Origin of the sequence: Candidatus Methylobacter favarea (assembly GCF_902806695.1) — a bacterium.
Classification (GTDB): domain Bacteria; phylum Pseudomonadota; class Gammaproteobacteria; order Methylococcales; family Methylomonadaceae; genus Methylobacter_B; species Methylobacter_B favarea.
Genome location: NZ_CADCXN010000001.1, coordinates 1 through 115343 on the forward strand (window position 1 = coordinate 1; position 115343 = coordinate 115343).

Below are 115343 nucleotides of genomic sequence, written 5' to 3' on the forward strand. Positions count from 1 at the left end.
GGGAAGATGGTGAATATCAAACGCTGGCTGGTTCACACTTTTATGCCACCCTGGCGCTGGCGTATGGCTTTTTCGGCAAACCTGCTCACGGAGATTGAAAACGCCATAAAACAGTCTGAACGCAAGCATCGTGGAGAGCTTCGTTTTGCCGTTGAAAATGCACTGGCGTCCAGCCGGGTCTGGCACGGCATGTCAGCTCAACAGCGTGCGCTGGAAGTCTTTTCCAATCTGCAGATATGGGACACCGAAGAAAATAGCGGCGTGTTGATTTATCTGCTGTTGGCCGATCGGGAAGTCCATATCATTGCTGACCGCGGCATTGCCCGAAAGGTGGCGCAGACTGAGTGGAATCAGATAGCACAGATTATGCAGGACGCATTTCGGGCACAGAATTTCCGGCTTGGGTCGCTGGAAGGCATAGCCCGCATCACGGACTTGCTGGCTGCTCATTTTCCGCCGCAAGCCGATAACCCTAATGAACTTTCCGACCAGCCCGTTATTGTAAAACAATGAGAAAGGCGGATAACCGTAATGGATTGGTGGAACTGTCGAAATAATAAATGCTACGAGAGGCTTTGCACGTCAAGCTCTATAGGCATTTTATTTTCGCCTGCACATCACTCCTTTAGCTCTTTTTCAGCTCATCCAGAGTACCCGTTATGTTAAAAATCATATTGCTGTTTTTGAGCATATTATTATCGCTCAACAGTTTACAGCGGAAGTTGATTTTAAAAGGCGTTCCGGCTTTATCAAACAGCATTTTCCAGAGAAATTTCCCCATTTTTGTCGTTTTTAGATCCAGATGCATCGAAACGGATGATGAGCCTTTGGCAGGAATAGCTATAATCTTTTCCAGCCTGCCTTCCATAATAATATCATTATCCACCGTGAAGGAATACCTTCCGTCTTTCATTTTCAAAGGGAAAAGGTTGGGATTGCTGACTTGAGCTACAAGGTCGATTTTTGATTCGTCAAAGCCGAGCGCATTGACATCGACATCTTCCGTTTCCATTTTAGGGAGCCTGAAAACCGGCAGCCTTTTGCTAAATGCCATAGTAAATTCTTTTTCCCCTACTACCGGGAAATCTACCTTGATGGCGGCTTTAAAAGTATGATCGGCCGTTTTTGTCTTATGTTTTTCAAAATGCTTCAATAACCTGGCCATCGGTTCTTTCAGTATCTCGATGGGAACTTCTATGACCGTAGTATCTGAAGAATGTATAAGAATAGGCTTGGTGTAGGAACTTTCAGCGACTTTTATGGAATCAATAAAAATGCTATAGTCCAAACGCTTGGTTTTGATGTTTATCGGCAGAGAATTGCTCAGAATAATTTTACTGGTCATTTTTATTCTTTCTGATTCGATATTTACATTATTTATCGCCGCTACTTTTAAGGCAGGCAATAAATGTATTCCCTCGCCCTCGGCGTTTCTTAAGTTCCATCCCACATAGCCCAACAGTAAAAGCCCTGTAACTACCAGTAATCCCAGCCAATATTTTTTTTTCATAAAGGTTTTTCAAAGAGTTCGGGGGCATCAATAAAAGCCTGGTTTAAGCAAATACAGCCGCATACGTCCAAACTGTTACCGCAAGCTACGGCAAAAAGTTCCACGTTTTTTTGCTATTTAGGGGTATAGGCGCCATAACTTTTCAATGATTGCCAAGGAATTTTCCCCAACAATTATGCTCGAATTTGAAAGCAAGACCTGGCGTGCAAAATGCCGGAAAACTGTTAAATTACATTGCCCTGATTGAATGATGTAAGGATTTTATATGAGCCATACCGCCAAAAGCCCAAAACCAGCCGGCCCAATTTTAGGCCCAATATCAGACATGGCGCCGTCGAGCTGCCGCACCGTCGGCGTAACTACTGAAATACATTTCACTCTAGGGGAGTGTTCATTGGGCGCTATTCTTGTCGCAATGAATACACGCGGCGTATGCGCCATTACTCTGGGTGATGACCCGGAAATTCTGGTGCGAGCGCTGCAGGCCAGATTTCCGCATGCCGAATTGATGGGCGGCGACAGTGAATGCGAACAACTCATGGACAAAGTGGCAGCCTTTATTGAAGCGCCAATCCTAGGGCTTGACTTGCCGCTCGATGTGCAAGGAACGGCTTTTCAACAACGGGTGTGGCAGGCCCTGCGCGAAATTCCGGCCGGCACTAAAGCCAGCTATACCGACATTGCCCGGCGCATCGGTGCGCCGAAGTCTGTCCGGGCAGTAGCCGGAGCCTGCGCAGCCAATATGTTGGCGATAGCCATTCCATGCCATCGCATAATAAGGAATGACGGCGGCTTATCAGGCTATCGCTGGGGCGTTGAGCGCAAGCGCGCCCTTCTCGAACGTGAAGCTAAGCTATGACCGTAAGGGCGAAAATCAAAACTGACATTGTTTCCGTACCCCCTATCCCGGAACGGGTTAATGCCCTTGAGTGGCAACGTGTTTCACAAGACCTTGACTCGCAAGGCAACGCGCTGCTTGAAAATCTTATTTCTTCGGCCGAATGCCGGACATTGGCAGAGCTATACACGAAAGAGGCTATTTTTCGTCGCCGTATAATTATGGAGCAGCATGGCTACGGTCAGGGCGAGTACAAGTATTTCAGCTATCCGCTTCCCGATATGATCGACGGCCTTCGGATGGCCATCTACCCGCATCTTGCGCCGCTTGCCAACCGCTGGAATGAAGCTATGGGCATTGATGTTCGCTATCCGGCACAGCATGCGGATTTTATCGCACGCTGCCATGAAGCCGGACAGATCAGGCCGACGCCGCTGCTGCTTCAATACCAGACCGGCGATTATAATTGTCTGCATCAAGACCTCTACGGCGAGCATGTGTTCCCGCTACAGGTGGCAATTTTACTGTCCGAGCCTGGAACAGATTTCACCGGCGGTGAATTCGTGCTAACCGAACAGCGTCCGCGCAGGCAGGCGCGGCCGGAAGTCGTACCGCTTCGCCAGGGCGATGCCGTTATTTTCGCTGTTCATCGTCGCCCAATGCAGAGTATTCGCGGTATTTATAAAGTCAATCTTCGCCACGGCGTCAGCCGCGTTCGCTCGGGGCATCGCTATACGCTCGGCATTATTTTCCATGACGCGCTATAAGAGCGATTCAATGACCATGAGTCTATTCGATCTTCCCGGCGTAGCCGAATCATGGCAGGAGCCGCTGGCGCCAGGTGCGGTGATTCTGCGCGGCTTTGCTAATCAGGATGAAGCGGAGCTCTGGGCCGAATTGGAGGCCGTGACCGCTAGTGCTCCGTTTCGCCACATGATCACGCTGGGCGGCTTTCGGATGTCGGTGGCCATGAGCAATTGCGGCGGCCTGGGCTGGGTCTCGGACAGCACAGGCTATCGTTACGACGCCATCGATCCTTTGACGGGGCGTCCATGGCCGCAGATGCCGGAGTCATTTTCAAGGCTTGCGGAAAAGGCGGCAGCGCAGGCAGGCTTTACCGGCTTCGTGCCGGATGCCTGCCTTATCAATCGCTATGAGCCGGGAGCCAGGCTTTCGCTGCATCAGGATAAAAACGAGCGGGATTTTGACCAGCCGATTGTTTCAGTTTCACTGGGCATTCCTGCCGTGTTTTTATTCGGCGGCTTGAGCCGGGCCGATAAACCCGGCCGCGTGCCGATTATGCATGGCGATGTGGTCGTCTGGGGCGGCCCGACCAGATTTCGCTATCACGGCATCATGCCTCTTAAAGACGACTGTCATCCTCTGCTTGGCAGACAAAGGATTAATCTTACTTTTCGTAAAGCCGGCTAAGCTGCGAAAAGCTTTATGTTTTTAGCAGCTTGCGTAATACTTCCACAGCGGCAGGCGCTGAAGAGGCAGGATTTTGCCCGGTAATCAGATTCCCGTCCGTGATGACATAAGGCTGCCAATTATCCGCCTTGCTATAATTGCCGCCCTTCCTGATCAACTCGTCCTCGACCAGAAACGGCACTATATCAGCCAACTGGACTGCTGCCTCTTCCGAATTGCTAAAGCCGGTTACCGGTTTGCCTTTAACCAGGGGAGAGCCGTCGGGTGCCCTGGCATGGCGCAATACGCCGGGCGCATGGCAAACAGCCGCTACCGGCTTGCCGGCCGCGTACATGGCTTCTATCAGCTTGATGGAATGGATATCTTCGGCCAGATCCCATAGCGGTCCATGTCCTCCGGGATAAAACACCGCGTCATAGTCTTCTGCTACTACTGTAGAAAGTTCGATTGTGTCGGCGAGCGCAGCCTGAGCTTCCCTGTCCTCTTTGAAGCGGCGCGCAGCTTCGGTTTGTGAATCAGGCTCATCGCTTTTCGGATCAATAGGCGGCTGCCCGCCTTTTGGCGAAGCCAGGGTAATCCCGGCACCTTTATCCTTAAATACATAATACGGCGCGGCAAATTCTTCAAGCCAGAAACCAGTTTTTTTACCGGTATCGCCGAGCTGATCATGCGATGTCAGTACCATTAATATTTTCATGAAAACCTCCCGAAAGCGTTGCTTATGTTGCTTAGAGCAGTAAAGAGGCCCAATAGACCGTGTCAAGAGCAAAAAAATCCTGAAAGCCGATTCAGCGCTGAAATTGCGGCAACAGTAGCCAAACAATTTCAATGATTGGCTGAACAAAGAGTTTCCTTGCCGACTTGGCGGGATTAAGTGATAATTCTGCCTTGCTGCCTGACTTCCATACCGATTAAAAATTATTCTTGTGCATCCTCGCAAGGAGGGGAAATGACGAAAATTCTTGTTCTATATTACAGCATGTATGGTCATACCGAAATCATGGCCAAGGCCGTTGCCGAGGGAGCAGGCAGTGTGGAAGGAATCGATGTCGCAATCAAACGGGTGCCGGATATCATGCCCAAAGACATCGCTCAAAAAGCCGGCGCAAAACTGGATCAGGAAGCAGCTCTCGCCACGGTGAATGAACTACCGGGCTATGATGCCATTATCTTCGGCACGCCTACACGGTTTGGAAACATGTGCGCTCAAATGCGCAATTTTCTGGATCAAACCGGCCAGCTGTGGCTCAGCGGCGGACTGATCGGCAAAGTGGCCAGCGTCTTCACATCCACCGCCACGCAGCATGGCGGCCAGGAAACCACTATTACGTCATTTCATACCACCTTGCTGCATCACGGGATGATTATTGTCGGAGTACCCTACTCCTGTGCGGAAATCATGAATATGAGTGAAATTACCGGCGGCTCGCCTTATGGCGCCAGTACACTGGCAGGAGGAGACGGCAGCCGCCAGCCTTCTGAGAACGAACTTAAAATTGCGCGTTTTCAAGGCCGGCATGTCGCCCATATAGCCAGGAAACAGGCCGCCTCGTGCAATAGCGAGAGCAAATGATTGCTTTAAGTTTGGCCTTTTACTACCTACTCTTTCCCTTTTTTCGGCTGAACCACTTTTTCCGGGTTTTCTGATAAACCTATTATCTTTATTGAGCCTGGCAAGATGGCATTGCAATTCTCGATATTAACGTTAGCTGCTGGTTCGTCTGCGGTTTCTGCTGTTGTTTATTTCAAAATATTTGCAAAGCTTCCGTGAGTAAAGACAGGGGTAATTTTTTGGCTATTGTTGCGATAGTGGATAGTTTCCTTACCGTTGCAATCATTCCATACATGCCATAGTTTTCGCGGTGAATGGAAAAATAGCGTATGAAAAAGCCCGATTTTGTGTAGCAGGAGGCTTTTTTATTCCCGGCAATAAAATCACTGTAGTTCTTAATTTACGCTAAAGTAATAAGGCAATGTCGATACCTCTGTCAATTACAAGCAGCTATGAATATCTACAATCAGGAGTCAAATTATGCTCATAGGACTACCCAAAGAAATCAAGGATAACGAGAACCGCGCCGGCATGACGCCAGGCGCAGTCCAGGCCCTGATAAAGCGCGGGCATCAGGTTTTGGTGCAAAGCGGGGCGGGTGAAGGCAGTTCGCTTTCCGATGAAGAATACCGGTCTGCCGGCGCAAAAATTGTCCCTTATGAGGAAGATGCGTGGGCGGCGCAGATGGTAGTTAAGGTCAAAGAGCCGGTGGCCTCGGAATACCAATTCCTGCGGCAAGAGCTGATTCTGTTTACTTATTTGCATCTGGCATCGAACAAGCCGCTTACCGATGCTCTGCTGGCAAGTGGAACCACAGGGATTGCTTATGAAACCGTACAAACTCGAACCGGTCAATTACCTTTATTAACACCCATGAGTGAGGTCGCCGGGCGGATGGCGACTCAGGTTGGCGCAACCTACCTGCAAAAAACGCATGGCGGCCGCGGTGTGTTAATAGGCGGCGTGCCGGGCGTCGCTCCGGCAAATGTAGCCATTCTGGGCGGCGGCATTGTCGGCACCAATGCCGCGCGCGTGGCCGTTGGTCTGGGCGCCCACGTCACGGTGCTGGATGTTAGCCACGCCCGCCTGAAATACCTCGATGACATTTACCGAGGACAATTACAGACGCGTATCAGTGATGAATATAATATCGAAGATGTGATCTATGAAGCCGATCTCGTGATTGGAGCAGTCTTAATTCCAGGCGGGCGCGCGCCCTGGCTGATTACGCGGAACATGTTGCCGAATATGTACAAAGGCTCGGTAATTGTGGATGTGGCCGTCGATCAGGGAGGCTGCGTAGAGACTACGCGAGCGACTACTCACAGTAATCCGACCTATGAAATAGACGGCGTAGTGCATTATTGCGTCGCCAATATGCCGGGCGCTGTGCCGCGCACCAGCACCTTTGCGCTGAATAATCAAACGGCTGTTTATACGCTGCGTCTGGCCAATGAAGGCTTAGACGCCGTGCGTAAGGATCCGGCGCTGCAATACGGGCTCAATACCTATCATGGTTTGGTGACTTATCCTGCGGTAGCTGAGGCGTTTGGTCTAGAATATACTGATCCCATGCAGGCATTGAGGAGCTAGCCGATTGGGTCATATCCTAGGATCATTAACGTAATACAGGCACAATTCTCCGACCTTCCGGCAAAGGGATTATCCGTGCAGGCTATACCCACGGCTCGCGCAGCCGATCCTATTTGTTTGGCTAATGCCGAATAAGTTATTGTTTCGCCAAAGGGAATTTTACAAAGTTCGGGCCAAACGGGATTTCTGTAACTACCCCCTGCTCTAACAAATTAATAGTGATGGTTTTATCTTTATGCAGCCAGTACTGATTTAACTGCTGTAACAGGTGATGTTCTTGCGCGCCAATAACCTCACTATGCTGCACAAAGTCCTGATCTATTTCCCAGGCTGCTGTAGTTATTACTCCTGCCGGGTACCTGAAACAAGTTTACCTGCCAGAGTTGGAATTTTTAAAACTTCCTCAGCGCCTGTGCAGTTTTGTATCCAGCGAATTATAAATGACATTTATAACATTCCGGGCTACTTTATTTAATTGGCAAACAGGCGATTAAGCTATAGCGAACCCCGTTGTCCAGGTAAATAATACCCTAATTTAACCTGAGTTCGGGATAAAAAAGAGCAGCTTTTTGCTATAAATGGAACAGAAGTTTTCGACGCTGATTTTCCCGATAAAAATCTTCTACCGATGAAATTAAGGTACTTATATGGCGATGTGGAGGGTTTTTGCGAAACCTTTGCCGGAATAGCAAAACATCAACCAGGCTAAGGCAAGAAGAAACGCAACCGCACTTGGATAAGTTATGAAGAGATTGCCTTGGCTATATCAGCCGTTCACTTTTCGAATCTTAAGCGGTTTTAGCAGAAGCCTTTACAGCGCCCGTAAAATCCAGGTTTCCCCAGCGGTTGAGCTATGATCAATTTATCGAGCAACTGTTCAAACTGTTAGTGCCGCTTTGCTACCAAGCCGGATTGGCGATGAACAGCTCGAAATATTTGTTACAATGATAGTGAAAAAATAGTTATAGTAAAAAACTCTTGAGATTATGAAAGCGCTTGCTGATTATCTATTTCGTCGCCTTAGCCTTCCTCAACCTGAACCCGTGGCTGCGCCCGGATTCTTGGCCAGCATTTGGATTTGTTGCCTGGGGTCTGGTAGCTCACGCTATCGCTCATGGAGCATTATCTATTTTGCTTCTGTCGGCTTTTACGAAACAAAGAAAGCAACTATTAGTAACGCTTATTGGCGTGCTGGTTTGCAGCCTGACCGGGCTTATCTTCGAATATAGCCAGAACTGGTTTATTTCAACCCGGCATTTCTCATTTCATGACGCTGTTGCGAATGTTTTTGGGTCAATGCTGGGGATAGCCACGTTTTAGGGCATCAAATTTTGCCTGTCCGTTAGCGCTGAGCGCGCAAAATTAGTACAATCTGTGGAATAATGGCAATAAAAAATAGCATAAAAATATAAAGCAGGGGCTTGCTTACAGTGCAAAAGCTAAACACGAGTTGAACTAAAGACGGCAGGTTAATTTTTTGTTACGGCACCAAAAATTTATTGCAACTCACTCCGGGAATAACCCGACTATAAGGCTAAATATATGATACTTGTTACCGGCGGCGCAGGCTTTATTGGCGCGAATTTCGTTCTGGACTGGCTGGCTAATAGTGATGAGCCCGTCCTTAATCTGGACCTTCTATCCTATGCCGGTAATCTGGAAAACCTGGCTTCGCTGCAAGGCGACAAGCGCCATATTTTTTTGCAGGGTGATATCGGGGATTTCGATCTGGTTAGCCGTCTGCTGGCCAAGCATCAGCCAAGAGCTGTAATCAATTTCGCAGCTGAATCCCATGTAGACCGCTCGATTTATGGTCCCGAAGAGTTTATTCAGACGAATATCGTAGGCACGTTCCGAATGTTAGAGTCAGTGCGGGCTTATTGGAATAATTTGGAAAGCAACGCCAAACCGGAGTTTCGGTTGCTCCATGTTTCAACTGACGAAGTATACGGCTCGCTGGGCAAAGGCGATACGGCTTTTAGCGAAACTCACCGGTATGAACCCAATAGCCCCTATTCCGCCTCCAAGGCCGCCTCGGATCACCTGGTCAGAGCCTATCATCATACTTACGGCTTGCCCGTATTGACGACGAACTGTTCAAATAACTATGGGCCTTTCCATTTTCCGGAAAAACTGATTCCTCTCATTATCGTGAATGCGCTGGCAGATAAACCTCTGCCTGTCTATGGGGACGGCCTGCAAATTCGCGATTGGCTGTATGTAAAGGATCATTGCAGCGCCATCCGATGCGTACTGGCGAAGGGTCGCCCGGGTGAAACCTATAACATCGGCGGATGGAACGAGAAGGCGAATATTGAAATCGTACATATTGTTTGCTCGCTGCTGGATGAACTCCGGCCACGAGCCGATGGCAAACCCTACAAAGACCAGATCAGCTATGTTACTGACCGTCCCGGCCATGACCGGCGCTATGCCATTGATGCTGGAAAGATAGAGCAGGAGCTGGGCTGGAAGCCGGCAGAGACGTTTGAAACCGGTATTCGCAAAACGGTAACGTGGTATCTGGATAATCAGCCCTGGGTAGCGAATGTTTTAAGCGGGGCGTACCGGGACTGGGTGGCGCGTAATTACGAATCCCGAGTATGAAAATTTTAATTTTGGGCGGCAACGGTCAGGTGGGTTGGGAGCTTCAGCGCAGCTTGGCGGCACTGGGTGAAGTAGCGGCTGTTGATCGGCGCCAAGCTGATCTGGCCGATGCTGAATCGCTGCGTCATGCCCTTCGCAATTTTACACCCGAGGTAATTGTAAACGCCGCAGCTTATACTGCCGTGGATAAAGCGGAATCAGAGCCTGATCTCGCTTATCGTATCAATGCCATTGCGCCTTCTGTCATGGCTGATGAAGCTAAATCTACAGGGGCATGGCTGGTGCATTACTCCACTGATTATGTATTTGATGGACGCCAGGAAATTTCCTACACAGAAGCCGATGCAACGGGACCGTTAAGTGTATATGGCCGCACCAAACTGGAAGGCGAGCGTCTTATTCAGGCAAGTGGTTGCAAGGCGCTTATTTTTCGCACCAGCTGGGTGTATGCCGCACGCGGCAATAATTTTGCCAAAACCATGCTGCGTCTTGCTAAAGAGCGTGGGCAGTTGCAGATTGTCTCCGATCAATGGGGCGCGCCAACCAGCGCCGAGCTCATTGCCGATATTACCGCACAGGCTTTACATCAAGCCATGCAAAAACCCGAACTGGCCGGGCTTTATCATTTGACTGCCGACGGTGCGACCACTTGGCATGGTTATGCCTGTCATGTGCTTGCCCAAGCCCAGGCGCTGGGGCAACTGCTTAAAGTCAGACCTTCTGAAGTGAGGGCAATTGCAACGGCAGATTACCCGTTGCCAGCGGCTCGACCGAAGAGTTCTCGGCTGGATACGACGAAATTGCAGAATGCCTTTGATCTTTATTTGCCGGCTTGGCAGGTTCATATAAATCGAATGCTGAAAGAAACTCTGGGAGACTATTAACAATGACAAAACGAAAGGGCATTATCCTTGCCGGCGGCTCCGGCACCCGGCTTTACCCGGCCACGCAGGCGATGTCCAAGCAAATGCTGCCGATTTTTGACAAACCGATGATCTATTATCCCCTTTCTACCCTGCTGTTGGCGGGCATCCGTGAGGTTCTGGTCATTTCCACTCCCGAAGACACGCCCCGCTTCGAGCAATTGCTGGGAGAAGGCAGCCAATGGGGCATCAACCTCTCTTTCGCCGTACAACCTTCACCTGATGGTCTGGCACAGGCCTTTCTGATTGGCGAAGCCTTCATCGGCGATACTCCCTCGGCGCTGGTTTTAGGAGACAATATTTTTTACGGTCATGATCTCGCCAGCTTGCTTAAAAATGCCGATAACCGGAGTACAGGCGCCACCGTATTTGCCTATGCCGTCCATGATCCTGAACGATACGGCGTCGTGGAGTTTAATAATATGGGAAGAGCCATCAGTCTTGAAGAAAAACCTGAACAACCAAAATCCCGGTATGCGGTGACGGGGCTTTATTTTTATGACGAGCAAGTAGTCGAACTGGCCAAATCCATTTGTCCTTCCGCACGCGGCGAACTCGAAATCACCGACTTAAACCGACGCTACCTGGAGCAGGGGAGTCTGGATGTAGAAACTATGGGACGAGGCTATGCCTGGCTTGATACCGGCACGCACGAGTCGATGCTGGAAGCGAGTCAATTCATCCAGACTATCGAGCGGCGTCAGGGATTGAAGGTGGCAGCACCGGAAGAAATCAGCTGGCGTCATGGCTGGATCAATGATGCACAGCTTGAAACACTGGCCAAACCATTAGTAAAGTCGGGCTACGGTCAATACCTGCTCAGCTTGCTTCATGAAAAGGTGTATTAAGCAGAAACTATCCCGGTGAATCGGCTCGGCTTTCAAGAGAGGAAAAAACTTTCCGACACGGCATTGACCTTCCTATCTCAAGTAGCACAAGCCGTACCTTTGAGATGCGCCAGAATAAGCGGATAAAGTTCGCGGCCGCTGTAGCGTTTCAAGCAAGGCTGAATTTCTTTGGTTGATTTGCCTTCGAAGGTCCGGCGGGCGGCATCGGTTGTACGGATGTAGTGGCGCGTTTTATCGCTGGTTCGCTGAATTCAGGAGTCTAAATTTTCGTTTTCCTTGGCTCATGATCTCACTCCTTCTTTTAAATAGGGTTAAGGGTGAGGCCGGTTTAGTGTAGGCACATCACTTTCGACAGGCTCAAGGCGAACGGTTTCAAAAGGCCGAATCAAAAGCCGAAAAACAGGCCTGCAAAACTATTTACCAATACATTACAAGCGCAACTTTGAAAGTTGTAGCATTAAGCTATTGTTATAGCCGACAAAATTCATCTGTTTAAGTATAATAAATTTTTTCTGCCTGAATTTAATTTCCGGCTTGCCACCTGGAATACTGTATGCCTCAACTAGTCGTTTGCGCCCTATACAAATTTGTTACCCTGGAAAACTATCAATCCCTCCGGCAACCGCTGCATGCTTTCATGGAAAGCAATCAGCTTCGCGGAACCTTGCTGCTGGCTAAAGAAGGTATAAACGGTACCGTAGCCGGATCCCGTCAAGCCGTAAATAATCTGCTGGACTGGTTGCGCAGCGACCCGCGCCTTGCCGATATTGATCATAAAGAATCCCTGACTGACAGCCAGCCTTTTAAGCGCGCCAAAGTTAAACTGAAAAAAGAAATTGTCACTCTGGGCGTTGAAGGGATAGACCCTAAACGAGTGGTAGGCACGTACGTCAATCCGCGCGATTGGAACGAACTGATTTCTGATCCCGATGTCATTCTGGTGGATACCCGCAATGACTATGAAGTTAAAGTCGGCACATTTAAAAACGCCATTAATCCTGGCACCGAAAGCTTCAGGGAATTCCCCCGTTATGCAAAGAATAACCTCGACCCCAAAAGACACCAAAAGATTGCCATGTTCTGCACGGGCGGGATTCGTTGCGAAAAATCAACCGCCTACTTAAAAGAACAAGGATTTGAAGAAGTCTATCATCTCAAAGGCGGCATATTAAAATATCTGGAAGAAGTGCCTGAACAGGAAACGCTATGGGAAGGTGAATGCTTTGTTTTTGATGACCGGGTAACGGTTAATCTGCAACTTGAAAAAGGCCATTATGATCAATGCCATGCCTGCCGCATGCCAATCACAGCAGCAGACAAGGCCAGTGATAGATATCAACAAGGATGTGCATGTCCGCATTGTTACGACAAGATTACGCTCGAGCAGAAGGCGCGCTTTATGCAGCGGCAAAAACAAATGGAGTTGGCCGGAAGGCAAGGCATTGCCCATATGGGTTCTGATGCAGCCAAAGCGCTGGCTGCCAGTCGTGAAGCCAAGTTTAAACGCCAGCAAGAAGCCCTGGAAGAACAGAAGCTGAAAACATCCTGAATTTCAAACGGCCAGCCAGGCAAAAAATCAGCAGTTTTAGTGAGGAGTAAATAATGAAAGCAAGAATAGGACAAAAAGCTCCTCCATTGTCAGTAGCTGCCTGGGTTCAGGGTGAACCGGTCACTTTAGATGAGTTATCAGGCCAGGTCATTTTGGTGGAAGTATTCCAGGTGAACTGTCCGGGTTGTTTTCTGTACTCTTTACCGCAAGCTGTAAATCTGTACCGGAAATATTCAAATCATGGTTTAGTGGTAGTGGGAATAGCCACTGCATTTGAAGATTTTGATAAAAACAATCTGGAAAATTTAACCAGGCTGGCTGAAAAAGGTGAAGTTACAGGCGAAACCTTACGGGCATTAAGTCAGCACGGCAAATTAACAATAGCGGGGCGCTTGCCCTATCCTATCCCTTTCCCTTTGGCTATGGATCGTTTGAGCAAACGCCAAGGCGGCATAACTGATAACGAAGTTGCGGCCTTTATCAGGGAGCGTATTCCAGATTTTGAGCAAAAACCTCCACTTTATCAACAACAAATCCGTCTGCAAGTGCAGCATTATTTTGAAGCGCTAAGCTATCACGCAGAAACCTTTGAGACTTTCGAGTTAAAAGGCACCCCCTCACATATCCTCATCGATAAACAGGGACGACTACGCGCTTGCGCATTTGGTGCTTACCCTGAACTGGAAGAGAATATAAAAGAGTTATTGGAGGAATAAGTAACGCGGACGGAAGTTATAAAGCGCTTATTTTGCCAGTAAAGACAGATAACTCGTCTGAAGATTTCCTTATGATAGATTCCAATAAATTTAAGCAACAAGGAAACATGTCTTTGAGATGAACCTCCTGATCGGGACGAGGCCTGCCGCGTCCCAAGTAAAGCAACGACGCTTGGCTGGTTGCAGTCGGTTCATACCGAAGTCCGGAATCGGCAAGCCGATTTGATTTAAAGTTCATGGTAGTTTTATCAGCTATGGAAAGAATTATGCAGCTGATCGAGTAAAAAATGGCTTAGCCCGGAAGAACTAAGCCATTCATTAATGAAAATTACTTTTCATTTTTCTTGGATTTGCCGCCCTGTGAATGCTCGCCGCCTTTGCGGCCTGCTTCACTTAGACTTTCGTGGCCTCGAGTCTTCGCAGCTTGCTCGTGATCAGCAGCTTTTCCGCCTTTGCGGCCTGCTTCGCTCAAGCTTTCATGGCCGCGCTTTTGTGCAGCTTTTTTTCCGCCTTCAGTTGTACCTGTCATAATATTTCCCCTTTATTTTAAAATAAACGGTTAAGTTATGATTACAGCAAAGTTTATGAATCAATAGCGTAACAAGCAAAAAAGTCCGATTAAATTAAAAGTGGTACAAGTACCTGCAGCTTATTAAATTTAACAGCTCCTGAAAAATTAAATTATCGAACTTTTGTTAAATAAATAATGCTCGTTAACTAAAAATCCATAGCTATATACCTTACCTTTCTGGAAGATTAAGTCAATAAGTAATATCCCGTATATTTATATTTTCATTGGCTTTTTTAAAAAGATTTAGTGAATATTCGGTCAGTAAATCCTTATTTTCCGTGAATGCATTAATGCCGCGCTTCAATACCGTTCAGCTTTGTCTATTGAAAAGTAGAAACACTGATAAGGTAGATTACTCTAAAAGTTGGCCATTTTTTTCAAGCATTTGTCTAAATTTATTCCTTTACCGAGAACGCCTTTAAATAAATCGCCGGTCTTTTGCACTCTGGCCGGTACAGTATGAATAGTAAACTGGGCCGGGATTAATCCAAGCTTTACTTCTTCCCATTTTAGCGGAGTTGACACTGTGGCTCCGGGATAAGGCCTCAGGCTGTATGCAGCGGCTATAGTTTGGCCCTTGCGGTTTTGCAAGTGATCCATGTAGATTTTATGGCCGCGTTTGCTGATACTCCTTTCCGTGCTGGTTGTTTCAGGTAACTGTTCATGAGTCAGGACACAAATCAATTCGGCAAAGTCTTTCAATTGATCATAGGTGTATTTTTTTCTGGTAGGAATATAGACATGCAAACCGGTAGCGCCTGAGGTTTTACAAAAATTGGCAGCCCCTGCCTTTTCCAGAATTTCATGAACCACATTCGCCGCGTCAATGACCTCTTCAAAGGTATTTTTATCGGAGGGATCAATATCAATTATCAAGTAATCAGGACGCTCCAGAGCCTGAATGGTTGAGTGCCAGGGATTGATTTCTATGCAGCCCAGGTTGTTAAGATAAGTCAAGGTCGCCTTGTTGTTGCAGACAATATAATCAATTTCCTTATCGGAAGATTCTGAATGAAGAGCGATGGTCTGCACAAAGGCAGGCACATCCTCCGGCATCCTTATGAAAAAAGCCTTTATCGGTTATGCCGCCCGGATTTCTTTTTAAAGACTGGGGACGATTTTTTAAATACGGCAACATGTAGTCCGCCATGCTTAAATAGTAATTGACCACATCGCCTTTAGTAATTTTTTCTTCAGGCCAGAATGATTTGCCCCAGTGCGTTACAGGAACTTTCAGGCGTCCAAAAGAAATCACGGCGTCCTTTTTTTCTTCTGTACTTTCTATTTCAGCCTGTCTTTTGGTAACAGTTTTTGAGCTGTTCAGAGTAGTATCCTCGACGGATTTATCGTCCCGTATTCTTATAAAAATGGGTGACGCAACTTGCCGTCCCTGGTTTTCTCGGTAAATTTGACTTCACACACGATAGCAGGTTTTACCCAGGTTACCGGCGTATTGGTTTTTACTCTTTCATCAAAGGGAGATTGAAAAGTGATCAACGGCTGTAGCTGCTCATAGATTTTTTTTAATAGCGAAGCATTAAATCCCGAGCCGGTATGTCCGATATATTCAAGGGTATCTCCCTGCTTTAAACCCAGCACCAGGGCGCCAAAATATTTCCTTTCCCCCGCAGGCTCGGTAAACCCGCCTATTATGGCGTCCATGGTTTTATGATATTTTATTTTTAACCAGTTGGCAGTGCGTCGGCCGGGTAAATACCTGCTGTCGGCCTTTTTTGCCATAATGCCTTCCCTATTTTTCTCCCCGGCAAGCGCAAACATTGCCTTGCCCTGTTCTTCAATAGGGTCAGAGTATTTAATAATGTCACTCTCCTTTAAAAGCGTCCGTAATTTTTCTTTTCTTTCAAGGAGGGGAAGCTGCATGACGGATTGGCCATTTATTTTTAAGCCATCAAATACATAGTAATAAATCGGATGCGCTCTGTCTTCGCCATAATGCTGCAATAACTGAAAATTGGGATTGCCCGCTTCATCCATGACCACAATTTCTCCATCAATTACCGCATCAATAGCCATTTGCGCCAAGGCGTCTATTACTTCAGGATAAGCGGCATTGAATAAATTCCCGTTTCGGGAATACAGCTTTACATCAGCTTTATTTAATTCAGCGATTGCCCGGTATCCATCCCATTTAGTTTCAAATATCCAGTCCTTGTCATCAAAAGGCTCTTCAGTTTCTTTGGCCAGCATGGCCGGTATATAGTTCTGGAGTTTTCTGGCGGGGGCTGGCGCAGGTTTTTTCAGGATTTTTTTTTATCCTGACTGTTTGCACTTAGCCATTTATTGATGGGAGAATCTTTTGGCGTATCGGCTTCGCTGTCATAATCGTCCGGCACCGCATATTTATCCTTATGCTTGATCAGCAGCCAGGCGTTATCTTTTTTTGCCTTTAGCTTGACCAGGGCAAATTCACCTTTCAGCTTATTACCGCGCAAAGTGATTTTTAAATGCCCGGCTTTTAATGCCTTCACTAATTGTTTTTCCGCGTCCTTGCCTGAATTTTCACTAGCGGTGTAATTGCCCTGATCCCATATTTCAACTATGCCGGCGCCGTAGTTTCCGGCCGGGATGAGGCCTTGAAAATCCTTATAATCATAAGGATGATCTTCTACCATCATGGCCAGTCTTTTATCAGCGGGATTTAGCGAAGGGCCTTTGGGTATGGCCCAGCTTTTTAAAACGCCTTCCATTTCCAGTCTGAAATCATAATGCAGACGCGACGCTTTATGCCGCTGCACGACAAAGATTAATTTGCCGGCATCATTTGCCGCTTTTCCTTGCGGTTCAGGCGACTTTTTAAAATTCCTTTTCTGCCGATACTCTTCAAGCGTCATAACTCAGGAAACTTTTTTACGATTATTCAGGCTGGCTTTTAATTGTGCCATTAGATCCGTAGATTTTGTAGGTACCACTTTCAAATGCGGCGTTCTGGTTTTAACTCCTTTTGCCTTGGCTTTTATCAGCTTTAATAACGTGTCGGTATAGGTATACTTATAGGCAGTAATATCAAAGTCGCCGGAAAGCTGATTAATCAGTGAAACGGCCATTTCCAGCTCGTCTTTCTTCAGACCGGTTCTGGCAGGTAAAGCCAGTTCAGAAGCATCCCGAATTTCCTCGGCAAAGCGTATTTTATTTAAAATGATGACATCGCCGTCAGCTCGCAAAATTGCCAGATTTTCCCGGCTGCGCATTACGAACGTGGCGATACCGGCCTTTTGTGTTTTCATCAAGGCTTCACGCAATAAGGCATACGCTCTCTCGCCGGATTTATCCGGCTCAACATAATAGGGGGTTTCAAAATAAATGCTGTCAATTTCATCTTCATTGACGAAATCGGAAATAGCAATGATTTTAGACTTTTCTACGCTGGCTTTTTCGAAATCCTCATCGCTAAGAATCACATACTCATCATTCAATTTATATCCTTTAACAATATTTTCCCAGCTCACTTCCTTGCCGCTGCGTTCACTCACATGCTTAAACCCGATAGGGGAATGATCTTTTTTATCAAGCATATCCAGGTCAAGTTCACTGGATTCAACAGCGCTGTAGAGCTTTACCGGTATATTGACCAGACCGAAACCTATTGCACCCGTCCAGATTGATTTCATAATTTCACCGTCAAGATCAACTTTTGAAATGCACTTTATATTGAGCTGATTTCCCCCTACCTGTAACAATCAAGTTAGCCTTAGCAGCGCTAAAATCCTGAAACACTGGTTTTTTCAATCGTAGCGTTCAAGGATATTAACCGGAATGCATCGATTCCGTGACATCCTTGCCGATTCCCCGATAACCGATGAAGCGCCCCGACGTATCAAACATCGGCTCACCGCTAACCATCAAATACTGATGGGAGCCATTTGGATTGGTGCGCGTGTAAACAAAATCCAGAAACGGCTTTCTGGCTGCAAGATTCGCGTCCAGCGCTTCCCTTTCAGCTGCATTCCAGCGCGATTTATCCACTACTGCCTTATCTTCCACTGTTTCTCCCAGCAAGTCGCCAGCCTCAATACCGAGCATTTCCAGAACCGGGCCATAAATTTTGGTAAAATGGCCATTTTCATCCTGTTCCCAATACCAATCGGATGACAATTCGGTAAGACGGCGCGCGCGCGCTTCGCTTTCCCGTAATTCGGCGGTTCGCTCCAGAACCGTCTGTTCCAGTTCCTTATTGTAATTCTCCAGTTTCTTGTACAGCAGGCGCACCTCGAGCATATTATGAATACGCGTCTGAACTTCGACAAGATCAAACGGCTTAGTGACAAAATCCTTGGCGCCGGCTTGTAAGGCGCGCAATTTATGATCGGGTTGGGCGGTGATTACCAGGACAGGAAGATAACTATCTGCCTCAATCTCTTTAAGTTCTTCCATCACCTGAAAACCATCCTTGCCCGGCATAAGAAGATCAAGCAGGATCAAATCGTAGTGGTTAGTATGATGAAGCCGTCCAACTTTGTTGGGGTCGGTGGTCGATTCAATATGCATATAGCCTGCCTGTTGAAGCATTTCTTCCACCAGAAGGAGATTGGATTTCTGGTCATCAACGATCAATATGCTGGCGTTGAGAATGTCTGATTTGCTAACCATCATATATTACCTGTTTTATTTTGAATTGACTGATCCTGCTTCCGCAAGTTTCACCGCCTCATTCAGCGTATTCATAAGTTCTTCCAGTTTGATGGGTTTGGTGAGGTATTTGAAGAATCCGGCTTTTATGCTTTTTTCAATGTCCCGAAACATGGCATTCGCGCTGAGTGCAACAATGGGAATATGCGCTGTCGCGGGATCTTCCCGCAAAATTTTCAAAGCTTCCATGCCGCTGAGTCCAGGCAGATTAATATCCATCAGAATCATATCGGGCTGATGAGTGCGGGCAAGTTCAATGCCCAGCTTGCCATTTTTCGCCTGCAACAGGCGTATGTTGGGATAATCCGAAACAAGATGCTCGACTAAAAGTAAATTGGCCGGATTATCCTCCACATACAGCAGGGTGCGTGAAGAGGCATCAGTCAGGTAGTGGGGAGCAAAAGCAAGGACGCCGGTTTTTTCATGCGCGGATTGCGCCGAAACATGTCTGATCAATTCAATCCAGAACTCGCTTCCTACGCCCACCGTACTTTCCACGCCGATAGTGCCGCCCATCAGTTCGACAAGCTGCCTGGTTACGACCAGGCCGATGCCGGTACCTTCCTGAGCGCCGTTTTCCTGGCCAAGACGGTTAAATGGCTGAAAAAGCTGCCCCAGCATTTCAGGCGTTATGCCTTCGCCGGTATCGGTGATACTGATGCGGATACGCTCCGGAGAAATCACGCTGCATTTCACTTCGACCTTACCTTGCTCCCGATTGTATTTAATTGCGTTGGAAAGCAGATTAATCAGAACCTGTTTCATGCGGGTTCGATCTGCCATGACAAACAAATCACAATCAAATTCATGAAAGGATAGCTGAATGCCCCGATTTTTCGCCTCCGGTTCAATCATGGTCTGACATTCATGCATGATTTCAATTATAGACAAGGGTTCCTGCGACAGCGACACTTTTCCTGATTCAATGACCGCCAGATCAAGAATTTCATTGATCAGGTCAAGCAGATACCAGCCAGCCTTAAGAATCTCGTGAAGCCTGACACTCTGGATAGCCGTGGGCGGAGGTGAACCTGCCTCCAATAACTGGGCAAAACCCAGGATGGCATTGAGGGGAGTGCGCAGCTCATGGCTCATTCGGGACAGAAAATCCGATTTCGCCAGATTAGCTTTTTCCGCCGCAGTTTTTGCAGCCTCCAGCTCGATATTATTTTCATACAGCTTTTGTTCAAAACGCTTCCGCTCGGTAACGTCGCGCGCGGCGGCAAATATGCCCAGCAGCTTTCCGCTCCGGTCATAAAAGGTAGCGGCATTAATGGAGACTACCTTTTCTGCACCATTTCTGGCTCGCGCTGTAAGCTCATAGTCGATAAGCTTTTTCTCGTTCAGCACCCGCTTGTTCACAGCTTCGGCGAAATTCGGGTCAGTGAAATAATTCTTGAACGATGTGCCGATCAGCTCATCGCGGGAGCAGCCGGTCAGCAGTTCCATCTGCTGGTTAACATCAGCAATAATGCCGAGCGGATCGATGGTAGCCAGCGCATCCACGTTGGATTCAATAAGCGAGCGGGTATTTAACTGCTGGTCGCGCAAACGTTGTTCAAGTAGCGCCTGTTCAGCCTCTATACGCTTGCGCACTGTAATGTCGCGTAATATGCAGGTGAAATAATGCTGCCCTCCCAACCACATTTCACTCACCGCCATATCTATAGGAAAGCTGCTCCCGTCTTTACGCCTTCCCTCAACTTCGCGTCCGGTATCGGCAGTGCGCTCCTCATCCGTGGCACTGTAAAATCCAAGCGAACCTTTGCCCTGGTTAAATTTCAGCTCGGGTATTAGCAGGCTGAAGTTTTGACCGATAAGCTCAACTGCAGAATAGCCGAAAATACGCTCAACTGCGTGATTTACAGTTTCAATCATGCCATCACGCTCATCGACAGTAAGAATGCCATCCACGACTGTATCAAGGAGGGTCTGGATGCGCGCGGCGCTATTATTTAACGCCTGCTGGGCGGCATATTCTTGCGTTACATCGCGAAATACCAGCACCGCGCCGATTACCTTACCGTCGAGGTCATGAATGGGAGCACAACTATCAGCGATGACGTATTCCTTGCCGTCCCGCGCAATCAATACGGTATGATTGGCCAGACCTTTTATGATACCGTGCTTTAAGGTTTCCATCACCGGAATAGCGGCGGGTTGACGGGTTTCCTGATTGATAATGTTAAAAACATCCGCGATCGGGCGGCTCCTCGCTTCCTGCAAAGACCAGCCGGTATATAATTCGGCGAGCGGGTTGAGATTAGTCACTCGTCCCTCGGCATCAGTAGTCATTACCGCATCGCCGATAGAGTTAAGCGTTACTGCCAGTTTCTCCTCCTTGACCTTCAGCTCAGCATTGCTTAGCTCGAGTTGCTTGTTAGCTGCTCTCTGCATTTCAAGATGCCGCTGAGCTTCCGCATACGCCAGAGCATCGAGCCGCCGCTGGGATTCCCGATACAGCAGAAAGCCCATTAACACCGCTATCAGCAGCCCTCCTCCGCTTATGACCGTGAGATTTACGAATAATCGCTGCATGCTTGTGTGAAACCGTGCATCGCGTTGCGCGAGTATATCATCCTCAACTTTAATAAACCGTCTTAACTCGTTGCGAATGGAAGTCATTAATTTTCTGCCTTCTCCTCCTGAAAATACCTCTATCGAGCCTTGGGAATGCTGCTTATTAGACAATTCAATCGCCTCATCCAGAAGGGCTGCATGGGCTTCCACCAATGGTGATAATGCTTTAAGGCGCGCTATCTGCACAGGATTGTCCCGGGTCATCTGATATAATTCATCCATCTGCTGTTTAATAGTGCCGCGCACTTCCACACCCGGTTCGAGATAGCTTGCGTCACGGGTTAATAAATAGCCGCGCCGTCCGGTTTCCGCATTTTCCAATTTGGACAACAGGCTATTGGCTTTTTCTAATAACATGAAGCTGTGCTTGCGCCACGCCGCCGCTTCTTCGCTATGCTCGAAGGTAAAAAATGCCAGTAATAGGCCGATCCCCAAGACAATCAACAGGCTGACATCACAGAGCCAGGATATTTTTTTATAAAATGTTTTCAAAAACTTACCTTTATTCCAGTGGTAATATTCTACGATTAATACTGTAGTATAGTGAATGAATCAAATGCTGCCCCAGGTCAAAAAAGTCAAAAATAACAGCCTCATTTCCGGCTATCCGGGTAAACAGGCTGCGCTTTTAAGGCCGGACTGTTCGCTTATCGTACCGCACATTGCAGAGCAGGCGTTCTTGTTCACTTTTTACTACGTCATAACACTCACAGACGCGAGCTTTAAGGCCCGATCTGTCGAGGACGGAAATATGACCCCGGCGATAACTGATCATTCCGGCGCGCTGCAATTTCCCCGCCGCTTCCGTAATGCCTTCGCGGCGCACGCCGAGCATACTGGCTATTAACTCCTGGGTAATGGTCAATTCATTTGACGGTAATCGATCAAGCGTCAGCAACAGCCAGCGGCATAGTTGCTGCTCCACTGTATGATATCGATTGCAAACCACATTCTGAGAGATGTGGACAATAAGCGCCTGCGTGTAGCTCAGGATTAAATTCATCATGGAGCGGGAGGAATTAAATTCGCTCAGCAAGATCTGCGCTTTAAGCCGATAACTATGGCCGGCCGTATTAACAACAGCCAGGCCTGGCAGGGTATCGCCGCCCATTAGCAGGGAAATGCCGAGCATACCTTCATTGCCCACCCCGATGATTTCTATGGACGAGCCATTTTCCATAATATTGTGCACGGATATAATAGCCGTAGTAGGAAAATAGATGTGTTGCAGCTTGGCTCCTGCTTCATAGAGCACTTCGCCGAGAGACAGGAAGATGGGATCTAAAAAAGGCGCGATACGTTCAAATGCATCCGCCGGCAGCGTGGCGAGAAGATGATTTTGTATTTTGCTATTCGGCATACATGGCTCAAAAATTGATTAAAAGCGCAATCCAAAAAGTATAAATATTTTCGTTAAATAAAACTGCTTGTACGTATGCTGCAAAAACTCTACAACTTTAGCCTGATGCTTATCCTGGCCGCTTTTTTCAATATCCGATCCAGTGCTGTTCAAGCCTTAATAGTCCAGTTTAAGGAGGCAAATATATTTTTCGATAGTTGGGAAAAACTTTGAAATGTTGCACGCCAGGAATAAAAACTTGACAGCCGATAGTGGTCTTTTATGATGCTGGCTGTTGTTTACGCGCATACGCGGCTAATTGCTCGGCCGTCGCTTGGCGTTGAAATTTAGCTTGCCATTCCTTATAAGGCATGCCGTAAACAAGCTCTCGGGCTTGTTCATAATCCACCGCTACGCCCCGCTCTAACGCAGCTGCCGCATACCATTTCGCCAGACAATTTCGGCAAAAATCAGCCAAAATCATTAACTCAATGTTTTGAACTTCAGTATGCTCTTGTAAATGGCTGACTAAACGTCTGAACGTGGCGGCTTCCAATTCTGTTTGAATATTTTTATCCATGGGCTTCCTCCAAAATTTAGAATTATTCTAGCAGAAACTACTATCGGGTCATGTACATTCTTCGCTAAAGATTTTACAATAGAAAATATATCCAGTTTGCATAAGCCGTCCGCTCATGTATGAAAATTCACAGCTCCTCATTAGCTTTTTCACCTATTGGTTTTAATCGACAGCAGGTCGATAAAAACAACAAGGCACGAAACACAAATGCGGACAATGAACTATCGATTGCTAAAAAAGCGCTTGACAAAAAAAAATCGGACAAGTCAATCGTGCCTGCCTATTCGTCAGCAGGAATCAGGCAAACTCTAATTAATCCCGGCTCAAGCCTTAATGAGGCAAAACGGGATAACATTAACATTATTGATACAAGAACTTTAAGAGCGCTTACGGCCTACCATCAGGAGCTCAATAAGCCTCTTCAGGAACAGTCTGCCAAGTTGATCCAGGGAATAGATATTTATGCCTGACCTTACTTAACTACATAATATGAAACAGCTTTTTGAATTTTTTCCGGTTATTTTATTTTTTATAGTATTTAAGCTCTACGATATTTATGCAGCAACTGCTGTCGTTATTGTTGCCACTATTGTTCAGGTGACCTTCACGTGGTTTAAATACCATAAAGTTGAAATCATGCAATGGATTACTCTGGCTCTGATTCTGGTTATGGGAGGGGCCACCCTTTATTTGCAGGATGAGCAATTTATCAAATGGAAGCTTTCCATCATAGAATGGTTATTCGGCGTAGTTTTTTTAGGCAGTCAATTTATTGGCAAAAAACCAATTATTGAAAGAATGATGTCTGACAATCTAGCCTTGCCGTCGGTAATATGGAAACGCCTCAATACGATGTGGGGCTGCTTTTTTATCAGCATAGGCTTTATCAATCTTTATGTCATGTATAATTACAGCACCGAGGACTGGGTTACTTTCAAAACTTTCGGCGTACCCGGATTAATGGCTGTTTTTATTCTGCTGCAAATGATTTTTTTATATAAATACATTCCGGAGGCAAAGGAATAAATCGTGTTATATGCAATTGTCTGCGAGGACACGGCGGATAGTCTGGAAAAGAGGCTATCAGCTCGACCCGCCCATATTTCCAGGCTACAGGAACTTCAGAACGCCGGAAGGCTGCTTTTAGCCGGACCCCATCCTGCCGTGGATAGCGACAATCCGGACTTGGCCGGTTTTACCGGCAGTTTGATAATTGCTGAATTTGATAGTCTTCAGGATGCTCAACAATGGGCGAATGCAGACCCTTACAGGGAAGCCGAAGTTTACGCCAGGGTTTCAGTCAAACCTTTCAAAAAGATCTTTCCACAATGACATCTGAATTAATTAAACAAGCATTAACTGCGGCATTTAAGCCTGCACTAATAGAAATCATAGACAATAGCGCGGCACATGCCGGACATGCAGGCAGCCAAAGCGGCGGCGGTCACTTTCATGTCACCATTGTAGCTCAAGCCTTTGAAGGCAAATCCTTAGTTCAGCGGCACCAGTTGGTTTATAAAGCGCTGGGCGATATGATGAAGCAGCAGATTCACGCATTAGGTATTAATGCCCTTTCACCCTCCGAAGATACTAAAGGAAGCTTGTAAATGAAAAAAAAAATAATCCCTCTGCTTGTGGCCGGTACCGTATTGATTGCCGGCTGTAATCAACAAAAAACTGCCGGTACAACGAGCACCTCTACGGCAACGCCTATTGAAAAAGCCGATGCTGTGGCCGTTGTCAACGGCCAGTACATCAGCAAATCCGCCCTTGCAGAGTTGGAAAAAGACATTGCCGAGCGTAGTCACGGACAAACTTTCCCCAAAGAAAAATTAGTCGAGGAGTTGGTTCAGCGGGAATTGCTGGTTCAGGATGCCTTACAAAAAAACCTGGATAAATCGCCGGAAGTTATAGCCCAGCTTGACGTTGCCAGAAGATCAATACTTTCCCAGGCCGCTCTGCAAGACTTTCTTAAGGCTAATCCGGTAACGGATACGGATGTTAAAGCAGAATATGAGAGTAAGGTAGCCAGTGAAAAAGGTACTGAATACAAAGCGCGTCATATTCTAGTCAAGACTGAAGCAGAAGCTAAAAAGATTATCGCACAGTTAAACAAAGGCGCAGATTTTGCCAAACTAGCGAACAAGTATTCTCTCGATGCTAAAGAGTCGCAAAATGGCGGCGATTTAGGCTGGTTTGTTTCCACGCAAATGGTGGCTCCCTTTTCGGAAGCGCTGGTTAAACTTGAAAAAGGCCAATATACTAAAACGCCTGTTAAAACCCAGTTTGGCTGGCATATAATTTTAAAAGAGGATTCCCGTGTCCAAACCCCTCCTCCTCTAGAAGCAGTAAAAGAACAGCTTATGCCTTACCTGCAACGCCAAAAAGTCCAGAACATGCTGGAGGCTCGACGCAAACAGGCCAAAGTAGAAATTCTGGTGCCGCTGACGGAGGAAAAGCCCAAACCTGAAACTTCTGCACCTGCCGTTACGGAACCTGCGGCTCCCCCAGCGCAACCGGCTACTACAGGAGAAAGCGGTGAAAAAGCTGCTCCAGCTGGAGCAGTAAAAGAAACAAATCCGGCAACTCCTGCTGAACCCAAGAAATAAATAATTACTGTATTTAAAAAGGGCGGTTTAACCGCCCTTTTTTTATATTACTTTTTCCAGATACTGCAAAACAAGCTGTATATTGCGAGTGCCCCTGAATTCATTTATATCCAGCTTATAGACCGCATGAATCTGCCTTAAGCCCAGCCATTGCTCAGGTTTATCAATAAAAAAGGCAATTGCATCTATCAGGGAATTCTGACCGGGTTTTCTCAATACTAATTTAAGATGCCGCTGCCCGACAATACGTGATTGAATAACATCAAATACCCCTTCAAAAACAGGCTCCGGAAATTCCTGTCCCCAGATACTGGCATTCTGTAACAGGTCAGCGAATTCAATTGTCATATCCTGTTCCGTCAACTCGCCATCAGTAACGATTTTTTGTTCCAGGTCGATGTCAGCCAGGCGTTTTCCTACCATCTCATCAAAAGCCAAGGCAAAAGGCGGATAATCATGCAATGTTAAAGTCATTCCCGCTGCCATCGCATGGCCGCCAAACTTGTTGAGCAATTTCGGATGCGCCGCCGCAATATCCGCTAATACATCGCGAATATGAAGGCCGGGAATTGAGCGTGCCGAGCCTTTTATCAGATCTTTGCCAGCCGGCGCAAATGCAATAACCGGGCGATGCAGGCGGTCCTTTATCCGAGATGCCAAAATACCGATAATTCCCTGGTGCCAGTTGGCATCGAACAAGCAGACACCGGCAGGCAAATGATGTGCATCAAGCGTTTTCATTTCACTTAATAATGCTATCGCCTCCTTTTTCATTTGGCCTTCAATTTCCTTACGGTCATTATTCAGCTCATCAAGCTGTAGCGCCATGTCTTTTGCATGAACAGGATCTTCCGTTAACAGGCATTGAATCCCCAATGACATATCATCCATGCGGCCTGCGGCATTAAGCCTGGGGCCCAGTTTAAAGCCTAAATCCGCTGCCGTAATAGCATTATATTTTTTGCCCGCTAATTCAATGAGCGCCTTTAAACCCGGATGACAGCGGCCCGTGCGTATTCTCAACAGGCCCTGATAAACCAGAATCCGGTTAATCTGATCCAGCGCCACTACATCGGCCACTGTACCTAAGGCCACATAATCCAGTAACTGGGCAAGATTCGGCTCTGGAATCTGCTTATGCTCGAACCAGTTCCGCTCTCTTAACCGGCTTCGTAAAGCCATCAGGACATAAAAAATCACCCCGACGCCGGCAAGCGCCCCGCTCGGAAATTTATCATCAGGCAGGTTGGGATTGACGATGGCATCTGCCGCCGGCAACTCATGCCCTGGCAGATGATGGTCGGTAACCAGGACTTTTATGCCTGAATCCTTGGCTGTCCTCACCCCCTCAACACTCGATATACCATTGTCAACCGTAATAATAATGTCGGGAGTTTGTTGCTTGACCAGTTCGACAATTTCAGGCGTCAATCCATAGCCATATTCAAACCGGTTGGGAACAACGAATGATACTTGCCCTGCTCCCAGCAATTGCAAACCCTTGACCGCGACGGCGCAACTGGTGGCTCCGTCAGCATCAAAGTCGGCTACTATGGAAATGCGTTGCTGCTCCTGGAAAGCTGTAAGCAGATGAGATGTCATCTCTTCCATGCCTGATAACAGCCAGGGAGAAGGCAGTTTTGCCAGAGTTCTGTCCAGTTCCGCCTTTGAAGTTAATCCTCTGGCTAGAAATATACGTTCCAGAATGGGATGAAGATCGCCGAATTGAGCGCTTTTTTTTGGTACCGGCCGAGAAACTATGATTTTTTTTTCGCCTTGATAATACATACTGTTCCTGATAAAGCGGGCTTTACCAGCTTTATATTACTTGCTTGACATTATAATGATGGATTCATCAAGGAGACGGAATTTAATTCAATCGTAATAGTAAACTTTCACCCCATACTCAGATTAATGTGTTCCAGGCTAACATCCGGTGGACCGCATAACTTTCCGGATCCTATTCTGTATGATGAAAATAAAGCTTCCGATAATGAGAAGCCTGTGACTTATTCATGGAACCAAACCATATTTTTCCGGAGGCTCAGTAGCTTAACCGGGAAATACCCCGGTCGATAAATACCGGTCTCCCCGGTCGCAGATAATAACCACAATCAGCGCGTTTTTGACTTCTTCAGACAATCTCAATGCAGCAGAGACAGCGCCGCCCGAAGATACGCCGGCAAAAATGCCTTCCTTCGCGGCTAAGGCGCGAGTTGTTTGTTCCGCCGCTTCCTGATCCACTTCCATAATCCGGTCAACCCGATCGGCCTGGTAGATTTTCGGCAAATATTGTTCAGGCCAACGCCTGATGCCGGGAATTTTAGAGTCACCTTCAGGCTGTACCCCGATAATCTGGATAGCCGTATTTTGTTCCTTTAAAAATTTTGACGTCCCCATAATCGTGCCGGTGGTACCCATGGAGCTGACAAAGTGGGTAATTTTACCGCGCGTATCACGCCAGATTTCAGGGCCGGTGCCTTCATAATGAGCGCGCGGATTATCCGGATTCGAAAACTGATCCAGAACCCGTCCTTTGCCGGCCTTTTCCATCGCTCTGGCTAAATCAATCGCCGCTTCCATACTGCCCGCAGCAGGTGTCAGAATGATTTCAGCGCCATAAGCTTTCATCGAGGCCCGACGTTCTTCGCTCATGTTATCCGGCATAATCAAGATCATCTTGTAACCTTTGATAGCCGCCGCCATTGCCAGGGCAATACCGGTATTGCCGCTGGTGGCTTCAATTAAACTATCGCCGGGCTTGATCTCACCCCTTTCTTCGGCATGTTTAATCATGCTAAGGGCCGGGCGGTCTTTTACCGAGCCTGCCGGATTATTGCCTTCCAGTTTGGCCAGGATAGTATTGCCGGCCGTGACGGACAAGCGCTGAAGCCTGACTAAAGGCGTATTGCCGACAAAAGATTCAATAGTGGAAAAAGTCATAGCGGTTGTGGTGATGTGGACAGAGAATGAATTATCCCATAAAATTAAAAGCGGATTTTACTAAATGGCCGGATAGCCATAAAACCGCCTCCTATTCCGGCGCTATACTCTTCATTTGAAATTACAGGCCGGTTCCGCTTTGCTGTTGATTGGGCAGGATAATTGCTAGAATAGCGGACATTCTATTTAAATTAAAATCAAGATTATGACCGCAAGAGATATAGTAGTAATCGGTGCTTCGGCAGGCGGTATACAGCCCTTGATTGAATTGATTCAGTCTTTACCTGAAGACTTTAGCGGTTATATCTTTATTGTGGTTCATATACCCCCGCACTCGCCCAGCCAGCTCCCTGAGATTCTGACTTGTTCGGGCTCATTGAAAGCCGTTCATCCAAAAGATGGAGAGAAACTCAAACAAGGCATGATTTATATAGCGCCGCCCGATCATCACCTGTTGCTGGAGCACGATCATGCAGTAGTTAGAAAAGGACCGAAAGAAAATCGCTTTCGCCCTTCTATTGATGCCTTGTTCAGATCGGCTGCTTATGAATTTGGTCCCAGAGTCATCGGCGTAGTATTGTCCGGTTTATTAAATGACGGCACTTCAGGTTTATGGTCTGTCAAGAGAATGAACGGAATAGCCATCATCCAGGATCCGAATGATGCCGATCACGATAGCATGCCTGTCAGCGTGCTTGAATATGTAGACGTTGACTATTCCGTTCCCAAAGAAGAAATCGGGCCTTTGATAGTCGGGTTAATGAAAGAGAAAATATCCAAAAAGGCCGCTATCAGCAAGAGTGAAAAAAAACTGTTACAGATGGAAGTAAAAATAGCCCTTGAAGATAATGCTTTTGAAAAAGGCATTTTGGATATGGGAGAATTAACCACCTTTACCTGCCCCGAGTGTCATGGCGCATTGGTCAGGCTTTTGGAGGGAAAAATAATCCGTTTCCGTTGCCATACCGGACATGCTTATACTGCCAGCGCGTTATTGTCCGGTATTACCGAATCCGTTGAAAACACTCTTTGGGAAACCATGAGGGGAATGGAAGAAGCTATCTTATTATTGAATAAAATGGCAGAGCAGTTTACCAAAGCCGGCCAGTTATCAGATGCCGAATTATTTAAGAAAAAAGCTGATATGACGGCTGAGAAAGCCAGAATCATTCATGAGTCTGTTTTTTCCCAGGAACTTCTCAGTGAAGACAAGATTGTCAAGAAACCTGAAAATATAAAAAAATCAAAGCATAAAAAACACAAACAGAACAATAAATCTGACCGGGCGTAAATTACGGCATGCCTGTTTCACAGCCTTAAAACCCTATCCCGCCAAATTAACCTTAGCTTTCATAAATGGATATTACTGATATCGCCGCTGTAAAAAATTATTTGCTTGCCCTGCAAGATCGTATTTGCACCGCACTTGAACAGGAGGAACCCGGATCGCGGTTTATTGAAGACATCTGGGAGCGGACTGAAGGCGGGGGCGGCAGAACCCGGGTATTATCTGATGGCCAGGTTATCGAACAAGGCGGGGTTAATTTTTCTGACGTTACCGGTTTCAAGTTACCGCCATCGGCAACAGCTAAACGCCCTGAACTTGCCAACCGGCAATTTCAGGCTATGGGCGTATCATTAGTCATCCATCCTAACAACCCTTATGTACCGACTTCCCATGCCAATGTGCGTTTTTTAATCGCAGAACAACCGGGCGAGCCGACTATCTGGTGGTTTGGCGGCGGTTTTGACCTGACTCCTTTTTATCCCTTCAGGGAAGATGTCCTCTATTGGCATCAAACAGCGCGGGCCGCCTGCCAGCCGTTCGGCGATGACGTTTATCCCCTGTACAAAAAATGGTGCGATGAGTATTTTTTCCTCAAACACAGAAACGAAACTCGCGGCATAGGCGGACTTTTTTTTGATGACTTAAATGAATGGAGCTTTGAACAGTCTTTTGCTTTTATGCAAAGCGTGGGCAATCATTACATTAACGCCTATCTTCCTATCGTGCAGAAACGCAAAAACATGCCGTTTGGTGACCGGGAACGCAGCTTCCAGCTTTACCGCCGCGGCCGTTATGTGGAATTCAATCTGGTTTATGACCGCGGCACGCTGTTCGGTCTTCAATCCGGCGGCAGAACCGAATCCATCCTGATGTCCATGCCGCCGGTAGCCCACTGGAAATACAACTGGCAGCCTGAACCCGGCAGCGCCGAAGCACTTCTCTATAGCGATTACCTAAAGCCTCAAAACTGGCTGGGTATTTGAAGTAGGCAGCCCATTCTCAGGCCGCCTAGACATAACTCTCGGAAATATCATCAATTACTTCTTGCCAAGCAAATAAAAGAGTTAGTTATTTTTAGAAGATTTAATAGCGCATACAATTACTCAAACGGTATGTACTGTATTACATTAATAAACCATTCTCTTGCCCCTCCGGGCGTATGCACGATAACCTCATCATTCACTGTTTTTCCGATAAGCGCCCTGGCCATTGGAGAATTTATGCTGATGGCATTATTTTCAGGGTTAAATTCATCAGAACCTACAATACGATAGTGAAAAACTTCCCCGGATTCGTTTTCAAGCTCCACCCAGGCGCCAAAGAAAACTTTACCTTCCTGTTCAGGAGCATAATCGACAATTTGTAAAACTTCCAAACGCTTGGTAAGAAAACGAATTCGTCGATCTATTTCTCTCAACCGGCGCTTTCCTTCCTTATACTCGGCATTTTCCGATCGATCTCCATGGGCTGCAGCCTCGGTCACCGACTGGACTACAGATCTTCGTTCAATACGCCACAGGGAGTCCAGTTCGTTTTCCAATTTTGACCGGCCTTCACGGCTAATCAGATTGCTTCCGTCGTTCATGGATTATCTCCATTAATTTATTGACTATGAAGATTCAATGCTTTTAGTCCTGCTGCACCAGGGAAACCTGTTTGAATACAGGCATCTTTGACGGGATCATCATTATCTTAAATAATATTATCAAAACATCTGCGATGATTCGAGCCTTTTTCCCTGCTATTCGGTCAAATTCCGAATGATTTTAATTGACTTTATGCCAATTAAAAATTGATTTTTTAAATCATTGCGTTATTATACCCTGCTTGCTGGAGAGGTGGCTGAGCGGCCGAAAGCGGCGGTCTTGAAAACCGTTGAGGGTTGATCCCCTCCCAGGGTTCGAATCCCTGCCTCTCCGCCACACTTCGCAATGTTATTGATTAGAAATACTTTTTCTAAAAAAGCCCCTCAATATAAAATTTGTGTAATACAAAGGGGTTGGCGTAACCAAAGTCAGCTATTTGTTTAGACGCATTAACGCGTATCATTTCCGCATTCGACATACCTGTCGAACTTCAGATTGCTCTCGACGCTCGGGAACAGGTATTTCAGGCTCTCTTTTTGACCGCTGCAACAATAAAATCAGAGGCCTTTTTTATTCACCCTGAGTTTAAGATACCTCTATAACCCCCACCTCTTCTGTACGTAAAGACACAAAACCAAAGCCGCATCTTTGCTCCGTGTGCTTGCCTCTTGGACAAATTGAATTAGTAGGAGCAAATGCAATTGTTACGCTACAAGTCTTTTCTTTTAAAGCTTGCCTAAAGCTTCAAGGTAGTGAAGGAAAGCTGAAAAATTCTGAGCGTAATAAATCCCTGTCTTTTCCGAAATACCCAAACGTTATACTTAGGCAAGAGTTGATAATTCTTGAACTCATTAAATAACGTCGTATAAAAGCCCAACAAAATAAACTTGATTAGCAAAAATCTTCCGCTGAGCGCGAATATCGGCAGGGAGTCATGTCAGTATACAGGGAGGCGGGCTAGGAAAGCTATCCCTGGCTTCCGGATTCCTGCCCAAATCCATCTGGAACGAATTTGCATTAACCCGAAGGGTGTCAGGCAGTGAGGATAGCCTGACATGACTCCCTGCCTGAACGACGAAAATTAATACATTTTTCGTATTGGCGGACGATTCTTGCTGATCAGAAATAACTATTATGCTGAAATCTATACTTTAACCAGCTGAACGGTTGGCATTAAAGCGAGCTCGACGGCAAATCAATAAGCAATAAAAAGCCCCCTTAAGTTTTAACTTTGCGAGGGCCGGGGTCGCTTGAAAGCGTTGCCTACGGAATAACGTTCCATTGGTATGAAAAGCAAAACAATAGGCTATAGTTGGTTACACTATGGCCTTAGATTAACCTTAATGACACCAATGGGCAAGAAAATTTTAGGACTGGATTTAGGCAGCAATTCAATCGGCTGGGCATTACTTGGAGAAAAAAACGGCAAGCCTGCTGAAATTATCAATCTTGGCAGCCGGATTTTCACCAAAGCAGTGGAAGAAAAAATACCCACACCCAAAAATGTAAAGCGCAGAAATGCACGATTAGCAAGGCGAATTATCCAGCGACGAGCGAGACGTAAATTAAGGATGCTCAATTATCTGATAATGTTAAGACTGCTGCCGCGAGAATTGGCCGGCCATGCTGCGCCGGAAATTATCCTCAACGAACTGGGTAACCCTTATTTTTTACGCGCCAAAGCGCTCGATAATTCCCTGACTCCGTTTGAGTTAGGCCGTGTATTTCTGCATCTTGTCCAGCGGCGCGGTTTTTTAAGTAACAGAAAAACCTTATTAGGCGATATGGCAGATGATCCTGATGTGTTAGATGTTTTAACCGAGCTTGAAGGTAAAAATGACAATAGCTCAGAACGCGCCAAAGAAGAAACGGCCTTTAAAGCGGCCATTAGTCAATTAAAAAATACTATCGCTGAATTGGGTTTTCGCACGGTTGGGGAATATCTCGCTTCCTTAGACCATCATGACTGCAAACGTAACCGCTCCAGAGATGGCGGGCATTTGCGTACAGATCGTCAAATGTATCGTGACGAACTGGATTTAATCTGGGAACAGCAAAAACAACATCATGCTGCTTTAACCGACGACGTAAAGGAACAGCTGGAAGAAATTATTTTTAAGCAAAGGCCTTTAAAACTAAATTCTGACCGCAGAGGGAAATGTTCGTTGGAACCCGCCCGAAAACGCGCCCGGATAGCCCGACTGGAAAGCCAGAGATTCCGATATCTTCAGGACATTAACAATCTGCAATATTTTGACTACTACACAGAAAAATCAGTATCCCTCAATGAACCTGCCAAACAAAAACTGGTGCAACTGTTTGAAACTACCGCAGATGTGAGTTTTGCAGGCATAAGAAAAAACTTGGGTTTTGATAAAACCCTGGAATTTAACCTGGAAAACGGCAATAAAAAACTGAAAGGCAATATTACCGCCTGTGAAATCCGCAAACAATTGCCCGAATGGGATTTATTTGATGATGCCAAGCAACACGCTTTAGTAGAAGACCTGCTTACTATCACTAAAAAATCGGTACTTAAAAACCGACTCATGAATCACTGGGCATTCAGCGCTAATACGGCAGTACAACTTTGCCTGTTAGAATTTGAGCCGGGACATAGCAACCATTCCATAAAAGCCATCAATAAACTGCTGCCTTTTTTGCAACAAGGCCGGATTTATTCCGATGCGCGGGTTAGCGCAGGTTATGGCTATGAAGTAACAAACATAATTGCCAATGACAGATTAGGCATACCTCCACAACTTCCTAATCCTATCGTACAAAAAGCCTTGCACGAATTACGGCGGCTCATTAATGCCATTATTGCTGAATACGGCAAACCGGATGCCATTCGGGTTGAAATGGCGCGCGATCTGGAAATGAATACCAAGCGCTATCAGGAGTTTATCACGCAACAAGCCAAAAACGCCAAAGCCAACGATGAAGCTGTCAGCAAATACCAGGAAATGGCACAGAAAAATCCACAGCTCGCTTTATCAAAATACCCCGCCAAAACAGACAAACTCAAATACCGTTTATGGCAAGATCAAAATTATTGCTGTGCCTACAGCGGCAAATCCATCAGCCTGGCTACATTATTCAGCGCCGAGATTGATATAGACCATATCCTGCCTTACAGTGCATCGCTCGATGACTCATTCATGAATAAAGTGGTGTGTTTTGCAGGCGAAAATCGCTTTAAAGGCCAAAAAACGCCAGTGGATGCTTTTGGCGGCAATACTGATAAATGGAATCAGATTACTCAAGCCATAAGCCGCTGGCATAAATCGCTTAAATCCAAAAAAGCACGCTTTTTTACCACGGCTGCCGAATTGCAAAAACGTGACTTTATCAGTACCCAACTTAATGATACACGCTACATTAGCAAAATTGCGCAAACCTACTTAGCCGAATTGGGCGCGGATATTTCTGTTAGCAAAGGCATTACTACGGCTTGGCTCAGGCATCAATGGGGATTGAATAGTTTAATTGGCGAGACCGATAAAAAAGAGCGTACTGATCATCGTCATCATGCTATTGATGCTGTCGTTATCGCGTGTGTCGATAGGCGCTTGTATCAGGATTTAGTTAATACCGCCCACGACCTTGAACGCAAACAATCCGAACTCAACATGAAAGATATTCATATTGATCCGCCTTGGCTGAATTTACGTGAGGATTGCCAGCAAGCACTAAATAACGTGATTATTGCTCATACGCCGCAACGCAAATTAATCGGGGAACTGCATGAAGTGACCGGAGCCGGCTTTATTGACGGAGTAGGCAACGTTAATCGTAAAAACCTGGATGGCAACTTCACTCAGGTGAATAAGATTATTGATCCTGATGTCAAGACGCTGGTTGAAGAGCATTTGAGAATTTATAGCAATAATCCAAAGACGGCCTTTGCTGAAGGCGTAACCGTTTTTCACAAAGACGGCAAAACACCTATAAAGCGCGTTCGTATCGTGCAATCCAAAACCACGCTCGCCAAGCTTGAAAACACCAAATTTGGCGCAAAAGATAAACAAGGCAAAGTCTTTAAATGGCTTGCTTTTGGCAACCTGCATCATGTGGAAATAATTAGACACAACAAGACTGGCAGTTATTCCGGGCAATTTGTAACCATGATGGAAGCCTCGCATCGAGCCAAAGGCATTAAAATGAACCGCCAGCCGATTATTAAAAAGGATCATGGTGAAGATTATGAATTTATCATGGCGCTGCATATTAATGACTTGATAAGCATTGAGAAAGACGGGCAACGAGTGTTTTACCGTATACAAAAATTGGATTCTGGCGGCAATAGGATAATGATTCGCCTAAATACAACAACCGTGTTGGACCATAAAAGCGAGGAAATTTATTTTAGTATTAATGAAAACTCATTTACCACTTGGCAATTTCAAAAACACTCGATAAACGCTATCGGAAAATTAATCGAATGATTAAGCGTACACTGGACATCAGCGAGCCTGCTTACCTGCATTTAAAGCATCAGCAATTATTGATTGATAAAAAAGGCGAAACTATGGCGCAAATAGCAATTGAGGATTTAGGCGTTGTTATCTTGCAGAACCCGGCTATTGTTATTACACAAGCCGTAATTATTGCTTGCCAGAAAAACAACGTAGTCTTGATATTTTGTGACGAGCGGCATTTACCTTATTCGGTTTTGTTACCGATTAATGAAGGTAATAACCTACACAATAAAGCATTGAAACAACAAATGGGCTTAAAGTTGCCGACTAAAAAACGTTTATGGCAACAGGTTGTCAAACGCAAAATTACCGAGCAAGCAAACACCTTAAAAATGCTGGATAAAACCTATAAACCATTGGAACGATTGGCTGAAGTCGTTAAAGCAGGTGATCCGGAAAATTTGGAAGCGCAAGCCGCCCAAAAATACTGGAAACTGCTTTTTGGAAATGAGTTCAGGCGCGATGTGGAATTGGACGGCATCAACAGTTTATTAAATTACGGTTATTCCATTATGCGGGCTATGGTAGCTCGCGCCATTGTCGGCAGTGGCCTACACCCAACTATCGGTCTGCATCACCGCAACCAGTATAACGGCCTGTGCCTGGCTGACGACCTGATGGAACCCTTTAGACCCTGGGTGGATTTTAAGGTATATCAAATGGCGCAAAGCGATCCACAGCTTCAGGTGAATAAAGCGTCAAAAATTCCTCTGCTTAATTTATTATCTGAAACGGTGCTGTGGGATAAACAAAATATGCCCTTAATGGTTGCCTGTCATTATATGTTGGCTAATCTTAAACGCGCTTATGAAGACAATACCATTATGCTGGATTATCCGAAAATAATTAGCCAGCGGCAGCCATGAGCTTTGGCGGATTAAACTCAGTGTGGGTGATTGTCATCTTTGATCTTCCAACGGACACCCCGCAAGCCAGAAAACAATACACAGTTTTCAGAAAACATCTGCTTGATAATGGGTTTGGTATGATGCAGTATTCAGTTTATATGCGCCACAGCGCGAGTGACGAAAATGCACAAGTCCATGCAAAACGGATAAAATCCCGTTTACCGCCAGATGGCGAAGTTCGAATTATTAAGATAACCGATAAACAGTTTGGCAGAATTGAGGTTTTTTATGGCAAAAAACACAAGAAGATTGAACAAGCACCGGATCAACTGTCACTTTTTTAACCACAAAAGTGACAGCTTATTCTTTAAAATCAAGTTATTAGCATAAGGCAAGTGTAACCAACTATAGCCTACCTGCAAATCACAACCACACAGAACCTTTCTTGCTTGAGTGTGAGAGTGTAACCAACTATAGCCTACCTGCAAATCACAACAAGACGCAGATACAGGCGCAGGTGGCCGGTAGTGTAACCAACTATAGCCTACCTGCAAATCACAACCATGAGTTCAGTAACAAAAGAAACCGCATCAGTGTAACCAACTATAGCCTACCTGCAAATCACAACATCGCCTAGTAATTTTCATCACTATTTCCCTTACTGCTTGGCTTTGGCTTGCTACCCGTTCCTACACCTAAACGTTCAGTCTTATAGCCAGTCTCGAGATAACCTCCACCTGTTCCTACGCCCAATCTTTTGGATTCGTGAAAGCGTTTTACTATACTGCTGCCAGTGCCTGCGCCTATCCGTTCTGAATTGCCAGCGGATTCAGGGAGTCCCTCCCCTGACCCTGTCCCTGTGCTCGCGCTTCCGGAACTATTTTTGGTTGCCAATAAACTTGCTATTATTATGGAATTTTTCATTTGATCCGCAGTTGTTGGTAAAAATCGGGCTTGCTTCACATCATGAGTATCTGGAAGAGGTAAGGCCACTATACGGTTTGGTGCCAAGGTACTAAAAAGAAAGGTCAGGCAAAGGGGTAGTAGTTTCATAATTATTCTCCTTATCCGAGGAATTGTTATTAATATATTTTCGGCTCTGTAAACTCTTCAGGACATTAAGGTTTATAAAAATCATGATAGGAATAATATAAAATAGCGTCGGTTCGAAATCGTACATACAGTAGCTTTCTTATAAATGATTAACAGCCTTTGTCTTGATCGATTCCATACCTCACTAATAATGACTACTCACCCCATGCTTGAAGCATCAATTTTCCCGGCATTGAAATCCGCCACGATGCTCCTTTACATTCAACAATATCGTAATTTCCCCTAAAGCTATCAATGTAAAAGGGAAATGCTATCCTTGACGATAAAGTGTATTCACAGGTTCGCTTGGGCGCCGACGTTTTTTAAGCATTTATGGAGGACGGCAAAGTATTATGTACCGATCAGTTAGCGCCCTGCCGGCCTATGGTATTCGGTTAAAAATCTATCTATCGGCACTTCACCTTATAACTAAAACAAAATAATTACTTTCTAAAAATCAATCGAAAGGATGATTCATGAGAACGATAGCGGAATATAAACACATGCTAAACCTGCGCGATCGCAGGCGTTATTTGCGACTGGAAGATCCGGGAGGAAATGATGCACCGATCAGAAACGAGCTTTTCAGCAACGAACGCCTGGCCCAACACGCGGACAGTTTAGCCAAAGCGCAAAACATAGGCATAGGGCCTAAAGGCCGCAAATTAATCCCGCGAGTTCGGGAAAACTCCCGAGTATTACTGGAGGCCTATAAAGCGGTTGGTAAAGCCTCAATCGAGCAGCGAGCCATTACTCCCGCTGCAGAATGGCTGCTGGACAATTTCCATGTGATCGAAGAACAGGTAAATGACATCAACATTCAGCTGCCGGAAAGCTATTACCGGCAATTGCCCAAGCTGGCTGCTGGATTTCTGGCCGGATATCCGCGCGTATACGGCATTGCCTGGGCTTTAGTGGCCCATACTGACAGCCGTTTTTCCCCCGAAACATTGACCCTTTTTATAAAAGCGTATCAGGAAACTCAATCTCTACATATTGGAGAACTGTGGGCAATACCTATCACGCTGCGTATCATGTTAATTGAAAACCTGCGGCGTTTGGCGATTAGAATAATGCGCTCGCAGACCGGGCGGCGCCTGGCTGATGAATATGTTGATCAACTTGAGAAATCCGAGTCGGCAACCTTGCCTGTAGTATTGCCGTCCGCGCCATTACGTCGAGCTTTTGTGGTGCAACTCGTGCAGCGTTTACATGATCCTCATCCGGGGCTGACTCCTTCGCTTGAGTTTCTGAATGAATGGCTGGCCGATCAGAATATCACCGTAGATGAGATCGTCCATCAGGAGCATGCCCTTCAGATCGCCGCTAATCTCACCATGCGCAATATCATCACCAGCATGCGAGCGATATCAGCCTTCGATTGGCCAAACTTCGTTGAGAAAGTAAGTCTGGTTGACGATTGTTTGCGTGCTCATCCTATCTATAGCGCGATGGACTTTCTCAGCCGCGACCGATATCGCCATGCAATTGAAGAACTGGGCAAGCACTCGCCTCACCCGGAGCTGGAAATCGCTCAAAAGGTGATGGATAAGATTCATCGTCTTCCTGAAACCACAACCGACAAAAGAAAGCAGGAGCCAGGGTATTATCTGATAGGCCCCGGCCGCACTGAATTCGAGCGCGAATTAAACTGCCATCCGCCCTTCCTTCAGCGACTGCTGCGCAAATACATTACCCATGCAGCGCTCTCTTATCTGAGCAGTTTGTTTATAGTTACCGCGGTGTTGCTTGCGCTCATCGTAGATGCCGCCAGTAAAGCTGGACTTGGCGAATTGCAGATTTTTATTCTTGCCCTGCTCGCTATATTCCCTATTTCAGATATCGCCGCCGCCCTGGTTAACCGAATTATTATCAGGGTGATTCCACCGGCTCATATACCGCGACTTGAGCTTAAGGAAGGCATTGACAGCGAACTGCGAACTTTTGTCGTCGTGCCTACCCTGCTTATGAGCGAAGCCGGTGTTAAAATGCAAATTGATGAGCTGGAAATTCTTTATCTATCCAATCCATCCGGCGATGTTGTCTTTGCTCTTTTATCGGATTGGGCTGATGCGGATCAGGAAACTACGCCTGAAGATGCTCACCTGCTAAGCCTGGCCACTGCCGGAATAGCCGCGCTTAACGTCAAATATAACGAGCAGCGCTTTTATCTGTTTCACCGCAAACGCTTGTGGAATTCCAGTGAAGAAAAATGGATGGGATGGGAACGCAAGCGCGGAAAATTGCAGGAGTTCAATCGGCTTCTGCGAGGCGCGGAAAATACCTCTTTTATAACCATTGACGGGAAAGCCGCTGTTGCCCCGGCCGGTGTTCGTTATGTCATTACCCTCGATGACGATACCAAGCTGCCTATCGGGGCTGTATCAGAATTAGTCGGAACAGCCGCTCATCCGCTTAATCATCCTGTTATAGATACGGTAACGCGTTGTGTCATTGAAGGTTATGGAATTCTTCAGCCCCGGGTAACGGCTACGTTGCCGCATAGAGGCGAGCGTTCTATTTTTCATCGGCTTTTCTCCGGGGCATGCGGTATGGATGCCTATTCAACCACGGTATCCGAAGTCTATCAGGATCTTTTCGGACTGGGAACTTACAGCGGCAAAGGATTGTACGATGTCGATGCCTTTGAAACTTCCCTGGCCGGCCGCGTCCCGGAAAACTCCCAGCTTAGCCATGACTTGTTTGAAAGTACTTATGCCCGTTGCGGCCTAGTCAGCGACATTGAAGTGTTTGAAGAATTTCCTTCGGATATTGAAGTTGCGGCTTATCGCTCCCACCGCTGGGCGCGGGGCGACTGGCAGTTGCTGCCCTGGATTTTCGGACCTCTTGGAAAAGGCATGCCGATGATCGGCCGCTGGAAAATGCTGGACAATCTGCGCCGCTCGCTGTCTGCGCCAGGAGCATTTTTCCTTTTGCTAGCGGCCTGGACAATGCCAAATGCTCCGCAAATCGTTCTATTAGGCCTGGTATTGACAGCGTTGGCTTTTCCGGCGATTTTAACCCTCGCAAGCGGGTGCGCATCAATATATGCCGGGCCTCTACGCTCTCAGCTGCGCGCCCTTGCAGAAAATCTGGGCAAGAGTCTGGGTAATAGCCTGGTCAACTTAATGCTGCTTGCCCAAAATGCCTGGCTTATGCTGGATGCGATTGTAACGACCCTGGTGCGGGTTTTTATAACCCGGCGCAAGTTACTCCTGTGGGTTACCGCCCGGCAGACAAAAACCGCTGCCGAATATTCCCCGAAAAGAGTAATTCAGCCTTTAGGCCGCACTACCGTTCTCGTTGTATCTGTCAGTCTGGTAATTTTTCTTTTTAATCCTGCTGGGCTGGAAATTGCATGGCCAATTCTTTTATTGTGGTGGCTGGCTCCCGTTTTTTCCCATATATTGAGTCTTCCTCCGCGGCCGGAGAGGGAGGAAGCACTGCTCCCTGAACAGGCTCTGCAACTGCGTCTTATCGGGCGCCGCACCTGGCGTTTTTTTACAACTTTCGTGACACCCGAAGAGCATTACCTGCCGCCGGATAATTATCAGGAGGACCCGGAGCCGGTGATAGCTCACCGCAGTTCGCCCACCAATTTTGGCCTCTATCTGTTATCGGTGCTGGCAGCGCATGACTTTGGCTGGCTCGGCATCCTGGATACCGTTGAGCGGCTGGAGGCCACTTTATCGACATTGAACGGCCTTCCCAGACTGAACGGGCATTTTTATAACTGGTATGACACTAGCGATCTGCGCCCCCTGGAGCCCCGATATGTGTCAACCGTAGATAGCGGCAATCTTGCCGCCAACTTACTGGTGCTGGCCCAAGGCTGCGGGGATATTGCCCGCCAGCCGCTGGCAATTTCGATGGCGGCGAACGGGATTTTGGATACCCACAGAATCCTGTCCCATAGTTTTGCCAAAATCGCTGACGACCGGCGAATAGTTACAGTAAGCCGGGAAGAACTTCAGAAAAAATTAACCAAGATTGAAACTTTATTAGCCAATTCCCCAGGCAGCCATGAAGAGGGCCTGCAGTTTTGGCGGCAACTGACTTCATCTGCCGAAACCCTGATTGATATGGTGCGCGCCTATAATACAGAACGCGGAGACTCAAGCGATAGCGAAGTATTCATCTGGGCTTCTTTGCTGCGGGATGATATTCGCTCTCATCAACGCGATATGGAGAAGCTGGGGCCGTTTATCCATAACATAGTCCCGCTTGAACAGTATACAGACTCTCCTCAAGCGTACAAATGGACAGAAGTGACAGGGCGTTTACAGAAAATTTCGGAAAATGCCCGGGAACTGTTTTTGAATATGAATTTCGGGTTTTTATATGATCAGGACCGGTTTTTATTTTCTCTCGGGTACCGCGTGGAAAACGGTATTCCGGACGATAGCTATTATGATCTTTTAGCCTCGGAAGCGCGTCTGGCCAGTCTGATCGCTATAGCCAAGCGCGAGGCGCCGAAGGCTCACTGGCTTCACCTGGGGCGCCGCGTCACGCGGGCAGCCGGAGGAACGGTATTGTTATCGTGGTCCGGCTCCATGTTCGAATACCTGATGCCATCATTGATATCGTATACGCCGCGCTATAGTCTGCTGGATGAAACTTGCCGGACAGTTATTAAGCGCCAGATCGAATATGGCAAGGAATGCGGCGTTCCGTGGGGAGTATCCGAATCGGCGTTCAACGGGCGCGACCGTGAATTCACCTACCAGTATTCGCCTTTCGGCGTGCCGGGTTTGGGCATGAAGCGGGGACTCGGCCATGATTTGGTAATTGCCCCTTATGCTACGGCTTTGGCGGCCATGTACAATATTCCTGCGGCTGCCGAGAATTTTCAGCGCCTGGAAGCAATCGGCGCATTGGGACCTTTCGGGTATTACGAAGCCCTTGATTTTACGCCGTCAAGACTGGCAGAAAACCAGCATGTGGCCATCGTGCGTTGCTATATGACTCATCATCAGGGCATGTCGCTGTTAGCCCTGGCAAATGTTTTGCATGACGGCAAAATGCGCCACCGTTTCCATAATGTGCCATTAATAGAGGCGGCGGAATTACTGCTGCAGGAACGGGTTCCGCGCGGTGCGGAAAGCAGTATTCCCGACCACACCCAGGCTCAGGCTGAGGCCGTGCAGTTAGTGCAGCCGCCCGTACGTCGTGTGCATTCGCCCATGGCCAGCACACCTTCAGCGCATTTGCTCTCCAATGGCCGCTATGCTGTGATGATCACGGCCGCAGGTTCCGGCTACAGTATGTGGAAAAAGCTGGCAGTGACGCGCTGGCGGGAAGATGTAACCCGTGATAGCTGGGGCAGCTATATTTATTTGCGTAATTTGGCAAACGGTCAGGTCTGGTCAGCGGGTTATCAACCTACTGTAACGGTTCCCGACAAGTACGAAGTAGTTTTCCTTGAAGACCGGGCGCGAATTTTCCGGGTAGATGGAAACCTGGTAAGCCGTCTGGAAATTGTGGTATCACCTGAAGACGATGCGGAAATCAGACGCTTGAGCCTGACCAATAACGGAGCTCGCACCCAACACATCGAGATTACCTCCTATGCCGAAATCGTACTCGCCCCCCCGCTGTCGGACATCGCTCATCCTGCCTTTTCCAATTTGTTCGTGCAAACCGAATTTCTGCCTCAGGCACATGGATTAATTGCGCATCGACGACCGCGCTCGACAAATGATCCCCATACCTGGGCGGCACATATACTGGCCGGTGCGGATGCTGACGCGGGTCTTCAATATGAAACCGACCGGTTTCGCTTTGTGGGCAGAGGACAAACGCTGCGGGCCCCGGTCGCCGTAATGGATGGCCGCCCGCTCACTAATACGGTAGGGGCGGTGCTGGATCCGATTTTCAGTTTGCGTACGCGTGTCAGTATTGAATCGGGCGCAACCGTTCACGTAGCTTTCACAACCCTGATTGCGTCGTCGCGTCAAGTTGTTGAAGATCTGATAGACAAATACCATAGCCCAGCCACTTTCGAGCGGGTTTCTGCTCTGGCCTGGACGCACGCCCAGGTCCAGTTGCGCCATTTGCGCATCAAGCCGGATGAAGCCCAGTTATTTCAAGCCCTGGCTAATCGCTTGCTCTACGCCGATCAGTCATTGCGCCCAAGCAGCAAGCTCATGCAACTCAATAGATTAAATGTCACCGGTCTGTGGCGCTTGAGTATCTCCGGCGATCGCCCTCTCATCCTGCTGCGAGTGACGGGGACAGAAGACCGGGCTATAGTTGATCAGTTATTACGCGCCCATGAATACTGGCGGATGAAACGGCTAGCGGTCGATATCGTCATATTAAGCGAAAAAGGCACAACTTATGCGGATGAATTAATAAATTTATTAGAAGGAATGGTGCGCGATAATCAAGCTGTTACAGCTCACCATGAGCATGGCGAGCACGGCGAGATTTTTGTCTTGCGCGCCGATATGCTCTCTGATGATGAAAGATTACTTCTGCGAACTGCTGCTCGGGCCTTGCTCGTGAGCAGCCGGGGTACTTTGGCTGAACAATTATTAAGACTTCCCATCCCTGCCGAAATCTTCATTCCCGCCAAACCAGCCTATGCATCGGGCGCTGAAACACCCGCGCCAAAGCCGCCGAAGCTTGAGTATTTCAACGGCCTGGGCGGATTTGCCGAAGATGGACGGGAATACGTGATTGTACTGGATAAGGGCCAATGGACGCCGGCGCCGTGGATAAATGTTATCGCCAATGCTGAATTCGGTTTTACAGTATCGGAATTGGGCAGCGGCTGTACGTGGTGTTTAAACAGCCGCGAAAACCAATTGACACCGTGGTCCAATGACCCCGTCGTCGATCCGCCCGGAGAAATTTTTTATTTACGGGACGATAATACAGGCGATTTATGGAGTCCAACTGCGCTGCCGATCCGTATAGAAAATGCAAGCTATGTGATCCGCCATGGTCACGGCTATAGCCGGTTTGAGCATGCATCGCATGGAATACACAGTGAATTACTGCAATTTGTAAGTCCGGACGATCCGGTCAAGATTTCGTCTCTGCTGCTTAAGAATATTTCCGGGCGCACTCGCAAATTAACCATAACGGCTTATATAGAATGGGTGTTGGGCGCTTCGCGAACAGTGACTGCGCCTCATATCATTACTGAGCTGGATAGCGCTACAGGGGCTCTGTTTGCCGCTAACACATGGCACCCGGAATTTGGCGAACGCATTGCTTTCGCCGATCTTGCCGGCACGCAAACTGCCTGGACTGGCAACAGAACTGAATTTATCGGGCGTAACGGCAGCCTGGATTCGCCGACGGCTTTACGTTTGTCTTCAGAACTTAAAAACAGCGTCGGGGCCGGACTCGACCCCTGTGCGGCAATGGGGGCAAGCCTGCAACTGGCACCCGATGAACAAGTCGAGATTGTTTTTTTGCTGGGTCAGGGCAGGAATCGCGACCATGCCCGCGAGCTGGTAAAGCGTTATCGTTCTACCCCGGTGCAAACCACTATCGCTGCGGTTAAGGAGCAATGGCGGCAAGTACTGACTAAAGTCCAGGTAAAAACCCCTGATCGGGCTCTGGATTTAATGATAAACGGCTGGTTATTGTACCAGACCCTGAGCTGCCGCATGTGGGCTCGCGCCGCATTTTATCAGGCCGGCGGGGCCTTCGGCTTCCGGGATCAGCTGCAGGATAGCATGGCGCTTGCCGTAGCCAAACCGGATGTGGTGCGCGCCCATATTCTCCGTGCTGCCGCCCGCCAGTTCGCGGAAGGAGATGTTCAGCACTGGTGGCATCCCCCCGCTAACCGGGGTGTACGTACTCATTTTTCGGATGACCGTATCTGGCTGCCCTATGTCATTTCTCACTATGTAAAGGTAACGGGAGACGCCGATATACTCAATGAGATTACGCCTTTTCTTGATGGCCCGTTGCTGACTCCGGAACAGGAAGACGCTTATTTCGAGCCGACCGTATCCACCCATCAGGCAACTGTGTTTGAACATTGCGCGCGAGCGCTTGATTTGAGCCTGGCAGTCGGCGCCCATGGTCTGCCCTTGATAGGCAGCGGCGACTGGAATGATGGCATGAACCGCGTCGGCCACGAAGGTAAAGGAGAAAGCGTGTGGCTTGCCTGGTTTTTGATTTCTGCCTTGTCGGAATTCGCCACTTTGGCCGAAACGCAGGGATATTCAGACCATGCCGCGCGATGGCGCGACCATGCCGCAAAACTTAAACTAGCGGTAGAAGCCGAAGGCTGGGATGCAGCCTGGTACCGCCGCGCTTATTTTGATGACGGCACACCACTGGGCTCTGCCTCGAACGCGGAATGCCGCATTGATTCAATTGCCCAAAGCTGGGGTATTATTTCCGGCGCAGCCGAACCGGAACGAGCCCGACGCGCCATGAATTCGGTAAAGGAATACCTCATCCGTTATGGCGATGATCTGGTATTGCTGTTTACGCCGCCTTTTGATAAAACACCACTGGATCCCGGCTACATCAAAGGATATCTCCCCGGTGTGCGGGAAAACGGCGGCCAGTATACGCATGCCGCAATCTGGTGTGTCATTGCTTACGCGCTGCTTGGGGAAGGCGATCAGGCTGCAGAACTCATACGCATGCTGAACCCGGTAAATCGCACCTCAAGCCGGACCGGCGTCTATGCTTATAAGGTTGAGCCGTATGTAATTGCCGCCGATATTTATGCCGTGCCGCCTCATGTGCGGCGGGGCGGCTGGACATGGTATACCGGTGCGGCAGGATGGTTTTATCGGGCCGGGCTGGAATGGATGCTGGGATTGCAAATACGCGCCGGTCATATATATTTCAACCCGTGTATTCCGCATGAATGGCGCAGCTATAACCTGTATTACCAACATCAGGATTGCTCCTATGAGATTACTGTGGAAAACCCGAATGGCGTGTCAAAAGGTGTGGTTCTAATCGAATTGGATGGAACAGAGCAGTCTCAGGAGGCGGGTATTCCGCTGCTGCAGGATAATCAGATCCATCAGGTTCGGGTAGTGCTTGGTTGACTGTGCGTATTGTGGTGAAATTGGTAGAATTAATCTTCCCTTACTTTGAAATGGTATTCACTAAACCTGGTTTTCCCTTCATTATTTTATGGGAAAGAGGTAATAAGCGTATTTTTCGGGCTTATATAAAGTATTGGGTATCAGGAGATTTATTTTGTCCAGCCTGGCTATTTTTTAGGAGTAAATGATATGAGTGGAATAAAAATTTTTGCAATATTGTTGATCATAGCAGGCGCACTGGGTCTTGGTTATGGGAGTTTCAGCTATACCAAAGACACACAAGAAGCCAAGCTAGGCCCCGTAGAGCTTACGGTTAAGGATACCGAGACTGTTAACATCCCGGTCTGGGCAGGAGTAGGCACAATAGTAGCCGGAGCCGTGCTATTGCTGTTTTCCAATAAGAGAAGCTAGCGCATTTTCAGCTTGTATAAAGGGAAAGGCAGACGCATGGCCCAGCCAAGAGGACTTTGCTGAACGGGAGATTATGATGCCCTAACTCTGTTAGATGGCGGAAGCCGCTCTGATCAATGCTCGCAACCAGGGGATGGCGCCGCCAAGCGGCGAAGTGGATTGCCGTGAGCGAAACGATGAAGCACCGGCGGCACCACGCAACGCTTGCCCCCAAACTTAACCCAAGCCTGCGGACCTGATGACGCGATGCCTCTGTAGCAGCAAATCGCTAACATGTTGGCGGTACAGCCGGCGCTTGGCCCGGCCCTGCTGGTGTTCATCGACGATACCAATTGGAACAGCCAGGTTAAATGGTTGGCTCAATTCACCCGGCTGAATGCGAAATTATCTTCAGGAAGCTGCCTAGTCCAGGCAGGCAAAAAGAAAAGGCTCTAATGGTTTATTTCCTGCCCGCCCTTCTCCTCTGCTCTGTGTTCGCTGCCGCACAGACGGTTTTTGAAATTATTTATATACTTTTTTAAAAAGAACAACTCAGAATGAACGTTACAGTGGAGACTTGATGATAGCCACAGATCACGCCCAAGGACGAGTTAATGAAGTTAAAGGCAAAGTTGAAAAAATATCGGGCGCAAGCAGGTTTTGCTAAGCTTCAGGACGAGCTTGAAGGTACTATTGATCAGAAAAATCCTTGATTCCATCTGCATTTACTGTTCGGCCATAGCAGGAGTGATCATGAGCGTTACATCAATTTTAATTCAACCTTTATAGAGTGATTCCAATAACAATTCAGAGCAGCGAAGGTTAATTATGAAAAATAAAAACATTATAAAATTACCGGTACCGGTTCTGACTCTGGCACTGGCTATTCTTATTGGCGGTTGCAGTTCAAATCCGCCGGTAGATAAAATGTCGGTGGCGGAACATTTGCTTGAAGATGCCGATGTTAATAAATCCCCACAATATTCTCCGCTGGAAATGCGAATTGCGAGAGAAAATTTTGAAGCAGCGAAAGCCGCCATGGCGGACGAAGATTACGATAAGGCCAGACGCTTGGCGGAAAAGGTCGCGGTTGATGTGGAAACTGCTTCAGCCAAAGCGGATTCCATCCGGGCTAAAAATGCTGTGGATGAACTCAAAAGAAGTTTGGACACCCTGCGTCAGGAATTAAATTCCAAAAATAACAGTTAATTGGCGACAAGAGATTCATACCATGAAAAATAAAAAACTTATGAATAAGGTGTTATTGATTGCCGGGCTGACTGCAATGTATGGCATGCTTTCCGGATGCGCTACGCCGCCCAATGCAGCTTTGGATGAAGCCCGCAGCGATATTGCCAATCTGCGCAGTGATTCGGTCGTAGCGTCCAAAGCGCCGGTAGCCTTGTATGATGCGGAAAAAGCCTTGAAACAGGCTGAAAATACCTGGAGCGATACTGAAGATGAGGAAGAAGTCAGCCATTTGTCTTATTTGGCCAAGCGCAAGGCTGAAATTGCAAAATATACCGCTGAGCGGAATATGGCAGAGGAGCAGTTGACAGCCTTGAAAGAAGATCGCGACAAAATGATGCTGCAATCTAAAACGGAAAAAGTGCGCTCTTTGGAAGAGGAGCTCATGAAAATGAAAGAGTTCGACCCGCGCAAGACTAATCGCGGCTTGGTTTTAACCTTGGGGGATGTGCTGTTTGCAACCGGTAAAGCCGAGCTCAATAGCGGTTCGCAAAATAATCTTTATCAGCTGACTACATTTTTGAGAGAGAATCCGGATCGCAATATTCTTATTGAAGGTCACACTGATAGCGTAGGCTCTGAAGATATGAATTTACGGTTATCACTGAGACGCGCTGATTCTGTTGCCAATTTTCTGGCCGCCAATGGTATTGAACGCAGCCGGATCGCTACCAAAGGTTATGGCGAAGCCTATCCAAAAGACTCAAATGATACGGTTACGGGACGTCAGTATAATCGCCGCGTAGAACTTATTGTTCTTGATCCCGGTAAAACGGCTGACGACGTAAGAAGATAATAATCTTTTATTATCAATCGACTCGATAACTATACAGGGAAGTGCTGGTTCATATGCATGAGTTGTATTAATTCAGATTCGATCCGGACACAGCTGTTGAAATGAGCGAAGGTTACTGCTTAGCGGGACGTGTCGAATCTTTATCACCTCTTAAAGACGCAACCCTCATGCCAGAGAATAACGCAAGCGCATCACTCAAAAAGCCGGCTTGCTGAAGAACTGGGCCCTATGCCTACAACCCAGATGGTCTTCAGGCACATTATCCGAAACCCACGCCGGCAAGAGATAAGGCGATCGCCGTCAATCACCACGAATGGAGCATTATGCTATTAATTCAGCGTTTCGATAGCGCTAATTTAACATTTTTATACAGCCAAATCCGATCGCCAGACTGTTAGAATGTTGGACTCAGTTTTCTATAGCAATTTTTAAACCGTCATCGACTTTTTCCAGCCAGATAAAGCGCAGTTGATTTCTTACCGCTTCGGGTATTTCTTCAAAGTCCCGTTGGTTGCGGGCGGGAAGCATGACGGTTTTTATTCCTGCCCTGGCAGCAGCAATGACCTTCTCTTTAATGCCGCCGACCGGCAATACCAGTCCACGCAGGCTGATTTCTCCAGTCATCGCAACATCGCTGCGCACGGTGCGCTCGGAGAATGCAGAAAATAATGCAGTAAACATGGCGACGCCGGCGCTCGGGCCGTCTTTAGGAATGGCGCCTGCCGGCACATGAATATGGATGTCGTTTTTCTCGAATATTTCCGGATTTAAACCCAGCTCGCGGGCGCGCGATTTCACCAAGCTTAAGGCTGCCTGGGCGCTTTCTTTCATGACTTCGCCCAGTTGTCCCGTAAGGATCAGTTTGCCGTTGCCATGCAAGCGGGTAGCTTCAATAAAAAGAATATCGCCGCCAACCGGCGTCCATGCAAGCCCTGTCGCCACGCCAGGCACACTGGTGCGCATGGCGATGTCGCTTTCAAACTTTTTCGGCCCGAGAATGCCCGGTATTTGCTCGCTGTCGATTATTTCGCTAGTAACAATACCCTCGGCAATACGCATGGCTACATGACGACATACTCCGCCGATTTCCCGCTCCAGATTTCTGCACCCGGCTTCCCGTGTATAGTCCTGGATAATGGTTAGTATGGCCGGGTCAGTAATAGTAAATTGCTCAGGCGTCAAGCCGTTGTTTTCCATTTGTCTTTTTACCAGATAGCGTCTGGCAATTTGGGCTTTTTCATCGGAAGTATAACCGGTTAAGGCGATTATTTCCATCCGGTCGCGCAAAGGCGCTGGAATGCTGTCAAGCACATTGGCAGTGCCGATGAACATGACCTGGCTCAGATCAAACGCCACGCCGAGATAGTTGTCGCGGAAAGTTGAATTCTGCTCCGGATCCAGCACTTCGAGCAAGGCTGACGATGGATCGCCATGAAATCCGCCTGAACCGAGCTTGTCCATTTCATCAAGCATAAATACCGGGTTATTGGTGCCGGCTTTGCGAATGGATTGAATTATGTTGCCCGGCAAAGCGCCAATATAAGTGCGTCTGTGGCCTCGGATCTCGGCTTCATCATGCATTCCGCCCAGGCTGGCTCGTATAAATTCACGCCCGGTTGCCCGGGCTATGCTGCGTCCCAGGGAGGTTTTGCCGACGCCCGGCGGACCTACAAAACATAAAATAGGACTTTTGCCATGCGGGTTCAACTTGCGCACGGCCAAAAATTCCAGAATGCGCTGCTTGATTTTATCCAGACCGTAGTGATCTTCATTAAGAACTTCCCGGGCTTTAGCGATATCAATAAAGCCTGCGCTTGCGATAGCCCAGGGCAGTTCTATCAGCCAATCAAGGTAAGTGCGAATCATTGAATATTCGCCGCTGGCTTCCGGCATATGCTGCAAGCGGCCCAGTTCCTTGCGCGCCTGTTTTTCCGCCTCTTCCGGCATCTTGGCAGCAGTAATGGCGTGGCTGAGTTCTTCAATTTCGGCAGCATTGCCCTCATCTTCTCCCAATTCCTTCTGGATAGCCTTCATTTGCTCCCGCAAAACGAATTCCCGCTGCCGCTGTCCCATGGTTTCCTGGGTCTGTTCATTAATCTGGTTTGAAAGTTTTAATACCTCGATACGGTAATTAAGTAACTCCAGAAGCTTGTCAAGACGCGCCTGAATGTCAAACAGGGCCAGTAATTCCTGCTTTTCTTCAGGTTTTGAAATCAGGTAACTGGCGATCAAGTCAGTCACTATGGTCGGCGAGGTTACCGATCGAATTGCGTTAACCAGCTCCTCGGGCGCTTGCCGCGTCTGAGTCAGTACTTCCATGGCTTTTTGTTTAAGCGTTATTACTCGCGCCTCAATATCTTTGGAAACCAGGTCAGATTCTCCGTAACGTTCAATACGGGCGACAAGGAAGGGGTAACCCTGTAAAAATTCCTTGGTCCGAAAGCGCTGCTCACCCTGGCAAACGATTTGATGAGTGCCGTCAGGAGCGGTTATATAACGTAAGATTTCCGCGACCGTACCGACTTTGTGAAGATCATCGGGGCCGGGTTCTTCATCCTTGTCGCGCAGCTGCATGATCAATCCGACCGGTTTTTGAGAACGAACCGCCTCCTGCACAGCAGCAATGGAGGCTTTCCGGCCAATCACCAGCGGAAAAACAATTTGCGGGAAAAGCACCGTGCCGCGCATAGGCACAATGATAAGTGCATCGTTTGGAACAGGCGGAATATGTAACGTATCTCCCTGCATTTTCTCTGCTGAGGTTTCTTCCATTTCTGCCGTTGATCCCAGAAGCTTGTTTTTCAGGTCCTTGATTTGCATAAGAAGTCCTTATATTTTTCGCAGTGAGATTAATAAACAACCGTTCACCAATTCACGAGTGCCGATTTCGAAACGTCCGGCGGGCATTGCAATATGCCGCTCAAATCTTCCATAGGGAATTTCCAGGCGCCGAATATGAGATTCGGCCTTGGCAGGAAGATTCCGCTCCCCCTCAATAATCAAATGGTCGTCTTCAAGCATTATTCTTACATGCTCCTGCGTCACCCCCGGCAGTGCAATCATAATTATAAATTCATCGCAAGTTTCGTAGACATCGACCGGGGGCTCCCAGGTGCATCGCTTGGCATTCATAACAGCCGGTCTGAAGAATTGCCGATGCAGCCGATCGGCCTGATCCAGCAGATCGCAAGCTTCTGCCCACATCCAGGATTCAAGATTACGTATTGCCATAATAGGATGTTATTCCGGGTTGTCGAATTATTGAGTAATAGATCCAGATTGAAATTAATATCCACCCGATTCACTGACTTTTAAATACGTCAGCACGAATACATTTATAGTCAAACTTCACTAGACCTGAAGAATATAGCCTAAAGAACAAACGGATTCATTATATAAATAAAAGCTCATGGAAACAATTGGTAGCACTACTTAGTCACAGTAAGACTTATAGTTTTTGGAAGGCTGCAGTCGTAATAAATACGATAATTCTATAGCTGAAAGCGGGAATAATAAACTTCAACCTTAATCAATCATTCTGTTTCTGATCGTCTTGCAAGTAGCTTACAATCAATAGTTAAAGTTTAATAATATGAATTTATATAAAATGTTGAAATGTATATTTTTTTTCTTTAAAGTACAGGTCTGTTCAATTTTGCGGCAGGTAAATGAAAACTGCTTTATAAATTCCTGAAAACAAGCTTAACTTTTTTGAGGGGGTTATATATAAACTTTTATTGAAAGCTAGATATTTTTATTCGTGATCGGAAGGAGCTTAAGCTTCATAATGTACAGAAGAGGAATTAATCGCAAGATAAACGGCGCCAAATCGAACTTTTCGATCTAACGCCGTTCTAAGTATGCTGGTTAAGCATTTGTGTATGGATCAGGGTAGCCGCCCTGACCCTTACGGTCCCAAGTTTGCACATCAGGAGTAAACAGCTTATGACAACTTCATCGGTAATTCAAGCAAAACCGTTTTTTGAATTGACGCGTATTTTTGTAATAGCGGATGCCCTAAGGGTCATGCAATATTTAAAAATATTATCGTCAGCATTATTAAACCGCAACTCGTGCGGCCGGGACGGGGAGCCCCGCGAAAATAAACTTTCGCTTAATGAAAGCCGGCAGGTTTTTCCCCTATTCATTCTAGGGAAACGGTTAGGTACCAGGCTATTGCTGGGGCTGGTTGGTCAGCACCAGACATTCTTTTATCAGAAAAATTGTAAATCTTAATGGGTGCAAGTAGCCGCTTATGCCCTTTATTTCCCAAGCACATCAGGAGATTTTTATGCAAACTGCACCAACAATAATTAAGGCCCAGGCTGAAAAAAAACCCGCTAAATTGCCGGCCGTTATTTCAGCAAATCCACTGGACCTACCGGCCACAACTTTTAAAGAAGGATTGGATCGCCGTAAAGAAAATCGGGCCACATTAATGGCCTGGATTCGTGATGCGCTGGTGGATGGCTCCGACTTTGGAAAAATTCATGTAGTGGGCCGAAACCGATGTCAAGCTGGTAAAAATTGCCACAACCCTGAGCATTACAGCAAGCCGAGCCTGTTCAAGGCCGGTGCCGAGAAAATATGCGGCATGCTGGGTTTAACGATACATTATCCAACTTTGGCGGAATACGAAAAAGCCGCCTTAACCGGTACCCATCTTAGCCAGATCATTATGCGCTGCGAGATTGTCGATGCCTCCGGGCGCGTGGTAGCGGATGGCGTAGGAGCGCGCTTACTGAGCCAGGACAATGGCGATATTAACAAGGCGCTGAAAATGGCGGAAAAGTCCGCCCATATCGATGCTACTCTGCGCATGGCCGGTCTATCCGAAGTCTTTACTCAGGATATTGAAGACATAATGCCACAGCGAGAAGTTGAAAGTAGTCAACAAGCTGAAAATAGTGAGCAGGGAAGCCCGGTTGAGGAACAACTTGCCACTGTCAGTAAGACCGACTGCCAACGGTTAGAGGACAGGATAAAAGAGCTGGGATTAGACCATAAACGGGTAAAGGACTGGATGTTTAAGGCCTCCCACCACCGTTTTAAGGACTTCATGGAATTAAGCCCCGAGTTTTATCAGACCCTCTACAGCAAACTGGACCAATTTGCGAAGGTGGCCTCATGAACAAGCTGTCTTTATATGATTTAAGCAGTCATTATCTTTCAGCACTGGATACATTAACCGACCCGGAAATGGATTTACCGGCTGAGGTAATTAATGACACACTTGAAGCCTTGACCGGCGAAATAGAAGATAAGGCTGTCAATGTGGCTAAATTCATGAGGAATATGGAAACTACTGCCCTGGCCATAAAAGAGGCTGAAGCGGCTATGGCTAAACGCCGCAAAGCTTTGGAAAACCGGGTTAGTTGGATGAAAGCGTATTTGAAGGAAAATATGGAAAAGAGCGGCATTACTAAAATTGAATGTCCCTATTTTAAACTTTCTCTTCAGGCCAATCCTTCAGCTGTCACTGTTCTGGATGAAGCGGCTATCCCTGCCGAGTTTAAGGAGCCGGTCATAAGCTGGAAGATTGATAAAACAGCAATAAAGGAGGCGATAAAACTGGGTAAGTCTGTGCCGGGGGCAGATCTGGTGAATGGCAGCCGGCTGGTTATTAAATAAATACAGGCAGAAAGAGTCGTACAAAGCGGCTCTTTCCAGAGCCTTATTAATAATAATGAAACATCCTCCCGAGGGAATGAAAAGCCAAGGATTGAGGTGAGGTTTAAAACCGGCAAGGCGCGATTTAATTATTCCTTAGGATTATTATGTATTGCATGTGTTCTTACGCTAACCTTAGTTTTGGATAAATTTATGAAGTCAAGAACAATGGATTAGCAAGCATTAGATTCAAGGCCAGTTTATCAGTCGTTAAATAACAGGTGATTTAGCCGGATTAAGAAAATTCAGGTTGCCGTATTATAGAAAGCGCTAATGCAAGAAAATGATTTTAGCCTTCGTGCGTGTACGCTGTGCTTACTTGTCCTCCTTAGTCTTTTAAGACATAACCCTTATGGTTTCAAGCGATGCCGTAAAAGGTCAGCCCTTGGCCACAGTACCAAGGCTCTCAGCTTAAGCCTTACGAAGTCGACATTAGAACGCTGGGTTCTGTTGACATTTCAGCGTAGCCAATAGCCAAATCAAAGCCGAGACAACATGCACACGAGCGGAATAATTCCGGGCCAGTTTCTTGAACCGGGATTAAATTTGACGGTAATGATTGCTTTTATTGAAAAGCAATCACTCAAACGGCGCTGCTTATAAATAAACCCGTCACAGCTACGGGATTGTTTACCGTGGCTGTAAGGCGGAATCACCGCCTCAACAGCTTAAGCCCTGAAGGGTGTCAATAAACACATCACTGTCATAGTCTTTAGAAGAGGCTGTTCCATTTGCCCTTTTTTCCGGCAAGTTTTGCTACTGACCCCCCCCCTAAATACCGAGGTCATAAGGCCCAGAAAGCTTACTCTGACCCCACATCAACATGCTGATGGGTCGCCAAGGGGAAAATAAAGCGCCATTCCTCAGCACTGAGACTAATCATTTGCCCTTTCTCTAAAAAGAAGGGTTAATTTCCATAACACCTACGTGATAGAATAAATTTGCCTGCCGCCTTAAAGTCATGAGCTGAACCCGGTTGAATACGTATTTGTCCGCTTTTCAAACTATGCCGAAGGCACGGGGAGGAAGGAGCCAAAATGGTTACAGGAGTGTTAGAAAAGGAGCTTCGAAAATCGGCGGAAGATGATAGGAACGGCCGATAGAGGCAGCAAGAAGCCACAGTTAGGGATGTTTGCGAAAGCCTTTTACGTGGCATAATGGCTGTATGAGGAGGCGGGTCGGGATGCTTGCCTGAGGCCTTGACGGGGGCCGCTAGTGCCCAATGGAAAGTGTCCAGCGTTATAGCCCGGACCTGTGCCGACCCGCCTTCAACGACGAGTTGGCCAGCGGGCAAAGACACTGGTTTGAGGTTTGCAAGCCTGACATTGCGCTGCGGAATGGCGGCACCACTGCCTCTAGGTCACGCATACATCACTATCAGCAGGACGGCACAAGAGATTTTCCATAACTGTGGCGGTTTGGCTGAATAAGCTGCTAAAGACACACAGGCCAATTACTGGCAATCCAATTAAGGCTGCCATGTAACTCCATTTCGCGTGCTATGTGACCGCAGACAATTCATTGTCTATAAACCGGACATTCCTATTTAGGGGTTACAGGTGAATGAACAATTTATTGCCAAAAACGTATCTACTGCTACCGTTTTTGCCTTTATGCTGTAAAATCATTCTTTTTTTATTTCCATCTCATGGCATCAAGTCAATCAATACAACGCATCGCATTAACGCCGGGCGAACCTGCGGGCATTGGTCCAGATCTTTGTATACAGCTTGCACAGCAGTATTTACCCTGCGAAATTATCGCGATAGCCAGTCCTGAATTACTGGAGCAACGCGCCCAACAGCTGGGCCTGCCTCTGCGGTTAAAGGAATTTGACAACTCCTTACAACCCTCCATCCAGCCTTCCGGAACCTTAACAGTATTGCCGGTCGAACTGGCGGAACCCGCTCAGCCCGGTCAATTAAACTCGGCCAACAGCCGTTATGTATTAAAAACCATTACTAAAGCGACCAAAGGCTGCATGGATGGCGTTTTTGAGGCAATGGTCACTGCGCCTATCCACAAAGGCATCATCAATGATGCCGGTTTCGCCTTTAGCGGCCATACCGAATATATAGCGGGTATTACCGGCGGTCATCCAGTGATGATGCTGGCGACGCCGGGATTGCGCGTAGCTCTGGTCACCATCCATTTGCCCTTATCCGAAGTGAGCCAGGCCATTACCCATACCCGCTTAAGAGCGGTTATTCGCATATTGGATAATGATCTGCGTTCACGTTTTCATATTGATAACCCAAAAATACTGGTATGCGGCCTTAATCCTCATGCCGGAGAAGGCGGCCATCTGGGCAAGGAAGAAATTGAAGTCATTGAACCTGTGCTTGAGGCTTTTCGCAATCAAGGCCTGAATCTTCAGGGACCCTTACCGGCAGATACTTTATTTACAAGCAAATATCTGGCCTCGGCAGATGCTGTCTTGGCCATGTATCATGATCAGGGATTGCCCGTGCTTAAACATATCGGTTTTGGACAGGCCGTCAATATTACCCTGGGATTGCCTATTATTCGCACGTCTGTTGACCACGGCACGGCTTTAGATCTGGCCGGTACCGGTAAAGCTGAAACCGGCAGTCTGCAATATGCGATTCAAACTGCCTTGGCAATGGCTTCTGGCAAATCTCAATAAATGGCGCATACGCATAATCCACGCAAGCGCTTTGGCCAGAATTTTCTCAAAGCTCAAAATGTAATTGACGACATTATAGCCAGCCTACAAATAAAACCCGGCGAACACTGGGTTGAGATAGGTCCGGGCCTGGGCGCTTTAACCGCGCTTTTGTTAAATGAAGGGATTCGCCTGGATATAATAGAACTCGACAGGGATCTGGTCGTATTACTCAAAAAGCAATTCAAGCACCAAAATCAGCTGCAAATTCATAGTGCCGATGCCTTAAAATTTGATTTCTCGGCGCTGGCCGACGATAACGAAAAACTGCGCATTACAGGCAATCTGCCCTATAATATTTCAACACCATTAATGTTCCATTTAATTGATAACGCTCTTTGCATACACGACATGCATTTTATGCTGCAAAAAGAAGTGGTTGACAGGATTTGTGCGGCTCCGGGCAGCAAAAAATACGGCAGACTCAGCGTCATGATGCAATTTTATTGCGCGCCGGAGTTTTTATTTGATGTCCCTCCGCAAAGCTTTGAACCCGCACCTGAAGTCATGTCGGCTATTGTCAGGCTTGTGCCCCACGCAAGGCCGCCTGTGCAAGTTAATGATATAACCAAGCTCAATAGAGTCGTAACTGAGGCCTTCTCACAGCGCCGCAAGACCCTGCGTAACTCGTTGAAAAAGCTCATTTCTGAAGAAAGCATTGCCGCACTGGCTATAAATCCTGCGTTAAGAGCCGAGAATATATCACTTAACGATTTTGCAAAACTGAGCAATCTTTTATGAGAATGCTGCCTAAGCTGCGACAATCTGACACGCGACAATTTGCCACATTCCCATCCTAAATTTTAATCGCTACTATATATTTAACTCTTGAGATGCATTCCCTCCTCGGGGAAATCAGAGTTTTATATCCTTCTCTTTAATGCGGCTTAAATATGCCGCTTTTTTTTTTGCCTGCCGTTCAGCAAATCAATTTTTTACGTTAGCAAGATACCTCCTTTGTACATAAAAGTCTGAATCAGCGCCACCGCAAGTAAAGATTTTTATGATGAAAAATTCAAGTGCTTGACCGCGTAAAAGCCACTTTTGCTGGCGGAGGAGAACCTCATGCCCAAAGGCTGGTGGATGGCTTTGCTGCGAAAGTGGGTGATCGAAGTCTGCAATAAGGGACATGTTTAGTCCCCTAAATAAAGGTTATATTCTACTCCCCACTGGAACAGGAAAAGCGAGGAGACAAGTACCCCAGGGAACAGCTACGACCCTGTCCGCTATTGGAGAAAAAATTCAAGACTTTCACGAGAGTCTCATTAAACTTGCTAAGCTTTACGCCATCAATTTCAAAACTGTCCAGAAGTGAAAAATCGGGACTTTGCAGAGGTTCGACTGCGGTTTCAAACCTGGACAGGGCAGCGTACGACTAAGCCTTCATCGCCGAAATGCGATGCAAGTTTTTGATCCCCTTTGTATCACCTGTAAGTTCTGCTGCTACCTCCGATAACCGCGCTGACCTGTTGCCGGATAAGAAAAAGACTAGCATCGGGATGGCCCATAACCTGCGCGCCCGCTTCCTCCACTTTGATACGGCTCAAATCACCCAGATCAAAGACAAGATGACGACAGCGCTTTTAGATCGTATTATTCCTCACTTTAGTATTTTGACGACCGATAGTAATTTCTATCGGTTTAGGCAATTAAAAAGATTACTGCAACAATAATCCTACAACATAATTGGAAACTTCTAGATGCCCTTAACTGGAAATTTTTCAACGCCGTTTGACCACAAAGGCCCTTTCCTTGGATATTTCTCAGTAAGGAAATAACAAGGGGAAGGCATTTATCTCGCTAAAGCGGATAGTAAATATAAAGGCCGAAAGCAGATTAATGAAGCTAAGCTACAGTAAGTATAAAAGCTGGCCGAAAATGGCACAAGTATTAGCAGAGCGGTTTCTGAAGTAAGTATACCGGTCAGCGCACTCCTTATAAAACTATTGAAAGAAAGCCGGTTTAACTCCAGTCTGGATGGAAGATCAAAGTGCAAACTTACGCTTATGAACCGCAAGCTGATGCCGAAACCGTAATTTTCTGTTTAAATGCTTCCGCTAGTCCCTGTTTAGCTCCGGATTTCAAGCACAAGATTAACATGCAAAATTAACTTGCAAACTAGCTTTCCCAGCCCTAAAGAAATTGCATGCCGGTTTAAATACTTCTAATTGGTGCGGTAGCGGACAGACAAATTCATGAAAATTAGTTAATGTTTTTATATTATTTAATTTAACCCAGGCTCTATATCCATAATTAAGGAGAACTATTTATGAAACGATTATTCCATATATTCTTTACTTCTTGTTTTCTATTGAGTCTATCTGCCTTTGCAGATGAGCATTTACTCAAACCACAGTCTCAAGGCGAGGTAACTTTCATAAGTGGCGGCGTTGGCGAGAACCAGCTTAAGGCTATGCAAGCCATGAGAAACTCATATAATTTAAACCTGCTCTTTGCCCTTAAAAAGAGCGGTAAATTTATTGCTGACGTCAATGTTCAAATTGCCGATGCCAAGGGCAACATACTGGTCGAAACTGTAGCGGAAGGCCCTTATCTATTTGCCAGTCTCAAGCCAGGAAAATACATAGTTACCGCTGAGGAAGAAGGAAAGGTAATGCGCCAGAAAGCCCGGGTCAGCGATAGGGGCACAACCACATTATCATTCTATTGGCCAGAGGAGTACGGTGATTAATTCCGTAGAAAAGATTGGCAGTGCTGCTAAGGAGATTCAGGTAAAGCAGGTTATTTCTACTTAGAAAACTTTTCCAGTCGCTTAATAAGTAGCCTATTAGTAAGGATTTTATATTATCCTTCACTTTTTTCCTGCATCAGAAATTTTCCTGAACTATTTTATGTTTTAACCCGAAATGGTTGAAAACTATTTGGATGTTCAGGCCAAACCAGGCAGTTTTTCACATGATTGGCACAACTATCTCAACTGTATGCAGTAAAGCGCAGGGCCCCTCTACTCGGCTTGGCTGCGCTTCTTATAGATCAGATTTAATTGACTGGTAAAATCCAGCTCCCTCTTTATCATCCATTACAAATTTCAATACTATTAACTAAAAAAGCGTATAAAATAAATCCGGTCCCATTCAGTGGTTTGTTGATAACTATTTCATCCCCAATACACATGAATAATTGCACAGGACATGTCGCCGATCTTTTACAAGTCCTGGAAATTTCCCGCACGCTTGCTTTGAATCAGGATTTGCAAACTTTGCTCAAGCAAATCGAACAAGCCGCAGTCAAGGTACTGAATTGCGAGCGCGCAACCGTTTTTGTCTACGAAAAAAATACTGACGAACTATACAGCCTTGTCTCGGACAGAGCGGAAAAACTTCGCCTTTCTTCGGATTTGGGTATTGTAGGAGCTTGCTTTAAAAGCGGTAAGTTGATTAACGTTCCCGATGCCTATAAAGATCCGCGCTTTAATAAATCAATAGATAAAAAAACTGGTTTTAAAACCCGTAACATTTTGGCCTCGCCTTTATTGAGCGGCGACCAAAACATTGTGGGCGTATTAGAGGTACTCAATAAATCAGACGGTTCATTCGATGAATGGGATGAGTTATTACAGGAAACATTTTCCGCACAATGCGGTGTGGCTATCCATAGACACGCCTTAATGGAAGAATTTGCAACACGTAAACGCCTGCAACAGGAGTTGGCTATTGCCAGACGCATCCAAAGAAGTCTGCTCCCGCAATCAGCTCCGATTATTGAAGGCTTCGATATTGCCGGCTGGAGCCAGTCGGCAGAAGAAACCGGCGGTGATTTTTTCGATTTCCACCTACTTGACGACCGCAAATTAATACTGCTAATAGCTGATGTTTCGGGACATGGCATAGGTCCTGCGCTGCTTGCGGCGGAATGCTGGGCGTTGCAAAGAGCAATTTTTTCTTTGGCTTCCAATTACCGGGCAAGTTTATCACATATAAATCAATTGCTTTGCCGTCATATGCTGAGTGACCGGTTTATAACGGCATTTACTGGCTGCTTGAACCCTAATGACAATACGCTGACTTTTTTATCGGCCGGTCACGGTCCTGTATTTATGCTGCGCGTTGCTCCGCGACATATTGAGACCTTAGCGGTCAGTGATATGCCGTTGGGAATAATGGCAAACAATTCTTACCATCAATGGAAATCCATAGCATTTAATACGGGCGATATCCTTATTGCCTTTACGGATGGTTTTTTTGAATGGGAAGATGCGCTCGGAAACTGTTTTGGAACCGACAGAATTTGCAATACTGTATTTTGTAATGCAGAGCTGCCCGCCGCGGCCATTATCGAGAAAGTTCACAGTCATTTGCTCAGCTTCACTAAAGGCACTCAGCAGCAGGACGATTTGACTGCTATTGTCATTAAAAAATTATAGGTTGGGAAGATTTGGATAAGGCATTCAACCGCTGCCTGTATAAAAACACCGGCATACTCATCGCCTGATTTCTGTTAAAAGCCGGTAAACTTTTCCATCTTGACAAGTTACGGTTAGCTTGCGATAAACACAGCTGTTCCTTCAATCCTATTTGTTCATACAGCACTGTATTTTAATTAAGCACGTTCTCGGGACAAGACTACGCTGGTGAGGAAGCGCCGAGCGATTAAGCAAGGCCTTAAATTAATCGTCATATTGAACACAACCCGAAGCGAGGGCACAAAAGCCGAACTATTTAAAAGCCTGGCGAGTCATAAACAGATGATTACGTTGAGTGAAAATTCAGAAAATACATTTGATGTCAAGACGTTTTTAAAACATCTGACCTCGCGCCCGGGCATTTACAAAATGCTCAATGAGCAAGGCGAGATTATTTATATCGGCAAGGCCAAAAATCTTAAAAATCGCGTTTCCAGTTATTTCAAAACCCAGACAGCCTCATGTAAACAACAGACCATGGTCGCTAAGGTAGCGGCCATTGAAGTGACAGTGACGCGCACCGAAGGCGAAGCATTGTTGCTCGAATGTCAACAAATAAAACGCTATAAACCGCGCTACAATATCTGTTTAAGAGATGATAAATCCTATCCGTATATTTTTCTGTCAAGCTCTCAGGATTTTCCGCAACTCACGCTGCACCGCGGTGCAAAAAATAAACCCGGAAAATATTTCGGCCCGTATCCCAGTGCAGGCGCCGCGCGGGAAAGCCTGAAGCTGCTGCAGAAAATATTTCCGGTCAGGCAGTGTGATGATTCCATCTATAACAATCGTACCCGCCCTTGTCTGCAATATCAGATAGAACGCTGTACCGGCCCCTGTGTGGGCTTGATTGACAAGCAAAGCTACGCACAGGATGTTAATAGCACTGTAATGTTTCTGGAAGGCAAAGGCGGCCTGCTTATCGAGCAATTGATTGCCAAAATGGAGCAGTCAGCAGAAGCTCATGACTATGAACAGGCCGCCGGATTCAGAGATCAAATCGCAAAATTACGCGTTGTGCTGGAAAAGCATTTCGTTCATGGCGAACGGGGGGATGTCGATATTATTGCCTGCGCAACCAAACTCGGCGTGGCTTGTGTTCAGGTATTTTTTATACGCCACGGACAACAGTTGGGCAATAAAATATTTTTTCCGAAAATCACTGATGAATACGACCCGGCAAAAATCGTGCAGGCTTTTATTCCCCAATATTATCTGGATAAGCAGGTACCCCATGAATTAATAGTAAGTCATGAGCCGGAGGAAATGGAACTGTTAATGGAAGTTTTATCCCGGCAGGCAAAGCATTCAGTGAATATTTCGCCCAACGTCAGGGGCGAGCGTTTAAAATGGCTGCAAATGGCTGGCGCCAATGCGGAAAATTCCTTATTAGGAAAGTTATCCGATAAACAGGGCATTTATGCGCGCTTTTTAAGCCTGCAGGAAGAGTTAGGCTGCAAAGAACTGCCAAAACGCCTGGAATGCTTTGATATCAGTCACATGCAAGGTGATCAGACGGTCGCTTCGTGTGTTGTTTTTGACCGGGAAGGACCGGTTAAATCAGCTTACCGCCGCTTTAATATAGAAGGCATAAAAAGCGGGGATGATTATGCAGCCATTAATCAGGCGATTTTTCGGCGCTTTAAACGGCTGAAACAGGGTGAACATGAGGCGCCCGATATCCTGTTTATTGATGGCGGCAAAGGTCAGGTGAAGGCCGCGCAAATGGCATTGGCGGAATTAGACATAAACAATGTTATGATAGTCGGCGTTTCGAAAGGACCGGATAGAAAAGCCGGCATGGAAAAACTGATTCTGCCAGAACAGGCGCAACCGGTTAAAATAACGCCAGGCGCCAGCGGCTTGTTGTTGATTCAGCACATTCGCGATGAAGCGCACCGCTTTGCAATAACCGCGCACCGTCAGCGTCGCGGCAAGGCAAAAAGGCAATCCATACTGGAAAATATTGCCGGGCTGGGGCCCAAGCGGCGGCAGCTTCTATTAAAACAATTTGGGGGACTGCAAGGAATTTCACGGGCTGGCGTGGATGCACTTTGCGGTATAGACGGCATAAGCCGTCCTTTGGCAAAACGAATTTACGAACTATTTCATCATCAAGATGATGCTTGAATTTAACATCCCGACTAATCTTACACTGTTAAGAATTGCCTTAATTCCTTTATTAACCGTAGTTTTTTATCTTCCGTGGCAATATTCAAATATTGTTTGTACATTAATTTTTATAATGGCTGGGCTCACGGATTGGCTGGATGGTTACCTTGCCAGAAAAATGCAACAGGAAACGCCTTTTGGCGCTTTTTTAGATCCGGTCGCTGACAAGCTTATGGTCGCTATCGTCCTGGTTCTGATTGTTCAGCAACAGGCAAACCCTTACCTTGCTATTCCGTCGGCTGTTATTATCGGCCGGGAAATAACCATTGCTTCATTGAGAGAATGGATGGCTGAACTCGGCGAGCGCGCAAAAGTTAAAGTCTCATACTTGGGAAAATGGAAAACAACTGCGCAAATGGTGGCTATTGGCATGTTGCTATATCGTGAGGACCTTATCGGGATACCCGTTAACTTATGCGGTTACGGATTATTGTATATTGCCGCCGTATTAACGCTGTGGTCTATGATTAATTACCTGGTTGCCGCATTAACAGTGATCAGGGCAAAATAATTACCCTGCAAATCCGGTCTTATAATTTATAAGCTTTTGAATTTTTATTAACCATAATACAGCTTATTGAATTAGCTGTAAAAGAAGAAGATGGATAAGGAAACAGAAAAAAACACCCGGATGAAATCTGCAATTCAGAACGAAATATTGCTGGCAGCTTTGATTCTATTTGCCGAAAAAGGCTATTTCAATACCTCGTTAAGCGATATTACCCAGGCCGCGGGTATAAAAACCCCAAGCGGGATCTATCAGTTCTTTAAAAATAAACAGATGATTGCCTCTGCGCTCTATACCAGTATCCTAGACAGCCTGAATATATCTATCGATGACATAAAATGCAGAAACCAAAAATCATCCGAGCAACTTCGAGGCATTGTTGATTTATTATTCAGATTAACTGATGACGCGCCTTATGTGATGCAGTTTTTGTTAATTTTGAAAACCAATGAGTTTTTACCCGAAGAGAAGCCGCTTTGGGAAACCGCTCCTTTCGCCAAATTCATCAAGATAATTGAAGCCGGCATTAAAGCCGGGGAAATACGTAATATTGATCCGTTGATAGGCTATGCGTATTTTTTCGGTATTATCAATAACACCTTAAGCATGGTATTGAGCGGGAGGCTAGGAAAGAAAGCCAACGCCTATCAATCGCAAACCTGGCTTACGGCCTGGAATGCCATCGCCAGGAAGTGAGTTTACCATGCAAGAATGAAACCTCCGTTTGGGATAAAGCCAATGATCGAGACGAGGTCTTCTCTCCACATCCGCACCAGCGAAAGCAATGATCTTGCTCCGGCTAGAGGCAATCCCTGATCTTCAGGCCGAGGTCTGAAACCGGCAAGGCGATTTGACAAGCTTTTATCTATAGATAATATTGGATTCATGTTTCCTTAATAACAAAGGTATAATAATAAAATATGACAACGGCAGGCCGAGAGACGAGCAGTTACGCGGCAATTGATCGCTCAGTAAATCGCCAATGCCGGACAGTATCGGCCGAACCGCTACTTTTATGGAACTGATATAATTTCACCTCGCCTACCACCGCTGTAAAGATTTTCTTCCCAGGTCAAACCTGATTAAATGCCTATACAACAAGCACTGCAAAAGCTGTTAAACAAAGAGGATTTTACAGCTGATGAAATGCGCAAGGTAATGCGCTTTATCATGAGGGGCGGCGCGACTGATGCCCAAATCGGCGGATTTTTAATTGCGTTGCGCTGCAAAGGCGAAACCATAGACGAAATCGTTGCTGCTGCTGAAGTAATGCGCGAATTGGCCACCAAGGTTAACGTAACAGGCAAGCATATCATTGACACCTGCGGCACCGGTGGCGATGGCGCCCATACCTTCAACATCTCCACAACCTGTGCTTTTGTAGTGGCCGCTGCGGGCGGGCAGGTAGCCAAACATGGCAATCGTTCTGTTTCCGGCAGCTGCGGCAGTGCCGATGTGCTGGAAGCTGCCGGTGTTAATCTGAATTTAACAGTCGAGCAGGTAGCGCAGTGTGTAAATGAAATCGGTATAGGCTTTTTATTTGCACCTCATCATCATGGCGCCATGAAACATACGATTGGCCCGCGCAAGGAAATGGGCGTTAGAACTCTGTTCAATCTATTAGGCCCCTTATCCAATCCTGCCGGCGCCCCTAACCAGTTAATCGGAGTATATTCCAGGGAATGGGTAGAACCTTTGGCCCAGGTTTTGACAAAACTCGGCAGCCAGCATGTGCTGGTGGTTCATGCCGAGGATGGGCTGGATGAAATCAGTATTGCATCGCCTACAACGATTGCCGAACTTAAAGACGGCAGCGTCTCTGTTTATACCATTACCCCGGAACAGTTTGGTTTTAAACGCTCCAGTCTTGCCGAATTAGCCGTAGATGACGCAGCCTCCAGTTTAATAAAGGTAAAATCGGCGCTGGATAACGAGGCGGGAGCAGCAAGGGCCATTGTCGCGCTCAATGCCGGCGCAGCCATTTATACGGCAAATATCACTGAGTCCCTGGCGGCCGGCATAGAAAAAGCCTCCTGGCTCATTGCCAGCGGCGCAGCCCGCGCCAAGTACGAGGCGCTGATTGCTTATTCAAAAACTTCATAAATACAACTAAAAAATCATGGCTAATACTCCAGACATCCTGAAAAAAATTCTCGACAAAAAAGCCGAAGAAGTCGCCAGGCGTAAATTAGGCATGACCATTGCCAATCTGGAGGAAATTGCCGAAGCAGTAGAAAAACCCCGCGGATTCTATAATGCGCTGCAAGCCAAAGTATTAGCCAAAAAACCTGCCATTATTGCCGAAATCAAAAAAGCCTCGCCCAGTAAAGGCGTGATCCGGGAAGATTTTCAACCGCTCGTCATCGGTCAGGATTACGCCATGAATGGAGCGGCCTGCCTGTCAGTGCTAACCGATAAGGAATTTTTCCAGGGCGCCGAGGTTTACTTGCAGCTGGTCAGGGAACGCTGTCCGCTGCCGGTATTGAGAAAAGACTTCATGATCGATCCTTATCAGATCTATGAAGCGCGCGCTTTGGGCGCCGACTGCATTTTGCTGATTGTAGCCGCTCTCGAAGACAGCCAAATGCAGGAATTATCAGATATTGCGACACAACTGAATATGGATGTGCTGGTCGAGGTTCATGATGCCGGGGAACTTGAAAGAGCGTTAGTGCTGAAAACCAGATTGATCGGCATCAATAACCGGAATCTGCGCACCTTTGAAACATCATTGCAGACTAGCCTGAATTTAAAAGCACGCATTCCCGATGACCGCATTATCATTACCGAAAGCGGTATTCATAACCGGCAGGATGTGCAGTTAATGCTGGATAATGATATTTACACGTTTTTGGTTGGCGAAGTCTTTATGCGGGCGGAAAATCCCGGCCAAAAAATGCGCGAAGTGTTTTCTTTAGGCTGATCTGATCTTCCTCTTGCCGGCATTCTTTATTTGCTAAATTAATTCTCAGCTGAGCATATTGTACGGCCAAAGCAAAAAATCTCAATTGCATCATGCAGCAGCGGTATGATTGCGATGGAATTAAATGCCGCCATGTTGTATCTGAAAGCTATTTTTTGCCTGTGGCTTGCCGTATTAGTAGCAGCATCGGTCTGAAATTACAATTCAAAGCCGCTGCCTAGCGCCAATGTATAATGCTTCATTGATTTTCATCTATTTATTAAGAGCCTGCAACCATGCTGAGTTATCCGCAAATCGACCCCATAGCCATCAGCCTGGGGCCTCTTAAGATTCATTGGTATGGCCTGATGTATCTGATCGGCTTTGCGGCGGTCTGGTATTTGGGCCAAAAACGCGCCCAACAACCGTGGTCGCCGGTTAGGCCGGAAGCCATTGAAGATATGGTGACCTATGGCGCCATAGGCGTAATTTTGGGCGGCAGAATCGGCTATATCCTGTTTTATAATTTTAGTGAATTTCTCAATAATCCCCTTGTCCTGTTTAAAATATGGCAAGGCGGCATGTCCTTTCACGGCGGCATGCTGGGTGTTTTTATCGCCATGTGGCTATTCGCCAGAAAGCAGCACTGCTCCATGCTGCAATTAACCGATATTATCGCGCCCCTGGCGCCGATAGGACTAGGCGCAGGCCGCATCGGTAATTTTATTAATGGTGAGTTATGGGGCAGGCCGACGGATGTTCCGTGGGCCATGATCTTTCCTGCCGGCGGCCCGTTGGCCAGGCATCCTTCGCAACTGTATGAAGCCTTTCTGGAAGGCGTTGTGTTGTTTGTCATTCTCTGGTTGTATTCCAGCAAACCGAGACCGGTGGGCGCAGCTACCGGCATGGCGCTGTTTTTTTACGGCTGCTTCCGGTTTTTTGTCGAATTTTTCAGAATGCCGGATGTGCAGCTAGGTTATCTGGCGCTGAACTGGGTGACGATGGGACAGATACTGTCAACACCGATGATCATAGCGGGCGCTTTGCTCTTGTATTTTTCCTGTAAAACTGAGAATTCCGAACAAGTAAACCAATAAGGAATACTCCAATAAGAACAAGGGACTGACTCAAGCAATTTTTTGCGTCCGGACAACTGCCGGCCGGACGGTCAAACATTCTATCATTATCGCCTGAACGATACTGATTTTGAACCCTTAAAAAAACAGCGTGTTATCAGAAGAGTACTTTTCAACTATGCTCTAAACCGGGCACGCTAAGTTTGCCTGTATTGATTTAAATCCTCTCACCTCGAACCGGCAAGCTATGAAAACGGCAGTTCTTAATATTCTCACGCATCAACTTACTCATATTTTAAGAGACACACTACCCAAGATTTCCACATCGTGGTGGACATCCTTAGTCATTGAAAAACTGACCTTTCAACAACAATCTTTTGCCAGACAACATAGTCCAGATGCACTCGAACAGCTTGATCTGGCCGCGTTGCTTCGCGTGGCAGACCAGAATTGGTATAAGCTTTCCCAGCAACGCAATCTCGATAAAACTGTACGGAACTGGCTTAAAGAAGCACAAACTATCCGTAACCGCTGGGCACACGCACCGGCCGGCGATTTGCCGGATGAAGTTTACTACCGCGATCTGGACACCATCGAAAGACTGTTGCAAGTCTTCGCTGCCAGCGCTGAGGTATTAAACAAAATCAGTGGAGAAAAACAAAATCTGCTACTCAAGCTCGCAGCAAACAAAGCATCGACACTAGCATCCACAACAGAAAATGCGGTAACCAACTTATTCAAATCTGGTGATATGGTCAGGCTGAAAGCCAAGCCGCAGACCAGCGGCGCCGTTATTGCCCATTTGCCAGGCGTACCGGAAGATCGCTACCAGGTTTTTCACGATGGTACAACACCCTACTATTACGCCTCGCAAATAGAACCGATACCGCCCGTTTCAACACATTCTGAAGTTGCTTTGCCTGATTTGCACGCCGCCTTGTCCGCATTGCAACTGCGCCATCCATCTATCCGCCACTTGTATTCGCTGTTCGCCTCGCGCATCCAGTTTGTGCCTTACCAGTTTCGTCCGGTGCTAAAACTGATACAGGCAGACCGGCCACGGCTGTTAATTGCCGATGAAGTCGGTGTCGGTAAAACCATTGAAGCGGGACTGATTTTGAAAGAACTGCAAGCCCGCCGGGAAATCAAATCGGTGCTGGTAATTTGCCCCAAGCCGCTGATCGCCGAGCGCAAATGGCTGGAAGAAATGAAGCGTTTTGATGAGCGCTTCGAGCATCTGGACGGCAAGTCGCTACGCTACTGCATTAATGAAACTCATTTTGACGGAATCTGGCCGCAAAAACACGCTCGCGTCATTGTGCCTTATTCGCTACTTGACGAAAGCCTGCTCATGGGCAAACACGACGGACGCAAAAAGCAGCATGGCCTGCTTGATCTTGACCCGCCGCCCGCTTTCGATCTGGTCATCGTCGATGAAGCCCACCACATCCGCAACACCGACACCTGGGCGTATCGTAATGTCCGCCATTTTTGCGACAATGCCGAAGCCGTGGTATTGCTGTCGGCAACGCCCATCCAAATGAGAGATAATGATCTTTACACCTTGTTGCACCTGATTCGTCCTGACGTGCTGACCAGCCGCCGGGATTTTGAACACATGGCCGAACCCAATCCGCACCTGAATGACGCCATCGAAGCGGCACGAAGTCTGCAAACGGACTGGCAGGACAAGGTACGCACTCACATCGATAGCGCTTTGGCAACTACCTGGGGCCGAGGCGTTCTGGCCGCTGGTCCAGGTCTGCAATCAGCCTATGATCTGCTGGATGCCGACCACAACGATCCTGCACAACGTCTGGCGCTAATCCGGCAACTGGAAGAACTCTACACGTTTGCGTCACTGATTAACCGTACCCGCCGGCGCGACATCGGCAACTTTACCACGCGCAAACCGGAAACGGTCACTGTCGAATTTACCCCAGAGCAGGCTGATTTACACCAAAACCTGATTAACCTGATGGCCCGCATCTTGGCTTTTCGTCACGGCGACCAGAATCTCAGATTCATGTTGTCAACCGTCAGGCAGCAAGTCTCCAGTTGCGTATTCGGGCTGGCACCACGCTTGAAAGACATGCTCCAACAGCATTTGTCGCAACTGGAATTAAGCGAGCTGGACTACGAAAACAGCCCGGACGACATTCAGGCGATACTGGCTGAATTCCGCGCCGATGTGGAGGCCTTGATTCGGCAAGCCCAGCAACTGACCGGCCACGATCCCAAACTGGAAGCCTTTCTCAAAGTCATACGCGACAAACAACAATTACCCAACAATAAACTGCTCGCTTTTAGCAGCTTTCGCCATACCATCCGCTACTTGGAAGAGCAACTCAGCCAGGAACCGGTGCGCTTCGGCATTATACACGGCGGTGTTGCCGATGACGAACGCCGCGCAATACGCAACCGCTTCAGCATGGAAAAAGCTCACCCGAACGCTCTGGATGTGTTGCTAAGTTCCGAAGTCGGTTGTGAAGGTCTCGATTACCAGTTCTGCGACGGCATGATCAACTATGACCTGCCCTGGAACCCAATGCGCGTCGAACAACGCATAGGCCGTATCGACCGCTACGGACAACTTAGCCCAACCGTTGTCATCTACAACCTAATCACACCTGGCACCGTCGATGCTGAAATCTACGAGCGCTGCCTGCTCCGTATCGGTATTTTCCGCCAGGCATTAGGCAGTAGTGAAGAAATACTGGGAAAACTGACCCAGGAAATTCACGCCATTGCCGAAAACTTTGATCTCACCCCAGACGAACAAGCCGCCCGGCTGCAACAGATCGCCGACAACGACATCCGCCTGATACAGGAACAAGCCAGGCTGGAAGAACAGCAGGCGCAACTGTTCGGACTCATGCCAGGCCAACATACCGACGAAATGATTAAACAGGCTGCCAGCTTCTGGTTATCGCCTGCCATGCTGGTCAACCTGATCAGCCGTTATCTGCAAACTCTGGGCGTAACCAATCTGCCCGCTTCGCTGGGACAAAAACCCCTCACCACGTTGCAACTTGGCCAGGACATCCGCAGCAAACTGCTGGCAGACTATCAAAAACTCGATGCCAGCGGTGAAACTGCTCAAATCTGGTCACGCTGGCTGACAGGCAATGAGCCGAATTTACCGCTGACCTTTGACGCTTCCACCGCCGCCGAACGCCGTGATCTGCTTTTCATCACACCCACCCATCCGTTGACGCGGCAAGCCGCTCAGTCGCTTGAACCGCGCATGCCGCTACACTGCGACCTGAGCATAACGATAGCCGACTTACCCGCAGGACGTTATCCTTTCGCCATTTACCGCTGGCGAAAACTGGGCTTGAGAGAAGACTTCACCTTTCAGCCGATAAGCCAACATCCCGAGCTCACCGAACGCATGCTGGAATTACTGGAAATCGCTCAACCAATCAAAAACACCGTTGCGCCGATCAGCGCCGATGAAAAAACCGCGCTGGAACAGGCGCACTACCCGCACTGGTCAAACAGCCGCGCCGCGCACATCGAGCAAGTGACGCAAACCACACAAGCGCGGCTGGCTTCTCTTAACACCAGCCACGCCGCCCGCCTGGCTTTATTGGAAGAGCAACGCGACATGAATCCGGACGAGAAAATCCAGCGCATGAAAAACTCGCAGATTGCCTCAGCAAGCCGCGATTACTAGCATCGTGCGGAAGAATTGCAAAAAGCACCGGAACAGGCTGATGTAATTGCCGAGGCGGTGGCGTTTGGGGTTTTGGTTGTGACAAAAGGAGAAGAAAATGACAAGTGATTACCACGCAATTTCTGTTTATAACGAAGAGCAGCTTGGTAAAGATCGCGCATCTCGCAAATCCCAGGTGGCAATGTATACCGATCCGGTTCATTTTATATTCGAACTGTTGCAAAACGCCGATGATGCTTGTGCTACTAAAATCAGTTTTACAGTTACGCCAGACCAGCTAATCATTGAGCACAACGGCAAACCATTTACAGAAAGCAACGTTAAAGCCATTAGCTATTTTGAAAAGAGCGATAAAACCGAAAATGGCGAGGAAATAACAAAAATCGGTCATTTTGGCTTGGGCTTTAAATCAGTGTTTGCGTATACTGCTTCACCTCATGTGTATTCCGGTCAGGAAAGCTTCAAGATAACTCAGCTTTACAGTGTGGAAACTGTGCCTTATCCAACTGGTCTTAAAGAAGGTCAAACGCGTTTTGTATTACCATTCGATCACCTTTTTGAAAAACCTAATTATATTGAAAACCGTAAGCTTAAATCATCAGAGATTGCTTACCAAGATATAGCAGGAAAGCTTAGGAAACTGGGGGCCGATACGCTTTTATTCACCAAGTATCTTCAAGAAATCGAATGGGCAACCCAAGATGACACTAGACATTATCTACGTGACTCCATTTCGATAAATGAGTGGATGCGAGAAGTTTGTATTAATGACGGCGTGTCAGACCAACGGTGCTACTTCGTCTTTGACCGTCCTATTTATTGGCCTGACGATAATGAAATTGAAAAACAGCATCGTCCGGTTCAAATAGCCTTTGGACTCGACAAACCCCGGAAAGATGGCGGAGTCATTAGAAAAATTAACAACGCACAACTGTTCGTATTTTTCCCAACAGCAAAGGAAACACATGTTGGCTTTATTTTGCAAGGTCCATTTCGTACTAACCCGCCACGCGAAAACGTTTTTCCTGACGATGAATTCAATCAACACCTTGTTAACCAAACCGCTGAATTATTAACCGAAAGCCTACATCAGCTTAAAGAATTAGACTTGCTCAACTTGGATACCCTTTCTGTTCTTCCTCTTGACAAAGAGAAATTCAAGGAGGGTATGTTTTTTGAACCACTATATTTGCAAGTCTGTAAGAATTTACAAACATCACAGTTACTTCCTAAGTATCGAGGAGGATTTACTTCTACCAATGAATCAAGGCTGGTAAGAGGCGCAAAACTGGCCGAAGTATTTGATGCTGAGCAACTAGGTATGCTTTTTGGCAGAGAGAAAATGGAATGGTTGGATACCTCCCTGACCATAAATAACTACCCTGATTTACATGGGTTTTTAACTGAGCTTGTTGATGGTATTGAAGTAAGTCCTGATACTTTAGCTCCGAAGCTAACCACTGATTTTTTTAGCAAGCAATCCTCTGACTGGCTGATTAAGTTCATCCAATACGCTGAAAAAAGCACCGATAAAATTAAGCAATGCCGGTTTATTCGCCTTGAATCTGGCGAGCAGGTTCCTTTACGTCAAGATGATGGAAATCCAACCGCATGGTTTGCGCCTGAAAACAGTACAGGGCTGGATTTAATAAAGGACTTTCCACTGGTTCATCACAAGCTGTCTGAAAACGAAGGAGTCAGAAAGTTTTTGGAAAAAGAAGAGATTCATGAAATTAAGTCGGTGGATATAGTCGAGCAGTGCATCTTACCTAAATATCAAGATACGCCATTGCATGAAGGCACGCCATTTAGCGAATACGAAAAGACCTATCGAGCTGATTTGTACCAGATAGGTAAAGCTTACGCGGATGCAGATGATGAAATAAAAGAAGGCCTCAACAAGAGCCTGGACGATATTGAATGGCTAGCCTGTATTCATGCCAACGGCAATGAACCGGATAAAGTGTTCTGGAAAACGCCCGAATCAGCATATTTATACGCCAAGCCTACTGAAAAACTTGGGTTTACAGTGCCGGAAGATAAAACTGCCTTTTTTTTACATCCGGTAGTCAGTGAAGCACTGGCCGAATTCAAATCCATTAATGATTATCTAAACGAGTTCATTCAACCGATTGCCCCGCTAACCATTGTTAAAGACTTTATTCTACCGAACTATAAAATACCTTCGAAATTTGACGAATTCAGCTACCGCAAGGATTTACTGTGGATTTGCAAGGCTTTTAGTGGTGACGAATCGGTAAAAGAGCAATTGAAGCAAAGCCTCAACTCATCATATCCTCACACAACATGGCTGGCTTGTGTTCATGCCAGCGGCAAAGAGCCGCTAAGTATTACTTGGAGAAAACCAAATGCCGATGATTTATTCGAAAAGCCTATCGATGAACAAACATTTCGCGTTCCCGAAAACATGAATGGCTATTTTTTGCATCCGTCGGTTGTCGATGAATTCAGCAAAAACGAATCTGCTCGAATGTACTTGGAAAAATGCGTCAATGAAATGGATGCAATAGTCATTGTCGAAAAATTCATTCTGCCAAAATACACCAATCCAGACACAACAGTGGATTTTGATGAAGACCTCTACCGTGCTGATTTGCAGTGGATTGGCAAGGCTTATAATAGCAATAAGAAAAATTTGATTGCTGACAAACTAAAAAATATAGCATGGCTGGCCTGTGTTCATGCCAGTGGTAATTACCCTGATTGTGTTATCTGGGAAAAATCGGATGCAACGGGGTTATTTAAATCAACAGAAACTCATTGTGAGTGGTTTTCAGGATTAGAAGATGTCGATGTTTATTTTCTACATCGGATTGTGAAAAAAGAGCTAAATGGTATTGCCGATGACTTAATTAGTTCAATCGGCAAGGGAGAACTTGTAATAAAACAAACACCCAATTATCAACGCTATGTTGTTATTAGCAACCAACACGGATGTCACAAACGCGGACTTGATGGTTTTGACTCTAATTGGGAAATTACGGGAATTAAACAAATGCTAACAAAGCCACGGCCAGAGCAAAGTAAGATTCTGTGGAATCTCTTGCTAATTAATAGCAAATGTATTCGAGGATTCACTGAGAGTTCCAATCGTTCTAATTGGTCAAACATTAAAAAAAAAGAAGAGCTTTCAAAAATAGGAAACCAGTTATCTACTTCTAAATGGCTTCCAGACAAAGCAGGCATCTGGCACAAGCCCAGCGAATTGCTTTTGACCGATTTGCCGGATGAGTTCGACACAGAATCGCTCTCTGCAAAAAAAGTAGCTGATAAGCTGGGGATGAAGAAGCCGGAAGTTCAACAGGCTATTAATGTTATTGCTGGCGATGACCCAAGTAAATTAAGCAGGCTTGAACGTTTTTTATCTGCTTCTGAAGCAGAACAGGAAAAAATGCTCAAAACAATTCCTCAAGAAATCCCACCGCAACCAGCACCATCTTTTAAGGAAGGCGTGGGCAATTTATTTCGACCACAACGCGGCAGCAGTTCGACAAGCACCACAGATAAACCAACTTATCCACTCAGCAATCCAGAACGCTATCAAAACAAGATCCATCAAGAGATAGATGAAAAATTGGCATTACAACAAACCACTCCGCAAACCATCCGTTTTTCTTTAGTACGCCAATCCTCATCGAATCAAAAAGCGCGTGATTTTCTCTATGAAGAATACCAAGGTAAATGTCAGATTACCGGTAATACATTCCCTAAAGCTTCAGCGAATGCTAACGGCGAGGCGGAAAATTATTTTGAGGCATGTTCGCTACTTTCATACACTAACGCAGATTACTTAAACGATGTCGGGAATATGTTATGCGTCAGCGCTGATACGATGGCAAAACTCAAAAACGCCAGTTTTGAATGGCTGGATGATTTGGAAGCAATTATTGAGAGTTTTAAAAACAGACAACCAGCAGAAGTTGAAAACGTAAAAGCAAAAATTAAATTAGCGGGTGAAGAATGCGTAATGACCTGGAGCGAACGCCATTTCGCACATCTAGTGGCTTTATGGGACAAAGCATCATAATAGAAACCATTAACACCTAGAGCGGCTTCAGCCATGTATGGACAAAAAATTGGAGCAGGTAATTAACCCCTTGTTTTATCGTAGTTTGGTTTGGCCGATGAAGGTGTAACATTGTGGAGAAAAAATAATGAATACATTGCCGGAAATAATTAACAAAGAAACACACTGCCTTTAACGCCACAAAAAGAATTTCTCGATTTTGTGTTGTTTCTAAAGAAACGAATTAAAATGGAAACCGACAACAATTATTTGTCAAAAAATCCAGAAGTTAACCAAGCGATTATTGAGGGTTTAAATACATCAGAGGATGAATGCCCAGAGTATTTGAATGTGTTATGTATAAACTGTACTATACCGACCGCTTGTCGGATTCCTTGAAGAAACAACCGGATGAAAAAGATCTTGCCGGAAGCCGAGCGAAACGCCGTCAGGATTAGCACTCTGAAGAGCGTTTGCAGGCGCTTCAGAAAAGTCCTGTTTATCGGAAAACTCATTACATGGCTGCTGCCGGGAGCGCGTTTTATTTCCCGCAAATTTGCAGGATTTCTGTCAGCTCTGGCCGGAGCGGCCTTTGCATAGGCTGAAAAACCAGCACCTTGAACGCGAATTGAATCGCGAGGAAAAAGCGGCGGTGTTGCCGGGGCGAGGTTGGATAGGTGTTCTCGAAGAGCGCCGACCCGTGATCGCATTGCTAAAAGAGGCAACTGTCGCTACACACCTGAAAAAAGCTGGTGAAGTGTTGAAGCTGAGTAAAAAAACCTTGCTATGCTGGCTGTCAAGACTTTCCCAGTGGCATCAGTGCCAGCCAGCCCATCAAACTGATCGCAGCCGAGCGTGCAGAAGTTACGGCTGTGGCCATTTGCCGCCTAGCCGGATTGCGCCGTCTATAATCAAATGTCCGGGTTGTTCTGCGTTGTGGATAAGAGCAAAAATGTTCCCGGCAACCGTTCGAGTTAAAAGAGATTGAGGTGACAACCGGCACTCTTACCGCTTTTAACACCCGCAGGGTCAAGAATTTGCCACAGCATTTTCAGATAGCCTTTTAATTAAGCACCGTTTATTGTCACTGCCAAATATACAAGGACACAGATAGAACTTATAGCCATCCTCATAATCTTAAAGTGGACGCTTATACAGACTACTGAGCCGTAAAGAAGCAAGTCTGTTACGGTCTGCCTGTCTGACTTCCTTTTAAACTCATTTACCAGAAGGAGCCGCTGCAATGGAAAATACCCAAGGCAATACCCATCCTGATCTACGCGGTCTGTCACTGATGGTGGTAGACGACGATCATAACAATTTACGAACTCTGGGGCATGTTTTCCAGCATCTGGGAGCCAGCGTAACCGGCTGGGGCAGTCTGCGTCAGGCTCGTTTATCTCTGCGTTTCCATGGCCAGGATGCAATAGTATCCAATTTCCGGCTTAAGGACGGCACTGGACTTGATCTGTTGCCCGATTACCAGGCCCGCTGCCCGGAAGGCAGTTTTTATTTAACCGGAGACAGCAGATTTTTTAATGTCGACCCGGTGGATAGCCTTAAACAAGGCATCCGCGGCTATTTTAAAAAACCTGTTGATCCTATCGAGCTGGCAAACCGGCTCGTTGCCGACCTGGCTTCGAAAACGCCAGCTGAAGGTTTGGCCAAACAGTTGGCGCCTTATTTAATTCTCCAGGATCCGGTTATGGCTGAAGCCCTTGCTGAGCTGCCGAGCTTCGCGGTAACCAGTGAACCGGTCCTGATTCAGGGTGAAACAGGCACAGGTAAAGAGTTGGTGGCGAAAGCGCTGCATGGACTGGGATCTCATGCTGAAGGCCCTTTTGTAGCTGTCAATTGCGGGGCTATTCCGGAAAACCTGCTGGAGGCAGAATTGTTCGGCTATGAAAAAGGGGCTTTTACCGGCGCCAATCGCATGCATAAAGGCTACTTTGAACAGGCTCATCAGGGTACGCTTTTTCTCGATGAAATCGGTGAAATGCCGCCGTCGGCGCAAATCAGCCTGTTGCGGATACTGGAGGAAGGCAAGCTTCAGCGCCTTGGCGCTGAGGGCCAGGTAAGGGTGAACATCCGGGTTGTAGCCGCCACGCATCGCTCTCTGGAAGAGCTGGTCGAAGCCAGGCAGTTCCGCAGCGATCTGTTTTACCGGCTCAATGTGCTGCCGCTGTTCTTGCCGCCGTTGCGCGAACGGCCTGCTGACATTGCGCTGCTGGCAGAGCGCTTTCTCGCTGACAGCCTCAGGGACAGGAACTGGCAAAGCCCTATACCCTGCCTGAGCATTGAAGCCAAAACCTTCCTGCAATATCATGGCTGGTCTGGAAATGTACGCGAGCTGCGCAATGTAATGGCTCGTCTAGCCGTGCGACTGACGGAAGACATGCGTGAAATCCCTCCAAAACTGTTGAGGTCGGTCTTGCGCTCGCCTTCTGCCCTGCCTTCTCCTTTTGCCTCCGGCCAGGAAGGCGGGATTTATATTCCCAAAGGCACTACTCTGACCGATGCGGAATGGCTTTTAATTGATGCGGCTCTTCAGCAAAGCGCCTACAACCGAAGCCAGGCAGCAAGACTGCTGGGTATTGGAGAGCGTACTTTACGGCGTAAGCTGAATGAGAGCTGATTTTCCGTGTTACCAGGTCATTGAAAAGTAAAAGTTAAAGGCGAAATAAATAAGTATTTATTACTTTATGAGCCCACGCTTTGTTAAATCTGACAATAGACAGTCGGCTTAAAACTCGCCCAACATTTTTATTTGGGCCCGTAGGCTTTCAATTTCATCCATTAAATCAAGCGCCAGCGCAATACCCGACAGGTTGACTCCCAGCTCACGCTGCAATCTGAGCGCGGAACGGACCCGGCGCACGCTGGTTCCGGAAAAGCGCCATACCTGAAGGTCTTCCCCTTCAGGTTCAACAATGCTTTCTTCAACCAGACTTATAACCCAGTCGGCACTGACATCACAGGAACGACATAACTGCCCCAGAGTTAAATCGCCCTCTTCAATAACTACGCCTGTATATATTAATGACAGCTCATCTGCTTTCATGGGCCTTATACTCCCAACGATTGACGCGGATTAAAATCAAGTTCTTTCTGCATGGCTTGATAGATCGATTTGGATTTTTCGGTATGTGCAGGAGGCAGGGCAATTTGAAGCACGACAAAAAAATCTCCAGGCGTTTTACCTGAGAGCCCTCGTCCTTTCAAGCGTAATTTATCGCCCTGTTGGGAATTTGCAGGGATTTTCAAATCGACTACTCCTTCCGGTGTAGGCACCTTGACTCTGGCGCCTAAAGCCGCCTCCCACGGAGCTATCGGCAGGTCCAGATAAATATCCGACTCGGCAACCCGATAAAAAGGATGCTTGTTGAACTCAATTTCAAGAATCAAATCCCCCGCCTGGCCCCTGCCTGATCCGGGATTACCCTGACCGGCGAGTTTAATGTGCTGGCCTGGTTTAATGCCTTTGGGAATTTTGATATTCAGCGTTCTCTGTTTGGTATAAACATGACCTTGCCCATCCATTTCAGGAGCATTCAGGGTAATGCTGCGCGTAGCTCCACGAAAACTGTCTTCCAGATCTATATGGATTTTTGCATGACTATCCTGCCCCCGCGCATGAAAGCCCTGTTGCCGTCTGCCCGCTGTACCGAACCCGAACCCCGCGCGTCCGAATAACTGTTCAAAAAAATCACTATATTCCCCGGCATCTCCGCCGGTGAAGCCGCCGCCTCTAAATTCGAAACCTTCATTCCAGTTCGGCGGCGGGCGAAAATCCTGCCCGGCTTTCCAGTTGGCGCCCAGTTGATCGTAGGCCGCTCGTTTTTCCGGATCCTTGAGCACTTCATAGGCCTCGCCCACTTCCTTAAAGCGTTCTTCGGCGTTCTTTTCCTTGCTTACGTCAGGGTGATACTTTCGGGCCAGTTTTCGATAGGCGCGTTTAATCTGATCCTGAGTGGCATCGCGGGATAGACCCATAATCTTATAGTAATCTTTATACTGCATCGGGATTTTTTCAGTTGATTACACAGCTAATGAGTTTATTGTCTGTATCCTGCGGAAAATTTGCAACCGCTATATTTAATTCGCTGGCGAAACCTGAACTTTTACAATTTTACGGCGTTTATGAGCTGCTTTGGGTAACTCAACCCGCAGGATGCCATTTTTGTATTCGGCTTGAGCTTTAGCGGTATCGACTTCATCAGGCAGTTCTATGGCACGTTCAAAGCGGCCATAGGCGCATTCCTTGATATGATAATGGCCCTCGGTGCGCTCTTTCTGGATTTTCTTTTCCCCGCTGACTATAAGACGGTCATCAATAACCTGAAGATCCAGTTCGGCAATATCCAGGCCAGGCGCTTCCAAGCTGGCAATAATCTTGTCGCCATCGTCAAACACCTCTGCCGCCATAACTCCCCAGCCGAGATTACGCCTCGCCAGTTCAGGACTTTGCTCCTGACAAAGCTCGCTGCTGTTATCGCCTGTAAACCGCGTGATGGCGCTTGCCGCCTTATGGGTTAACTTTTCCCAGCCTTCAGAGACCTGCTCCCACGCTTGGCTGATATTATGTTTCAATTGCTGAAATGTTTCCATAATAACTCCTGTCAGAAATGTATGTGTCCGATTGTACGGGTAAAAAAAATTACTCGACGCTATTTAGCCTTTATCCTCATTTATTCCATGCGCTCTTTATTTTAGGCCTGCCAACACATAAGGCGCCGTTAATATAAGAAAAAATTATCGAACTTGTCTAGGAAGTTGATCCTGCAGCTTGGTGACCTTTTTTACGCACCGTTAAGGCAACAAAGATGAGCAGCCAGCCATTTATAATCATTTCGATGGAAATAAACAATCCAATCACCCAGAGTCCCGAAAACGGCCAGCTAAAGAGAATGATTGCGGCCAGTATCAGGTTCAGTATGCCGGCAATTAGCGTCCATGCCCATTGCCAGCCGGAGCGTCGATAACGTAGCGCATCAATAATCCGCACCACGCCGATTCCGGCCAGCAGAGCGCCCAGAAACAGGGTCAAGCCTGCCGACGCCGCAAGCGGATCCCATATGATAAGAGCGGCGATGGCCAGATAAAACAGCGCCACCACAAATTGCTGGGTCCTGCCGGACCACGTAGTTTCTTTGGCTTTGAGACTGTGCCACAACTGCAATAAGCCAGCCCCGAGTAAAATGCCGCCGTAAACAAGCACACTGGCTAAAGTTACATAAAACGCCATACCCATGCCCAATGTGCCGAGTACAACCATTAAAATACCCAGCGCCAGCAGCCAGCCCCACTGCCTGGGCAGTTCTTCCAGGACGCTTTCCGTTCGAAAGCTTTCATCATAAGTGTTTTCAGTTTTCATGAGATTAACTCCTTGATCTGATATACGTTTAGTTCAAGCCTTGAGAGGCGCTCTGAAACAATAGCCGATCGGATTTACTTCAGAGTGTCAACTCTCAAAATAGGGGTTACTTCATAATGGAGCGTTTAATATCGGCCAGGGATTGCCTGATTTTGTCAAAGAAGCCATGCCCGGATTTTCCGCCTTTTGTTCTTTTTTCTATGTCATTGATCTGATCAGCCAAATTTTTATGCACTTTTTTATCCCCGTAACCCAGTGCCCTAGCTATTTCAAGCTGAGTTCCGGCATCGTTCAGGAAAGTTGCCAGCTCTTTGTTTTCCTTATCAGTACGCTTTTTATTCTCGGCCAGAGCCTCCGCGTTCTCCAACAGAAGCTCAGCACGCATGATAGGCAGCGGAAAGATAAACTCTTCAACCACAAGCGTATTTAAAGCCAATTCAAGAGCGGCTTTGGCCTCGTCTATTTTGCCTTGATCAATAAGGGGTATAACCGCTTTGATAGCCCCAGGATAAGTAGCCAAGGGAATGGATGTGACGCGGACAGTCATTTGGCTCATCAACCCGGAAATCAGCGTGCGGGCCTCCTGTACCCGGCCTTTTTCCAGATAATCTTCGGCTTCCTTGATGGCTTTTTTAATGGCCGCTTCGGAAGCATAAAGATCACTTGTTATAACGCTGACTTTCAGCGGTGCAAGCGTCAATTGCGGATCGCGTGACAGAATGACTTCAAGTTTGCCGGTTACTTTTTCAAGAGCCGCAATGGCTTCATCAGTTTTTTTCGCCTCCAGCGCCAGCAGAGCTTTCTCTGTCTCTTCAATACTCGTGACTGCCTCGCTGATAATCCGCCGGCGCTTTTCGCTGATCTTGTCCTGCGCCTCCGGCGTCACCTCAGTCTGTACAGACTGCATAGGCCGGGAAGATTCCTCCGCCTTCCTGGTTTTGGCAAGGACGGAGGAATTCAGGGCAAGTAGAATAACAGTTAAGAGAATGCCGGTAAGTTGATGCCAATTATTTTTATTCATACGTTCTCCTTGTGCAAGTAGTGAATACCAGCAAGCAATAAGAAATGATCCCTTCAGGAATGAAGCCGATGATGAGAGCGAGGTCTGCATGCAGGCGTTCCTGGCCGACAGATTTGAAATTCCCAAGGCGACTTAATTGAAACTTATAACAACAACTGACAAATTGTCGAGAATTCCAATTGCTCCTGCTTCAACGCGGCTAATGTAGCCGATAGCCTTTACGGATCCGGCTAATGTTTAGTCACATCCTCGAACTCGGCATCAACTACACCGTCCTCACTAGCAGAACCTGCTTCCGCGCTCGATGCTTTATCTTCCGGCTGCTGCGCATACAGTCTTTCAGCCATTTTTGCCGAAGCTTTGCTCAGCTCATTGCTTCTTTCTTCAATAGCGGCTTTATCATCGCTTTTTACGGCCTCTTCAACAGCCTTGATCGCAGACTCGATAGTTTCTTTTTCGCCGGCTTCCAGTTTGGCGCCAAGCTCGTCCATGGACTTGCGCGTTGCATGGACCAAGGCATCGGCCTGGTTGCGCGCGTGCACCAGTTCATGAAATTTCTTGTCCTCCTCGGCATGGGCTTCGGCATCCTTGATCATACGTTTTACTTCAGCCTCGGAAAGTCCGCTTGAAGCTTTGATCACAATTGACTGCTGTTTGCCGGTGGCCTTATCCTTTGCCGAAACATTGAGTATGCCGTTAGCATCGATATCAAAGGTGACTTCAATCTGCGGCGTGCCGCGCGGCGCAGGCGGAATGCCAGCCAGGTTAAACTGCCCCAGCGATTTATTATCGGCGGCCCGTTCGCGCTCGCCTTGCAGCACATGGACGGTAACGGCGGACTGGTTATCGTCGGCGGTAGAAAATATCTCAGCTGCACGGGTTGGAATTGTGGTGTTTTTTTCGATCAGTTTGGTCATGACGCCGCCCATGGTTTCAATACCCAGCGACAAGGGCGTGACATCAAGCAGCAGCACATCCTTAACTTCACCGGATAGCACGGCAGCCTGGATTGCTGCGCCAATCGCTACTGCCTCATCGGGATTGACATCCTTGCGCGGCTCCTTGCCGAAAAACGACCGGACTTGTTCCTGGACCTTGGGCATGCGCGTCTGACCACCCACCAGAATGACCTCATCAATGTCGGAAATTTTCATGCCCGCATCTTTCAATGCGGTTTTGCAGGGTTCGATTGTACGCTTGATCAAATCTTCCACCAGGGCTTCGAACTTGGCGCGCGTCAGCTTGACATTAAGATGCTTCGGACCGCTTCGATCGGCGGTGATATAGGGAAGATTCACATCGGTCTGCTGACTCGATGAAAGCTCGATTTTGGCTTTTTCGGCGGCTTCTTTCAAACGCTGCATGGCCAACGGGTCGCCGCGCAAATCCATGCCATGTTCTTTCTTGAATTCATCGGCCAGAAAGTCCATCAGACGCTTGTCAAAATCTTCGCCGCCCAGAAACGTATCGCCATTCGTGGAGTGCACCTCGAACTGGTGCTCACCTTCCATTTCGGCTATTTCGATAATCGATATATCAAAGGTGCCGCCGCCCAGGTCATAGACAGCCAGTTTCTGATCGCCGCGTTTTTTGTCCATGCCGTAAGCCAGGGCGGCGGCGGTGGGCTCATTTATAATGCGTTTGACGTCTAAGCCGGCAATGCGGCCGGCGTCCTTGGTGGCCTGACGCTGTGAGTCATTAAAATAGGCGGGGACGGTAATGACTGCCGAAGTAACCGCTTCGCCTAAATATTCTTCAGCCGTTTGCTTCATCTTCTTCAATACCGTGGCCGAAATCTCAGGCGGCGCCATTTTTTTTCCGTTTACCTCGACCCAGGCATCGCCGTTTTCCGCCTTGATAATCTTATACGGCACCATATCGATATCGCGCCTGACCACAGAGTCATCATAGCGCCGGCCGATCAGTCGCTTGATAGCGAACAGGGTATTATGGGGATTGGTGACGGCCTGGCGCTTCGCGGTCTGGCCAACCAGCACCTCACCCTCTTTCGTAAACGCCACAATGGAAGGCGTAGTACGGCTGCCCTCGCTGTTTTCGATGACCTTGGGCGCATCCCCTTCCATTATGGCCACGCAGGAGTTAGTAGTTCCCAGGTCAATTCCAATGGTTTTGCTCATAATCTTATCCTCTTACGTTAATAACTTAATGCTAACTAAAGTAAAACTCCAGAAGAGCCAAATGCTTGAATATTGGACTGGTATTTAACAGTGCCCTCTGGCGACTGGATAATTATCGTTAGCCGTTTTATTGCGGAGGATTTGACAGCGTTTTTGAAATAATTCTCCTGTTAAATTAGGGGTATCAACTAATAAATTAATAAAATCACAGTGCTTTTCAAAATCGCTGATAATTAATTCAAATGTTGATACCCCGCAGTAAAGCTGCGCTATCAGATAATATCCCGCTAATATCCGGGTTAACCCGACTTCGTCATCCCGCTTTGATTTCGATTTTACGCGGCTGCAATTCGGAGCGCTTAGGCACTTTCAGGGTTAAGACTCCATCTTTCATTTGAGCCTCAATTTTATCTACTTCCAGTTCGCTGCTCAGGCTGAAGCTGCGCTGAAAACGGCTTCCGCGCACCTCGGCATACAGTGACTCCATGCCTTCGGGCATATCAATGACCATTTGGCCTTCGATGGTCAAATTGTTTTTATCAACCTGAATATTGAGCCGGTCCCGGGAAACGCCGGGCAAATCGGCCAGCAAGGTAATACCTGTTCCATCCTCGTAGACATCCACTGCCGGACGCAAAACAATATCGCGATCGGGTTGGCCCTGCACATTGGGCACTTCTGATTTTCCGGCTTGTGTTAATTGACTTTCATTCATGATGAATTCTCCTCACGATAATTATTTACCTGATTTATTTAACTTCGAGCTTATTTAACCTGAATCTGACGAGGTTTAACTGCTTCACGCCGCTGAACAATGACATGCAGGACGCCGTCGCGATAGCTGGCTTCAACCTTTTCAGAATCTATATCTTCCGGCAAGGTCAAAACCCGGCGAAACTCGCCATTGAAGCGTTCGCTCAGGTAACAAGTGGCGTTCTCCTGGCTTTTTAACTCGCGCTTGCCGGAAAAGGTCAGCAGGTTTTGCTGTAATTGAATATCGAGACTGTTCGGATCAATGCCTGCGGCAAAAATATAAACATCCACGCGTTCGGCTGATGCCCCCACATTCGTAGCCGGAAAGCTTCCGGCGGCAGCGGCGCGAATGCTGGAAATGCTTGGCCATGCCCCGAACAAACTGTCCATTTGCCTGCGCATGCGCTCGAACTGGTCGCTTAAATCACTTTCTAAATAGGTTTGATATAACATAGTAGGTTCCTCCTCGGCTTTAAGAAATTCATGCCATTTATAGGGTTATGACATAACCCAGAATAGACCATAAATTATTCAGCAGAATTTATGCCATATCATAAGCCATTGTATTTGTAAGAAATACTTATAGAGACTTCGAATATCCCGGCCATGCTGACCACCTTGCCACAGGAACTCCGGCCAAATTGACCGCCTCTTCAAGGCCCTCGCTAAGGAACAAATGACGGCTGTGTACAGGCTGTTGTAACTAACGGGCGAGGCGCGAGAATCCGCCATTGACAGAGCAAGTTAAAGCCTTAAACCTAATCCACTGGCTTAAAATTAGAGGGCAGGAGCAGTTTTAGCTGGAACTTCAGCAGCGATCAATAGCCGATAAAGAAGGCCTTTAAGCGGATTAAAAACCCGCTTAGCCCTTCAGCCAGCGGGCCACAGATTTGCCAAAATAGGTCAGAATTGCGTCACACCCCGCCCGTTTGAAGGCAAGCAGGGATTCCAGGACGACCTGTTTTTCATCCAGCCAGCCGTTCATTGCGGCGGCTTTGAGCATGGCGTATTCACCGCTGACCTGATAGGCGAAGGTAGGTACGCCATACTGATCTTTTACCCGCCTTATAATATCCAGATAAGGCATGCCGGGCTTAATCATGACAATATCCGCGCCTTCCTGTAAATCCAGCTGAATTTCCCGCACTGCTTCATCGGAATTGGCCGGATCCATTTGATAGCTGTATTTATCGCTTTTTCCAAGATTACCGGCAGAACCCACTGCGTCTCTGAAAGGGCCATAGAAGCTCGATGCATATTTGGCGGAATAGGCGAGTATCAGGGTGTTAGTATGATTCTCTGCCTCCAAAGCCTGGCGTATAGCCCCGATGCGGCCATCCATCATGTCTGAAGGCGCAACAATATCGGCTCCGGCTTCAGCGTGAGAAAGAGCTTGTTGGGTTAATACCTGGATTGTCTCATCATTAATGACATAGCCGTTTTTATTAATAAGCCCGTCCTGTCCATGAATGGTAAAAGGATCCAGCGCCACATCGGTAATAATCCCCAATTCTGGAAAGGCTTTTTTTAAAGCACTTACGCTGCGCTGAACCAGTCCGTCAGGATTATAGGCTTCATCTGCATTAGCTGATTTTTTATCCGCGGTAATTACCGGAAACAGCGCTATGGCGGGGATGCCCAGGTCATAAAGCTCCTGCGCTTCTTCCAGCAGCAAATCCAGCGAAAGTCTTTCTATTTCCGGCATCGAGGCAACAGCTTCCCGGCAATTTGAGCCTTCCGTGACAAACAGCGGATAAATCAGGTCATCAACCGATAGCCGGTTTTCGCGCATGAGCCGCCGGGAAAAATCGTTATAGCGCATCCTTCTCATGCGTGTGTTGGGAAAATTGATGTTATGATAGGCCATCTTATCCATTATTTATGGGTTTGAAGTATTGGAATCTCTCCCTAAATCATCCAGCGGGTTAACGCATTAAAGTGATTTATCGAGAGATTTATTGTATCAGGGAATGCTTGTTGCTTGGTATTTTGGGATGAAGATCATTCACCAGTTGAAATTTTAGAGGATTTTATGAAGTCTAGACAATTTACAATATTCGGGTTATTTGCAGTATTACTCGGTTTAATGCCTGCCGCTCCGCTAACAGCTGCTGATTTGCTGCCTCCGCAACAGCCCATCCAAACTGCTTCCGACCAATTGCAGATTAAATTGCAGGACAAATCCTTTACCAAAGATTTTGCCCAGATTACCCGGTATGTTAAGCAGGTTATCGACCCGCATACTGACTTCGACAGAATTGCCGCCTTAGTGCTCGGAAAATTATGGAAAACAGCCACGCCGCAGGAACGGGAGCGTTTTAAAGACGAATTCCAGACTCTGCTGGTGAGAACCTATTCCCGGGCATTTGTAGAATTCAAGGATTGGACGATACGCTATTTGCCGCTGCAAATGGAAAATAATGCGAAAAAAGTGATTGTGAAGACAGAAGTTTTACAACCTGGAAAGCAGCCGGTTAGTGTAAATTACCGGATGCTGCTAAGTAATGGCCAATGGAAAGCCTACGATATTATGATTGAAGGTGTAAGTCTGGTTACTAATTACCGTACCACCTTCACCAATGAAGTTAAAACCAAGGGTTCACTAAGTGCAGTCATTGATAGCCTGTCCAAGCGTAATGCCGAAGCGCTTGCATCAAAAAATTCATAATGATTGAGTAGCTGATCCTGCCACTTGCCGGCCCGATTAATTATTGTTATGTATAAATTTAATCTTGCTGACCTGCTTCCCCCTACAGATTCCTTGCCTTTCTTTTTTCCCGGTCCGGATGCTGTATCTCATCACTAGAGAGCATTCGGTCCGCATATCCGGCAATCAATAGCCTGAAATGCTTGATTATCAACCCTTATATGAAGCCTTGCTTGATGCAAAAGCGGATGCCTGGACAAGCATTTTGCCCCGACAACTGGCCAGTGCATTCACTTCCAGGCATGGCAATTTAGCTAAATGGCAAACGCTGATCAATCAGCTGCCGGAATTGACGCCAACGCTGAATTTACTGGATGCTGATGCGGTGCAGATAGGTTGTTCTAAAGATGTTTCTGATGAAGCACGAGCGCAACTGGAAAATTCACTCAGAGCATTACATCCCTGGCGTAAAGGCCCGTATGATATATTCGGCATTAAAATTAACAGCGAGTGGCGGTCGGACTGGAAATGGAATCGACTGAAAGATCATATCGCCCCGCTTAAAAATCGCCTGGTATTGGATGTGGGTTGCGGCAACGGCTATCACTGCTGGCGTATGCGGGGGGCCCAGGCAAAAATGGTAGTCGGCATTGATCCGCTTTTGCTCAACGTGATGCAGTTTCAGATGATCAGAAAGCTAGCCGGTGAAGCGCCTGTTTATGTTTTACCGCTGGCCATGGAACAGCTGCCTCAGGGCTTGAAGATCTTTGCTACGGTATTTTCCATGGGCGTGCTTTATCATCGGCGCTCGCCTGTTGACCATCTGCTGGAATTAAGAGATTGTCTTCAGCCCGGCGGCGAATTAATACTGGAAACCATCGTAATTGACGGCGGCCCAGGTAAAGTATTATTACCTGAAGAACGCTATGCCAATATGCGAAATGTCTGGTTTCTGCCCAGCTGCGAAACTTTGGCCAGTTGGCTGAAACGCTGCGGTTTTGTAAATATCCGGCTGATCGATATTTCTATAACCGGCATTCATGAACAGCGAACGACAGACTGGATGACTTTTCAATCACTGAAAGATTTTCTTGATGAAAAAAATCCACAGCTAACCCGTGAAGGTCTGCCCGCCCCAAAACGGGCCATTTTTATTGCCAATTCAGCCTGAGCGCATTATGGGCAAGCAGGCGCTCAGGCGGCTAACCAGGCTTTCAGAAATATCTGAGATGAAAAATTTCTGCGGCCAGTTCAAGGAGTTGTACTTTCCATTTTTACAGTCCAGTTTCATATATAATTAAGCCACTTGATTTGTACATTACCCCCTTTAAAATTTTTATCAGATGGCAAGAAAGAAAAGCGTAACTTTATTTGAAGACGCCCTCAAAGAACTGGAACAGTTGGTTAGCCAGCTTGAACAGGGCGATATTTCGCTGGAAGAGTCATTAAAGTCGTTTGAACGCGGCGTCACCCTCACCCGAATATGTCAAAAAGCCTTACAAGAAGCCGAACAGAAGGTTCAGATTTTGATTGAAAAAAACGGCACTCAGACCCTGGAGCCTTTTACCGATGAGTAATGCATTAAAAGAATACCTGGGCTTTTGTCAAAGCCGTATAGAAAAGGCGCTGGAAGCTCGTCTTCCGAATGAAAATGTATTGCCGAAAAAACTTCATCAGGCAATGCGATACAGCGTCCTGGACGGCGGCAAACGTACGCGCCCTCTGCTGACTTATTGCACTGGAAAAACGCTCGGCATTGCACCGGAAAGCCTGGATGGCCCGGCTTGCGCTGTTGAATTTATCCATGTTTATTCTTTAATTCATGATGATCTTCCCGCTATGGATAACGATGATCTCAGACGTGGAAAAGCTACCTGTCACGTGGCTTTTGATGAAGCGACTGCTATTTTAACGGGTGATGCGCTGCAGGCACTGGCCTTTGAAATCCTGGCCAATGATCCAAGCATCACAGCATCCGCCGAAAGCCGCATGAAAATGATTACGGCGCTAGCGAAGGCCGGCGGCTCTCAGGGCATGGTTGGCGGTCAGGCTATAGACCTGGATTCGGTAGGGACTCAATTAACCCTGCCTGAGCTGGAAAACATGCATATTCATAAGACCGGTGCCCTAATCCGCACCAGCGTTAATATGGCCACGCTGGCAAAAGCAGATCTAGATCCGGTCATTGCTACAAAGCTTGATAATTATGCTAAATGCATTGGTTTATCCTTTCAGGTTCAGGATGATATTCTCGATGAAGAAAGCGATACCGCAACTTTAGGTAAAACCCAGGGCAAGGACAAAGACAATAACAAACCTACCTATCCTGCGTTATTAGGTCTGTCAGGAGCCAAACAAAAAGCCCTGGAGCTTCATGAGAAAGCGATGGATAATTTAAGCATTTTTGGCACCGAAGCCGATTTATTGCGCGATTTATCGCTTTATATAATTCAGCGAGATCACTGATTAGTTGAATTATTGTTCTGAGACCGTAGCCAACCCATAGTCAACGATAAAATCTTGAACTTTAAATAACCCTGCTTAAAAAAATGGACAGACTAAAAAGCAAAATCCGCGATATTCCCGACTTCCCTAAACCTGGCATTATCTTTAAAGATATTACCCCGCTGGTGAAAGATCCCGCCGCCTTACGATATGCCGTTCATCAATTGCTGCATCCTTTCCTGGACAGAAATATTACGGCCATTGCAGGTATGGAAGCACGCGGCTTTATTTTTGGCTCATTAGTCGCCTGGGAATTGGGGCTTCCTTTTATACCGCTGAGAAAACCGGGCAAATTACCCTACGATGTACAAAGTGTATCGTATGATCTGGAATATGGCTCCGCTGCTCTGGAAGCGCATATTGATGCTTTTGAAACGGGTGATAGGGTTTTATTAATTGATGATCTATTGGCTACCGGAGGCACAGCCAAAGCAAGCTGTGAGTTAGTTGAAAAGCTGGGAGCGAAAGTAGCAGCCTGTGCTTTTATAGTAGAACTGGATTTTCTTGAAGGACGCGAAAAACTCAAGGATTATGAAGTATATTCTTTATTGCATTTTTAATAGAAACGCTGTAGGGCCGGAGCCCTAGGCAATTTGTGCTATTTTATTTTTCCAGCTTATCTATTTTACTGCCGGCATTCTTGAATGCCCGGGCTGTTTCATCAAATGATCGGGCAGTACTGCTGAACGAATTGGAAACTTGCTTAAACTCCCGGATGTCGGCGCTTAAGCGCAGCGTTAGTCCTGATTTACTGTTTGCAGTCTCAACTGATTTTTCACTAACTCCTGATAAACCTGGTTCAGCTGAGGCACCTTTTTTATCATCTTCAAACAATTCGTCATCATAATCCATTAAATCAGAGGTTGCCTGAGCCTTGCCATCCGTAGCCAAATGATTTCGCCACTGCAAAAAGGATTCACGGGTAAAAACGTAAGGATCTAATGCCGCTTCATCTATAAACTTCAATGATCCTTCAGCATTGGCCCGGGTGTTCAGCAAAGACACAAGGTATACCGGTGCGCCCACATAGCTGGATGGATTTGCCGCTGTATCAAATATAGCACCCGGAATGCCGCGGACAGTAGAAGGCCCTAAAAAAGGCAATACCAAATAAGAGCCTTGAGGAACCCCCCATACGGCCAGGGTTTGTTCAAAATCTTCATCACTCTGTTCTAATCCAACATCCTCGGCCACATCAACGAGGCCTGCCAGACCTATTGTTGAATTAATTGCAAATCGTCCTGTGTCTTTAGCGCTTTGCCTGAATTTTGCCTGTAAAACATCATTAAGGACTATATTGATATTTTTCAGATTATTAAAAAAATTAAATACTCCCGTTTGCACAAACTGGGGCGTTATCCATTTATACACATCGGCGATAGGTTCGGCAATATAGTCATCAACCGTATCGTTGAAATTATAAATTTTTCTGTTAATGTTTTCATGCGGATCAATCTTACTGTGTTGTTCAGGAACGTCTGTTGTGGCACAACCGCCAAGAATCAGGGCCGTCCAGACAAAAATCCCGAAGCAAACCTGTTTATATTTATCCTTATGATGACTAGGGCATAGTTTGTTCACTGACATAAAACCTGTAACTAAAGTTTTGAATAAATATCAATTTTTTCGTTTATCTTTGCTATTAAAGCATCAAAACCTTCACGTTGTAAAATAGTGGTGTATTCTGATCTTTTCAATGCCAGATCACTTACTCCATTCGCAATAATATTAATTATTCGCCAACTATTTCCTTTTTCCTTAAGCATATAATCAAACTTTACCGGTTTTTTGTCGGGAATGACAAGATGGGAATGAATAACAACTCCTCCTCTTGCCGTTTCTTCTTCCGAGTCAAATTTAAATGATTCGCCGGCATATTCCTTAAAGTTATGCGCATAGGAGGCAACACTAAAACGGCTAAATACATCAACCAGTTTTTTTTGTTGCTCTCCAGATAATTTCTCCCATTCTTTCCCGACTACGATACGGGCAATTTTGGTTAAATCATGACTATTCACTACCGGCTCATAAAGTTTTTCATATCTTCCGGAGAATCCTAACTGTTTGCCATTCTTCATGACCTGAATCAGCTCTTCCTGAAACTTCTCCACTATTTGCCTTGCGGTTGCACCCTTCGCATCCTGGGCAAGACAATTTCCCATGCCCACTAACCAGAACATGAAAATAACAGCTAACTTCATATTTTTTAAAACCATGACCAAAAAGCCTCGTAAAATCTTAAAGTGTATACATAATCTTCGGGTAATGCGAAATTCCAGGATTAACCTGATAGATGAGCCTGCCTGCCTAACTATAAGCATGGATCATGCCGGTAATCTTAATATCCAGTTTTTGACGTTTGATATAAAAAATGGTGCGAAAAAAATATTGGCTTTTATCAAAAAACAAATAAGGCGGATTACCATGCCTTAATCGGTAAAATTCAGGCACTGGCATTCTTATCGATCATCTCCACTCTGATGGGAATGCCTGAAAATGTTGGTAACGGTTTTTCATTGATATACCGCGGCTTAAGTTCGGGCACCATCTCACCTTCGGTCTTTGGACCTCTGATAGAGGTTAATAGCGCCTTTAAAGGATGTTTTAACATATCTTCCACAGCGGTCGCTTCATAGCCGCAATGCGCCATACAGCTGGCACACTTGGGATTATTGACCGTGCCGTATTTTTCCCAAGGCGTGGTATCCAGCAGTTCTTGAAAACTTGAGGCATTACCCTCATCAGCCAATAAATAGCAGGGCTTTTGCCAGCCAAATATATTGCGGGTCGGATTACCCCACGGCGTGCATTCATAGTTTTGATTACCTGCTAAAAAATCCAGATAAAGCGAAGAGTGGTTTAATTTCCATTTGCGGCTTTTACCGATCTTAAAAATGCCCCGGAATAAATTCTTGACATCTTTGCCTTTAATAAAGACATCCTGCTGAGGCGCGCGCTCATAACTGAACCCCGGTGCAATGGTTACACCTTCAACCCCTAATGCCATCGCATAATCCAGAAATTCGGCGACTTCCCTGGGCTTTTCACCCTGGAAAAGCGTACAATTAACCGTGACACGAAAACCTTTTTCCAGCGCCAGTTTAATGGCTTCCACTGCCCGCTCAAAAACACCCTCCTGACAGACCGAAGCATCATGTTTTTCCTGCATACCGTCCAGGTGGATTGAAAAAGTCAAATAAGGAGAAGGCGTATAGTCCTTAATCCTCTTTTTTAATAACAGGGCATTAGTACACAGATAGACGTATTTCCTGCGCGCGACAATACCGGCAATAATTTGCGGCATCTCTTTGTGTATCAGTGGCTCACCCCCTGGAATCGATACCATGGGCGCATTACATTCATCGACAGCCTGCATACATTCTTCAAAAGAAAGCCGCTTGTCGAGAATTTCGTCTGAATAGTCTATCTTGCCGCAGCCTGCGCAGGCCAAATTGCAACGAAACAAAGGCTCCAGCATCAGTACCAACGGATATTTTTTTACCCCCCTTAACTTTTGCCTGATCAGATAACTACCGACAGTCAGCTGTTGACGTAAAGGAACTCCCATGCGCAAATCCTCCAAAAAATTTAAAAACAGCAACCCATCAATATGGTCACTTTGAAATTGATAAATCTGCGGATAAACAACCGTGTCGTAATAAAACAACATCCTGACAGTATGTATTTAATTAATCATAAATAAAGCTTTTTAAGCGCATAAATACAAAAATACAAACAGGCGTGTTATATAATACAATCGCTTACCGATTGTTGAGTAGAATACTATCTTTTATCTACAGACTCCAGTTTTTAGGCTGAATTATCTCTAAATCGTTGTTGTATTCTCAATTTTATTACAATTTGTACAAATACAACACAGGTGATTAAATCCTTGTTTTTATTGTTAATAAATTACGGTGCAGCCCTTCAAAACGGCTGCATTAGCAACAAAACAACATTACTTTGCAAAATCCCAACAAACGGGCTATGATTGCCTTAAATAATTACTAACTTGAACAATAAGTGCGGGTCGACATCAAAATATCATGAGCGAAACTCAAATATCGTTGAACAACCCAAAATCGCTTTGTCAATTGCCTGACCCGGACTTTCAGGCGCTATTGCTTGAAGGCGTATCCAGAACGTTTGCCCTAACCATTCCTCAATTGCCGGATAAACTTTATCCTGCGGTAGGTAATGCTTATCTGTTATGCCGCATTGTCGATACTATAGAAGATGAAATTTCACTCACTGCCGGGCAAAAAAAATATTTTTGTTCGGAATTTACCGGCCTGGTTAAAACCGGCACCGGTTCCGAGACCTTCGCCGTAGAACTGGCGCCATTGCTTTCCGAGCAAACTCTTCCGGCCGAGCACACATTAATCAATGTATTGCCGCGGGTTATCGAGATCACGCATAAATTTGATCCCGACCAGATCAATGCACTGTCTTCCTGCGTAGAAACTATGGGCCAGGGCATGAGTTTATTCCAATCCCAGAATCTGCATCATGGTCTCGCCACCCTCTCAGACATGAATAGCTATTGCTATTATGTGGCCGGCTGCGTGGGTGAAATGCTAGCTAAACTTTTTTGCCATTACTCACCGGAAATTGCCCAGCATAAAGAGCAACTGCTTGACTTATCGGTGTCTTTTGGCCAGGGATTGCAAATGACCAATATATTGAAAGATATTTGGGATGATGCAGAGCGGGGCGTCTGCTGGTTGCCGCAGGACATTTTTACGGAAACAGGGTTTGACCTTAAAACCCTGAGCCATGAAGCCAACCATGAGAATTTCCGAAAAGGCCTCGAACATTTAATTAGCATTGCTTACGGCCACCTGCATAACGCCCTGGTTTTTACGCAATTGATCCCGGCTCATGAAACCGGCATCCGCAATTTCTGTTTATGGGCATTGGGCATGGCGGTTTTGACCCTGAGAAAGATCAAACAGAACCTGGAATTCCAAAAATCCGAACAGGTCAAGATAACGCGCAGCAGCGTTAAAGCAACGATCCTGGCAACCCGATTAACCGGACGCAGCAATATGATGCTATCTCTGCTTTTTAACTTCGCAAGCCGCGGACTGAAATGTCCCGACTGGACATATTCCCTTTCATCCTCACATTGCGCTTCAGATCCTGCTGCTTATGCTTTTCATGCCCCTGCAGGGGCAAAGATCCGGCAGCCGTCGAAAGCCAAATCAGAGCAGCCGTCGAAAGCCAAATCAGATAGTTAAGGACATAAAATGTTTACCGAAGCAACTACATCGATAAATATCAGCCGTGCATCAAGCTCATCGACTGCTATTAATTCCCACGCATTCGATCTTGATAAAGCCATAAGTAAAGCCCGGGATAAATTATTAAGTCTTCAGGATAAAGAAGGTTTTTGGGTGTTTGAGCTGGAAGCAGATTGTACGATTTCAGCAGAATATATTATGATGATGCACTATATTGGTGAAATCGACGAATCGCTACAGGCCAAAATTGCCAATTACTTGAGAGCCCGGCAATCTGAAGAGGGGGGTTATCCGTTATTTACCGGGGGCCCTAGTGAGATCAGTTGCAGTGTTAAAGTCTATTATGCCTTGAAAATGGCCGGTGATTCCATCGACTCGTACCATATGACCCGCTTAAGAAATTATATTCTAAGTCAGGGCGGCGCTGCGAAAGCCAATGTTTTTACCCGAATTGCTCTGGCCACTTTTAAACAGCTGCCCTGGCGCGGCGTTCCCTATATTCCTGTGGAAATCATGCTGTTGCCCAAATGGTTTCCTTTCCATTTGGACAAGGTCTCGTATTGGTCCAGAACAGTGATGGTGCCATTGCTTATTCTCTGCACTCTAAAAGCGAGCGCCAAAAACCCCGATAATATCGATGTGCTGGAACTTTTTGTTACCCATCCTGATAAAGAAAAACACTACTTCCCCCAGCGAACCCTGTTAAATAAAATCTTTCTGGGACTGGATGCCATGGGCCGTATCGCTGGCCCCTTTATTCCCAAAAAAATGCGCGAACTTGCTATCGAAAAAGCCAAGGATTGGTTTATTGAACGACTGAATGGCGAAGATGGTCTGGGCGGTATTTTTCCTGCCATGGTCAATTCTTATGAAGCCATGCTGCTTTTAGGCCTGCCTAAAGACCATGAGCATGTGATTATGGCGCGCAAAGCCATAGATAAGTTACTCATTATTAATGAACAGGATGCTTATTGCCAGCCCTGTCTTTCTCCGGTTTGGGATACAGCCCTTGCCGCACTTGCTTTGCAGGAAGTCGACAAAATCGCTAATCATAAAAGCCTGGCTGACGCGTATAGCTGGCTTAAATCCAAACAACTATCCAACGAACCTGGCGACTGGCAAGTTTCCAGGCCGTATCTGGAAGGCGGCGGCTGGGCGTTTCAATTTAATAATCCCCACTATCCGGATGTCGATGACACGGCAGTCGTCGCCTTTGCCATGGCGAATTCTAATTTGCCGGATCTGGAAGAATCGATCCATCGAGCACTTCGCTGGATTACCGGCATGCAATCCAAAAATGGCGGTTTTGGGGCTTTTGATGTGGACAATACTCATTATTACCTGAATGAAATTCCGTTTGCCGATCATGGCGCCTTATTAGACCCGCCTACAGCCGATGTAAGCGCGCGCTGCGCCATGCTTATGGCCAGGGTAGCCAGTACTCATGCCGAATATCTGCCTGCTCTGGAACGCACGCTTGCCTATCTCCGCAATGAACAGGAAAAAAATGGCTCATGGTTTGGCCGTTGGGGAACCAATTACATTTATGGCACATGGTCTGTTTTATTCGGACTGGAACAAACCGCCATACCTAAAAATGATCCTGTCTATACCAGGGCTGTAAAATGGTTAAAAAGCGTACAACGTGAAGACGGCGGCTGGGGAGAAGACAATTACAGTTATCATGATATAAGCCATAGCGGAAAATACCGTTTCAGCACCGCATTTCAGACTGCATGGGCACTGTTGGGATTGATGGCAGCCGGCGAAGCCCAAAGTCCCGAAGTGAAGGCCGGCATTTATTTCTTACTGCGTAGCCAACAAGCGGATGGGGTCTGGAATGATAAATGTTATACTGCCCCGGGTTTTCCCAAGGTTTTTTATCTTAAATACCACGGTTACGACAAGTACTTCCCGCTTTGGGCGCTTGCTCGATACCGCAATGAGCTTAACAAAAAGTGATCACTGGCATCGTTGTTGCCTTACCCGAAGAAATCAGCACCCTGACGACAAAAAGAATTGCCAAGGGGAATTGCCTTTTCATTGCCGATAAAATATTAGTCGCTTATTCAGGGGCCGGCTCTAAAAATGCCCAAACAGCTGCCGAGCTTCTGGTTTCCAAAGGCGTAACCCGGCTAATCAGCTGGGGCTGCGCCGCCGCCCTCAGTTCATTAGTAAAACCGGGGGATTTGACATTGGCGGCAACACTGATCGATGCGGAGTATACTCGGATTGATATTAACTCTCCGTGGCACCGCAGCACTAAAAATCTGCTATCGCAATCTATAGTAGTGCATACCGGCCAGTTAGCTGAAAGTAAAAGCCTGATTTCCTCCAGCAAAGACAAAAAACAACTGCAATCAAAAACCGGCGCAATCGCCCTGGACATGGAAAGTATCGCTATCGCTAAAGTGGCCAAACAACACAAGCTGGCTTTTTTGGCTATCCGGGCTATTGCCGATCCTGTTACCATGGATTTGCCAGAAGCGGTAAATCACTCGCTTAATGATCAGGGTGATATCCTTTTAGGAAAGTTACTTTTTTTTATTGTGCGACATCCGGCTCAACTGCCTGGTTTAATAAAGCTGGCCCTGCACTTCCATGCGGCAAGGAAAACCTTAAAACAGGTTGCAGAAGATATTGATAATGTGATTTGTTTTAGTCACTTTACGCCGACAGCAATATAGATGTCATGCGCAGACATCATTCCGGTTTATATGAAAAAGATTTTTTAACGAGCCTGTATAGTAGTTTCGGTTTAGCTTTCGTCTTACTCGAAGATAAGGCAAATATTAATTTATTACTATTCACAGGCATTTCTTTTACACTAATCTCTTCTTTAATAGTTCTTTCTGCTTTTTGTACTCTCGAGGGCGTGAAGAGGTACAGACAGCAAGGCAACCTAGTTTTGAGGTAAACATGACTTTCAGCATCGCCGATCTCGTTGCTCAACATAGCAGTGATAAATTTGATCTGCATGAACAGCATCTCAATAACCAAATGGTTAGAATGTTAAAAACCATAGGCTATGACCGGCATTACAAAAGAGCTATCGGGCAATATCTTTATGACCAGAATGATACCGAATATCTGGATTTATTAAGTGGTTTCGGCGTATTTGCCATTGGCCGCAACCACCCTGCGGTTATCAGCGCATTGCAGGAAACCTTGACCCTGGAACTGCCTAATCTGGTGCAAATGGATGTGTCGATACTCAGCGGTTTGCTAGCCAAGGCAATTCTGAAAACCACTCCGGATAATCTGGGCAAGATGTTTTTCTGCAATTCAGGAACCGAATCGGTAGAAGCGGCCATCAAATTTGCCCGTTATGTCACCAGACGGGAAAAAATTGTTTTTTGCGAACATGGCTATCATGGCCTGACCCTGGGAGCTTTGTCCTTGAATGGCGAAAAAATCTTCCGCGAAGGTTTTGGCCCGCTACTGCCCGAGTGCCGTGCAATTCCTTTTAATGATCTTGAGTCCCTGGAAAAAGCATTAGCCGGTAAAGATGTTGCCGCATTTATTGTGGAACCTGTGCAGGGAAAAGGCGTTAATGTACCGGATGACCATTATTTGCCTGAAGTTGAACGTTTGTGTAAAAAGTACGGCACTTTGTTTGTAGCTGATGAAGTTCAAACGGGCTTAGGACGGACCGGTAAATTCTGGGCAGTAGATCACTGGCAGGTGAAACCCGATATGATCTGTATGGCCAAGGCGTTATCGGGAGGTTTTGTTCCGGTAGGCGCAGTCGCCATGACGCAAAAAATCATGGATACGGTTTTTAACCGTATGGACCGCGCTATTGTCCATGGCTCAACCTTTTCCAAAAACAATATGGCAATGGCTGCCGGTCTTGCTACGCTGCGCGTTATGGAAGATGAAAAACTGGTAGAAAACGGAGCCAGAATCGGCACAGATATCATCAACAGCCTGAGCGCCCTGACTGAAAAGTATGAGTTTCTGAAAGAAGTTCGAGGCAAGGGCATGATGATTGCCATTGAATTCAAATCACCCAAGAGCCTGAAGCTGAAAGCTGCCTGGGGGATGCTGGAAGCCGCCAATAAAGGTCTGTTCTGCCAAATGATCACCATTCCTTTATTTAAAGAACACCACATGCTGACTCAGGTTGCAGGTCATGGCATGAATGTAGTTAAACTGTTGCCGCCTTTAACTCTGACGCAAAAAGACCGCGATCATATTATCACCGCATTTGATAAAGCCATTGCTGATACTCACCAGATTCCGGGTTCAATCTGGGACTTGGGCAAGAACCTGGCTAGTCATGCGCTGAAAGTCAAAAAAAGCCAGTAAGGCAGGCGACAGCAATGAAAAATACATTTCAGTTAAGCTTGCTGTTTATTCTTTTGATCCAGCCGCCATTACTTTTTGCACATGCGGTAATAACTTCTCATTCCTTAAAAATTGCTCCCTTGCGCCCTGCCCGGCAAGAAAAAGTAGAACTTACCTTTAATTCCCAAATAGAATTGGGATTGTCGCAAATTTTCCTGGTCCATAAGGGCGATAAACATGAATTGCTGCATGCAGTCAAAGGTAGGCAGCAGGGCCATATTATTGTAGATATTCCCCCCTTAAAAACCGGTCATTATGCCATCCGGTTCAGAATTTTTGCCGCCGACGGTCATTTAACAGAGGATGTTATTCATTTTACTGTCGAAGCCTTGCCCTCCGATACCAAGGCTAAGGACAGCAACTCCAATAGCAGCAGGTTCTGATAATGGCCGGGATAGCTGACTTTCTTGATTCGCTGGTTGGCGGATTTGATCTGATTTGTTTCTCACTCGTGATCGGGGGGCTGTTCTGGGGCCTTTTTGTTTTACGTGCGTGGAACAACCCTAATCAATACAATGATGTATTGATGCAAAAAACCGTGGCCCTTCTATATAAAGGGGGTTTTGCGCTGGCCTTAGCCCAACTTTTAAAAATTATCCTTAAAATCTGGTTAATGACGGCCCTGCTCAATAGATGGCCTTTTCCTGAATTTGCCGCCACTACGCAATTCCTGGGCGGCACTTTGCGCATGACGCTGGCTTTACTCCTGGCCGGATATTGTTACCGGTATTTGCGTAAAAATCCATTCTCCCAATATCACTGGAGAATCGCTGCAGCGGCGGCTTTGCCCATGATTATTTCCGGAGCCTGGCTGGTTCATGCGGCCGGTCGTTTTGAAAACCAGTTTATGCTCATGTCGCTGACAGTCATCCATCAATTGGCTGCGGCGGCCTGGGTTGGCGGAGTTTTCCAGCTGGTTAATCTGTGGTTTTTACATTCCGCCAAACGTATTCCAGCCGAATTATGGCCTTTATTGCTACGACGATTCACTGCTTTTGGCATAGCTTCGGTCGCCATGATTTTGATCTCGGGCGTGCCTATCGCCCTGCAATATATCGACACCTGGAATGGCCTTATCGGTACCGGCTACGGCAATTTATTGCTGGTAAAAGTAACATTACTGGTAATGGCCCTGGGGTTTGCCTGGTTAAATAAATCAGCCGTTCTGGAATTTGGCATTTCAGGCAATCACCGGCGTTTAAACCATTGCGTCCCTTATTATATTGAAGCGGAAACATTCGTCTTAATCACCTTGTTATTTACTGCCGGCAGCCTGGCTTCCCAGCCTCCGGCCATTGACATTGCCAACCTGACCGCAAGCTGGCAGGAAGTCCTGGATACCTTTAGCCCGCGAATCCCGCGAATAAACTCTCCTACTCATGAAGATCTTATAGCAGGCGAAGCAGGCCGTGTTGCTATCGTAGGCCAGATACCCTCATTAGCGGCAACGGAATGGTCAAATTACAATCATAATATTGCCGGAATTTTTCTGACAGTCATGAGTATCTTTGCCATGCTGTCTTATGCCAGATCAAATAGCTCCGCTCCGGATAAGTTTCTGGGCTGGACTCAATACTGGCCTTTCGGTTTTGTCGCTCTGGGTGTATTTCTGTTTTTCCGCAGCGATGCTGAAACCTGGCCATTAGGGCCTATAGGTTTCTGGGAAAGTACTTTTAATAACGGTGAAGTATTGCAGCATAGAATTGCGACATTTCTGGTATTTGTGTTGGGTATAATGGAACTGCGCGCCAGAATGACAAGAAATTCGCATGCCAAACTAGCCTTTGTATTTCCTATTTTGACTGCGTTTGGCGGATTAATGCTGCTGACCCATTCACATACCGGATTTCAACCTAAAAGCGCATTTCTTATCCAGATAGGCCACACCTCAATGGGTGTTTTTTCTCTCATTATGGCATGCGGACGTTGGCTGGAACTAAAACTGGACAGTCCGGGCAAGGACATTGCCGGTTTTATTTCTGTTGCTGCCTTGTTTCAGATGGGACTCATCCTGATGTTCTATCGCGAACCTCTTTATTAATATGAACACATCAAACAAATATCCCTTGCTTAAAAACATTCATATCCCTGCCGATCTTCGCAAACTGCCAAAAGACATGCTAAAACCATTAGCCAAGGAACTGCGTGAGTTTTTAACGCAGTCGGTAAGCATTTCGGGCGGCCATTTTTCCGCCGGGCTGGGTACCGTTGAACTGACTATAGCCTTGCATTATGTCTTCGATACGCCGTCTGATCAGTTGGTCTGGGATGTCGGTCATCAGGCATATCCGCACAAGATCCTGACCGGGCGCAAAGACCGGATGACGACGATTCGTACCCGGGGCGGCCTATCCGCTTTTCCGAGCCGGGCAGAGAGTGAATACGATGCCTTTGGCGTCGGTCATTCCAGTACGTCGATCAGCGCAGCGTTAGGGATGGCGATTGCCTCGGAACTGAAGGGTGAAGACAAGCAAATGGTGGCTATTATCGGCGATGGCAGCATTACCGGCGGGATGGCGTATGAGGCAATGAATCATGCTGGCTGCATCGATGCCAATTTGCTGGTCATTCTGAACGATAATGATATGTCGATTTCACCTAACGTCGGAGCAATGAATAATTATCTGACCAAGATTTTATCCAGCAAACTGTATTCATCAGTACGCGAGGAAAGCAAGAAAGTATTGAGCAGAATGCCCAGTGTCTGGGAGCTCGCCCGACGCACGGAAGAACATATGAAAGGCATGATTGTGCCGGGTACTTTATTCGAGGAACTGGGCTTTAATTATATCGGCCCGATTGACGGCCATGATCTGGATATGCTGGTGTCTACGCTGGAAAATCTTAAGGGTATTTCCGGCCCGCGCTTTTTACATATCGTCACCCGCAAAGGTAAAGGTTACCCTCCGGCTGAAAAAGATCCTTTGGCCTATCACGGCGTGCCGGCTTTTGATCCAACCAAGGATTGTTTGCCCAAATCAGCGCCATCCCCGCATCCAACCTATACGGAAGTATTTGGCAACTGGCTGTGTGATATGGCCAGACAGGACAAGCGTTTATTGGCGATTACCCCGGCGATGCGCGAGGGCTCCGGTCTGGTGAAATTTTCCGAGCAATTTCCAAAACGCTATTTTGATGTGGCCATTGCCGAGCAACATGCCGTAACACTGGCAGCAGGCCAGTCCTGTCAGGGCGCCAAACCGGTAATTGCCATATATTCCACATTTTTGCAGCGGGCTTACGACCAGCTGATTCATGATGTCGCGCTGCAAAATCTGGATGTTCTGTTTGCGCTGGATCGAGCCGGTGTAGTCGGCCCGGATGGACCTACCCACGCCGGCAGTTTTGATTATACCTATATGCGCTGTATTCCCAATATGCTGGTTATGGCGCCGGCTGACGAAAATGAATGCCGGCAGATGCTCACTACCGGTTTCAGGCATCAAGGTCCGGCATCAGTGCGTTATCCGCGCGGTAAAGGACCTGGAGTTACTGTTGAAAATTCCCTGACCGAGCTGCCGGTAGGCCAGGCGGAACTGCGTTATCAGGGCAGCCGCATTGCCATCTTGGCCTGGGGCAGCATGGTGACTCCGGCTGTAGCTGCGGGCAAGCATTTGGGCGCGACCGTGGTGAATATGCGTTTTGTCAAGCCCATAGATGAAGCGCTTATTCTGGAATTGGCCAAAAGCCATGAAATATTCATCACTGTGGAAGAAAATGTCATTTCCGGCGGCGCGGGCAGCGCCGTGAGTGAGTTCCTGCAAGCGCAGCATATTCTGATGCCGGTATTAAATATCGGCCTGCCGGACAGCTTTATTGACCAGGGAACCCGGGAAGAACTGCTGGCTATCTGCAGGCTTGATGCCCCGGGCATAATTGCCCAGATTGAAACATTTTGTGCCTGAAGGTTCCACTCCACTATAAAGTTTGCGACGGATATTTTATTCTTCGTATACTTTGTGATAGAAATACAATTCCGGCAATATCCTTGTGTTAACCAGTTATGTTGGAAATAATACCTCTTCCGGTCTTAACCGATAACTACATTTACCTGCTTAATGAACCGGTATCAAATGAGACGGCTGTTGTCGATCCGGCCCTGGCCCAGCCGGTTCTTGATATTCTGGATAAGAAAAACTGGAAGCTGACCTATATTCTCAATACGCATCACCATTGGGATCATGTGGGCGGCAATCTGGAGCTGAAACAGAAAACCGGCTGTAAAATTATCGCGGCCGAATCAGACCGGGACAGGATTCCAGGCATTGATATTGGCCTTAAGGAAGATGATGTTATGGTAATCGGCAAGCAATCGGCTCAAATCATTTCAACGCCCGGCCATACCAGCGGGCATATTGTTTACTATTTCGCTGAAGACAATAGCCTGTTTTGCGGCGATACTTTATTTGTAATGGGATGCGGCCGACTGTTTGAAGGCACCGCCGGACAAATGTGGAATTCGCTGCAGAAATTGAAAGCGTTGCCTCCATCAACCCGGCTATATTGCACTCATGAATACACTCTGGCCAATGGGCGCTTTGCGCTAAGCGTGGAACCCTATAACCTTGCATTGCAAAAGAGGATGATTGATGTGCGGCAACTCAGAGCGGAAAATAAACCAACCGTCCCTTCAACTATTGAACAGGAAAGGGCAACCAATCCGTTCTTCAGGGCTGACAGTTTAACGATTCAAAAAAACCTGAACATGCAAAGTCAGCCGCATGTTCAGGTCTTTGCCGAGCTGAGAAAACGCAAGGATTCGTTTTGATTAAAATAAAATTATGGCTTTATTCGGCGCCGGAAGATTTCGGCACCCAGAGATCACTTAAAACCAGGCTTGTTTCAATAAATGGCGGCGCCTGCACCCGCTCATTTTCCTGCCAGGTGTGTTCCAGCAGCCAATGCCCTTCATGCAGACTGTAAACTTCCAAAGTCCAGCAATCCGGGTCAACCAGCCATAACCAGCTGACGCCCTGTTCAGCATAAATAGGCATTTTCACGGCGCGGTCGATGCGCGCTGTAGCGGGCGATAATATTTCGCATGCCCAGTCCGGCGCTATGCTGATATAGGCTCCTTCGGGAAATTGCGGCAGGCTTTCGCGCCGCCAGCCCGCCAAATCCGGCACAAGAATATGTTTATCCAGGTGTAATTCAGGCTCAAACAATATCCACTAGCCGCCCGGACCGCCTTTTCCCCGTTGATATGGGCTGACAAATTCATCCCCTATAACAGAGGCTGCAAGGGCATGCCTGGGCGCAGGACGCGGTTGAGTTATCAATTGACCGTGCAGAATTTCGCCGATCAGATTATCGGGCAAGTCGAACAGATCTTCATAGGTTGCTAAACGGAAAGCTGGTTGAGTCATGTTTTAATCCTCTAAGCCTAGTTTAATTATCCGATCTGTATTCGGTCTGAAGCAGGAAATAAGAAAAAACTCCCCCTTCTCACCGCCGCGTTCAAATACTAAAAAACATCAGCCTTTCGGCCGCATATGCGGAAACAATAATACATCGCGAATGGAAGGCGCGTCGGTAAACAGCATGACCAAACGGTCGATGCCTATGCCCTCGCCTGCTGTCGGCGGCATCCCGTGTTCCAGAGCGACGATATAATCCGCATCAAAGTGCATGGCTTCATCATCGCCGGCTTCTTTTTCCTCCACCTGTTTCCGGAAGCGATTCGCCTGATCTTCGGCATCATTCAGTTCGGTAAAGCCATTGGCAATTTCACGGCCGCCGACAAAGAATTCAAACCGGTCAGTCACCTGCGGATTATCGTCATTACGCCTTGCCAAGGGCGAGACTTCAACAGGATAAGCGGTAATGAAGGTGGGATTCATCAAGCGATGCTCAACGGTCTTTTCAAAAATCTCGATCTGTATTTTACCCAGGCCATAGTTTTCCTTTAGGGATAAACCGAGCTTTTCAGCTACCTTGACGGCCGCCTCGCGGTTATCAATATCGCCGGCTTGTAATGCGGGATTAAAGTGCAAAATCGAATCAAATACCGTCAATCGATCGAAGGGCTTGCCGAATTCGTATTGCTCGCCCTGATAGGTGATAACCGTCCGGCCCAGCACTTCTTCCGCCAAACCGCGCAGCATGGCTTCGGTCAAATCCATCAAATCCTGATACTCAGCATAAGCCTGGTAAAACTCCAGCATGGTAAATTCAGGGTTATGCCGGCTTGAAAGCCCTTCATTACGAAAATTGCGGTTGATTTCGAAAACTTTCTCAAAGCCGCCGACCACCAATCTTTTTAAATACAGTTCCGGGGCAATACGCAGATATAAGCCCATATCCAGCGCATTATGATGCGTGGTGAAAGGCCGTGCGGTTGCGCCGCCCGGAATCGCCTGCATCATCGGCGTTTCAACTTCCAGAAATTGGCGATCGATCAGGAACTGACGGATAAAAGCTATAACCCTGGAGCGCATTAAAAAAGTTTTGCGCGACTGCTCACTCATAATCAAGTCCAGATAGCGCTGCCTGTATTTGATTTCCTGATCTGCAACACCGTGGAATTTTTCCGGCAAAGGCCGCAAAGCCTTGGTTAGCAGTCGAATATCATCGACCTTGACGCTGAGTTCGCCGGTCTGTGTTTTAAACAATACGCCTTCGACGCCGACAATATCGCCAATATCCCATTTCTTGAAGTGATCGTTGTAAAAACCTTCAGCCAGTGCATCACGAGTCACATAAAGCTGTATCTGGCCGGACATATCCTGAATATGCGCGAAACTCGCTTTACCCATAACTCGACGGGTCATTAGCCGGCCGGCCAGTTTTACGCGTACCAGTTCGGTTTCCAGCTCTTCCTTGGATTTTTCCCCGTATTCAGCCAGCAGTTCGCCTGCAACCACATTGCGGCGAAAATCGGTGGGAAAAGCAATACCGTTCGCCCGCAAATCCTTTAATTTGCTGCGGCGCTGTTTGATTTGTTCCTGCTCGTCGTGCTCAATTTCTGACATTTGTAATAACTGGCTCTTTATTTTTACCACAGAGAATACGAAGGTCCCGAAAGAGAGAAAAAATAGATCTCGTACTCTTCATGACTTTCGCGGCATTGATTTTTTACAGCCCGCTCTTCAAGCTCGCCTCGATAAACTGATCCAGGTCGCCGTCCAGAACGGCCTGCGTATTGCCGGTTTCCACACCGGTGCGCAAGTCCTTGATGCGTGACTGATCCAGCACATAGGAACGTATCTGGCTGCCCCAGCCTATATCGGATTTGGAATCTTCGAGAGCCTGTTGCGTCTCGCTGCGCTTGCGCATTTCCAGTTCATACAATTTGGCTTTCAATTGCTTCATCGCGGTATCGCGGTTTTTATGCTGTGAGCGGTCGCTTTGACATTGCACGACAATACCGGTGGGAGTATGCGTCATGCGCACAGCCGATTCAGTCTTGTTGATATGCTGGCCGCCGGCACCGCTGGCGCGATAGACATCGACACGGACATCGGCCGGGTTAATGTCTATATCAATATCGTCATTAATTTCCGGCGAAACAAACACTGAGGCAAAGGATGTATGGCGGCGGTTGCCTGAATCAAAAGGCGATTTTCGCACCAGCCGGTGCACGCCCGTTTCAGTGCGCAGCCAGCCAAAGGCATAATCGCCTTCGAATTTAATCGTGGCGCTTTTGATGCCGGCGACATCGCCCTGCGATTCTTCAATCAACTCGGTTTTAAACCCTTTACGCTCGCCCCAGCGTAAAAACATGCGTTCAATCATGGCTGCCCAGTCCTGCGCTTCAGTACCGCCGGAACCGGACTGTATGTCAAGAAACGCATTATTGGCATCCATTTCGCCCGAGAACATGCGCCGGAACTCAAGAGCCGCCACTTTGGTTTCAAGATGAGCCAAATCGGCTACGACAGTATTAACGGTTTGTTCATCTCCTTCATCAACCGCCATCATCAGCAGTTCTTCGGCATCCTCCAGACCGCGTTCCAATTCATTAATCGTATTAACGATAACTTCCAGTTGTCCTCGTTCCTTGCCTAAAGCCTGCGCCTCTTCCGGGTAATTCCAGATTTTCGGGTAAGCCAGCTCTCTTAATACTTCAACCAGCCGCTCACTCTTGACATCAAAGTCAAAGATACCCCCTTAGGGCATTACCACGGCTTTTCAGGTCGGCTATTTTATTTTTAATCGGATTTATTTCTTGCATAGGATTTAACTGATGATAATACCCCAGCTTGTTGAGCTCGGGACTATGAAACCTAAAAAAACACAAATTGTAAACTATAATCTGGCGGCTCGCATGCAGAACCTGTTACAAGCCTGATAAGTAAAGTACCCTTAACGCAGGCATGACCAGAAACATCTGCTGCTTATTTTTCTAAACATTATTATGTAGGTTATAAATGACAAGCTCGAATTAAACCCCGGTAACGACTATTTATTATTCCGCCAAATTGCTGCCAAGTGCGCCAGGAAAAGTTAATCCCAGCGGTCGTCCCGGACCTGTACTTTTCCCTTCTCAATTCGCACTGGAAAAGAATGAATGTTTTCATAGGCAGGCGGGGATTTGACTTCGCCGGTCCTTACACAAAAACGCGCGCCATGACGAGGACAGATAATTTCGTCGCCTTCCAGTACCCCGCTGGCGATTTCCGCTCCATCATGAGTACAGACATCTTCAATAGCGTAAAAATTGCCTTCAATTTTAAAGACGGCAATTTCTGTCCCATCCACGTCAACGACCATATTTTCACCATCGGCTAAGGCGTTTTCACCTGCTACATTTATCCATTCGGACATTTCAAGACCTTTTGACTTATCAGACCTGTTTAAACTTTAATAGTGTTTGACTATAGTATAGCGTTACGCCGCCTTTGGATAGCATTGCAAGCTAATAGGAATTCGTCACTTTCTTCAATAATAAAAACCTCTCCAGAGATCAAAATGGACAATCTTCACTTCTATCTACAAAACTTTTTATCATTATTGACTACAGGAAATATTCGCGAAATCTCGACAACAACGGCAACCAGCTTTGCCCTGATTGCCGCAGCTGAAATTGGTGATAAAAGCCAACTGGTCTGCATGACCCTGGCATCCCGCTATAGAGCCTTGCCGGTCATGCTTGGCGCTATAGCCGCCTTTGCCTTTTTAAATACCCTGGCCGTGGTTTTTGGCATCGCCATCGCCAGCTGGCTTCCGCATTATATAGTAGCAGCAACGGTGTCTGTGTTGTTTGCCATTTTCGGCATTCATTCCTTGCGCCTTCTCGGAAGTAATGGAAATGAAGTAATCAAGGAGAAAAGCGGCCACAGTATTTTCTTTGCCACTTTTTTATTGATTGCAATGGCTGAATTCGGCGATAAAACCCAGCTTGCCGTCGTTGCCTTAACCAGTACTACCGTGCCGCTTGCAGTATGGCTGGGTTCTACAGCCGCCCTGACGTTAACATCAGCTTTGGGAATTATAACCGGCCGCGCTTTTATAAAGCGAATTTCTTTAATTTTGCTACACAAGATCAGCGGAACCATTTTTCTGATTCTATCTGTTTTTGCGGCCTATCGCAGTTATATCAGTTATCCCGCCTGATAGCCAATCAGTGCCCGTCTTTGACATTACAAAAGCGTTCATAGCTTAGCGGGCCCATAATACCCCTTAATCCATGAACGCCTACGGGTGGCCGGTAATCAGATATTCATCTATTTGATACAGAACCAATTAAATACCGACATGGTTGAATTTACTGAGGATAACCCTGCTGCTGCGGATAGCCTTGCTGCTGCGGATAGCCTTGTTGTTGAGGATATCCCTGCTGTTGGGGATAGCCCTGTTGCTGTTGCTGGCTACCTTGCTGGGAGCCCGCATTCTGATTGGCGACAATTGCTAATTCCACACGACGATTCTGCGCCCTGTTAGCCTCACTGGTATTAGAGACTTTCGGCATTCTCTCGCCCATTCCCTGTTGAGTAAGCCGGGAATAATGCACATTATGCTGGGATAAATAATTTGAAACACTGGCAGCGCGTTGTTCAGACAACCTCTGGTTATAATTATCGGCGCCTATGTCATCAGTATGCCCTGTTATCGTAATTTTTGAATCCGGATACTGGTTTAATACATTAGCTACCGAGTCCAGAGCACTTTGAGCCTGCGGAGTCAAATTTGCAGAATCAAATCCGAAAGTAATATTGCTGGGCATAGTCAAATTAAGCGTATTTTCAGCCGTACGCTGCACTTCAATACCGGTGCCCTGCAATGATTGCTGCAATTCTTTTTGCTGATGATCCATATAAGCGCCAACAGCCGCGCCCACAGCACCGCCTGCTAAGGCTCCAAAACCGGCATTCTTAAGATCGTTGCCGCCGAATAACGTGCCCGCGCCCGCACCCACCGCAGCTCCTATGCCGCCGCCTTTGGCGGTATTGCTGATAGTGGATTGGCCTGTATAAGGATCAGTAACACAGGCCGCCAAAAGCATCGAGCTTATGCCTGTAATTAATAATTTCTTTTTCATAAATTCACTGCCTTTAGTTATACAAATTTGTCGATAAAATATACCCATAGAAACTTAACAAACGCTGAATAAAGCTACCATCATGTTAAGACCAATAGCTGAGAACTCTGCGGCAAGGAAACCTTCAAACAGAACCTGTCACAGCCTGAATTTCACGCTAATAAATCGGGGAGTCCCACTGCTTTTGAATACATTATCCAATCACTTGGCAATAGGAAAATAACCTCGTCGATAAGCCGTGCTCGAGCTTTCGGATTATTTGGCATACCTCACATAAAAGTAACGGTTAATGCATGCCCTGTTCACGGCATCCGCCTCATAAGTAATATAACCGTAAATAAAACCGGCTCATGTACGCAAGCTGGCTTTAATGCCTGGCCTGAAAGGTTTTTTTGCGATATTCAAACAGGGCGATAACCAGAATATAAACCAGTAGCAGTTCACTGGCGGATAGCCATGGCTTGCGGCCGGTATAAATTCGCAGTCCTTCCTGCATGAAATACAAAGCCATGCCCAAGCCGATATAGCCGATAATACGTTTAACATCATAATCGACCGGGTAATATTTTCGCCCCAGTAAATACGACATTATAGCCATACTTGCATAACAGGCCAGTGTCGCCCAGGCCGAACCTGCATATCCGTAAACAGGAATCCACCAGACGTTAAGCACGACTGTCAGCACTGCTCCTGCTAACGATACGATAGCGCCTATCAGTGTATGGTCAGTGAGTTTATACCAGATAGACAGGTTCACATAAATACCGAGGCACAGATTCGCAAGCAATAAAACCGGCACTACTTCAAGTCCTGCTCTAAATTCATCGCCGACGAAAAATTTAAAGAAATCAATAAATAATGTCACCAGCAGAAATATGAATACGCAAAATATGACAAAAAACCTAAGCACGTCAGCGTAAATCCTGCGGGCGTCTTTTTGATCGGCATAGGCAAAGAAAAATGGCTCGGCCGCATAGCGAAAAGCCTGGATGAATAGCGACATCAGTATGGACAGCTTATAACAGGCGCTGTAAATACCCAGCATTTTCATGTTGGTCTGAAAGTCATAAGGCAACAGGTATTTTAGCAGCACGCGATCGAGCATTTCATTGATAATCCCGGCGAAACCGATAACCACCATAGGCAGCGAATAGCGAATCATGCGCCCGAACAAGGCTTTATTAAAGCCCCAGGCAAGCCCGATTAATTGCGGCGTCAGCAATAAAAACTTGAAGATGCTGGCTATCAGGTTGGCAATGAATATGTAGCCGACACCTATGGCCGGATTATAATTTCTTGCTAGCCAGGCATAAGGATTTTCCGCGTAAATTCTGGGCCAGTAAATGATGAAAAACAGGCTTAGCAGGACGGTTATCATTATTTCCGTAATTTTTATACCGGCAAAACGCAAGGCCTTGTTTTCCGCCCGCAGACGCGCAAAAGGGATGGCGGAAATCGCATCCAGAACCAGAATAATGGCAAACCACAATATGTATTCGGGATGATCGGGATAACGCAGTAAAGCTGAAAGCTCAGGATTAATGACTGCTATAAGCAGAAGAAATCCGAGATTGACCAGCACGACAAATAATAAGGCTGTTGAATAGGCTACATCCCTGCCTGTTGACTGCTTGTCACGAAAACGAAAATAGCCGGTTTCAAAACCGAACAAAAGCAGTACGGAAAAAAAGCCGGCATAGGCATAAAATTCCGATACCACGCCGTATTGCGCCGCTGAAAAGTGATAGGTATACAACGGTACCAACAGGTAATTGAGGAAGCGGCCAAAAATACTGCTAATGCCGTAGATTGCAGTTTGAGACGCGAGTTTTTTTATAATACCCATAGGTAACGGAGTCTTTAAGTAACAGGGTAATCGCAGGTGAAGCGCAAAATTATACATGAATCAGCTTAGCCGAGGCTGTTTATGCTCAGCGGACCCGATTAACTTTATAGTTAAAACAGAAGCTTATGGAGCATATCTTCCAGTATTCCACAGCCCGGAAGCTGTATTAATTAAAGTGCGCTTTTGAGTTGAATAGCCGGCTATGTTTTTCATGCAAAAAAATGGCCAAGCATTGAACCTGCTTGCTGTTTAAAAACAGGCTCAACAGTAATTTCCCTATCATCCCTCGTAGTGGTATTTCTTTTCTTTAGACTTATTACAGAACATTTGCATAGTCCTGTTCCAGTTGCCGGAAATTCATTGACGACATGAAGCGGCTGAAACTTAGCCAGGCGGAAAGCCCCATCAGATCGGTGAACTGCGGCGGCAAAAAGCGCGGCGCAATGACGGTGCCTTCTTCAACCAGATCGACCAGTACTTTCATATCTTCAAGCATGGTCTTACCGCAGAACAGCAGGGGAATGCGATCCGGTTTGCCTTTGCTGACCGCCAGACGCATAAAATTATAGGTCAGCACAAAGCCTTTGATATAAGTAAGGTCTTTGGTAAAAGGCATGCCATCCGGACTACTGCCTCTGAATACCCGGCTGCTGAGCGTATAGCTTTCTTCCTCATCCAGTCCTTTGTCCCTGAAAAAAGTAAATATATCCATAAAATCTGCGCCTTGTTCAGTAAGCGTGATAGCGCGCACGCGGTTAATCAGGCGCATCAGCCGGTGTGGCGTGGAGCTCAATGTCAATATTTCCATTAATACCGCCAGCCCTTCCTGGGTAATAGTGGCCGACGGCGGCCCTTTACCAAGAAATGTGCAGTAGGGCTGGGCCAGGCCATTCAGCGTAGTGCCCAGATGCACCCAAATTTCATGTACTTCTAGAACGCGCAGATCGCGCATATTAAATAATGCGTCCGCGCGCAGCTTGATGTAATCGGTACCGGCTGCAGAATCGGCGAGGATACCATCACTGATCATTGCCCGCAGGCCATCACCCGGAAAGAGGCCTTCTATTTTTTCATTGAGAATGGCCACCGCATCTTTGGCCTGAATTGTTTTCGGATCTTCCAGCAGGAAGTCCAGTTTCAGCAGTTGAGACAGGGTTTCTTCCATCATAGTGCCTAAATCGGCAATAGTCGGGTCGCCGACATGAAAAACATCCTGGGCCGAGCCGTATAATTCCTGGGAAATATTGGAAAATGCAGGAGTTCCCCTGGCTTCAAGCATATTAACTACATCCTGGTATTCGCGGCAAATCCGGCGCATGATAACACTCAGCGGATTGAGTTGGCCAAGCTTGCGCACTAAAGCCCGTTCAATCTGGTAAAACTCGTGTTTTTTTTCCTTGGGATCAAACCCCAGCGGACGATTTAAATAATACTCAGGCGTCACTAACGGCAGATTTTTGCAGTTACCTTTAAAAAAAGCCTGCTTGATATGGTCGTCCCATTTGATAGCATCGAGAATACGGATGGGTTGCTGGGCCTTGACAATTCGATCAGAGAGCGTTTTGACTTCAACCAGATAAGCGGAGGGTTTGAGGTTTTTTTTAGGCATGGGGAGTCTCAGTTGGGCCAGCAGCGTTCAAAAAGAAGTAATTACCCGGATTAGTCATACCCATAGCAGAACCAAAGCCAATATATCAACAAATTAACAAAGCCCAAGGAAATTCCATCCAGGTCAAATTCAAAAAATCCCAGCGTACTGCCATGTTTTTCCGTATGTTGAATAATAATATTCCTGGAAACGCCCTGGGTCAGTAATTTACCCGCAATAGCGCTGCACGCCGCCAAAGCTATCAGTGGCTTCAGCCCCAAGGTTAGCCAACGTAGGCCAATAAAGCCCACTCACATATAAAAATACCGATTTTACTTACTGCACAATCAGTATAAATACCGCAATCAGAACCATTACGGATATATTCACTAAGGATTACGCCCGCCTAAAATCTTATATGTTAACCACTGCTTAATTATACTGGGTATTCAGCACACCCGAATTGCTGAATCTCATTGAAGAAAAAATTTCTCTTCGTGGTCCCGTCGGTTAAAAGTCAATTTCCGACATCTTTATTATATTCAAATATTTACAGGGTATTGATAAAAAAAATTATAAATACAGAAAAATTTTAAGATTAATTTAAGATTCAGCAATGAGAATAAAATAAAGCTTTCCAAAATATAGACTATGAATG

The 115343-nt window shown here is 46.7% G+C and carries 98 protein-coding genes, 1 tRNA gene and 2 pseudogenes (1 of these 101 running past the window's edge); 60 read left to right on the forward strand and 41 right to left on the reverse strand.

Translation table 11 applies throughout. The annotated features are described in order from the left end of the window. Positions 1-513: TPM domain-containing protein (locus tag HUX64_RS00005; protein ID WP_246246841.1), on the forward strand; the 513-nt coding region annotated here is incomplete at its 5' end. Between the two features lie 112 nt (positions 514-625). Here the strand turns inward: HUX64_RS00005 and HUX64_RS00010 are convergent. Then, positions 626-1510: an LEA/WHy family protein gene (locus tag HUX64_RS00010; RefSeq protein WP_174624199.1), complete on the reverse strand. Its 885-nt coding sequence runs from the start codon at positions 1508-1510 to the stop codon at positions 626-628. Between the two features lie 325 nt (positions 1511-1835). Between HUX64_RS00010 and HUX64_RS00015 the strand changes: the two genes are divergently transcribed. Genes HUX64_RS00015 through alkB form a run of 3 tightly spaced genes read left to right on the forward strand, consistent with a single transcriptional unit; the run spans position 1836 to position 3779 of the window. After that, positions 1836-2369: a methylated-DNA--[protein]-cysteine S-methyltransferase gene (locus HUX64_RS00015; RefSeq protein ID WP_246246842.1), complete on the forward strand. Its 534-nt coding sequence runs from the start codon at positions 1836-1838 to the stop codon at positions 2367-2369. Next, positions 2366-3115 (forward strand): 2OG-Fe(II) oxygenase, encoded by a 750-nt coding sequence (locus HUX64_RS00020; protein WP_174624201.1) that lies wholly within the window; start codon positions 2366-2368, stop codon positions 3113-3115. Before HUX64_RS00015 ends, HUX64_RS00020 begins: the two co-directional genes overlap by 4 nt. Before the next feature lie 10 nt (positions 3116-3125). Then, positions 3126-3779 carry a DNA oxidative demethylase AlkB gene (alkB, locus tag HUX64_RS00025; RefSeq protein WP_174624202.1) on the forward strand — a complete coding sequence of 218 codons (654 nt, stop codon included), beginning with the start codon at positions 3126-3128 and terminating at the stop codon, positions 3777-3779. 13 nt (positions 3780-3792) lie between these two features. On the opposite strand, the gene HUX64_RS00030 is transcribed toward alkB, so the two are convergent. Then, a complete protein-coding gene (locus HUX64_RS00030; RefSeq protein ID WP_174624203.1) occupies positions 3793-4476 on the reverse strand; it encodes a type 1 glutamine amidotransferase domain-containing protein in 684 nt (227 codons plus the stop codon). Positions 4477-4728: 252 nt separating this feature from the next. On the opposite strand from HUX64_RS00030, the gene wrbA reads away from it, so the two are divergent. Further along, positions 4729-5352, forward strand: a complete 624-nt coding sequence (gene wrbA / locus HUX64_RS00035) for an NAD(P)H:quinone oxidoreductase (protein WP_174624204.1) — start codon at positions 4729-4731, stop codon at positions 5350-5352. 459 nt (positions 5353-5811) lie between these two features. Further along, positions 5812-6924 carry an alanine dehydrogenase gene (gene ald / locus HUX64_RS00040; protein WP_174624205.1) on the forward strand — a complete coding sequence of 371 codons (1113 nt, stop codon included), beginning with the start codon at positions 5812-5814 and terminating at the stop codon, positions 6922-6924. Here ald and HUX64_RS20290 read toward each other — a convergent pair. Beyond that, a complete protein-coding gene (locus tag HUX64_RS20290) occupies positions 6921-7082 on the reverse strand; it encodes an MGMT family protein (protein WP_174624374.1) in 162 nt (53 codons plus the stop codon). The two genes, ald and HUX64_RS20290, sit on opposite strands and share 4 nt — an antisense overlap. Further along, entirely contained in the window at positions 7061-7231 is a 171-nt protein-coding gene (locus HUX64_RS00050) for a hypothetical protein (RefSeq protein ID WP_174624206.1), read from the reverse strand. Before HUX64_RS00050 ends, HUX64_RS20290 begins: the two co-directional genes overlap by 22 nt. 689 nt (positions 7232-7920) lie before the next feature. On the opposite strand from HUX64_RS00050, the gene HUX64_RS00055 reads away from it, so the two are divergent. From HUX64_RS00055 to HUX64_RS00080, 6 genes are all read left to right on the forward strand, one after another. Further along, positions 7921-8244: a VanZ family protein gene (locus tag HUX64_RS00055; protein WP_174624207.1), complete on the forward strand. Its 324-nt coding sequence runs from the start codon at positions 7921-7923 to the stop codon at positions 8242-8244. A 222-nt stretch (positions 8245-8466) separates the two neighbouring features. After that, a complete protein-coding gene (rfbB, locus tag HUX64_RS00060; protein WP_174624208.1) occupies positions 8467-9531 on the forward strand; it encodes a dTDP-glucose 4,6-dehydratase in 1065 nt (354 codons plus the stop codon). Continuing rightward, complete coding sequence (rfbD, locus tag HUX64_RS00065) at positions 9528-10415, forward strand: dTDP-4-dehydrorhamnose reductase (RefSeq protein ID WP_174624209.1); 888 nt, start codon at positions 9528-9530, stop codon at positions 10413-10415. Before rfbB ends, rfbD begins: the two co-directional genes overlap by 4 nt. 2 nt (positions 10416-10417) lie before the next feature. Then, on the forward strand, positions 10418-11302 hold the full coding sequence (gene rfbA, locus HUX64_RS00070; RefSeq protein ID WP_174624210.1) for a glucose-1-phosphate thymidylyltransferase RfbA: 885 nt from the start codon (positions 10418-10420) through the stop codon (positions 11300-11302). A gap of 553 nt (positions 11303-11855) precedes the next feature. Then, the gene (gene trhO / locus HUX64_RS00075) at positions 11856-12851 is read left to right on the forward strand and encodes an oxygen-dependent tRNA uridine(34) hydroxylase TrhO (protein WP_174624211.1); all 996 of its coding nucleotides are present in this window, start codon (positions 11856-11858) and stop codon (positions 12849-12851) included. A 53-nt stretch (positions 12852-12904) separates the two neighbouring features. Further along, a complete protein-coding gene (locus tag HUX64_RS00080; protein ID WP_174624212.1) occupies positions 12905-13567 on the forward strand; it encodes a peroxiredoxin family protein in 663 nt (220 codons plus the stop codon). Positions 13568-13895: 328 nt separating this feature from the next. On the opposite strand, the gene HUX64_RS00085 is transcribed toward HUX64_RS00080, so the two are convergent. The 9 genes and pseudogenes from HUX64_RS00085 to HUX64_RS00120 form a co-directional block, all read right to left on the reverse strand. Then, positions 13896-14096 (reverse strand): hypothetical protein, encoded by a 201-nt coding sequence (locus HUX64_RS00085; RefSeq protein WP_174624213.1) that lies wholly within the window; start codon positions 14094-14096, stop codon positions 13896-13898. Between the two features lie 399 nt (positions 14097-14495). Next, positions 14496-15288: pseudogene (locus HUX64_RS18990) on the reverse strand (DNA polymerase domain-containing protein). Positions 15289-15497: 209 nt separating this feature from the next. Next, the gene (gene ligD / locus HUX64_RS19000) at positions 15498-16346 is read right to left on the reverse strand and encodes a non-homologous end-joining DNA ligase (protein WP_217426368.1); all 849 of its coding nucleotides are present in this window, start codon (positions 16344-16346) and stop codon (positions 15498-15500) included. Between the two features lie 50 nt (positions 16347-16396). Then, positions 16397-16990, reverse strand: a complete 594-nt coding sequence (locus HUX64_RS00095) for a DNA polymerase ligase N-terminal domain-containing protein (RefSeq protein ID WP_174624214.1) — start codon at positions 16988-16990, stop codon at positions 16397-16399. A gap of 3 nt (positions 16991-16993) precedes the next feature. Then, a complete protein-coding gene (gene ku / locus HUX64_RS00100; protein WP_174624215.1) occupies positions 16994-17767 on the reverse strand; it encodes a non-homologous end joining protein Ku in 774 nt (257 codons plus the stop codon). A gap of 136 nt (positions 17768-17903) precedes the next feature. After that, the gene (locus HUX64_RS00105; RefSeq protein ID WP_246246843.1) at positions 17904-18749 is read right to left on the reverse strand and encodes a response regulator; all 846 of its coding nucleotides are present in this window, start codon (positions 18747-18749) and stop codon (positions 17904-17906) included. Between the two features lie 12 nt (positions 18750-18761). Continuing rightward, on the reverse strand, positions 18762-21857 hold the full coding sequence (locus HUX64_RS00110; protein ID WP_174624216.1) for a PAS domain S-box protein: 3096 nt from the start codon (positions 21855-21857) through the stop codon (positions 18762-18764). 136 nt (positions 21858-21993) lie between these two features. Further along, on the reverse strand, positions 21994-22725 hold the full coding sequence (locus HUX64_RS00115) for a Crp/Fnr family transcriptional regulator (protein ID WP_174624217.1): 732 nt from the start codon (positions 22723-22725) through the stop codon (positions 21994-21996). A gap of 259 nt (positions 22726-22984) precedes the next feature. Next, positions 22985-23284 carry a DUF1244 domain-containing protein gene (locus HUX64_RS00120; protein ID WP_174624218.1) on the reverse strand — a complete coding sequence of 100 codons (300 nt, stop codon included), beginning with the start codon at positions 23282-23284 and terminating at the stop codon, positions 22985-22987. A 119-nt stretch (positions 23285-23403) separates the two neighbouring features. Between HUX64_RS00120 and HUX64_RS00125 the strand changes: the two genes are divergently transcribed. The 5 genes from HUX64_RS00125 to HUX64_RS00145 are packed head-to-tail and all read left to right on the forward strand — an operon-like array spanning position 23404 to position 25893. After that, complete coding sequence (locus HUX64_RS00125; protein WP_174624219.1) at positions 23404-23754, forward strand: hypothetical protein; 351 nt, start codon at positions 23404-23406, stop codon at positions 23752-23754. 19 nt (positions 23755-23773) lie between these two features. Further along, positions 23774-24310: a septation protein A gene (locus HUX64_RS00130; RefSeq protein WP_174624220.1), complete on the forward strand. Its 537-nt coding sequence runs from the start codon at positions 23774-23776 to the stop codon at positions 24308-24310. A 3-nt stretch (positions 24311-24313) separates the two neighbouring features. Next, positions 24314-24616, forward strand: a complete 303-nt coding sequence (locus HUX64_RS00135; protein ID WP_174624221.1) for a YciI family protein — start codon at positions 24314-24316, stop codon at positions 24614-24616. Next, on the forward strand, positions 24613-24891 hold the full coding sequence (locus HUX64_RS00140; RefSeq protein ID WP_174624222.1) for a BolA family protein: 279 nt from the start codon (positions 24613-24615) through the stop codon (positions 24889-24891). The genes HUX64_RS00135 and HUX64_RS00140 overlap by 4 nt, the downstream gene beginning before the upstream one ends. Further along, on the forward strand, positions 24892-25893 hold the full coding sequence (locus HUX64_RS00145) for a peptidylprolyl isomerase (protein ID WP_174624223.1): 1002 nt from the start codon (positions 24892-24894) through the stop codon (positions 25891-25893). It abuts the gene before it with no gap. A gap of 42 nt (positions 25894-25935) precedes the next feature. Here the strand turns inward: HUX64_RS00145 and recJ are convergent, their stop codons facing one another. Together recJ and cysM are read right to left on the reverse strand one after the other, a co-directional pair. Next, entirely contained in the window at positions 25936-27681 is a 1746-nt protein-coding gene (gene recJ / locus HUX64_RS00150; protein WP_174624224.1) for a single-stranded-DNA-specific exonuclease RecJ, read from the reverse strand. 264 nt (positions 27682-27945) lie between these two features. Beyond that, positions 27946-28836 (reverse strand): cysteine synthase CysM, encoded by an 891-nt coding sequence (gene cysM / locus HUX64_RS00155; protein WP_174624225.1) that lies wholly within the window; start codon positions 28834-28836, stop codon positions 27946-27948. A gap of 205 nt (positions 28837-29041) precedes the next feature. Between cysM and HUX64_RS00160 the strand changes: the two genes are divergently transcribed. After that, complete coding sequence (locus tag HUX64_RS00160) at positions 29042-30127, forward strand: chemotaxis protein CheB (RefSeq protein ID WP_174624226.1); 1086 nt, start codon at positions 29042-29044, stop codon at positions 30125-30127. Positions 30128-30192: 65 nt separating this feature from the next. Further along, the gene (gene hemF, locus HUX64_RS00165; RefSeq protein ID WP_174624227.1) at positions 30193-31107 is read left to right on the forward strand and encodes an oxygen-dependent coproporphyrinogen oxidase; all 915 of its coding nucleotides are present in this window, start codon (positions 30193-30195) and stop codon (positions 31105-31107) included. A 116-nt stretch (positions 31108-31223) separates the two neighbouring features. On the opposite strand, the gene greB is transcribed toward hemF, so the two are convergent. Next, positions 31224-31709 carry a transcription elongation factor GreB gene (gene greB / locus HUX64_RS00170; RefSeq protein WP_174624228.1) on the reverse strand — a complete coding sequence of 162 codons (486 nt, stop codon included), beginning with the start codon at positions 31707-31709 and terminating at the stop codon, positions 31224-31226. A 247-nt stretch (positions 31710-31956) separates the two neighbouring features. Between greB and HUX64_RS00175 the strand changes: the two genes are divergently transcribed. The 4 genes from HUX64_RS00175 (at position 31957) to cas2 (ending at position 37383) form a co-directional block, all read left to right on the forward strand. Further along, positions 31957-32046, forward strand: a tRNA-Ser gene (locus tag HUX64_RS00175). Between the two features lie 1016 nt (positions 32047-33062). Next, positions 33063-36158 carry a type II CRISPR RNA-guided endonuclease Cas9 gene (gene cas9, locus HUX64_RS00180; protein ID WP_174624376.1) on the forward strand — a complete coding sequence of 1032 codons (3096 nt, stop codon included), beginning with the start codon at positions 33063-33065 and terminating at the stop codon, positions 36156-36158. Continuing rightward, positions 36155-37057 (forward strand): type II CRISPR-associated endonuclease Cas1, encoded by a 903-nt coding sequence (gene cas1 / locus HUX64_RS00185; RefSeq protein ID WP_174624229.1) that lies wholly within the window; start codon positions 36155-36157, stop codon positions 37055-37057. Before cas9 ends, cas1 begins: the two co-directional genes overlap by 4 nt. Continuing rightward, positions 37054-37383 carry a CRISPR-associated endonuclease Cas2 gene (gene cas2 / locus HUX64_RS00190; protein ID WP_174624230.1) on the forward strand — a complete coding sequence of 110 codons (330 nt, stop codon included), beginning with the start codon at positions 37054-37056 and terminating at the stop codon, positions 37381-37383. The genes cas1 and cas2 overlap by 4 nt, the downstream gene beginning before the upstream one ends. Before the next feature lie 289 nt (positions 37384-37672). Here the strand turns inward: cas2 and HUX64_RS00195 are convergent, their stop codons facing one another. Then, complete coding sequence (locus tag HUX64_RS00195; RefSeq protein WP_174624231.1) at positions 37673-38092, reverse strand: hypothetical protein; 420 nt, start codon at positions 38090-38092, stop codon at positions 37673-37675. 515 nt (positions 38093-38607) lie between these two features. Between HUX64_RS00195 and HUX64_RS00200 the strand changes: the two genes are divergently transcribed. The 4 genes from HUX64_RS00200 to HUX64_RS00215 all read left to right on the forward strand — a co-directional run bounded on the left by HUX64_RS00200 (position 38608) and on the right by HUX64_RS00215 (position 49597). Continuing rightward, the gene (locus tag HUX64_RS00200) at positions 38608-47163 is read left to right on the forward strand and encodes a glycoside hydrolase family 94 protein (protein WP_246246844.1); all 8556 of its coding nucleotides are present in this window, start codon (positions 38608-38610) and stop codon (positions 47161-47163) included. A gap of 189 nt (positions 47164-47352) precedes the next feature. Then, complete coding sequence (locus HUX64_RS00205) at positions 47353-47574, forward strand: hypothetical protein (RefSeq protein ID WP_174624232.1); 222 nt, start codon at positions 47353-47355, stop codon at positions 47572-47574. 807 nt (positions 47575-48381) lie between these two features. After that, a complete protein-coding gene (locus HUX64_RS00210) occupies positions 48382-48762 on the forward strand; it encodes a DUF4398 domain-containing protein (protein WP_174624233.1) in 381 nt (126 codons plus the stop codon). Positions 48763-48784: 22 nt separating this feature from the next. Beyond that, the gene (locus HUX64_RS00215; RefSeq protein ID WP_174624234.1) at positions 48785-49597 is read left to right on the forward strand and encodes an OmpA family protein; all 813 of its coding nucleotides are present in this window, start codon (positions 48785-48787) and stop codon (positions 49595-49597) included. Between the two features lie 408 nt (positions 49598-50005). Here the strand turns inward: HUX64_RS00215 and lon are convergent, their stop codons facing one another. Both lon and HUX64_RS00225 read right to left on the reverse strand, forming a co-directional pair. Next, entirely contained in the window at positions 50006-52417 is a 2412-nt protein-coding gene (gene lon, locus HUX64_RS00220; protein ID WP_174624235.1) for an endopeptidase La, read from the reverse strand. Between the two features lie 9 nt (positions 52418-52426). Continuing rightward, entirely contained in the window at positions 52427-52828 is a 402-nt protein-coding gene (locus tag HUX64_RS00225; protein WP_174624236.1) for an Hsp20/alpha crystallin family protein, read from the reverse strand. A 1060-nt stretch (positions 52829-53888) separates the two neighbouring features. Between HUX64_RS00225 and HUX64_RS00230 the strand changes: the two genes are divergently transcribed. The 4 genes from HUX64_RS00230 to rsmA all read left to right on the forward strand — a co-directional run bounded on the left by HUX64_RS00230 (position 53889) and on the right by rsmA (position 58694). Then, the gene (locus tag HUX64_RS00230; protein WP_174624237.1) at positions 53889-54728 is read left to right on the forward strand and encodes a hypothetical protein; all 840 of its coding nucleotides are present in this window, start codon (positions 53889-53891) and stop codon (positions 54726-54728) included. Beyond that, complete coding sequence (locus HUX64_RS00235) at positions 54725-55228, forward strand: siphovirus Gp157 family protein (protein WP_174624238.1); 504 nt, start codon at positions 54725-54727, stop codon at positions 55226-55228. The genes HUX64_RS00230 and HUX64_RS00235 overlap by 4 nt, the downstream gene beginning before the upstream one ends. Before the next feature lie 1687 nt (positions 55229-56915). Further along, entirely contained in the window at positions 56916-57914 is a 999-nt protein-coding gene (pdxA, locus tag HUX64_RS00240) for a 4-hydroxythreonine-4-phosphate dehydrogenase PdxA (RefSeq protein ID WP_174624239.1), read from the forward strand. Next, positions 57915-58694, forward strand: a complete 780-nt coding sequence (rsmA, locus tag HUX64_RS00245) for a 16S rRNA (adenine(1518)-N(6)/adenine(1519)-N(6))-dimethyltransferase RsmA (RefSeq protein WP_174624240.1) — start codon at positions 57915-57917, stop codon at positions 58692-58694. Between the two features lie 186 nt (positions 58695-58880). Here rsmA and HUX64_RS00250 read toward each other — a convergent pair whose 3' ends face one another. After that, the gene (locus tag HUX64_RS00250; RefSeq protein ID WP_174624241.1) at positions 58881-59084 is read right to left on the reverse strand and encodes a hypothetical protein; all 204 of its coding nucleotides are present in this window, start codon (positions 59082-59084) and stop codon (positions 58881-58883) included. Positions 59085-59362: 278 nt separating this feature from the next. Between HUX64_RS00250 and HUX64_RS00255 the strand changes: the two genes are divergently transcribed. The 14 genes from HUX64_RS00255 to HUX64_RS00325 all read left to right on the forward strand — a co-directional run bounded on the left by HUX64_RS00255 (position 59363) and on the right by HUX64_RS00325 (position 79375). Further along, positions 59363-59626, forward strand: a complete 264-nt coding sequence (locus HUX64_RS00255; RefSeq protein WP_174624242.1) for a hypothetical protein — start codon at positions 59363-59365, stop codon at positions 59624-59626. Between the two features lie 596 nt (positions 59627-60222). Then, entirely contained in the window at positions 60223-60645 is a 423-nt protein-coding gene (locus HUX64_RS00260) for a carboxypeptidase-like regulatory domain-containing protein (RefSeq protein ID WP_174624243.1), read from the forward strand. Positions 60646-61086: 441 nt separating this feature from the next. Beyond that, complete coding sequence (locus HUX64_RS00265; RefSeq protein ID WP_174624244.1) at positions 61087-62337, forward strand: SpoIIE family protein phosphatase; 1251 nt, start codon at positions 61087-61089, stop codon at positions 62335-62337. 330 nt (positions 62338-62667) lie between these two features. Further along, on the forward strand, positions 62668-64506 hold the full coding sequence (gene uvrC / locus HUX64_RS00270; RefSeq protein ID WP_246246845.1) for an excinuclease ABC subunit UvrC: 1839 nt from the start codon (positions 62668-62670) through the stop codon (positions 64504-64506). After that, the gene (gene pgsA / locus HUX64_RS00275) at positions 64496-65059 is read left to right on the forward strand and encodes a CDP-diacylglycerol--glycerol-3-phosphate 3-phosphatidyltransferase (protein ID WP_174624245.1); all 564 of its coding nucleotides are present in this window, start codon (positions 64496-64498) and stop codon (positions 65057-65059) included. Before uvrC ends, pgsA begins: the two co-directional genes overlap by 11 nt. A 90-nt stretch (positions 65060-65149) precedes the next feature. Continuing rightward, positions 65150-65752, forward strand: coding sequence for a TetR/AcrR family transcriptional regulator (locus HUX64_RS00280; RefSeq protein WP_174624246.1), 603 nt, complete (start codon positions 65150-65152; stop codon positions 65750-65752). Between the two features lie 390 nt (positions 65753-66142). After that, positions 66143-67159, forward strand: a complete 1017-nt coding sequence (gene trpD / locus HUX64_RS00290) for an anthranilate phosphoribosyltransferase (RefSeq protein WP_174624248.1) — start codon at positions 66143-66145, stop codon at positions 67157-67159. Positions 67160-67175: 16 nt separating this feature from the next. Beyond that, positions 67176-67979, forward strand: a complete 804-nt coding sequence (gene trpC / locus HUX64_RS00295) for an indole-3-glycerol phosphate synthase TrpC (protein WP_174624249.1) — start codon at positions 67176-67178, stop codon at positions 67977-67979. Between the two features lie 275 nt (positions 67980-68254). After that, on the forward strand, positions 68255-69055 hold the full coding sequence (lgt, locus tag HUX64_RS00300) for a prolipoprotein diacylglyceryl transferase (protein WP_174624250.1): 801 nt from the start codon (positions 68255-68257) through the stop codon (positions 69053-69055). A gap of 226 nt (positions 69056-69281) precedes the next feature. Beyond that, on the forward strand, positions 69282-72713 hold the full coding sequence (locus HUX64_RS00305) for a DEAD/DEAH box helicase (protein ID WP_174624251.1): 3432 nt from the start codon (positions 69282-69284) through the stop codon (positions 72711-72713). Between the two features lie 97 nt (positions 72714-72810). Next, positions 72811-76761: a sacsin N-terminal ATP-binding-like domain-containing protein gene (locus HUX64_RS00310; RefSeq protein ID WP_174624252.1), complete on the forward strand. Its 3951-nt coding sequence runs from the start codon at positions 72811-72813 to the stop codon at positions 76759-76761. Positions 76762-77151: 390 nt separating this feature from the next. Next, on the forward strand, positions 77152-77340 hold the full coding sequence (locus HUX64_RS00315; RefSeq protein ID WP_174624253.1) for a hypothetical protein: 189 nt from the start codon (positions 77152-77154) through the stop codon (positions 77338-77340). Next, on the forward strand, positions 77333-77728 hold the full coding sequence (locus HUX64_RS00320; protein WP_174624254.1) for a hypothetical protein: 396 nt from the start codon (positions 77333-77335) through the stop codon (positions 77726-77728). The genes HUX64_RS00315 and HUX64_RS00320 overlap by 8 nt, the downstream gene beginning before the upstream one ends. 255 nt (positions 77729-77983) lie before the next feature. Further along, entirely contained in the window at positions 77984-79375 is a 1392-nt protein-coding gene (locus HUX64_RS00325) for a sigma-54-dependent transcriptional regulator (RefSeq protein WP_174624379.1), read from the forward strand. A gap of 108 nt (positions 79376-79483) precedes the next feature. Here HUX64_RS00325 and HUX64_RS00330 read toward each other — a convergent pair whose 3' ends face one another. The 9 genes from HUX64_RS00330 to hemB all read right to left on the reverse strand — a co-directional run bounded on the left by HUX64_RS00330 (position 79484) and on the right by hemB (position 87902). Continuing rightward, entirely contained in the window at positions 79484-79801 is a 318-nt protein-coding gene (locus tag HUX64_RS00330; RefSeq protein ID WP_174624255.1) for a chaperone modulator CbpM, read from the reverse strand. A gap of 5 nt (positions 79802-79806) precedes the next feature. After that, positions 79807-80760 carry a DnaJ C-terminal domain-containing protein gene (locus tag HUX64_RS00335; RefSeq protein ID WP_174624256.1) on the reverse strand — a complete coding sequence of 318 codons (954 nt, stop codon included), beginning with the start codon at positions 80758-80760 and terminating at the stop codon, positions 79807-79809. Between the two features lie 75 nt (positions 80761-80835). Beyond that, complete coding sequence (locus HUX64_RS00340) at positions 80836-81348, reverse strand: Hsp20/alpha crystallin family protein (protein ID WP_174624257.1); 513 nt, start codon at positions 81346-81348, stop codon at positions 80836-80838. Between the two features lie 157 nt (positions 81349-81505). Next, on the reverse strand, positions 81506-82114 hold the full coding sequence (locus tag HUX64_RS00345; protein ID WP_174624258.1) for an HdeD family acid-resistance protein: 609 nt from the start codon (positions 82112-82114) through the stop codon (positions 81506-81508). A 106-nt stretch (positions 82115-82220) separates the two neighbouring features. Continuing rightward, complete coding sequence (locus HUX64_RS00350; protein WP_174624259.1) at positions 82221-83135, reverse strand: YfdX family protein; 915 nt, start codon at positions 83133-83135, stop codon at positions 82221-82223. Between the two features lie 230 nt (positions 83136-83365). Next, positions 83366-85273, reverse strand: coding sequence for a molecular chaperone DnaK (gene dnaK / locus HUX64_RS00355; RefSeq protein ID WP_174624260.1), 1908 nt, complete (start codon positions 85271-85273; stop codon positions 83366-83368). A gap of 313 nt (positions 85274-85586) precedes the next feature. Further along, positions 85587-85988, reverse strand: coding sequence for an Hsp20/alpha crystallin family protein (locus HUX64_RS00360; protein ID WP_174624261.1), 402 nt, complete (start codon positions 85986-85988; stop codon positions 85587-85589). 50 nt (positions 85989-86038) lie between these two features. Next, a complete protein-coding gene (locus tag HUX64_RS00365) occupies positions 86039-86479 on the reverse strand; it encodes an Hsp20/alpha crystallin family protein (RefSeq protein WP_174624262.1) in 441 nt (146 codons plus the stop codon). A gap of 409 nt (positions 86480-86888) precedes the next feature. Beyond that, positions 86889-87902: a porphobilinogen synthase gene (gene hemB, locus HUX64_RS00370; RefSeq protein WP_174624263.1), complete on the reverse strand. Its 1014-nt coding sequence runs from the start codon at positions 87900-87902 to the stop codon at positions 86889-86891. A gap of 156 nt (positions 87903-88058) precedes the next feature. Between hemB and HUX64_RS00375 the strand changes: the two genes are divergently transcribed. From HUX64_RS00375 to HUX64_RS00395, 5 genes are all read left to right on the forward strand, one after another. Then, positions 88059-88694, forward strand: coding sequence for an MlaC/ttg2D family ABC transporter substrate-binding protein (locus tag HUX64_RS00375; RefSeq protein WP_174624264.1), 636 nt, complete (start codon positions 88059-88061; stop codon positions 88692-88694). Positions 88695-88872: 178 nt separating this feature from the next. Then, a complete protein-coding gene (gene cmoB / locus HUX64_RS00380; RefSeq protein ID WP_174624265.1) occupies positions 88873-89844 on the forward strand; it encodes a tRNA 5-methoxyuridine(34)/uridine 5-oxyacetic acid(34) synthase CmoB in 972 nt (323 codons plus the stop codon). Between the two features lie 172 nt (positions 89845-90016). Further along, positions 90017-90250 (forward strand): exodeoxyribonuclease VII small subunit, encoded by a 234-nt coding sequence (locus HUX64_RS00385; protein ID WP_174624266.1) that lies wholly within the window; start codon positions 90017-90019, stop codon positions 90248-90250. Further along, a complete protein-coding gene (ispA, locus tag HUX64_RS00390) occupies positions 90243-91139 on the forward strand; it encodes a (2E,6E)-farnesyl diphosphate synthase (RefSeq protein ID WP_174624267.1) in 897 nt (298 codons plus the stop codon). The genes HUX64_RS00385 and ispA overlap by 8 nt, the downstream gene beginning before the upstream one ends. Positions 91140-91222: 83 nt before the next feature. Next, a complete protein-coding gene (locus HUX64_RS00395; RefSeq protein WP_174624268.1) occupies positions 91223-91738 on the forward strand; it encodes an adenine phosphoribosyltransferase in 516 nt (171 codons plus the stop codon). A gap of 43 nt (positions 91739-91781) precedes the next feature. On the opposite strand, the gene HUX64_RS00400 is transcribed toward HUX64_RS00395, so the two are convergent. From HUX64_RS00400 to hpnH, 4 genes are all read right to left on the reverse strand, one after another. After that, positions 91782-92765 (reverse strand): MlaA family lipoprotein, encoded by a 984-nt coding sequence (locus tag HUX64_RS00400; RefSeq protein ID WP_174624269.1) that lies wholly within the window; start codon positions 92763-92765, stop codon positions 91782-91784. A gap of 11 nt (positions 92766-92776) precedes the next feature. Continuing rightward, entirely contained in the window at positions 92777-93394 is a 618-nt protein-coding gene (locus HUX64_RS00405; protein WP_174624270.1) for an HpnM family protein, read from the reverse strand. Positions 93395-93485: 91 nt separating this feature from the next. Then, entirely contained in the window at positions 93486-93629 is a 144-nt protein-coding gene (locus HUX64_RS00410; protein ID WP_174624271.1) for a hypothetical protein, read from the reverse strand. Next, entirely contained in the window at positions 93622-94746 is a 1125-nt protein-coding gene (gene hpnH / locus HUX64_RS00415) for an adenosyl-hopene transferase HpnH (protein WP_174624272.1), read from the reverse strand. The genes HUX64_RS00410 and hpnH overlap by 8 nt, the downstream gene beginning before the upstream one ends. Before the next feature lie 478 nt (positions 94747-95224). Between hpnH and HUX64_RS00420 the strand changes: the two genes are divergently transcribed. The 8 genes from HUX64_RS00420 to gloB all read left to right on the forward strand — a co-directional run bounded on the left by HUX64_RS00420 (position 95225) and on the right by gloB (position 105539). Beyond that, on the forward strand, positions 95225-96418 hold the full coding sequence (locus HUX64_RS00420; RefSeq protein WP_174624273.1) for a phytoene/squalene synthase family protein: 1194 nt from the start codon (positions 95225-95227) through the stop codon (positions 96416-96418). A 9-nt stretch (positions 96419-96427) separates the two neighbouring features. After that, entirely contained in the window at positions 96428-98383 is a 1956-nt protein-coding gene (shc, locus tag HUX64_RS00425; RefSeq protein WP_174624274.1) for a squalene--hopene cyclase, read from the forward strand. Further along, positions 98380-99108: a phosphorylase family protein gene (locus HUX64_RS00430; RefSeq protein WP_174624275.1), complete on the forward strand. Its 729-nt coding sequence runs from the start codon at positions 98380-98382 to the stop codon at positions 99106-99108. Before shc ends, HUX64_RS00430 begins: the two co-directional genes overlap by 4 nt. A gap of 232 nt (positions 99109-99340) precedes the next feature. Next, positions 99341-100732: an aspartate aminotransferase family protein gene (locus tag HUX64_RS00435; protein WP_174624276.1), complete on the forward strand. Its 1392-nt coding sequence runs from the start codon at positions 99341-99343 to the stop codon at positions 100730-100732. 14 nt (positions 100733-100746) lie between these two features. Continuing rightward, the gene (locus tag HUX64_RS00440) at positions 100747-101154 is read left to right on the forward strand and encodes a copper resistance CopC family protein (RefSeq protein ID WP_174624277.1); all 408 of its coding nucleotides are present in this window, start codon (positions 100747-100749) and stop codon (positions 101152-101154) included. Between the two features lie 2 nt (positions 101155-101156). Next, positions 101157-102812 (forward strand): copper resistance D family protein, encoded by a 1656-nt coding sequence (locus HUX64_RS00445; RefSeq protein WP_174624278.1) that lies wholly within the window; start codon positions 101157-101159, stop codon positions 102810-102812. Position 102813: 1 nt separating this feature from the next. Then, positions 102814-104676 (forward strand): 1-deoxy-D-xylulose-5-phosphate synthase, encoded by a 1863-nt coding sequence (gene dxs, locus HUX64_RS00450; protein ID WP_174624279.1) that lies wholly within the window; start codon positions 102814-102816, stop codon positions 104674-104676. Positions 104677-104774: 98 nt separating this feature from the next. Beyond that, complete coding sequence (gloB, locus tag HUX64_RS00455; protein ID WP_174624280.1) at positions 104775-105539, forward strand: hydroxyacylglutathione hydrolase; 765 nt, start codon at positions 104775-104777, stop codon at positions 105537-105539. Positions 105540-105558: 19 nt separating this feature from the next. Here the strand turns inward: gloB and HUX64_RS00460 are convergent. From HUX64_RS00460 to HUX64_RS00475, 4 genes and pseudogenes are all read right to left on the reverse strand, one after another. Next, positions 105559-106137: pseudogene (locus tag HUX64_RS00460) on the reverse strand (Uma2 family endonuclease). Positions 106138-106245: 108 nt separating this feature from the next. Further along, complete coding sequence (gene lysS / locus HUX64_RS00465) at positions 106246-107742, reverse strand: lysine--tRNA ligase (protein ID WP_174624281.1); 1497 nt, start codon at positions 107740-107742, stop codon at positions 106246-106248. Positions 107743-107845: 103 nt separating this feature from the next. After that, positions 107846-108944 (reverse strand): peptide chain release factor 2 gene (gene prfB / locus HUX64_RS00470; RefSeq protein WP_174624282.1). Its coding sequence is split into 2 segments (ribosomal slippage): positions 107846-108868 and positions 108870-108944, totalling 1098 coding nucleotides; the frame shifts between segments, so codons are not numbered across the junction. A 272-nt stretch (positions 108945-109216) separates the two neighbouring features. After that, positions 109217-109537 carry a non-heme iron oxygenase ferredoxin subunit gene (locus HUX64_RS00475; protein WP_174624283.1) on the reverse strand — a complete coding sequence of 107 codons (321 nt, stop codon included), beginning with the start codon at positions 109535-109537 and terminating at the stop codon, positions 109217-109219. A gap of 144 nt (positions 109538-109681) precedes the next feature. Between HUX64_RS00475 and HUX64_RS00480 the strand changes: the two genes are divergently transcribed. Then, positions 109682-110326, forward strand: a complete 645-nt coding sequence (locus HUX64_RS00480) for a TMEM165/GDT1 family protein (RefSeq protein ID WP_174624284.1) — start codon at positions 109682-109684, stop codon at positions 110324-110326. Positions 110327-110477: 151 nt separating this feature from the next. On the opposite strand, the gene HUX64_RS00485 is transcribed toward HUX64_RS00480, so the two are convergent. From HUX64_RS00485 to HUX64_RS00500, 4 genes are all read right to left on the reverse strand, one after another. Beyond that, positions 110478-111251 carry a YiaD family glycine zipper/OmpA-like lipoprotein gene (locus HUX64_RS00485; protein WP_174624285.1) on the reverse strand — a complete coding sequence of 258 codons (774 nt, stop codon included), beginning with the start codon at positions 111249-111251 and terminating at the stop codon, positions 110478-110480. 367 nt (positions 111252-111618) lie between these two features. Continuing rightward, entirely contained in the window at positions 111619-113097 is a 1479-nt protein-coding gene (locus HUX64_RS00490) for an oligosaccharide flippase family protein (protein WP_174624286.1), read from the reverse strand. Positions 113098-113413: 316 nt separating this feature from the next. Then, positions 113414-114706, reverse strand: a complete 1293-nt coding sequence (locus HUX64_RS00495; protein WP_174624287.1) for a flavohemoglobin expression-modulating QEGLA motif protein — start codon at positions 114704-114706, stop codon at positions 113414-113416. A 50-nt stretch (positions 114707-114756) separates the two neighbouring features. Beyond that, positions 114757-114966 (reverse strand): hypothetical protein, encoded by a 210-nt coding sequence (locus tag HUX64_RS00500; RefSeq protein WP_174624288.1) that lies wholly within the window; start codon positions 114964-114966, stop codon positions 114757-114759. Between the two features lie 370 nt (positions 114967-115336). Between HUX64_RS00500 and mepK the strand changes: the two genes are divergently transcribed. After that, positions 115337-115343 carry the beginning of a peptidoglycan L,D-endopeptidase MepK gene (gene mepK, locus HUX64_RS00505; protein WP_246246846.1) on the forward strand. Its footprint extends 587 nt past the window's final position, so the window shows 7 of its 594 coding nt (coding positions 1-7); it begins with the start codon at positions 115337-115339; the stop codon falls past the right edge of the window.

Excerpts from the sequence above, each read along its gene's own strand:
- HUX64_RS00010 (WP_174624199.1), bottom strand. The coding sequence starts at position 1,510 with ATGAAAAAAAAATATTGGCTGGGATTACTGGTAGTTACAGGGCTTTTA.
- HUX64_RS00015 (WP_246246842.1), top strand. The coding sequence starts at position 1,836 with ATGGCGCCGTCGAGCTGCCGCACCGTCGGCGTAACTACTGAAATACAT.
- HUX64_RS00020 (WP_174624201.1), top strand. The coding sequence starts at position 2,366 with ATGACCGTAAGGGCGAAAATCAAAACTGACATTGTTTCCGTACCCCCT.
- alkB (WP_174624202.1), top strand. The coding sequence starts at position 3,126 with ATGACCATGAGTCTATTCGATCTTCCCGGCGTAGCCGAATCATGGCAG.
- HUX64_RS00030 (WP_174624203.1), bottom strand. The coding sequence starts at position 4,476 with ATGAAAATATTAATGGTACTGACATCGCATGATCAGCTCGGCGATACC.
- wrbA (WP_174624204.1), top strand. The coding sequence starts at position 4,729 with ATGACGAAAATTCTTGTTCTATATTACAGCATGTATGGTCATACCGAA.
- ald (WP_174624205.1), top strand. The coding sequence starts at position 5,812 with ATGCTCATAGGACTACCCAAAGAAATCAAGGATAACGAGAACCGCGCC.
- rfbB (WP_174624208.1), top strand. The coding sequence starts at position 8,467 with ATGATACTTGTTACCGGCGGCGCAGGCTTTATTGGCGCGAATTTCGTT.
- rfbD (WP_174624209.1), top strand. The coding sequence starts at position 9,528 with ATGAAAATTTTAATTTTGGGCGGCAACGGTCAGGTGGGTTGGGAGCTT.
- rfbA (WP_174624210.1), top strand. The coding sequence starts at position 10,418 with ATGACAAAACGAAAGGGCATTATCCTTGCCGGCGGCTCCGGCACCCGG.
- trhO (WP_174624211.1), top strand. The coding sequence starts at position 11,856 with ATGCCTCAACTAGTCGTTTGCGCCCTATACAAATTTGTTACCCTGGAA.
- HUX64_RS00080 (WP_174624212.1), top strand. The coding sequence starts at position 12,905 with ATGAAAGCAAGAATAGGACAAAAAGCTCCTCCATTGTCAGTAGCTGCC.
- HUX64_RS00085 (WP_174624213.1), bottom strand. The coding sequence starts at position 14,096 with ATGACAGGTACAACTGAAGGCGGAAAAAAAGCTGCACAAAAGCGCGGC.
- ligD (WP_217426368.1), bottom strand. The coding sequence starts at position 16,346 with ATGCTGGCCAAAGAAACTGAAGAGCCTTTTGATGACAAGGACTGGATA.
- HUX64_RS00095 (WP_174624214.1), bottom strand. The coding sequence starts at position 16,990 with ATGACGCTTGAAGAGTATCGGCAGAAAAGGAATTTTAAAAAGTCGCCT.
- ku (WP_174624215.1), bottom strand. The coding sequence starts at position 17,767 with ATGAAATCAATCTGGACGGGTGCAATAGGTTTCGGTCTGGTCAATATA.
- HUX64_RS00105 (WP_246246843.1), bottom strand. The coding sequence starts at position 18,749 with ATGATGGTTAGCAAATCAGACATTCTCAACGCCAGCATATTGATCGTT.
- HUX64_RS00115 (WP_174624217.1), bottom strand. The coding sequence starts at position 22,725 with ATGCCGAATAGCAAAATACAAAATCATCTTCTCGCCACGCTGCCGGCG.
- HUX64_RS00120 (WP_174624218.1), bottom strand. The coding sequence starts at position 23,284 with ATGGATAAAAATATTCAAACAGAATTGGAAGCCGCCACGTTCAGACGT.
- HUX64_RS00125 (WP_174624219.1), top strand. The coding sequence starts at position 23,404 with ATGAAAATTCACAGCTCCTCATTAGCTTTTTCACCTATTGGTTTTAAT.
- HUX64_RS00130 (WP_174624220.1), top strand. The coding sequence starts at position 23,774 with ATGAAACAGCTTTTTGAATTTTTTCCGGTTATTTTATTTTTTATAGTA.
- HUX64_RS00140 (WP_174624222.1), top strand. The coding sequence starts at position 24,613 with ATGACATCTGAATTAATTAAACAAGCATTAACTGCGGCATTTAAGCCT.
- HUX64_RS00145 (WP_174624223.1), top strand. The coding sequence starts at position 24,892 with ATGAAAAAAAAAATAATCCCTCTGCTTGTGGCCGGTACCGTATTGATT.
- recJ (WP_174624224.1), bottom strand. The coding sequence starts at position 27,681 with ATGTATTATCAAGGCGAAAAAAAAATCATAGTTTCTCGGCCGGTACCA.
- cysM (WP_174624225.1), bottom strand. The coding sequence starts at position 28,836 with ATGACTTTTTCCACTATTGAATCTTTTGTCGGCAATACGCCTTTAGTC.
- HUX64_RS00160 (WP_174624226.1), top strand. The coding sequence starts at position 29,042 with ATGACCGCAAGAGATATAGTAGTAATCGGTGCTTCGGCAGGCGGTATA.
- hemF (WP_174624227.1), top strand. The coding sequence starts at position 30,193 with ATGGATATTACTGATATCGCCGCTGTAAAAAATTATTTGCTTGCCCTG.
- greB (WP_174624228.1), bottom strand. The coding sequence starts at position 31,709 with ATGAACGACGGAAGCAATCTGATTAGCCGTGAAGGCCGGTCAAAATTG.
- cas9 (WP_174624376.1), top strand. The coding sequence starts at position 33,063 with ATGGGCAAGAAAATTTTAGGACTGGATTTAGGCAGCAATTCAATCGGC.
- cas1 (WP_174624229.1), top strand. The coding sequence starts at position 36,155 with ATGATTAAGCGTACACTGGACATCAGCGAGCCTGCTTACCTGCATTTA.
- cas2 (WP_174624230.1), top strand. The coding sequence starts at position 37,054 with ATGAGCTTTGGCGGATTAAACTCAGTGTGGGTGATTGTCATCTTTGAT.
- HUX64_RS00195 (WP_174624231.1), bottom strand. The coding sequence starts at position 38,092 with ATGAAACTACTACCCCTTTGCCTGACCTTTCTTTTTAGTACCTTGGCA.
- HUX64_RS00200 (WP_246246844.1), top strand. The coding sequence starts at position 38,608 with ATGAGAACGATAGCGGAATATAAACACATGCTAAACCTGCGCGATCGC.
- HUX64_RS00205 (WP_174624232.1), top strand. The coding sequence starts at position 47,353 with ATGAGTGGAATAAAAATTTTTGCAATATTGTTGATCATAGCAGGCGCA.
- HUX64_RS00210 (WP_174624233.1), top strand. The coding sequence starts at position 48,382 with ATGAAAAATAAAAACATTATAAAATTACCGGTACCGGTTCTGACTCTG.
- HUX64_RS00215 (WP_174624234.1), top strand. The coding sequence starts at position 48,785 with ATGAAAAATAAAAAACTTATGAATAAGGTGTTATTGATTGCCGGGCTG.
- lon (WP_174624235.1), bottom strand. The coding sequence starts at position 52,417 with ATGCAAATCAAGGACCTGAAAAACAAGCTTCTGGGATCAACGGCAGAA.
- HUX64_RS00225 (WP_174624236.1), bottom strand. The coding sequence starts at position 52,828 with ATGGCAATACGTAATCTTGAATCCTGGATGTGGGCAGAAGCTTGCGAT.
- HUX64_RS00230 (WP_174624237.1), top strand. The coding sequence starts at position 53,889 with ATGCAAACTGCACCAACAATAATTAAGGCCCAGGCTGAAAAAAAACCC.
- HUX64_RS00235 (WP_174624238.1), top strand. The coding sequence starts at position 54,725 with ATGAACAAGCTGTCTTTATATGATTTAAGCAGTCATTATCTTTCAGCA.
- pdxA (WP_174624239.1), top strand. The coding sequence starts at position 56,916 with ATGGCATCAAGTCAATCAATACAACGCATCGCATTAACGCCGGGCGAA.
- rsmA (WP_174624240.1), top strand. The coding sequence starts at position 57,915 with ATGGCGCATACGCATAATCCACGCAAGCGCTTTGGCCAGAATTTTCTC.
- HUX64_RS00250 (WP_174624241.1), bottom strand. The coding sequence starts at position 59,084 with ATGTCCCTTATTGCAGACTTCGATCACCCACTTTCGCAGCAAAGCCAT.
- HUX64_RS00260 (WP_174624243.1), top strand. The coding sequence starts at position 60,223 with ATGAAACGATTATTCCATATATTCTTTACTTCTTGTTTTCTATTGAGT.
- HUX64_RS00265 (WP_174624244.1), top strand. The coding sequence starts at position 61,087 with ATGAATAATTGCACAGGACATGTCGCCGATCTTTTACAAGTCCTGGAA.
- pgsA (WP_174624245.1), top strand. The coding sequence starts at position 64,496 with ATGATGCTTGAATTTAACATCCCGACTAATCTTACACTGTTAAGAATT.
- HUX64_RS00280 (WP_174624246.1), top strand. The coding sequence starts at position 65,150 with ATGGATAAGGAAACAGAAAAAAACACCCGGATGAAATCTGCAATTCAG.
- trpD (WP_174624248.1), top strand. The coding sequence starts at position 66,143 with ATGCCTATACAACAAGCACTGCAAAAGCTGTTAAACAAAGAGGATTTT.
- trpC (WP_174624249.1), top strand. The coding sequence starts at position 67,176 with ATGGCTAATACTCCAGACATCCTGAAAAAAATTCTCGACAAAAAAGCC.
- lgt (WP_174624250.1), top strand. The coding sequence starts at position 68,255 with ATGCTGAGTTATCCGCAAATCGACCCCATAGCCATCAGCCTGGGGCCT.
- HUX64_RS00305 (WP_174624251.1), top strand. The coding sequence starts at position 69,282 with ATGAAAACGGCAGTTCTTAATATTCTCACGCATCAACTTACTCATATT.
- HUX64_RS00310 (WP_174624252.1), top strand. The coding sequence starts at position 72,811 with ATGACAAGTGATTACCACGCAATTTCTGTTTATAACGAAGAGCAGCTT.
- HUX64_RS00315 (WP_174624253.1), top strand. The coding sequence starts at position 77,152 with ATGAAAAAGATCTTGCCGGAAGCCGAGCGAAACGCCGTCAGGATTAGC.
- HUX64_RS00325 (WP_174624379.1), top strand. The coding sequence starts at position 77,984 with ATGGAAAATACCCAAGGCAATACCCATCCTGATCTACGCGGTCTGTCA.
- HUX64_RS00330 (WP_174624255.1), bottom strand. The coding sequence starts at position 79,801 with ATGAAAGCAGATGAGCTGTCATTAATATATACAGGCGTAGTTATTGAA.
- HUX64_RS00335 (WP_174624256.1), bottom strand. The coding sequence starts at position 80,760 with ATGCAGTATAAAGATTACTATAAGATTATGGGTCTATCCCGCGATGCC.
- HUX64_RS00340 (WP_174624257.1), bottom strand. The coding sequence starts at position 81,348 with ATGGAAACATTTCAGCAATTGAAACATAATATCAGCCAAGCGTGGGAG.
- HUX64_RS00345 (WP_174624258.1), bottom strand. The coding sequence starts at position 82,114 with ATGAAAACTGAAAACACTTATGATGAAAGCTTTCGAACGGAAAGCGTC.
- HUX64_RS00350 (WP_174624259.1), bottom strand. The coding sequence starts at position 83,135 with ATGAATAAAAATAATTGGCATCAACTTACCGGCATTCTCTTAACTGTT.
- dnaK (WP_174624260.1), bottom strand. The coding sequence starts at position 85,273 with ATGAGCAAAACCATTGGAATTGACCTGGGAACTACTAACTCCTGCGTG.
- HUX64_RS00360 (WP_174624261.1), bottom strand. The coding sequence starts at position 85,988 with ATGAATGAAAGTCAATTAACACAAGCCGGAAAATCAGAAGTGCCCAAT.
- HUX64_RS00365 (WP_174624262.1), bottom strand. The coding sequence starts at position 86,479 with ATGTTATATCAAACCTATTTAGAAAGTGATTTAAGCGACCAGTTCGAG.
- hemB (WP_174624263.1), bottom strand. The coding sequence starts at position 87,902 with ATGGATAAGATGGCCTATCATAACATCAATTTTCCCAACACACGCATG.
- HUX64_RS00375 (WP_174624264.1), top strand. The coding sequence starts at position 88,059 with ATGAAGTCTAGACAATTTACAATATTCGGGTTATTTGCAGTATTACTC.
- cmoB (WP_174624265.1), top strand. The coding sequence starts at position 88,873 with ATGCTTGATTATCAACCCTTATATGAAGCCTTGCTTGATGCAAAAGCG.
- HUX64_RS00385 (WP_174624266.1), top strand. The coding sequence starts at position 90,017 with ATGGCAAGAAAGAAAAGCGTAACTTTATTTGAAGACGCCCTCAAAGAA.
- ispA (WP_174624267.1), top strand. The coding sequence starts at position 90,243 with ATGAGTAATGCATTAAAAGAATACCTGGGCTTTTGTCAAAGCCGTATA.
- HUX64_RS00395 (WP_174624268.1), top strand. The coding sequence starts at position 91,223 with ATGGACAGACTAAAAAGCAAAATCCGCGATATTCCCGACTTCCCTAAA.
- HUX64_RS00400 (WP_174624269.1), bottom strand. The coding sequence starts at position 92,765 with ATGTCAGTGAACAAACTATGCCCTAGTCATCATAAGGATAAATATAAA.
- HUX64_RS00405 (WP_174624270.1), bottom strand. The coding sequence starts at position 93,394 with ATGGTTTTAAAAAATATGAAGTTAGCTGTTATTTTCATGTTCTGGTTA.
- hpnH (WP_174624272.1), bottom strand. The coding sequence starts at position 94,746 with ATGGGAGTTCCTTTACGTCAACAGCTGACTGTCGGTAGTTATCTGATC.
- HUX64_RS00420 (WP_174624273.1), top strand. The coding sequence starts at position 95,225 with ATGAGCGAAACTCAAATATCGTTGAACAACCCAAAATCGCTTTGTCAA.
- shc (WP_174624274.1), top strand. The coding sequence starts at position 96,428 with ATGTTTACCGAAGCAACTACATCGATAAATATCAGCCGTGCATCAAGC.
- HUX64_RS00435 (WP_174624276.1), top strand. The coding sequence starts at position 99,341 with ATGACTTTCAGCATCGCCGATCTCGTTGCTCAACATAGCAGTGATAAA.
- HUX64_RS00440 (WP_174624277.1), top strand. The coding sequence starts at position 100,747 with ATGAAAAATACATTTCAGTTAAGCTTGCTGTTTATTCTTTTGATCCAG.
- HUX64_RS00445 (WP_174624278.1), top strand. The coding sequence starts at position 101,157 with ATGGCCGGGATAGCTGACTTTCTTGATTCGCTGGTTGGCGGATTTGAT.
- dxs (WP_174624279.1), top strand. The coding sequence starts at position 102,814 with ATGAACACATCAAACAAATATCCCTTGCTTAAAAACATTCATATCCCT.
- gloB (WP_174624280.1), top strand. The coding sequence starts at position 104,775 with ATGTTGGAAATAATACCTCTTCCGGTCTTAACCGATAACTACATTTAC.
- lysS (WP_174624281.1), bottom strand. The coding sequence starts at position 107,742 with ATGTCAGAAATTGAGCACGACGAGCAGGAACAAATCAAACAGCGCCGC.
- HUX64_RS00475 (WP_174624283.1), bottom strand. The coding sequence starts at position 109,537 with ATGTCCGAATGGATAAATGTAGCAGGTGAAAACGCCTTAGCCGATGGT.
- HUX64_RS00480 (WP_174624284.1), top strand. The coding sequence starts at position 109,682 with ATGGACAATCTTCACTTCTATCTACAAAACTTTTTATCATTATTGACT.
- HUX64_RS00485 (WP_174624285.1), bottom strand. The coding sequence starts at position 111,251 with ATGAAAAAGAAATTATTAATTACAGGCATAAGCTCGATGCTTTTGGCG.
- HUX64_RS00490 (WP_174624286.1), bottom strand. The coding sequence starts at position 113,097 with ATGGGTATTATAAAAAAACTCGCGTCTCAAACTGCAATCTACGGCATT.
- HUX64_RS00495 (WP_174624287.1), bottom strand. The coding sequence starts at position 114,706 with ATGCCTAAAAAAAACCTCAAACCCTCCGCTTATCTGGTTGAAGTCAAA.